Source organism: Microbacterium sp. Clip185 (assembly GCF_028743715.1).
Taxonomy (GTDB): Bacteria; Actinomycetota; Actinomycetes; order Actinomycetales; family Microbacteriaceae; genus Microbacterium.
Genome location: NZ_CP117996.1, coordinates 1 through 110,230 on the forward strand (window position 1 = coordinate 1; position 110,230 = coordinate 110,230).

116 protein-coding genes are annotated in these 110,230 nt (G+C 68.9%); 73 read left to right on the forward strand and 43 right to left on the reverse strand.

The window, feature by feature from the left end:
- Nucleotides 1-1,413 (reverse strand): chromosomal replication initiator protein DnaA, encoded by a 1,413-nt coding sequence (gene dnaA / locus PQV94_RS00005; protein WP_274286777.1) that lies wholly within the window; start codon nt 1,411-1,413, stop codon nt 1-3.
- 291 nt (nt 1,414-1,704) lie between these two features.
- On the opposite strand from dnaA, the gene rpmH reads away from it, so the two are divergent.
- From rpmH to PQV94_RS00050, 9 genes are all read left to right on the forward strand, one after another.
- Entirely contained in the window at nt 1,705-1,842 is a 138-nt protein-coding gene (gene rpmH / locus PQV94_RS00010) for a 50S ribosomal protein L34 (protein WP_022879826.1), read from the forward strand.
- Nucleotides 1,843-1,913: 71 nt separating this feature from the next.
- A complete protein-coding gene (gene rnpA, locus PQV94_RS00015; protein WP_243227267.1) occupies nt 1,914-2,186 on the forward strand; it encodes a ribonuclease P protein component in 273 nt (90 codons plus the stop codon).
- 17 nt (nt 2,187-2,203) lie between these two features.
- Nucleotides 2,204-2,539: a membrane protein insertion efficiency factor YidD gene (yidD, locus tag PQV94_RS00020; protein WP_274288301.1), complete on the forward strand. Its 336-nt coding sequence runs from the start codon at nt 2,204-2,206 to the stop codon at nt 2,537-2,539.
- A 5-nt stretch (nt 2,540-2,544) separates the two neighbouring features.
- Nucleotides 2,545-3,642, forward strand: a complete 1,098-nt coding sequence (gene yidC / locus PQV94_RS00025; RefSeq protein ID WP_274286778.1) for a membrane protein insertase YidC — start codon at nt 2,545-2,547, stop codon at nt 3,640-3,642.
- Nucleotides 3,643-3,652: 10 nt separating this feature from the next.
- On the forward strand, nt 3,653-4,147 hold the full coding sequence (locus tag PQV94_RS00030) for a Jag family protein (RefSeq protein ID WP_274286779.1): 495 nt from the start codon (nt 3,653-3,655) through the stop codon (nt 4,145-4,147).
- 20 nt (nt 4,148-4,167) lie between these two features.
- Nucleotides 4,168-4,800, forward strand: a complete 633-nt coding sequence (rsmG, locus tag PQV94_RS00035; RefSeq protein ID WP_274286780.1) for a 16S rRNA (guanine(527)-N(7))-methyltransferase RsmG — start codon at nt 4,168-4,170, stop codon at nt 4,798-4,800.
- Nucleotides 4,801-4,867: 67 nt separating this feature from the next.
- Nucleotides 4,868-5,830 (forward strand): ParA family protein, encoded by a 963-nt coding sequence (locus tag PQV94_RS00040; protein ID WP_274286781.1) that lies wholly within the window; start codon nt 4,868-4,870, stop codon nt 5,828-5,830.
- Complete coding sequence (locus tag PQV94_RS00045) at nt 5,830-6,792, forward strand: ParB/RepB/Spo0J family partition protein (RefSeq protein WP_274286782.1); 963 nt, start codon at nt 5,830-5,832, stop codon at nt 6,790-6,792. Before PQV94_RS00040 ends, PQV94_RS00045 begins: the two co-directional genes overlap by 1 nt.
- 283 nt (nt 6,793-7,075) lie before the next feature.
- A complete protein-coding gene (locus PQV94_RS00050; protein WP_274286783.1) occupies nt 7,076-7,417 on the forward strand; it encodes a tryptophan synthase subunit alpha in 342 nt (113 codons plus the stop codon).
- Between the two features lie 65 nt (nt 7,418-7,482).
- Here the strand turns inward: PQV94_RS00050 and trxA are convergent, their stop codons facing one another.
- The 4 genes from trxA to PQV94_RS00070 all read right to left on the reverse strand — a co-directional run bounded on the left by trxA (nt 7,483) and on the right by PQV94_RS00070 (nt 12,588).
- The gene (gene trxA / locus PQV94_RS00055) at nt 7,483-7,806 is read right to left on the reverse strand and encodes a thioredoxin (RefSeq protein WP_137418515.1); all 324 of its coding nucleotides are present in this window, start codon (nt 7,804-7,806) and stop codon (nt 7,483-7,485) included.
- Nucleotides 7,807-7,866: 60 nt separating this feature from the next.
- Nucleotides 7,867-8,844, reverse strand: coding sequence for a thioredoxin-disulfide reductase (trxB, locus tag PQV94_RS00060; RefSeq protein ID WP_274286784.1), 978 nt, complete (start codon nt 8,842-8,844; stop codon nt 7,867-7,869).
- Nucleotides 8,845-8,914: 70 nt separating this feature from the next.
- Complete coding sequence (gene murJ / locus PQV94_RS00065; protein ID WP_274286785.1) at nt 8,915-10,516, reverse strand: murein biosynthesis integral membrane protein MurJ; 1,602 nt, start codon at nt 10,514-10,516, stop codon at nt 8,915-8,917.
- Complete coding sequence (locus PQV94_RS00070) at nt 10,513-12,588, reverse strand: DUF6049 family protein (RefSeq protein ID WP_274286786.1); 2,076 nt, start codon at nt 12,586-12,588, stop codon at nt 10,513-10,515. The genes murJ and PQV94_RS00070 overlap by 4 nt, the downstream gene beginning before the upstream one ends.
- Before the next feature lie 104 nt (nt 12,589-12,692).
- Here PQV94_RS00070 and PQV94_RS00075 point away from each other — a divergent pair, with 104 nt between their 5' ends.
- Nucleotides 12,693-14,186, forward strand: coding sequence for a DUF7059 domain-containing protein (locus tag PQV94_RS00075; RefSeq protein WP_274286787.1), 1,494 nt, complete (start codon nt 12,693-12,695; stop codon nt 14,184-14,186).
- 9 nt (nt 14,187-14,195) lie between these two features.
- Nucleotides 14,196-15,623 (forward strand): CCA tRNA nucleotidyltransferase, encoded by a 1,428-nt coding sequence (locus PQV94_RS00080; RefSeq protein ID WP_274286788.1) that lies wholly within the window; start codon nt 14,196-14,198, stop codon nt 15,621-15,623.
- Nucleotides 15,624-15,677: 54 nt separating this feature from the next.
- On the opposite strand, the gene PQV94_RS00085 is transcribed toward PQV94_RS00080, so the two are convergent.
- Nucleotides 15,678-16,331: an FMN-dependent NADH-azoreductase gene (locus tag PQV94_RS00085; RefSeq protein WP_274286789.1), complete on the reverse strand. Its 654-nt coding sequence runs from the start codon at nt 16,329-16,331 to the stop codon at nt 15,678-15,680.
- A 74-nt stretch (nt 16,332-16,405) separates the two neighbouring features.
- On the opposite strand from PQV94_RS00085, the gene PQV94_RS00090 reads away from it, so the two are divergent.
- On the forward strand, nt 16,406-16,741 hold the full coding sequence (locus PQV94_RS00090; RefSeq protein ID WP_274286790.1) for a winged helix-turn-helix transcriptional regulator: 336 nt from the start codon (nt 16,406-16,408) through the stop codon (nt 16,739-16,741).
- 192 nt (nt 16,742-16,933) lie between these two features.
- Here the strand turns inward: PQV94_RS00090 and PQV94_RS00095 are convergent, their stop codons facing one another.
- The 3 genes from PQV94_RS00095 to PQV94_RS00105 are packed head-to-tail and all read right to left on the reverse strand — an operon-like array spanning nt 16,934 to nt 18,560.
- On the reverse strand, nt 16,934-17,086 hold the full coding sequence (locus tag PQV94_RS00095; protein WP_274286791.1) for a hypothetical protein: 153 nt from the start codon (nt 17,084-17,086) through the stop codon (nt 16,934-16,936).
- On the reverse strand, nt 17,083-18,204 hold the full coding sequence (locus PQV94_RS00100; RefSeq protein WP_274286792.1) for a hypothetical protein: 1,122 nt from the start codon (nt 18,202-18,204) through the stop codon (nt 17,083-17,085). Before PQV94_RS00100 ends, PQV94_RS00095 begins: the two co-directional genes overlap by 4 nt.
- Nucleotides 18,201-18,560 carry a PadR family transcriptional regulator gene (locus PQV94_RS00105; protein ID WP_274286793.1) on the reverse strand — a complete coding sequence of 120 codons (360 nt, stop codon included), beginning with the start codon at nt 18,558-18,560 and terminating at the stop codon, nt 18,201-18,203. Before PQV94_RS00105 ends, PQV94_RS00100 begins: the two co-directional genes overlap by 4 nt.
- A 151-nt stretch (nt 18,561-18,711) precedes the next feature.
- Here PQV94_RS00105 and PQV94_RS00110 point away from each other — a divergent pair, with 151 nt between their 5' ends.
- From PQV94_RS00110 to PQV94_RS00120, 3 genes are all read left to right on the forward strand, one after another.
- Nucleotides 18,712-20,037 carry a transcriptional regulator gene (locus tag PQV94_RS00110; RefSeq protein WP_274286794.1) on the forward strand — a complete coding sequence of 442 codons (1,326 nt, stop codon included), beginning with the start codon at nt 18,712-18,714 and terminating at the stop codon, nt 20,035-20,037.
- Between the two features lie 102 nt (nt 20,038-20,139).
- On the forward strand, nt 20,140-21,687 hold the full coding sequence (gene exaC, locus PQV94_RS00115) for an acetaldehyde dehydrogenase ExaC (RefSeq protein ID WP_274286795.1): 1,548 nt from the start codon (nt 20,140-20,142) through the stop codon (nt 21,685-21,687).
- A 151-nt stretch (nt 21,688-21,838) separates the two neighbouring features.
- On the forward strand, nt 21,839-22,243 hold the full coding sequence (locus PQV94_RS00120) for a DUF779 domain-containing protein (RefSeq protein ID WP_274286796.1): 405 nt from the start codon (nt 21,839-21,841) through the stop codon (nt 22,241-22,243).
- Here PQV94_RS00120 and PQV94_RS00125 read toward each other — a convergent pair whose 3' ends face one another.
- Nucleotides 22,244-22,867 carry a hypothetical protein gene (locus PQV94_RS00125; protein WP_274286797.1) on the reverse strand — a complete coding sequence of 208 codons (624 nt, stop codon included), beginning with the start codon at nt 22,865-22,867 and terminating at the stop codon, nt 22,244-22,246.
- 205 nt (nt 22,868-23,072) lie between these two features.
- Nucleotides 23,073-23,540: a hypothetical protein gene (locus PQV94_RS00130; protein WP_274286798.1), complete on the reverse strand. Its 468-nt coding sequence runs from the start codon at nt 23,538-23,540 to the stop codon at nt 23,073-23,075.
- A 150-nt stretch (nt 23,541-23,690) separates the two neighbouring features.
- On the opposite strand from PQV94_RS00130, the gene PQV94_RS00135 reads away from it, so the two are divergent.
- From PQV94_RS00135 to PQV94_RS00160, 6 genes are all read left to right on the forward strand, one after another.
- Nucleotides 23,691-25,115, forward strand: coding sequence for an adenosylhomocysteinase (locus PQV94_RS00135; RefSeq protein ID WP_274286799.1), 1,425 nt, complete (start codon nt 23,691-23,693; stop codon nt 25,113-25,115).
- Entirely contained in the window at nt 25,112-26,413 is a 1,302-nt protein-coding gene (locus tag PQV94_RS00140; RefSeq protein WP_274286800.1) for an amidohydrolase family protein, read from the forward strand. The genes PQV94_RS00135 and PQV94_RS00140 overlap by 4 nt, the downstream gene beginning before the upstream one ends.
- Nucleotides 26,410-26,847 carry a cupin domain-containing protein gene (locus tag PQV94_RS00145; protein ID WP_274286801.1) on the forward strand — a complete coding sequence of 146 codons (438 nt, stop codon included), beginning with the start codon at nt 26,410-26,412 and terminating at the stop codon, nt 26,845-26,847. The genes PQV94_RS00140 and PQV94_RS00145 overlap by 4 nt, the downstream gene beginning before the upstream one ends.
- A gap of 68 nt (nt 26,848-26,915) precedes the next feature.
- Nucleotides 26,916-27,770, forward strand: coding sequence for an ABC transporter substrate-binding protein (locus tag PQV94_RS00150; protein ID WP_274286802.1), 855 nt, complete (start codon nt 26,916-26,918; stop codon nt 27,768-27,770).
- Nucleotides 27,771-27,772: 2 nt separating this feature from the next.
- Complete coding sequence (locus PQV94_RS00155) at nt 27,773-28,633, forward strand: amino acid ABC transporter permease (RefSeq protein ID WP_274286803.1); 861 nt, start codon at nt 27,773-27,775, stop codon at nt 28,631-28,633.
- Entirely contained in the window at nt 28,630-29,376 is a 747-nt protein-coding gene (locus PQV94_RS00160; RefSeq protein ID WP_274286804.1) for an amino acid ABC transporter ATP-binding protein, read from the forward strand. The genes PQV94_RS00155 and PQV94_RS00160 overlap by 4 nt, the downstream gene beginning before the upstream one ends.
- A gap of 238 nt (nt 29,377-29,614) precedes the next feature.
- Here PQV94_RS00160 and PQV94_RS00165 read toward each other — a convergent pair whose 3' ends face one another.
- From PQV94_RS00165 to PQV94_RS00175, 3 genes are read right to left on the reverse strand one after another with little or no spacing between them, the layout of a single operon-like run.
- On the reverse strand, nt 29,615-30,682 hold the full coding sequence (locus PQV94_RS00165) for a hypothetical protein (RefSeq protein WP_274286805.1): 1,068 nt from the start codon (nt 30,680-30,682) through the stop codon (nt 29,615-29,617).
- Between the two features lie 12 nt (nt 30,683-30,694).
- Nucleotides 30,695-31,759 carry a hypothetical protein gene (locus PQV94_RS00170; protein WP_274286806.1) on the reverse strand — a complete coding sequence of 355 codons (1,065 nt, stop codon included), beginning with the start codon at nt 31,757-31,759 and terminating at the stop codon, nt 30,695-30,697.
- A complete protein-coding gene (locus PQV94_RS00175) occupies nt 31,756-32,742 on the reverse strand; it encodes a hypothetical protein (RefSeq protein ID WP_274286807.1) in 987 nt (328 codons plus the stop codon). Before PQV94_RS00175 ends, PQV94_RS00170 begins: the two co-directional genes overlap by 4 nt.
- Before the next feature lie 189 nt (nt 32,743-32,931).
- Between PQV94_RS00175 and rpsF the strand changes: the two genes are divergently transcribed.
- From rpsF to rplI, 4 genes are read left to right on the forward strand one after another with little or no spacing between them, the layout of a single operon-like run.
- Entirely contained in the window at nt 32,932-33,288 is a 357-nt protein-coding gene (gene rpsF, locus PQV94_RS00180; protein WP_137419238.1) for a 30S ribosomal protein S6, read from the forward strand.
- Nucleotides 33,289-33,293: 5 nt separating this feature from the next.
- Nucleotides 33,294-33,812 carry a single-stranded DNA-binding protein gene (locus PQV94_RS00185; protein WP_234074055.1) on the forward strand — a complete coding sequence of 173 codons (519 nt, stop codon included), beginning with the start codon at nt 33,294-33,296 and terminating at the stop codon, nt 33,810-33,812.
- Nucleotides 33,813-33,839: 27 nt separating this feature from the next.
- Entirely contained in the window at nt 33,840-34,094 is a 255-nt protein-coding gene (rpsR, locus tag PQV94_RS00190; protein WP_137418536.1) for a 30S ribosomal protein S18, read from the forward strand.
- 11 nt (nt 34,095-34,105) lie between these two features.
- A complete protein-coding gene (gene rplI / locus PQV94_RS00195) occupies nt 34,106-34,558 on the forward strand; it encodes a 50S ribosomal protein L9 (protein WP_137418537.1) in 453 nt (150 codons plus the stop codon).
- 65 nt (nt 34,559-34,623) lie between these two features.
- On the opposite strand, the gene PQV94_RS00200 is transcribed toward rplI, so the two are convergent.
- Nucleotides 34,624-36,168 (reverse strand): chaplin family protein, encoded by a 1,545-nt coding sequence (locus tag PQV94_RS00200; protein WP_274286808.1) that lies wholly within the window; start codon nt 36,166-36,168, stop codon nt 34,624-34,626.
- A 98-nt stretch (nt 36,169-36,266) separates the two neighbouring features.
- Entirely contained in the window at nt 36,267-37,274 is a 1,008-nt protein-coding gene (locus tag PQV94_RS00205) for a hypothetical protein (protein WP_274286809.1), read from the reverse strand.
- 551 nt (nt 37,275-37,825) lie between these two features.
- On the opposite strand from PQV94_RS00205, the gene dnaB reads away from it, so the two are divergent.
- The 3 genes from dnaB (at nt 37,826) to PQV94_RS00220 (ending at nt 40,630) form a co-directional block, all read left to right on the forward strand.
- Nucleotides 37,826-39,190 carry a replicative DNA helicase gene (gene dnaB, locus PQV94_RS00210; RefSeq protein ID WP_274286810.1) on the forward strand — a complete coding sequence of 455 codons (1,365 nt, stop codon included), beginning with the start codon at nt 37,826-37,828 and terminating at the stop codon, nt 39,188-39,190.
- Between the two features lie 284 nt (nt 39,191-39,474).
- The gene (locus tag PQV94_RS00215) at nt 39,475-40,473 is read left to right on the forward strand and encodes a GAF domain-containing protein (RefSeq protein ID WP_274286811.1); all 999 of its coding nucleotides are present in this window, start codon (nt 39,475-39,477) and stop codon (nt 40,471-40,473) included.
- Entirely contained in the window at nt 40,466-40,630 is a 165-nt protein-coding gene (locus tag PQV94_RS00220; protein WP_274286812.1) for a hypothetical protein, read from the forward strand. The genes PQV94_RS00215 and PQV94_RS00220 overlap by 8 nt, the downstream gene beginning before the upstream one ends.
- A 552-nt stretch (nt 40,631-41,182) precedes the next feature.
- Here the strand turns inward: PQV94_RS00220 and PQV94_RS00225 are convergent.
- Together PQV94_RS00225 and PQV94_RS00230 are read right to left on the reverse strand one after the other, a co-directional pair.
- A complete protein-coding gene (locus PQV94_RS00225; RefSeq protein WP_274286813.1) occupies nt 41,183-45,136 on the reverse strand; it encodes a helix-turn-helix domain-containing protein in 3,954 nt (1,317 codons plus the stop codon).
- Nucleotides 45,082-45,492 (reverse strand): helix-turn-helix domain-containing protein, encoded by a 411-nt coding sequence (locus PQV94_RS00230; protein ID WP_274286814.1) that lies wholly within the window; start codon nt 45,490-45,492, stop codon nt 45,082-45,084. The genes PQV94_RS00225 and PQV94_RS00230 overlap by 55 nt, the downstream gene beginning before the upstream one ends.
- 1,395 nt (nt 45,493-46,887) lie before the next feature.
- Here PQV94_RS00230 and PQV94_RS00235 point away from each other — a divergent pair.
- The 3 genes from PQV94_RS00235 (at nt 46,888) to PQV94_RS00245 (ending at nt 49,558) form a co-directional block, all read left to right on the forward strand.
- Nucleotides 46,888-47,415 carry a hypothetical protein gene (locus PQV94_RS00235; protein WP_274286815.1) on the forward strand — a complete coding sequence of 176 codons (528 nt, stop codon included), beginning with the start codon at nt 46,888-46,890 and terminating at the stop codon, nt 47,413-47,415.
- On the forward strand, nt 47,412-47,843 hold the full coding sequence (locus tag PQV94_RS00240; protein WP_274286816.1) for a hypothetical protein: 432 nt from the start codon (nt 47,412-47,414) through the stop codon (nt 47,841-47,843). The genes PQV94_RS00235 and PQV94_RS00240 overlap by 4 nt, the downstream gene beginning before the upstream one ends.
- A 1,130-nt stretch (nt 47,844-48,973) precedes the next feature.
- Nucleotides 48,974-49,558 carry a hypothetical protein gene (locus tag PQV94_RS00245; protein ID WP_274286817.1) on the forward strand — a complete coding sequence of 195 codons (585 nt, stop codon included), beginning with the start codon at nt 48,974-48,976 and terminating at the stop codon, nt 49,556-49,558.
- A gap of 3 nt (nt 49,559-49,561) precedes the next feature.
- Here PQV94_RS00245 and PQV94_RS00250 read toward each other — a convergent pair whose 3' ends face one another.
- Complete coding sequence (locus PQV94_RS00250) at nt 49,562-50,140, reverse strand: hypothetical protein (protein WP_274286818.1); 579 nt, start codon at nt 50,138-50,140, stop codon at nt 49,562-49,564.
- Between the two features lie 57 nt (nt 50,141-50,197).
- Entirely contained in the window at nt 50,198-50,764 is a 567-nt protein-coding gene (locus PQV94_RS00255; RefSeq protein WP_274286819.1) for a GNAT family N-acetyltransferase, read from the reverse strand.
- 46 nt (nt 50,765-50,810) lie between these two features.
- Between PQV94_RS00255 and PQV94_RS00260 the strand changes: the two genes are divergently transcribed.
- The gene (locus tag PQV94_RS00260; protein ID WP_274286820.1) at nt 50,811-51,404 is read left to right on the forward strand and encodes a TetR/AcrR family transcriptional regulator; all 594 of its coding nucleotides are present in this window, start codon (nt 50,811-50,813) and stop codon (nt 51,402-51,404) included.
- Nucleotides 51,405-51,904: 500 nt separating this feature from the next.
- On the opposite strand, the gene PQV94_RS00265 is transcribed toward PQV94_RS00260, so the two are convergent.
- Nucleotides 51,905-52,315 carry a hypothetical protein gene (locus PQV94_RS00265; RefSeq protein WP_274286821.1) on the reverse strand — a complete coding sequence of 137 codons (411 nt, stop codon included), beginning with the start codon at nt 52,313-52,315 and terminating at the stop codon, nt 51,905-51,907.
- Between the two features lie 321 nt (nt 52,316-52,636).
- Here PQV94_RS00265 and PQV94_RS00270 point away from each other — a divergent pair, with 321 nt between their 5' ends.
- Entirely contained in the window at nt 52,637-52,864 is a 228-nt protein-coding gene (locus tag PQV94_RS00270) for a DoxX family protein (RefSeq protein WP_274286822.1), read from the forward strand.
- Nucleotides 52,865-52,910: 46 nt separating this feature from the next.
- Here the strand turns inward: PQV94_RS00270 and PQV94_RS00275 are convergent, their stop codons facing one another.
- From PQV94_RS00275 to PQV94_RS00290, 4 genes are all read right to left on the reverse strand, one after another.
- Nucleotides 52,911-53,150 carry a hypothetical protein gene (locus tag PQV94_RS00275; RefSeq protein ID WP_274286823.1) on the reverse strand — a complete coding sequence of 80 codons (240 nt, stop codon included), beginning with the start codon at nt 53,148-53,150 and terminating at the stop codon, nt 52,911-52,913.
- Between the two features lie 167 nt (nt 53,151-53,317).
- Complete coding sequence (locus PQV94_RS00280; RefSeq protein WP_274286824.1) at nt 53,318-54,421, reverse strand: WXG100 family type VII secretion target; 1,104 nt, start codon at nt 54,419-54,421, stop codon at nt 53,318-53,320.
- Nucleotides 54,418-54,672 carry a hypothetical protein gene (locus PQV94_RS00285; protein ID WP_274286825.1) on the reverse strand — a complete coding sequence of 85 codons (255 nt, stop codon included), beginning with the start codon at nt 54,670-54,672 and terminating at the stop codon, nt 54,418-54,420. The genes PQV94_RS00280 and PQV94_RS00285 overlap by 4 nt, the downstream gene beginning before the upstream one ends.
- A gap of 372 nt (nt 54,673-55,044) precedes the next feature.
- Nucleotides 55,045-55,446 (reverse strand): DoxX family protein, encoded by a 402-nt coding sequence (locus PQV94_RS00290; protein ID WP_274286826.1) that lies wholly within the window; start codon nt 55,444-55,446, stop codon nt 55,045-55,047.
- Between the two features lie 95 nt (nt 55,447-55,541).
- Here PQV94_RS00290 and PQV94_RS00295 point away from each other — a divergent pair, with 95 nt between their 5' ends.
- Nucleotides 55,542-55,826 carry a putative quinol monooxygenase gene (locus PQV94_RS00295; RefSeq protein ID WP_274286827.1) on the forward strand — a complete coding sequence of 95 codons (285 nt, stop codon included), beginning with the start codon at nt 55,542-55,544 and terminating at the stop codon, nt 55,824-55,826.
- Nucleotides 55,827-56,000: 174 nt separating this feature from the next.
- Here PQV94_RS00295 and PQV94_RS00300 read toward each other — a convergent pair whose 3' ends face one another.
- Nucleotides 56,001-58,508: a phosphatase PAP2 family protein gene (locus tag PQV94_RS00300; protein ID WP_274286828.1), complete on the reverse strand. Its 2,508-nt coding sequence runs from the start codon at nt 58,506-58,508 to the stop codon at nt 56,001-56,003.
- 215 nt (nt 58,509-58,723) lie between these two features.
- Between PQV94_RS00300 and PQV94_RS00305 the strand changes: the two genes are divergently transcribed.
- Complete coding sequence (locus PQV94_RS00305; protein WP_274286829.1) at nt 58,724-59,362, forward strand: GyrI-like domain-containing protein; 639 nt, start codon at nt 58,724-58,726, stop codon at nt 59,360-59,362.
- 29 nt (nt 59,363-59,391) lie between these two features.
- Here PQV94_RS00305 and PQV94_RS00310 read toward each other — a convergent pair whose 3' ends face one another.
- Complete coding sequence (locus tag PQV94_RS00310; protein ID WP_274286830.1) at nt 59,392-60,336, reverse strand: helix-turn-helix transcriptional regulator; 945 nt, start codon at nt 60,334-60,336, stop codon at nt 59,392-59,394.
- 99 nt (nt 60,337-60,435) lie between these two features.
- Here PQV94_RS00310 and PQV94_RS00315 point away from each other — a divergent pair, with 99 nt between their 5' ends.
- The 3 genes from PQV94_RS00315 to PQV94_RS00325 all read left to right on the forward strand — a co-directional run bounded on the left by PQV94_RS00315 (nt 60,436) and on the right by PQV94_RS00325 (nt 62,372).
- Complete coding sequence (locus PQV94_RS00315; protein ID WP_274286831.1) at nt 60,436-60,897, forward strand: VOC family protein; 462 nt, start codon at nt 60,436-60,438, stop codon at nt 60,895-60,897.
- A 191-nt stretch (nt 60,898-61,088) separates the two neighbouring features.
- Complete coding sequence (locus PQV94_RS00320; protein WP_274286832.1) at nt 61,089-62,000, forward strand: alpha/beta hydrolase; 912 nt, start codon at nt 61,089-61,091, stop codon at nt 61,998-62,000.
- A 9-nt stretch (nt 62,001-62,009) separates the two neighbouring features.
- Nucleotides 62,010-62,372 carry a nuclear transport factor 2 family protein gene (locus PQV94_RS00325; protein WP_274286833.1) on the forward strand — a complete coding sequence of 121 codons (363 nt, stop codon included), beginning with the start codon at nt 62,010-62,012 and terminating at the stop codon, nt 62,370-62,372.
- 7 nt (nt 62,373-62,379) lie between these two features.
- Here PQV94_RS00325 and PQV94_RS00330 read toward each other — a convergent pair whose 3' ends face one another.
- Nucleotides 62,380-62,583: a hypothetical protein gene (locus PQV94_RS00330; RefSeq protein ID WP_274286834.1), complete on the reverse strand. Its 204-nt coding sequence runs from the start codon at nt 62,581-62,583 to the stop codon at nt 62,380-62,382.
- A 117-nt stretch (nt 62,584-62,700) separates the two neighbouring features.
- On the opposite strand from PQV94_RS00330, the gene PQV94_RS00335 reads away from it, so the two are divergent.
- From PQV94_RS00335 to PQV94_RS00355, 5 genes are all read left to right on the forward strand, one after another.
- Nucleotides 62,701-63,759: a tRNA-dihydrouridine synthase gene (locus PQV94_RS00335; protein WP_274286835.1), complete on the forward strand. Its 1,059-nt coding sequence runs from the start codon at nt 62,701-62,703 to the stop codon at nt 63,757-63,759.
- Nucleotides 63,760-63,922: 163 nt separating this feature from the next.
- Nucleotides 63,923-64,573, forward strand: a complete 651-nt coding sequence (locus tag PQV94_RS00340; RefSeq protein ID WP_274286836.1) for a DedA family protein — start codon at nt 63,923-63,925, stop codon at nt 64,571-64,573.
- Entirely contained in the window at nt 64,570-65,769 is a 1,200-nt protein-coding gene (locus tag PQV94_RS00345; RefSeq protein ID WP_274286837.1) for a sensor histidine kinase, read from the forward strand. The genes PQV94_RS00340 and PQV94_RS00345 overlap by 4 nt, the downstream gene beginning before the upstream one ends.
- Complete coding sequence (locus tag PQV94_RS00350) at nt 65,766-66,437, forward strand: response regulator (protein ID WP_274286838.1); 672 nt, start codon at nt 65,766-65,768, stop codon at nt 66,435-66,437. Before PQV94_RS00345 ends, PQV94_RS00350 begins: the two co-directional genes overlap by 4 nt.
- Before the next feature lie 97 nt (nt 66,438-66,534).
- Entirely contained in the window at nt 66,535-67,824 is a 1,290-nt protein-coding gene (locus PQV94_RS00355) for an acyltransferase family protein (protein ID WP_274286839.1), read from the forward strand.
- 108 nt (nt 67,825-67,932) lie between these two features.
- Here PQV94_RS00355 and PQV94_RS00360 read toward each other — a convergent pair whose 3' ends face one another.
- Genes PQV94_RS00360 through PQV94_RS00385 form a run of 6 tightly spaced genes read right to left on the reverse strand, consistent with a single transcriptional unit; the run spans nt 67,933 to nt 71,283 of the window.
- Nucleotides 67,933-68,250 carry a hypothetical protein gene (locus PQV94_RS00360; protein WP_274286840.1) on the reverse strand — a complete coding sequence of 106 codons (318 nt, stop codon included), beginning with the start codon at nt 68,248-68,250 and terminating at the stop codon, nt 67,933-67,935.
- A gap of 55 nt (nt 68,251-68,305) precedes the next feature.
- Nucleotides 68,306-69,031 (reverse strand): VIT1/CCC1 transporter family protein, encoded by a 726-nt coding sequence (locus PQV94_RS00365; protein ID WP_274286841.1) that lies wholly within the window; start codon nt 69,029-69,031, stop codon nt 68,306-68,308.
- A gap of 59 nt (nt 69,032-69,090) precedes the next feature.
- Nucleotides 69,091-69,519, reverse strand: coding sequence for a hypothetical protein (locus PQV94_RS00370; protein WP_274286842.1), 429 nt, complete (start codon nt 69,517-69,519; stop codon nt 69,091-69,093).
- Entirely contained in the window at nt 69,516-69,938 is a 423-nt protein-coding gene (locus PQV94_RS00375) for a VOC family protein (RefSeq protein WP_274286843.1), read from the reverse strand. The genes PQV94_RS00370 and PQV94_RS00375 overlap by 4 nt, the downstream gene beginning before the upstream one ends.
- 29 nt (nt 69,939-69,967) lie before the next feature.
- The gene (locus tag PQV94_RS00380) at nt 69,968-70,390 is read right to left on the reverse strand and encodes a helix-turn-helix transcriptional regulator (RefSeq protein WP_274286844.1); all 423 of its coding nucleotides are present in this window, start codon (nt 70,388-70,390) and stop codon (nt 69,968-69,970) included.
- A 20-nt stretch (nt 70,391-70,410) separates the two neighbouring features.
- Complete coding sequence (locus tag PQV94_RS00385; RefSeq protein WP_274286845.1) at nt 70,411-71,283, reverse strand: DMT family transporter; 873 nt, start codon at nt 71,281-71,283, stop codon at nt 70,411-70,413.
- 100 nt (nt 71,284-71,383) lie between these two features.
- Between PQV94_RS00385 and PQV94_RS00390 the strand changes: the two genes are divergently transcribed.
- The gene (locus PQV94_RS00390) at nt 71,384-71,743 is read left to right on the forward strand and encodes an iron chaperone (RefSeq protein ID WP_274286846.1); all 360 of its coding nucleotides are present in this window, start codon (nt 71,384-71,386) and stop codon (nt 71,741-71,743) included.
- Nucleotides 71,744-71,747: 4 nt separating this feature from the next.
- On the opposite strand, the gene PQV94_RS00395 is transcribed toward PQV94_RS00390, so the two are convergent.
- A complete protein-coding gene (locus PQV94_RS00395; RefSeq protein WP_274286847.1) occupies nt 71,748-72,560 on the reverse strand; it encodes a shikimate 5-dehydrogenase in 813 nt (270 codons plus the stop codon).
- A 115-nt stretch (nt 72,561-72,675) separates the two neighbouring features.
- Here PQV94_RS00395 and PQV94_RS00400 point away from each other — a divergent pair, with 115 nt between their 5' ends.
- Nucleotides 72,676-73,311 (forward strand): acyl-CoA synthetase, encoded by a 636-nt coding sequence (locus PQV94_RS00400; RefSeq protein WP_274286848.1) that lies wholly within the window; start codon nt 72,676-72,678, stop codon nt 73,309-73,311.
- A complete protein-coding gene (locus PQV94_RS00405; RefSeq protein WP_274286849.1) occupies nt 73,308-73,658 on the forward strand; it encodes an amino acid transporter in 351 nt (116 codons plus the stop codon). Before PQV94_RS00400 ends, PQV94_RS00405 begins: the two co-directional genes overlap by 4 nt.
- A 355-nt stretch (nt 73,659-74,013) precedes the next feature.
- Here PQV94_RS00405 and purB read toward each other — a convergent pair whose 3' ends face one another.
- Nucleotides 74,014-75,429 (reverse strand): adenylosuccinate lyase, encoded by a 1,416-nt coding sequence (purB, locus tag PQV94_RS00410; RefSeq protein WP_443192696.1) that lies wholly within the window; start codon nt 75,427-75,429, stop codon nt 74,014-74,016.
- A complete protein-coding gene (locus PQV94_RS00415) occupies nt 75,426-75,929 on the reverse strand; it encodes a low molecular weight protein-tyrosine-phosphatase (protein WP_274286851.1) in 504 nt (167 codons plus the stop codon). The genes purB and PQV94_RS00415 overlap by 4 nt, the downstream gene beginning before the upstream one ends.
- A gap of 114 nt (nt 75,930-76,043) precedes the next feature.
- On the opposite strand from PQV94_RS00415, the gene PQV94_RS00420 reads away from it, so the two are divergent.
- Entirely contained in the window at nt 76,044-76,334 is a 291-nt protein-coding gene (locus PQV94_RS00420) for a hypothetical protein (protein WP_274286852.1), read from the forward strand.
- Nucleotides 76,331-77,647, forward strand: a complete 1,317-nt coding sequence (locus tag PQV94_RS00425) for a hypothetical protein (RefSeq protein ID WP_274286853.1) — start codon at nt 76,331-76,333, stop codon at nt 77,645-77,647. Before PQV94_RS00420 ends, PQV94_RS00425 begins: the two co-directional genes overlap by 4 nt.
- On the opposite strand, the gene PQV94_RS00430 is transcribed toward PQV94_RS00425, so the two are convergent.
- Nucleotides 77,619-78,011, reverse strand: coding sequence for a phage holin family protein (locus tag PQV94_RS00430; protein ID WP_274286854.1), 393 nt, complete (start codon nt 78,009-78,011; stop codon nt 77,619-77,621). The two genes, PQV94_RS00425 and PQV94_RS00430, sit on opposite strands and share 29 nt — an antisense overlap.
- Nucleotides 78,012-78,059: 48 nt before the next feature.
- Between PQV94_RS00430 and PQV94_RS00435 the strand changes: the two genes are divergently transcribed.
- From PQV94_RS00435 to PQV94_RS00490, 12 genes are all read left to right on the forward strand, one after another.
- Nucleotides 78,060-79,157, forward strand: coding sequence for a histidinol-phosphate transaminase (locus PQV94_RS00435; protein ID WP_274286855.1), 1,098 nt, complete (start codon nt 78,060-78,062; stop codon nt 79,155-79,157).
- A gap of 58 nt (nt 79,158-79,215) precedes the next feature.
- A complete protein-coding gene (locus PQV94_RS00440; RefSeq protein WP_274288302.1) occupies nt 79,216-80,322 on the forward strand; it encodes a thiamine pyrophosphate-dependent enzyme in 1,107 nt (368 codons plus the stop codon).
- Nucleotides 80,319-81,302 carry an alpha-ketoacid dehydrogenase subunit beta gene (locus PQV94_RS00445; protein WP_234074023.1) on the forward strand — a complete coding sequence of 328 codons (984 nt, stop codon included), beginning with the start codon at nt 80,319-80,321 and terminating at the stop codon, nt 81,300-81,302. Before PQV94_RS00440 ends, PQV94_RS00445 begins: the two co-directional genes overlap by 4 nt.
- A gap of 141 nt (nt 81,303-81,443) precedes the next feature.
- Nucleotides 81,444-82,763: a dihydrolipoamide acetyltransferase family protein gene (locus tag PQV94_RS00450; RefSeq protein WP_274286856.1), complete on the forward strand. Its 1,320-nt coding sequence runs from the start codon at nt 81,444-81,446 to the stop codon at nt 82,761-82,763.
- Between the two features lie 562 nt (nt 82,764-83,325).
- Nucleotides 83,326-84,267: a metal ABC transporter solute-binding protein, Zn/Mn family gene (locus PQV94_RS00455; protein WP_337994362.1), complete on the forward strand. Its 942-nt coding sequence runs from the start codon at nt 83,326-83,328 to the stop codon at nt 84,265-84,267.
- Nucleotides 84,267-85,082: a metal ABC transporter ATP-binding protein gene (locus PQV94_RS00460; RefSeq protein WP_274286857.1), complete on the forward strand. Its 816-nt coding sequence runs from the start codon at nt 84,267-84,269 to the stop codon at nt 85,080-85,082. The genes PQV94_RS00455 and PQV94_RS00460 overlap by 1 nt, the downstream gene beginning before the upstream one ends.
- Nucleotides 85,079-85,939, forward strand: coding sequence for a metal ABC transporter permease (locus PQV94_RS00465; RefSeq protein WP_274286858.1), 861 nt, complete (start codon nt 85,079-85,081; stop codon nt 85,937-85,939). Before PQV94_RS00460 ends, PQV94_RS00465 begins: the two co-directional genes overlap by 4 nt.
- A gap of 46 nt (nt 85,940-85,985) precedes the next feature.
- Complete coding sequence (locus PQV94_RS00470) at nt 85,986-86,396, forward strand: Fur family transcriptional regulator (protein ID WP_274286859.1); 411 nt, start codon at nt 85,986-85,988, stop codon at nt 86,394-86,396.
- Complete coding sequence (locus PQV94_RS00475; RefSeq protein ID WP_274286860.1) at nt 86,380-87,420, forward strand: permease; 1,041 nt, start codon at nt 86,380-86,382, stop codon at nt 87,418-87,420. The genes PQV94_RS00470 and PQV94_RS00475 overlap by 17 nt, the downstream gene beginning before the upstream one ends.
- A complete protein-coding gene (locus PQV94_RS00480; protein ID WP_274286861.1) occupies nt 87,413-88,177 on the forward strand; it encodes a TIGR03943 family putative permease subunit in 765 nt (254 codons plus the stop codon). The genes PQV94_RS00475 and PQV94_RS00480 overlap by 8 nt, the downstream gene beginning before the upstream one ends.
- Nucleotides 88,167-89,585, forward strand: a complete 1,419-nt coding sequence (locus PQV94_RS00485) for a hypothetical protein (protein ID WP_274286862.1) — start codon at nt 88,167-88,169, stop codon at nt 89,583-89,585. Before PQV94_RS00480 ends, PQV94_RS00485 begins: the two co-directional genes overlap by 11 nt.
- Nucleotides 89,582-90,265: a DNA-3-methyladenine glycosylase gene (locus PQV94_RS00490; protein WP_274286863.1), complete on the forward strand. Its 684-nt coding sequence runs from the start codon at nt 89,582-89,584 to the stop codon at nt 90,263-90,265. The genes PQV94_RS00485 and PQV94_RS00490 overlap by 4 nt, the downstream gene beginning before the upstream one ends.
- On the opposite strand, the gene PQV94_RS00495 is transcribed toward PQV94_RS00490, so the two are convergent.
- Nucleotides 90,249-94,991: an SCO7613 C-terminal domain-containing membrane protein gene (locus tag PQV94_RS00495; protein ID WP_274286864.1), complete on the reverse strand. Its 4,743-nt coding sequence runs from the start codon at nt 94,989-94,991 to the stop codon at nt 90,249-90,251. The two genes, PQV94_RS00490 and PQV94_RS00495, sit on opposite strands and share 17 nt — an antisense overlap.
- A 299-nt stretch (nt 94,992-95,290) precedes the next feature.
- Between PQV94_RS00495 and rpmB the strand changes: the two genes are divergently transcribed.
- The 5 genes from rpmB (at nt 95,291) to PQV94_RS00520 (ending at nt 98,679) form a co-directional block, all read left to right on the forward strand.
- Entirely contained in the window at nt 95,291-95,527 is a 237-nt protein-coding gene (rpmB, locus tag PQV94_RS00500; RefSeq protein ID WP_137418587.1) for a 50S ribosomal protein L28, read from the forward strand.
- Nucleotides 95,527-95,697, forward strand: a complete 171-nt coding sequence (rpmG, locus tag PQV94_RS00505) for a 50S ribosomal protein L33 (RefSeq protein ID WP_005051772.1) — start codon at nt 95,527-95,529, stop codon at nt 95,695-95,697. The genes rpmB and rpmG overlap by 1 nt, the downstream gene beginning before the upstream one ends.
- 3 nt (nt 95,698-95,700) lie before the next feature.
- The gene (rpsN, locus tag PQV94_RS00510) at nt 95,701-96,006 is read left to right on the forward strand and encodes a 30S ribosomal protein S14 (protein ID WP_137418588.1); all 306 of its coding nucleotides are present in this window, start codon (nt 95,701-95,703) and stop codon (nt 96,004-96,006) included.
- A gap of 258 nt (nt 96,007-96,264) precedes the next feature.
- A complete protein-coding gene (locus tag PQV94_RS00515; protein WP_137418589.1) occupies nt 96,265-96,552 on the forward strand; it encodes an HU family DNA-binding protein in 288 nt (95 codons plus the stop codon).
- 93 nt (nt 96,553-96,645) lie between these two features.
- The gene (locus PQV94_RS00520) at nt 96,646-98,679 is read left to right on the forward strand and encodes a cytochrome c oxidase assembly protein (RefSeq protein WP_274286865.1); all 2,034 of its coding nucleotides are present in this window, start codon (nt 96,646-96,648) and stop codon (nt 98,677-98,679) included.
- Nucleotide 98,680: 1 nt separating this feature from the next.
- Here PQV94_RS00520 and PQV94_RS00525 read toward each other — a convergent pair whose 3' ends face one another.
- Nucleotides 98,681-99,745, reverse strand: coding sequence for a hypothetical protein (locus PQV94_RS00525; protein ID WP_274286866.1), 1,065 nt, complete (start codon nt 99,743-99,745; stop codon nt 98,681-98,683).
- A gap of 86 nt (nt 99,746-99,831) precedes the next feature.
- On the opposite strand from PQV94_RS00525, the gene PQV94_RS00530 reads away from it, so the two are divergent.
- On the forward strand, nt 99,832-101,178 hold the full coding sequence (locus PQV94_RS00530; RefSeq protein ID WP_274286867.1) for an ATP-dependent DNA helicase: 1,347 nt from the start codon (nt 99,832-99,834) through the stop codon (nt 101,176-101,178).
- A 371-nt stretch (nt 101,179-101,549) separates the two neighbouring features.
- Here PQV94_RS00530 and PQV94_RS00535 read toward each other — a convergent pair whose 3' ends face one another.
- Both PQV94_RS00535 and PQV94_RS00540 read right to left on the reverse strand, forming a co-directional pair.
- On the reverse strand, nt 101,550-102,203 hold the full coding sequence (locus tag PQV94_RS00535; protein ID WP_274286868.1) for a biliverdin-producing heme oxygenase: 654 nt from the start codon (nt 102,201-102,203) through the stop codon (nt 101,550-101,552).
- A 66-nt stretch (nt 102,204-102,269) separates the two neighbouring features.
- Complete coding sequence (locus PQV94_RS00540; protein WP_274286869.1) at nt 102,270-102,578, reverse strand: DUF2470 domain-containing protein; 309 nt, start codon at nt 102,576-102,578, stop codon at nt 102,270-102,272.
- 76 nt (nt 102,579-102,654) lie between these two features.
- On the opposite strand from PQV94_RS00540, the gene PQV94_RS00545 reads away from it, so the two are divergent.
- The gene (locus PQV94_RS00545; RefSeq protein ID WP_274286870.1) at nt 102,655-103,905 is read left to right on the forward strand and encodes a serine hydrolase domain-containing protein; all 1,251 of its coding nucleotides are present in this window, start codon (nt 102,655-102,657) and stop codon (nt 103,903-103,905) included.
- The gene (locus PQV94_RS00550) at nt 103,902-104,774 is read left to right on the forward strand and encodes an EamA family transporter (protein WP_274286871.1); all 873 of its coding nucleotides are present in this window, start codon (nt 103,902-103,904) and stop codon (nt 104,772-104,774) included. Before PQV94_RS00545 ends, PQV94_RS00550 begins: the two co-directional genes overlap by 4 nt.
- A 4-nt stretch (nt 104,775-104,778) precedes the next feature.
- Here PQV94_RS00550 and PQV94_RS00555 read toward each other — a convergent pair whose 3' ends face one another.
- Nucleotides 104,779-105,732, reverse strand: coding sequence for a nucleoside hydrolase (locus tag PQV94_RS00555; RefSeq protein WP_274286872.1), 954 nt, complete (start codon nt 105,730-105,732; stop codon nt 104,779-104,781).
- A 110-nt stretch (nt 105,733-105,842) separates the two neighbouring features.
- On the opposite strand from PQV94_RS00555, the gene PQV94_RS00560 reads away from it, so the two are divergent.
- The 5 genes from PQV94_RS00560 to PQV94_RS00580 all read left to right on the forward strand — a co-directional run bounded on the left by PQV94_RS00560 (nt 105,843) and on the right by PQV94_RS00580 (nt 110,127).
- Nucleotides 105,843-106,667 carry a ribokinase gene (locus PQV94_RS00560; RefSeq protein WP_274286873.1) on the forward strand — a complete coding sequence of 275 codons (825 nt, stop codon included), beginning with the start codon at nt 105,843-105,845 and terminating at the stop codon, nt 106,665-106,667.
- A gap of 167 nt (nt 106,668-106,834) precedes the next feature.
- Complete coding sequence (locus tag PQV94_RS00565; RefSeq protein ID WP_274286874.1) at nt 106,835-107,671, forward strand: alpha/beta fold hydrolase; 837 nt, start codon at nt 106,835-106,837, stop codon at nt 107,669-107,671.
- Nucleotides 107,672-107,837: 166 nt separating this feature from the next.
- A complete protein-coding gene (locus tag PQV94_RS00570) occupies nt 107,838-108,878 on the forward strand; it encodes an aldo/keto reductase (protein ID WP_274286875.1) in 1,041 nt (346 codons plus the stop codon).
- Nucleotides 108,879-108,949: 71 nt separating this feature from the next.
- Entirely contained in the window at nt 108,950-109,237 is a 288-nt protein-coding gene (locus PQV94_RS00575; RefSeq protein ID WP_274286876.1) for a hypothetical protein, read from the forward strand.
- Nucleotides 109,234-110,127, forward strand: a complete 894-nt coding sequence (locus PQV94_RS00580; protein ID WP_274286877.1) for an ROK family protein — start codon at nt 109,234-109,236, stop codon at nt 110,125-110,127. Before PQV94_RS00575 ends, PQV94_RS00580 begins: the two co-directional genes overlap by 4 nt.
- Nucleotides 110,128-110,230: the final 103 nt, after the last annotated feature.

The window sequence follows — 110,230 nt, forward strand, 5'->3', positions numbered from 1 at the left end:
TCAGCGTCCTGCTCTGCCGAGCTGGGCGGTGATCTCCGAGACCTGGTTGTAGATCGAGCGGCGCTCCTTCATGAGGTCGCTGATCTTCTTGTATGCGTACATGACGGTCGTGTGATCTCGATTGCCGAAGAGCTGACCGATCTTCGGCAAGGAGAGATTCGTGCGCTCCCGGCACAGATACATCGCGATCTGTCGAGCAGTCGCGATCGCCTGCGACCGGCTGGAGCCGTACAGGTCGTCGACCGAGAGCTTGAAGTACTGCGCCGTAGCCGTGATGATGTCCGTCGGCGAGATGACGTTGGTGTCGTCCTGGTCGACGATGTCGCGCAGCACCTGCTGCGCCAGAGACATGTCGAGCGTCGACCGATTCAGGCTGGCGAAGGCCGAGACCCGGATGAGGGCGCCCTCGAGCTCGCGGATGTTGCTGGAGACGACGGTCGCGATGTACTCCATGACCTCCGGCGGGATCTGGAGTCGCTCGTTCTGCGCCTTCTTGCGGAGGATCGCGATGCGGGTCTCGAGGTCCGGCGCCTGGACGTCTGTGATCAGACCCCACTCGAAGCGGCTGCGCATCCGATCCTCGAAGCCGGTGAGGTGCTTCGGCGGGACGTCGCTGGTGATCACGACCTGCTTGTCGTGGTCATGAAGCGTGTTGAAGGTGTGGAAGAAGGCTTCCTGCGTCTCGGCGCGGCCCTGCAGGAACTGGATGTCGTCGATCAGGAGGATGTCGACGTCGCGATAGCGCGCCTGGAACGCGGAGCCGCGGTTGTTGGCGATCGAGTTGATGAAGTCGTTCGTGAACTCTTCGCTGGAGACGTAGCGCACGCGGATGCCGGGGTACAGGCTCAGGGCGTAGTCGCCGATCGCGTGCAGGAGGTGGGTCTTGCCGAGCCCCGAGTCGCCGTAGATGAAGAGCGGGTTGTAGGCCTTGGCGGGTGCTTCGGCGACGGCGACCGCCGCCGCATGGGCGAATCGGTTGGACTGGCCGATGACGAACCGATCGAAGGTGTACTTGGGGTTCAGACGCGTATCGGCCCTCGCGGATGCGGGGTCCGGCGCTTCTGCGGCCGGCGCGGGTGCGGCGACCGGTTGCTCGATGACCATGGTCTGTACCGGCACCTCTGCGGTCAGGTGCGCATCGATCAACTCGGGATTGACGACGACTCTGAAGCCGGTGACCTCGTTCGCGGACGCCTGGGCGAGGGCTTCGAGGATCATCGGGCGAAGGCGCTTGTTGAGCTGCGCGGCGGTGAGGTCGTTGGGGACGTCGAGGTAGAGGAACCCCGACATCACACCCTGCGCGACCGCCAGGTTGAGGAACCCGTGCATCTGCGGCGAGACCCTGGCGTCACTGCCGAGGATCTCGAGAGCCGCCGACCACACCGGGACGTCGGGAGTGTCTTGCGCGGTCATGGTCCCCTTCTTGGCCCGGCGAGAACGCGCCGGTGCGCGACACCTGTGGATAACTGCGCGAGCCACGCTAGTCAGCGAGGCTCCGGAGAGCAAACTCCGGCGTCGTTCCGGGGGTGTGTCGATTCATGGTGTCGGGGACAGCGCTGTGGATAATGGCGGGTTGACCTGCGCGGTTTGAGTTCTGGGGGTTCGCGCCTTAGTCTTAGTCGGTTGACTTATGCCCTCGAGGCAGTCCCCGACCACGTCTGAAGGCTTCGCCTTCGGGTGGCAACCGTTTCCCGGAGAGATCCCATGAGCAAGCGTACGTTCCAGCCCAACAACCGCCGTCGCGCCAAGAAGCACGGCTTCCGCGCTCGTATGCGCACCCGCGCCGGCCGCGCCATCCTTTCGGCACGCCGCGCCAAGGGCCGCACCGAGCTCTCGGCCTGACCCTTCCGTTGCTCTCGCGGCCGAACCGACTGACCGACGGCGCCGAGTACAAGGCTGTCGTCCGTCGCGGCGTGCGATGTTCCGGACCCCACACCGTCACGTACGTGGTGGCATCCGGTGACGATCGTGCCGCACGGTTCGGATTCATCGTGAGCAAGAAGGTCGGCACGGCGGTCGTCCGCAATCGCATCCGCCGGCGACTCAAAGCAATCTGCGCGTCCGCGCTCCCGACAGTGGTCAGGGGCGCGGACGTTGTCGTGCGTGTCCTGCCCGGCGGAGCAGACGCGTCGTTCGCCGAGCTCGACGCCGAAGTGAAGCGATGCCTCGCTCGGAGGGCCTCGTGAGCACGTCGACGCTGCCGATGGCGTCCATCGGCGACGCGACCATGCCGGAACACGCATGGATCCGCGCGATCCCGCTGCTGCCGCGCAACATCATGCTCGGTCTTCTCCATGGTTACCGTGCGACGATCTCGCATACGTACGGCGATGTCTGCAAGTACTACCCGTCCTGCTCCGCCTACGCGGTGGGGGCGGTTCAGCAGCACGGTGCGGTGAAGGGCGCGGCGCTGACCGCCGCTCGGATCGCTCGGTGCCACCCCTGGGCCGAGGGCGGGATCGATGATCCGCCCGCCCACAAGCACTTCTCCCACGCACTGACCCGGCACGGATTCGTCGTGCCACTGAGAAAGGACTGATCCCCGTGGATCTGGTACTTGCCACCGCGACGCAATCTTCGGGCGGGTTCGACCTGATCGGAACGATCCTGTGGCCGCTCAAGTGGGTCGTCGAGATGGTCCTCGTCGCCTGGCACGCGATCTGGACGTTCCTCGGTCTGCCAGGCGACTCGGGTCTCGCCTGGGTGCTCTCGATCGTCGGCCTCGTGATCGTGGTGCGTGCCGCTCTCATCCCGCTCTTCGTCAAGCAGATCAAGAGCCAGCGCAAGATGATGGAGATCGCTCCGGAACTGCGCAAGGTGCAGGAGAAGTACCGCGGCAAGCGGGACCAGCTCTCTCGCGAGGCGATGAGCCGCGAGACCATGGCGCTGTACAAGAAGCACGGAACGACGCCGATCTCGGGCTGTCTCCCGCTGCTCGTGCAGATGCCGATCTTCTTCTCGCTGTATAGCGTTCTGAACGATGTGGCGAAGCACGCGGCGGCCGGTATCGGTGGTGTTGGCTTCCTCGACGCGAACCTCACGTCCGAGTTCTACAACGCGAACCTGTTCGGCGCTTCGCTTCACGACACTCTCGTCGGTGCGTGGGGTCGGCCCGACGGCACGGTGACTGTCATCATCCTGCTGGTCCTCGTCGTCCTGATGATCGCGTCGCAGTTCTTCACGCAGTTGCAGATCATCTCGAAGAACCTGTCGCCCGAGGCCAAGACCGGCCAGGCGTACCAGATGCAGCGCATCATGCTCTACATCCTGCCGCTGGCCTTCGTCTTCTCCGGCATCTTCTTCCCGCTCGGTGTCGTCGTCTACTGGTTCATCAGCAACATCTGGACGATGGTGCAGCAGTTCCTCGTCATCCGGAACATGCCTACGCCCGGGTCCGAGGCCGCCAAGGCGCGCGAGGAGCGTCTGGCTCGCCGGGGCAAGGCGATCGACAGCAGCGGCAAGATCGTTCCCATTGAGAAGTACCAGGCCGAGCAGCAGCGGCTGCTCGAGGAAGCCGAGCGCAAGCGCGCTGCAGCGCCGAAGCGCCAGCAGCCCGTCGGGAAGCAGCGCGCGAAGAAGCAGGCCGGTAAGCAGCCGCCCGCCGCCAAGAGCGGTGCCTCCGACTCCGAACCCTCCAGCTGAGGAGACCTCCATGACCTCTGATCTCTCCCCCACCGCGACCGACACCGTCGAGCAGCTCGAGCAGGAAGGCGACGTTGCCGCCGACTTCCTGGAGGGTCTCCTCGACATTGCCGACATCGGCGGCGACCTGGCGCTGGACGTCCGAAACGACCGCGCGTACGTGTCCATCGAATCGGATGGTGATGACTCCCTGCGCGTTCTGGCCGACCCGGACACGGTGAGCGCACTTCAGGATCTGACCCGCCTCGCGGTGCAGAACCGCACCGGTCGGTTCTCCCGGCTCATCCTCGACGTCAGCGGATCGCGCGACGCGCGCCGTCGTGAGCTCGAGGCGCTCGTGGACCGTGCCGCCTCCCGCCTGGAGGACGGCGCATCTCAGGCGTCGCTCCCCGCGATGTCGAGCTACGAGCGCAAGGTCGTCCATGACATCGCAGCGGAGCGCGGGCTCGTCTCGGAGTCCTACGGTGAGGGTGCGCAGCGTCACACGGTGCTCCGTCGCGCGTGAGTGTTTCACGTGAAACATTGATGGACGGTCTCGAGCAGGAACCGGATGCGGCGGCCACGATCTTCGGCGACGGCATCGATCGCGCCCGCGCGTTTACACGCAACCTCGCCAGAGAGGGTGAGCTGCGCGGGCTCATCGGGCCGCTGGAGCTACCCCGGCTCTGGAGTCGGCACATTCTGAACAGCGCAGTCATGGCCCCGCTCATTCCGATGGGCCGTATCGGCGATGTCGGCTCCGGCGCAGGTCTTCCCGGAATCGTGGGGGCCATCGCGCGCCCCGACGTCGAGTGGGTTCTGATCGAGCCGATGGAGCGACGGACACAGTGGTTGCAGGAGCAGGTGAACGAGCTCGGTCTCACGAACGTCGAAGTGTTCCGCGGCCGGTCGCAGGACTGGACCCGGGGCGCGGTACTCGATGCCGTGACGGCGCGCGCAGTGAGCGCCCTGCGGACACTTCTGCCCATCACCGCCCCGCTGGTACGTGATGGGGGAGAGCTTCTCCTTCTGAAGGGGGCGGCCGCGGACGCTGAGATCGAGAAGGCTGCGAAGCAGGCGCGGTCCCAGCGTGTGGTCGATCTGCGTGTCGAGGTCGTGGGTGAAGACGTTCTCGAGACACCGACCCGAGTTGTTCGTGGTCGGGTGCAGCGCTCCTGACCTCATGTTTCACGTGAAACATCACGGCGTGGCTGTCGATGGCGACGATTAGAGTGGACAGGGTTCGATGCTGGCGAAAGGCGAAGTGTTTCACGTGAAACAATCCGACGACACCGCGACGGACTTCGGTGACGACACCCCTCTTGCCCGCGAACTCGCAGACCTCCGCGCCAGACGACGGGCGCTTGAGGATTCCACCGTGACGTTGCCGACAGGAACCCGCATTCTGACGGTCTCGAACCAGAAGGGTGGCGTCGGGAAGACGACGACGACCGTCAATCTGGCGGCGGCGCTCGCGAGTGTCGGAGCGCGCGTGCTGGTGATCGACCTCGATCCGCAGGGGAACGCATCCACCGCTCTGGGCGTGCCGCACACCGCTGACATCCCCAGCGTGTACGACGTGCTGATCGACGAGTTCCCTCTCGCCGACATCGTCCAGACGAGCCCCGAGTCTCCTCTGCTGACGTGTGCGCCGAGCACCATCCACCTTGCCGGCGCGGAGATCGAACTCGTGTCACAGGTCGCGCGTGAACACCGCCTGCGTCGTGCGCTCGAGGAGTATCTGGCTTCGGCCCAGGAGCCGCCGCACGTCGTTCTCATCGACTGCCCGCCCTCGCTGGGGCTGCTCACCATCAACGCGTTCACCGCAGCGGACGAGGTTCTCATTCCCATCCAGTGCGAGTACTACGCACTCGAGGGTCTGAGCCAGTTGCTCGGCAGTGTGCAGATGATTCAGAAGCACTTGAATCCCCCTCTTCACGTGTCATCGATCCTGCTGACCATGTACGACGGGCGCACGCGTCTCGCGCAGCAGGTCGCCGAAGAGGTGCGTCAGCACTTTCCGAAGGAAGTGTTGAACACGGTGATTCCGCGTTCCGTACGCGTCTCCGAGGCGCCGAGCTTCGGCCAGACCGTCATCGCCTACGACGGCCAGTCGGCGGGCGCGGTCGCCTACCGCGAAGCGGCCGTCGAACTACTGTCGCGCGAAGCCGACGAGGCTGGCTCGACCACGAACGAAGGAGAACACTGATGGCCAAGCGAACGGGACTCGGTCGAGGAATCGGCGCTCTCATTCCGACGTCGGAAGCCTCGGAGGCGCGTCCGGTCGATGTGTTCTTCCCCGGCGCCCCCGCACCGACGTCGGATGCGGCGAAGGACGAAGCTCCGCAGGAGGAGTTGCTGACGGTTCCGGGTGCTCGCCTCATTCAGGTCGACCCGCACGCGATCGTGCCCAACCCGCGCCAGCCGCGGACGAACTTCGACCCCGATGACCTTGCGGAGCTGGTGCACTCAGTGCGCGAGTTCGGTGTGCTGCAGCCGGTCGTCGTGCGCGATACGGGTGACGGCACCTACGAACTGATCATGGGGGAGCGGCGTACCAGGGCCGCACGCGAGGCGGGACTCGAGACCATCCCGGCCATCCTCCGCGAGACGGCGGATGAGGATCTGCTTCGAGACGCGCTTCTCGAGAACCTGCACCGGTCGCAGCTGAACCCGCTCGAAGAGGCATCCGCGTACCAGCAGCTGCTCGAGGACTTCGGGATCACCCAGGAACAGCTCGCAACGCGCATCGGCCGCTCGCGCCCCCAGATCTCCAACACCATCCGGCTGCTGCGCCTGCCGGTGTCGGTGCAGCAGCGCGTCGCCGCCGGCGTGCTGTCGGCGGGACACGCCCGCGCGATCCTCTCCGTCGAGGACGGCGAGAGCATGCAGCGCCTCGCGGACAAGATCGTGAACGAAGACCTTTCGGTGCGCGCAGCGGAAGCCGCGGCCAAGGGTGCCGCGACCGTGAAGCGCCCCGCGCCGAAGGCGGGCGCACGTCGCGCTCACCTCGATGAGATCGCCGAGCGTCTCGGCGATCGCCTCAACACCCGCGTCAAGATCTCCATCTCGGCACGAAAAGGCCAGATCGCGATCGATTTCGCAACCATCCAGGATCTGAATCGCATCCTCACCGAACTCGGCGAGGAAGAGCTCGGCGCATCGCGCTGATTCGAGCGGAGAATCGCTCCTGACGAACCGAAATCGGTCGGTTCGCTGCGTTTCGACTCTGCGTTTCGACTCGCTTCGCTCGCTCAACGACCGGTTAGGGGGCCATCGGTCGTTGAGCGAGGAGCGCAGCGACGAGACGAAACGCTGGCGACCCTGGTCGTTGAGCGAGGAGCGTAGCGACGAGACGAAACGGCGGGGGTCGCTGGTCGTCGAATGGGGAGGGCGGCGATGAGACGGAACGGTGACGGGCCCTGAGCCGTCTCACGAAACGTAGGCTGGAACCATGACCTCCGAATCCCCACGCCGTCGAGCGAGTCTCGAACTGCTGCGGGCGGAAGCCGCGGACGAACTGGCCGCCCTCATCCACGAGCGCCTCCGTGAGGGGGAGGACCCGTGGGACTTCATGGAAGACCTGCCCACGGTTGATGAGCTCGTCGTCTTCCTGCTGCGTGCGGAGAACATCGCCGAAGCAGGTGGCAACAAGCCGAGTGAGGCGCGCCACTATCGGGTGCTACGTCAGATCGCGCTGGACTATCCGCCGCTCACTCGCGCCGTCTGGCGTCTTCTGGGTGACACGAACACCTCACGCCGGTGGGACGCCACGGTCCGTCCCGAAGCCTCCTGAATCTGCGCATGACGAAGGCCCCCGGAGAAATCCTCCGAGGGCCTTCGTCATGCGTGGGAAGCGGATCAGCCGATGAACGCGGCCAGATCCTGCTCGAGCGCGAACTTCGGCTTGGCACCGATGATCGTGGTCTTCACTTCGCCGCCCTGGAACACCTTCATCGCCGGGATGGAGGTGATCTGGTACTTCATCGCGAGATCGGGGTTCTCATCCACGTTGAGCTTGAGCACCGTGATCTTCTCGGGGTTCTCCGCCTGGATCTCGTCGAGGACCGGGGCCACCATGCGACACGGGCCGCACCACTCCGCCCAGAAGTCCACCAGGACCGGACCGTCTGCTTCGAGGACGTCCTGGTTCCAGGTGCTCGAGCTGGTCGCCTTCGCGCTCATTGTCATTTCCCTTCGTAAGTCTTACTCGTACCGAACGCCCGACGGGGTCCGGATGTTCCCTCAGACGACCGGCAGACCCTCGATCTGGTCGGCGTCGGACTGCGGTGCGCCCGCCTCGTCGAGCGCGGCCAGGAAGTGCTCCGCGTCCAGCGCGGCGATCGTTCCCGATGCGGCGGCGGTGACCGCCTGGCGGTAGGTCGGGTCGATCACGTCGCCGGCGGCGAAGACGCCCGGCACCGAGGTGCGCGAGGACCGGCCGTCGACCCAGATGGTTCCTTCGGGGGTCAGATCGAGCTGCCCGTGCACCAGCTTCGTGCGCGGGTCGTTGCCGATCGCCACGAAGACACCCTGCAGGTCGAGCTCGCGCGTGGAACCGTCCACCGTGTCCTTGAGAACGACACCGGTGACCGCCTCGTCGCCGAGAATGTCGACGACCTCGCTGTTCCACACGAACTCGATCTTCTCGTTCGCCATCGCGCGCTCCTGCATGATCTTGGAGGCGCGCAGCTCGTCGCGACGGTGGATGACGTAGACCTTCGTCGCGAAGCGCGTGAGGAAGGTCGCCTCCTCCATAGCGGAGTCGCCGCCGCCGACGACGGCGATGGTGCGCTCGCGGAAGAAGAAGCCGTCACAGGTCGCACACCACGACACGCCGCGCCCAGAGAGGTGCTCCTCCTTCGGCAGACCGATCTTTCGGTACGCGGAACCGGTCGCGAAGATCACGGCGGCGGCCTCCTCGACCGCACCGGAACCCAGCTGCACCCGCTTGACGGGGCCTGCGAGGTCGAGCTCGGTGACGTCCTGGTAGAGGATCTCGGCGCCGAACTTGCGAGCCTGCTCCTCCATCTTGGTCATGAGCTCGGGGCCCTGGATCCCCTCGGGGAAGCCGGGGAAGTTCTCCACCTCAGTGGTGTTCATGAGCTCACCGCCGACCTCCACAGAGCTGGCGATGACCAGCGGCTTGAGGTTGGCCCGGGCCGCGTAGATGGCGGCGGTGTAGCCCGCGGGGCCGGAGCCGATGATGATGAGCTGACGCACGTGCGTTCTCCCTCGTGGTTTCAAAGTGCTCAACATATGGTATCCGCGGGACATTCCCGCGGTCCGTTTGTCAGCGTCTGGAAAGGATGCGGCGAAGCGGTCGCAGCGCCGGGGCCAGTTCGGGGGTGCGCAGGGCTGCGAGCACGCCCAGATAGACGACGAGCGTGGCCGCCCCGATGATGGCGGTTCCGACGGCTCCGTAGATCTTGTCCGATGTCGTCCATCCGGTGTCACCGCCCAGAAGAAGGTAGACCCCCCATCCGGCTGCCGCCGCCGGAAGCGCGGCCAGGGTATAGCGCGCGATCGCGACGAACCACGAGCGGATGCCGAGCGAACCGATCCGCCGCCGCAGCAACACGGCGGCGAGCACGGCCTGCACGGTGATCGCGATCGACTGGCCGAGGGCGACGGCGGCCGCGAGCAGCGGCGTCGGAGCGAGCCAGGCGGCGATGAGGGCGGTGACGATCACCAGAACCGCCTGCACGGTCGTGAAGACGAACGGAGTGCGGGTGTCGTCGTAGGCGTAGAAGGTGCGCTGCAGCACAAAAAGCACCGACAGGGGCAGCAGGCTCACGAGGTAGGCGATGAGCACGGGGGCGAGGCCGGCCGCATCCGCCGCGTTGTTCACGATGATGCGCGACGCCGGGACGGACGCCACCACGAGAGCGGCCGTCGCCACGACGATCAGCAGACTGATGATCCGGATGCTGCGAGACACGTCCGCGCGCACCTCGTCGTCTCGGCCGGCCGATGCGTGCTCGCTGATCTGCGTGAAGTAGGGAGTTCCGATCGAGAGCACGATGACGGAGTAGGGCAGCATGAAGATGAGCCACGCGGTCTGCGTGGCGAGTGTGGAGGCGCCGTCGCCTGTCGCCTCGGAGATGACCCGGCTCTGGATGAGGCCCGCGACCTGGCCGACGATGACCATCGCCGCCGTCCACCCCGCGAGGCGACCCATATTGCGGAAGCCGAGTCCGCGCCAGTGGAAGTCGGGGCGCAGTCGGAGCCCCGTGCGCCGCCAGGACACGAGCAGGATCAGCGCCTGCACCGCGATGCCGAAGGTGGCCGTGCCGCCCAGGGCGGCGATGGACGCGCCGCTCCAGTCGGACACCGCGGAACGGTCACCGCCGATGACGAGCATCAGGAGCAGGAAGCCGGCGATCGAGATGACGTTGTTGAGGACGGGAGCCCAGGTGAACGGCCCGAAGATGCGCCGCGCGTTGAGCGTCTCGCCGAGAAGCGAGTACAGGCCGTAGAAGAAGATCTGCGGCAGACACCAGTAGGCGAACGCGGTCGCCAGCGCGTGCTGTTCGGGGCTGTACGCCGGCGCGTAGAGGGTGATCAGCACGGGTGCCAGCAGCATCGCCACCGCGGTGACGGCCAGCAGCACGACGATCCCCGCCGTGAACAGCGCGGAGATGAAGCGCTGGCCGCGATCCTCGCGCGCGCTGGCTCGCACGATCTGCGGCACGATCACTGCCGTGAGAACGCCGGCGGAGATGATCGCGTAGACGTTGTTCGGCAGCTGGTTGGCCTGCGCGAACGCATCGCCGGCTCTCGAGGACATCGTGCCGAGCACAGCCACCAGCACGATGGTGCGGATGAGGCCCGTGAGCCGGGAGACGAGCGTTCCCGCTCCCAGCAGTACGCTTGCCCGGCCCAGTCCGCTCACGCGTTCTCCTCGTCGTCTCTCTCGTCCGTGCGGGCCGCATCGGCCTTGTCGCGCTTGCGGCGACGGATGGTACGGACGACACCGATCGTGAGGAAGCCCGCAGCCAGCGCAACCAGCGCGGCCAGCCCTATCCCCTCCCAGTCGGCTCGCACGTTGACGTCGACCGTCTGCGTCTGACCGATCGGGACGTACGCAGGGCTTCTCAGACTGAGGTCGATCTTGACGTCGCCGTTGCCGATGCGCGCGTTCACGGGCACCTCGACGAGCGTGTTCGCGGATGCGGCGGCGACCACGGCGTTCTCCCGCTCGACGTCGACGCGCAGATCATCGGGCGCGGCGACGAGAACGACATTCACCGGATAGGGCAGGTCGTTGCGCACCCAGAAGCGCAGGTTGGTTCCCGCCGTCAGCAGATTGAGCGCTGTCGAGGGCACGATCGACACGGAGTCGAGGGTGGTCGCAGTGGCTTCCGCGTGCGCGTCGACGGCGGTCTGCCATGCGGACGGATCGCCGAGCCACGCACCGCCCAGCACCTGAAGGATGGCGGCGCGCTCGCGTCCGGTGAGCAGTGAGGGGTCGTCGAGGATCGTGGCGAAGCTGTCGATCTGCGCGGCGCCGGCGAGCATGCTGGTCAGCGCCGCCGGACGCGACGGGTCGACCGAGCCCGCCGAGACCTGGGTCTCGGTCGGGGAAGCTCCGAGCACACTCGACAGCCCCACGGCGGTCATGCCCGTCGTCGCCGCGGAGATCGCCCCGCGAAGGCCCTGCGGATCCCGGGTCGCCGACCTTCCGAGGGTGACCAGAACGGGGGAGCCCTGCGCCGACGCGGATGCGAACGTCAGATGTGCGGCCGCGGCTGCCGCATCCGCCGCACGCGTCGTGGGCTGAGTGGCGGTGGATGCGGCCTGCAGTGCCGCGGATGCGCCGGCCGACGCGACGAGCAGTTCGCCGCCGCCGGTGCGCGCGTGCGAGGTGGATGCGGCCGACACCTGCGTGCTGTCGACGATCGTGATCGCGCCGGGGGTCGCGGCCGTGAGCCATCCGACGAGCTCCGGTGAAGCGGTGCCCGATGGCGGCCAATAGATCGTCGGCGTTGCGCCGGCACCCACATCGAGGAGCGCGTCGAGGGTCGGCGGTGTGGGTTCGGACTGCTGCTGGTCCGTCGGCGCCGGCGTGGGCTGGGCGGGCTGGGCCTTCAGATCCACGTACGCGTTCAGTGACGTCGGCGTGAGCGGTGCGTCCAGCCCCGCCGCGAACTGCGTGCTGACGTCGGCGTCGCCGTACTGGAGGGCGAACCGGGGGTTGGGCAGGTCCATGAGCCGTTGCAGCCATACCCGTGCGGATTCCGGAGCAGATGTTCCGCGCGCCCGGATGGCGGCCACGATCGCGGGATCGACCGCGAGGATCGCCGAGGTGCCGGCGACGGCATCGAGTTGTGCCGTCAGTGCGCCGTCGGATGCGGTGAGGGAGGAAAGCTCGTCAGTGGACAGCATCCCCGCCGTCAGCGCGGGAGCCGTGATGGGAACGATGACCGCGACGGTGCCCGAGGGACCGGTGCCGATCGTGACCACAGAGCGCGCCGTCTTGCCCGCGAGGCTCACCCACAGCGGATAGACGCCCGCCCCGCGGCCCGCGATCGCGGGATCGTCGGCGGCGACGACCACGCTCGCCGAGCTCGACTGCCCGGGTGCGGTCTCCTCGACCGCGCTGGATCCGACCACGCGCCCCGCCGGGACGTCGGTGGATCCGGACAGCCAATCGCCGAGAGCCGCGGATCCGTTCAGCGGTGCATCGCCCAGCAGCAGCTCCGCGGTCGATCCGGGGGCGCGTGACGCCGTGTCGTTCTCGAGGGACACAAGAGCAGTCAGCGCCTCGCCCGCCGCCAGCACCCCGCCGGACAGAGGCGCCACCGACACCTCGACGCTTCCCGCCGGGGAGGGCGAGGGCGTCGGCGTCGCGGCGGACACGGGAGCGGCCACACCCAGCACGATCGCGACGGCGATGAGCGGCGCGAGCAGAAGTCGTCGCCGCCGGAATGCGGGGGTGCCCGTGCGGGCCGAAGTCGGAATCATTCGTAGCTGAGCAGGCTCCTGTGCGGAGAGTCCGCAGGGTCGGGAGCGAGTCTACGGGCCCCGGCCTGGGATTCACCGAGCGCACGCCCGGGTTGAATGGACTCATGCACACCGCCATCGCCCATCGCCTCGCCGAGGATCTGCGCTCCGCCGGCTTCACGACCCAGGCTCTTCGCTCGATCGTCGGCGACGCCGCGGAGTCGGCGCTCATGCGGGCGATCGCGGTGCCGGCCCGACGGATCCTCGCTCGGCATCCGCACGACGCCGTCGCCGTGCTTGCACGGCTGTTCGTGCTGGGCGATGTCGTCGACGCCGCATCCGTCGCCGCAGCACTGCCCGCCACGGGCCTCGAGGATGCGGAGCGGCTCGGTGTGATCGAGCGTCGCGGTCAGGATGTGGCGCCCGCCGTGGCGGTGCGCCCGCACGTCTTCGCCGACGGCGGCGAGGGATGGATAGCGAGCGATCTGGACGAGCTGGCCGGTGTGTTCCCGCTGCGGCCGGACCACGTGCTCGGCGTCGGAGGCGCGGGAAGGACGCTCGTCTCACTGCTGCCGGCGGTCGGGAGCGGCCCGGCACTCGATCTCGGATGCGGCTGCGGTCTGGTGGCGTTCGAGCTGCGCCGGAGGGGTTTCGATGTCGTCGCGACCGACATCTCACCGCGCGCGCTCTGGTTCACGCGGCTGGGCGCCGCGCTCAACGGCCTGGAGGGCATCGACATCCGCGAAGGAAGTCTCTACGAGCCCGTCCGCGGGGAGCGCTTCGAGCTGATCGCATCGAACCCGCCGTTCGTGATCACCCCGCGCGCCGCCGGCGTGCCCGCCTACGAGTACCGCGACGGCGGCCTGGCCGGCGACGAGCTCATGCGCGAGGTCGTGACCGGTGCCGCATCCCATCTCGTCGACGGCGGTCGGGCGATCATGCTGGGCAATTGGGAGGACCGTGAGGGGGTGCCCGGACTGGAGCGGGTGCGGGCGTGGACAGCGGACGTCGGTGCGTGGGTGGTCGAGCGTGAGCAGCTCGATCCGACACGGTACGCCGAGCTCTGGGTGCGAGACGGCGGCACCCGCCCCGGCAGCGCCGAGCACGGGGCGCTGATCGCCGCCTGGCTCGACGATTTCGAGGGCCGCCGTGTCACGGGAGTGGGGCTGGGGTGGGTGCAGCTTATGCGCGGCTCGCGCCTGCGCCGCTTCGAGCGGGTCGCGCAGGGGGTCGACACCGCCGTGCTCGCCGCGCACACCGACAGCGTGTGGCGGGCGGCGGCGTGGCTGGATCGCACCGACGACATGCTGCTCGCGGCATCCGTGCTGCGCGTCGCGGCCGACGTCACCGAGGCGCGGCATCACCTTCCCGGTGCCGAAGCGCCCAGCGTGCTCGAGCTCCGCCAGGGCGGCGGCCTTGCCCGGACGGTCTCCGCAGACCCTGCGCTCGCCGCGCTCGTGGGTGCGAGCGACGGCGAGTTGCCCGTGGGCGTGCTCATCGACGCGATCGCCGACCTGCTCGAGGTCGACGCCGCATCCCTCCGATCAGACCTGCTTCCTCGGGTTCGCGAGCTGGTGTTGACCGGGATGCTGGAGGTGCCGCACGACGCGGCCGATTAGGCTCGTTGCATGCTCAACATGGCCGAGGGTCTCGCGCGGCTGGGCACTCTCGCCTCCTCACCCGTCGTGGTCGTGCTTGCCGACGCCTTCGCCGCCGCCGGGCGCGAACTCGCCGTCGTGGGCGGCCCGGTGCGCGACGCGCTGCTGGGTCGCACGACACACGACCTGGACTTCACGACGGATGCGGACCCCGACGAGATCCTGCGCATCGTCACGCCGATTTCGACGGCCCAGTGGGACATCGGCCGCGCGTTCGGCACGATCGGCGCCCGCATCCGCGGCGAGCAGGTCGAGATCACCACGTACCGCGCTGATGCCTACGACGGCGAGACCCGCAAGCCCGTCGTCGCGTTCGGCGACTCGCTCGAATCCGATCTCGTCCGCCGTGACTTCACCGTCAACGCGATGGCGCTCCGGGTGCCCGGACCGCAGCTGGTCGATCCGCACGGCGGCATCGAGGATCTCGTCGCGGGCGTGCTGCGCACCCCCACCGATGCGCGGATCAGCTTCGGCGACGACCCCCTGCGCATGCTTCGGGCGGCACGTTTCTCGTCGCAACTCGGCTTCAGTGTCGACCCCGACGCGGTCGCGGCGATCACCGAGCTGCGCGAGACGCTGCGGATCGTGAGCCCGGAGCGCATCCAGGGCGAGCTCGTTCGTCTGCTGCAGACGGACGAACCTGTGCGCGGCCTGCGGCTGCTGGTCGAGACGGGCCTCATCGACCAGTTCCTTCCCGAGGTGCCGGCGCTGCGTCTCGAGGTCGACGAGCACCACCACCACAAGGATGTCTACGAGCACTCGCTCACCGTGCTGCGGCAGGCGATCGAGCTCGAACGCACCCGGCATCCGGACGCCGCACCCGACGTGCCGCTGCGCCTCGCGGCGCTCCTGCACGACATCGGCAAGCCCGCCACGCGCCGGCTCGAGCCGGGGGGTGCCGTCACGTTCCACCACCACGACGTGAAGGGGTCGCGGATGGCGCGCAAGCGCCTGCGCGAGCTGCGATTCGATTCCGCGACGATCGATTCGGTCGCCCTGCTGATCGAGCTCCACCTGCGCTTCTTCGGCTACGCCGAAGGCGCATGGACGGATTCGGCGGTGCGCCGCTACGTGCGCGATGCCGGCGACGAGCTGGAGCGCCTGCACATCCTGACCCGCGCCGATGTGACCACGCGCAACAAGCGCAAGGCGACCAGGCTGCGCCTGGCGTACGACGACATCGAGCGGCGCATCGACCAACTGCGGGCGCAGGAGGAGCTGGACGCCATCCGTCCGGAGCTCGACGGCAACGAGATCCAGCGCATCCTCGGCATCTCTCCGGGCCGAGAGGTGGGCGAGGCCTACCGGTTCCTGCTCGAGCTGCGGCTGGATGAGGGCGTGCTCGGGCCCGAGGAGAGCGAGCGTCGGCTGCGCGACTGGTGGGCCGCCCGGGGCTGACACCGCCACCCGGTGCGTGGCCGCATCCGTTTCGGAGCGGATGCGGCCGGAGCCTCAGACCGTGGCGGACGCGGCCTCTGCGATGGAGCGACCGCCCTCGCGCGCGGCATCCTCGGCGGCGGACTTGATGTCGGCGGCGACATCGGAGAACTGATCGAGTGCGGGGTTCACGCCCACGAGGGTGAAGGAGCGCTGCACGACGCGCAGGTCGAGGCCCCAGACGTCCTCGAGCACGCGACGGAGCCACGCGGTGGAGTGGTCCCAGCCCTCCTTGGGCGTTCCGGCGTCGTAGTTGCCGCCGAGAACCGTGACCAGCACGGCGGGCTTGCCGCGCAGCGCGGTGCCCTGCGGATCGATGCGCGGGTCGGTGTAGGCCAGGTCGAACCACGTCTTCGCGTGCTGCGAGACACCGTAGTTGTAGAGCGGGATCGTCAGCAGGAGGGCGTCGGCATCGATGAGCTCATCGGCGAGGCGCGTCGCCAGGGCGAGGGCGTCGCGCTGCTCGGCGGTGCGGTCGGCTTCGGGGAGGTTTCTGCCGGTGACGGCGGCAGCCCACGCCGTGGCGGGGACGGGGTCGGCAGCCAGGTCGCGACGTACGACGGTCTGGTCGGTGTGGGTGGCGAGCCATTCGCTCTCGACGATGTCGCCGAGGGCGCGGCTGGCGGAGGTGGGGGGAAGGATGCTCGCATCCAGACGGAAGAGGGACATGGTGCTCCAATCGACCTAGCGGCTATGAAAAAGAGAGTGGCTACGTGAACGCTAGCACGACTAGACTGAGGTGCGTGGCCGCAGAGCAGCATGACGAGCGTCAGTGCGACGCCGCCGTCTCGCGCGCCTTCTCGGTTCTCGGCAAGCGCTGGAACGGCATGATCCTCGACGTTCTGGGCGAGGGCGCGCTGTCGTTCGTCGGGCTGCGCCGGGCCGTCACGGGCATCAGCGACGCCGTGCTCTCGGATCGCCTGGTCGAGCTCGCCGACGCGGGCCTGGTCGTCCGCGAGGTGGATGCGGGCCCGCCGGTCGCGGTCTCCTACACGCTGACGGATGCAGGCGTCCGCCTCGTGCCGATCCTCGCCCAGCTGGGCGCCTGGGCCGACGGCAACCTCTCCGCATCCCGCTGACCGCCGCCTCGCGCTCCCGCTGCGCGCCGGCTCCCGCTCCCGCTGCGCCCGCCTGTCTCCCGCCGACCTGGGCATGTCCCACTTCGCGCAAGGCATGTCCCACTTCGCGCAAGAATCGGGGCCCAAAAGTGCGGAAAGTGGGACATGCCTGTCAATGCAGGGGGGAGCGGGTCCGGGGCGAGAGCGGGGCCCTCAGTCGCGCGAGTCGGAGTCGAGAGCCTCGCGCACCAGGTGACTGATGTCGATGCTCACGATCCGCGCGGGCCCTGCGGGCGCCGAGGGCGGAGCCGTGGGCGCATCGCCGTTGGCGGACGCATCCGGACGACCTTGGCCGATCATGCTCACGGCGTCGCCTCCGTCACAGGAGTGGGTTCGGGAGCGGGGGTGGCATCCGGCGACGGGCCCGTCGCCGCATCCGCGCCGGGCGTCGGGCTCGGCGCCGGGCTCGTCTCGGGGTTCGGATCGGGCTGTGCCGGCACCGCGGGAACGTGGGCGAACGGTTCCTTCGGCTCGATCGGGACCGCCGAGTTCACATCCCACGAGCTGACCCCGATCGACTCGCGCAGCGGGAACACGTTCCACAGCGGGGAGCGTCCGGTGCCCTGGTAGGCGGACGTGACCGGACCGCCGCCGCCGAGGAAGTACTCGTCCCACCACCATCCGTTCGCGAGTCCCTCGCTCCCCACGGTCGTCAGCTGTGTGCCCTGATCCGTGTACAGCTGGACATCCTTGATCGGGTTGCCCGCGGCGTCGTACGCGAAGATGTTGCGCACACGCTGGCCGTCGAGCACCAGGCCGGGCTGCGAGTTATCCGGGTAGGCGACGGCGTAGTTCGCGTATGCCTGCGAGGAGAAGTACTGCGGCAGCACGGTCGGCGCCGCGATGAGCGCGATCGCCGCGACGATCGTCGCCACCACGTTGAGCACACCGCGCACCCCGCGCCCCCAGCGGTGCGGCAGCCACATTCCGCGACCCCACTGGATGCTGAGCAGGACCAGTGCGGCGAGGATCGCCCACGCCACGACGTTCGTGGGCACGTAGTCCACGCCGCCGGTGAACGGCACGGTCAGGAACACCAGCAGGAGGTAGAACGCCGCCCCGCGCGCGATCCACCAGACCGGTCGCAGCGACACGAGCAGATCCAGCGTCTGGGACCCGAAGCGGGAGGAGCGGATGCGGGTGGCCGCGGCACGCCGGGTGCGTTCCAGCCGATCGCGCACCGGCACCTTCGCGGCCCGTCCGTTGCGCTCGGGAAGACCCGCGGCGGCACGGAGCTCCGCGGCGTAGGTCGCCGCATCCGGCAGCACGAACGTCTCGCCGCTGTCCTCAGCCTGTTCGGCGAGGTCGGCTTCGAGTCCGTCGAGCAGGTCGTCGACCTCGTCGGCGGGCAGGTCGTTCAGTTCCGCCCGCACCGCGGCGGCGAAGGCCGGGATGTCGGCCCGGGGCTCGGTCGTGGCGTTCATCGTCCTTCTCCGATCGTGCGCAGCGCGGCGGGTTTGCGGGAAGCGTCGAGCAGCGTGCTCAGCGCGAGCGAGAACGCGGTCCAGTCCTCGCGCTGTGCATCGAGCGCCGCACGTCCCTGCGGGTTGATGGCGTAGTACTTGCGGTGCGGGCCCCCGTCGGAGGGGACCACGTAGCTCGAGAGCGACCCGGCGCTGTAGAGCCGGCGAAGCGTTCCGTACACGGATGCGTCTCCCACCTCTCCGAGGCCGGCGTCACGCAGTCGACGCACGATGTCGTACCCGTAGGCATCCTCGTGCTGGACCACCGCGAGAACGGCGGCATCCAGCACCCCCTTCAACAGCTGCGTGGTGTCCATCCGCGCCTCCCTCTCGTCTGCGAAGCAAGCTACCACGCACTGCGCAGTAGTGCGAGCAGTGCGGTACTGCGTGTCGCACAATCACTCTGTCGCCGCGCGAACCGGGTGCCTACACTGAAGGCGCCCCTGATCACCGTCGATCGGAGTCGTTGTGCCCTCGCCCTGGTCTTTGCGTCGCGAGGCGTCGGCCGAGAGCTCGCGCCTTCTGATCGAGCGCGCGCACGAGGAGTTCGTCGGCGGCAACGCGCAGGATCCACGGGTCACGGCCGTGCGCGGTCTCGTCCGCGAGAGCTGGCAGCGCTCGGCCCGAAGCCTCGTCGGCGTGGAGGCTGTGCCGCCCCTCGACCTCATCTCGGACGAGCTCGAGGAGTACCGCCGCACGCATCCTCTCGCGAGCGTCATGCACGTGATCCGCCAGCTGCTGCTGCCGGGTGACGAGGACGAGTCGGGGGTCGTCGTGGCGGTGGGGGATGCGGCGGGCCGCCTGCTGTGGGTCGAGGGGGATCGCCGCATCCGCGACCTCACCGGCGACATGGGCTTCGTCGCGGGCGCGAACTGGTCGGAGGAGGCCGTGGGCACCTCGGCGCCGGGCACGGCCCTCGCGCTCGAGCGATCCGTGCAGATCCGCGGAGCCGAACACTTCAACCGGCTCGTCCAGCCGTGGTCGTGCACGGCGGCGCCGGTGCGCGATCCCGAGAGTCGGCGCGTGCTCGGTGTCATCGATGTGACCGGGGGCGTCGAGGCCACGACCCCGCAGGCGCAGTTGCTCGTCGATGCGACGGCGCGGGCCATCGAGGGGGAGCTGCTGGTGGCCCGGCTGCGGGCGCGGGCCGAACCGGTCGCGAAGGGCCGCTCGCCACGGCGCTCGCGCGGGGCGTCCGAACACGCGACCCTGCGTGTGCTCGGGCGCGATCTCGCCGTGCTCGACGTCGTCGACGACCGAGGCGCCACCGTCACCGAGCTGAGCGCGCGGCATGCCGAGATCCTCCTGATGCTGGCGGTGCACCAGCAGGGGCTTTCGGCGGAACGGTTGGCGGCCCTCGTGTACGGCGAGGCGGCGCCGGTGGAGACCCTGCGCCCCGAGATGGTGCGCCTGCGCCGGGTTCTCGACGCCGTCGCCCCGGCGCTGATTCCGGCATCGCGCCCCTACCGGCTGACGAGCCCCCTGCAGACCGACGCCGATCACGTCGTCTCACTGCTCGATCGCGGCGCGCACCGCGTGGCCCTCACCGCGTATCGCGGCCCGGTGCTGCCGGACTCCCGCGCCCCGGGGGTGGAGGAGCTGCGCCAGAGCGTGCAGGCGGCGCTGCGCGAATCCCTGCTCGCCGGAGCGGGACTGGACGTGCTGCTGACGTACGTGGACACGGACGACGGACGCGAGGATGCGGACGCGCTGCGCCTGTGTCTCGAGATGCTCGCCCCGCGCTCGCCGCGTCGCGGGCCCATCGTCGCCCGCCTCGAGCAGCTCGGCGCCTAGTCATCCCGCCGCGCAACCCGATGCAACCCTGGCGCGCTTACGGTGTCGGGCAACGAGCGCGGCGCGGATGCCGCCTCCGTCCTGATCGTCGAAGGAGATGACATGACCATCGTTGAAGACGGCGTCTCGAGCGTCTACGCCGCCCCCGGATCCCGCGGATCGGTCGCCGAGTACCGCAGCCGTTACGGCCACTACATCGGCGGTGAGTTCGTTGAGCCGATCAAGGGCCAGTACTTCGAGAACATCACCCCCGTCACCGGCAAGCCGTTCTGCGAGGTCGGCCGCGGCACGAGCGAGGACATCGACCGTGCGGTGGATGTGGCCTGGAAGGCGTTCGAGAGCTGGAAGCGGACGACACCCGCCGAGCGCGCCGTCATCCTGAACAAGATCGCCGACCGCATCGAGGCCAACCTCGAGAAGATCGCCGTCGCCGAGACGTGGGAGAACGGCAAGCCGGTGCGGGAGACCCTCGCCGCCGACATCCCGCTCGCGGTCGATCACTTCCGCTACTTCGCGGGAGTCCTGCGGGCGCAGGAGGGCTCGCTCAGCCAGATCGACGAGGACACGGTCGCGTATCACTTCCACGAGCCGCTGGGAGTCGTGGGCCAGATCATCCCGTGGAACTTCCCCATTCTCATGGCCACGTGGAAGCTCGCACCGGCGCTCGCCGCCGGCAACTGCGTCGTGCTGAAGCCCGCAGAGCAGACTCCCGCATCCATCCTGTTCCTCTTCGATCTCATCGGCGATCTGCTGCCGGCGGGCGTCGTGAACATCGTCAACGGGTTCGGCATCGAGGCGGGGGCGCCGCTGGCCCAGCACAAGCGCATCCGCAAGGTCGCCTTCACGGGCGAGACCACGACGGGGCGGCTCATCATGCAGTACGCCTCGCAGAACCTCATCCCGGTGACGCTGGAGCTCGGCGGCAAGAGCGCGAACATCTTCTTCGAGGATGTGGCTCGCGACCGCGACGCCTACTACGACAAGGCGCTGGAGGGCTTCACGTTCTTCGCGCTGAACCAGGGCGAGGTGTGCACCTGCCCGAGCCGCGCCCTCATCCAGCGCTCGATCTACGAGGAGTTCCTCGGCGACGGGCTGGACCGCGTCGGCAAGATCGTGCAGGGCAATCCGCTGGATCCGGCGACCATGATCGGCGCGCAGGCCTCGAACGACCAGCTCGAGAAGATCCTGTCGTACATCGAGATCGGCAAGGCGGAGGGCGCGAAGCTGCTCGCTGGAGGGGAGCGCGTCGACCTCGGCGGCGACCTGTCGGAGGGCTACTACGTGGCGCCCACGGTGTTCGAGGGGCAGAACAGCATGCGCATCTTCCAGGAGGAGATCTTCGGACCCGTGGTCTCGGTGACGAGCTTCGAGGACTTCGACGACGCGATCCACACCGCCAACGACACCCTCTACGGCCTGGGCGCCGGGGTCTGGAGCCGTTCGGCCGACACGATGTACCGCGCCGGACGCGGTATCGAGGCGGGGCGGGTGTGGACGAACACGTACCACCAGTACCCGGCACACGCGGCCTTCGGCGGCTACAAGCAGTCGGGCATCGGACGCGAGAACCACCTGAAGATGCTCGACCACTACCAGCAGACGAAGAACCTGCTCGTCTCCTACGCCGACGGCCCGATGGGCTTCTTCTGAGTCGGGCCCACCCGCGCGGATGCATGTCCCACTTCGCGCAGGCTGGCCGCATCCGTGTCCCACTTTCTGCAGAGATCAGGGGTGAAACCTGCGGGAAGTGGGACATGGGGTGCGGGAAGTGGGACATGGGGAAGCAGGGAAGGGAAGAGGGATGGATGACACACCGATCGAGCAGACGGCGCAGCGCGTCGCGGTGACGGATGCGGCCGCATCCCTCCTCGTGGAGCTGACCGCGCAGCACGGACCGCTCATGTTCCACCAGTCCGGCGGATGCTGCGACGGCTCCGCACCCATGTGCTATCCCGTCGGCATGTTCCTCACCGGACCGAGCGACGTGCGACTCGGCGCGTTGCGCGTCGCCGACCTCGCCCCCATCGAGGTCTTCATGTCCGAGTCGCAGTTCGAGTACTGGAAGTACACGCACCTGACGATCGACGCGGTGCCCGGACGCGGCGCCGGATTCAGCGTGGAGGCGCCCACGGGCATGCGGTTCCTCATCCGCTCCCGGATGCTGGAGCCCTCCGAGCTAAAGGCTTTCGGGCTCGCGGCGAGGTGATCAGACGCCGACGCGCTCGCGCACGGGTGCGGGGGCGACGACGATCTCGGGGTCAGGATCGCGTCGGAAGATGATCTTGAAGATCGGGAAGAACACGGCGCACGAGATGAGCGCGTTGATCAGCATCGTGACGACGTCGGCCAGTGTCTCGCCGGTCGAGCCCATCGCCCAGACCGTGATGAAGAGGTCGTACACGGGCGCCTTGTAGAAGCCCTGCAGCGCTGCCGCGCCGAACGTGATCACGACGTAGGCGAGCGTGTACCAAAGCGCCGCCCACCACGGGTTGCTGTTGGACTTGAAGGTGATGTTGCGCTGCGCGAAGAAGTTCACGACCTGCGCGATCGCGAGCGTGAGCTGCACCGCGAGGAAGTAGGCGAGCCCGCCCCCGCCCGCGGGCAGAGCGCCGGCCGCGTAGTCGAAGATGAAGTAGTCGGAGCCGATGGGCAGTGCCTGAAAGCCCGTGTCCACGAGCGGCGTGAGGGCGAAGACGGCCTTGAACACCGGCATCAGCACGAGCTGGAGCACCGTCATGCCGACGTTGAGCAGCGAGAACACGATCAGCTGCGCCCACGTCGGGCGGGCGTCGGCGAAACGGGTCCATCCCCGTCGGATTCCTGCGAACATCCGTGGCTCCTTCCGAGGGCTCCGCGGCGCACCTGCATCCCGGTCCCGCGCGACGAAGCCGCAGCGAGTCCATCAGGCGGGGGAGCTTCCGACATCGACGGCCGCAGAATCTGTCGGTTCCGCCGCACGAACGGTCGCCACCGGCAACGACGAAGGGATGCGACCCCTGCGGGCCGCATCCCTTCGTTCGTGTGAGTCGCGAGACTCAGGCGCAGAGCTTGGTGAGCTCGTCGGACGCCGTCTTGAGGCGCTCGCTCGAGGCCTGCACGTCGTCGTTGATCTTGGTGAGCTCGTCGATCTTGGACGGGTCGGAGCCCGCAGCGGCGAGAGCCGACATCGACTCGCCGATCGTCTTGTACTCGTCCGAAACTGCCTGCAGCGGCTTCTTCACGTCGGGGTTCGTGATCTCGGCGAGGGCATCGTCGAGACCCTTCTGCACCGTCTCGAACAGGTCGGTCGTGGCCTCGGTGTCGCCGGAGGCGGCAGCCGACATCGAGTCGGTCAGCTTGCTCTGAGCGTCGCTCAGCTTGTCCTGGGCGATGGAGCACGCCTCCTGGACGGACTGCGACGAGGCGGCCGCGTCTCCGCCGCCGCCGTTGCCTGCGCCGCCTGCGCAACCGGCGAGGGCGAACAGGGCGATGGCCGAAAGGGCGAGGGGTGCGAGTTTGCGCATGAGAATCCTCCGTGTGCTGCGTGTGCGGACATGGGTCCGCCCCCCTCACGGAAGACGCCCCCACCGTCAACGCTAGAGCGCTGTCCTCTCACGGAGGCCCCCCGTGAGAGGGATCTCATTCTGTGCTAAGGATCGACGTAGGCTATGGCGGTGGATACGACGCGCATCGCGGAGGCGATCGTGCGCCGCTTCGCCCGCCGCACGAATCTCATGATCGCCTCGCGCACCGTGCGGGTGGACGCGTCACCGGCGCACCTCGCCGTCGCCGAGCGACTCACGGCTTTGCTGCACGACCTGGGTGCGGTCATCACGACAGGAGCAGCCTCGGATGCGGGGATGCTGCGATTCGACTTCACAGCGCTCGCCGCCGAGGCGGACCCCACATCGGTACCCGTTCTGCTGGGCGGCGAACCACTGCCCGAGCGGCACGATGCCGCGGCACGCATCGCCTTCGCGGCCGCTCACATGCCCGTCTCGGCCGCCGTCGCCCGGGACATCGACCTGCGGGGTCTCCGCATCGGCGTGTGCATGGTTCTGGAGCCCAAGACCGCCCAGCTCGCGCTTCTGCTGCGCTCCCGCGGTGCCGACGTGGCGGTCTACGGCCACCCCGACGAGACGGATGCGGCGGTCGCCGCGGCGCTCGCGGCGACCGGCATCCCCGTCGACGGCGGCGTCGAGCTGTCGGGCCTCGCGGAGCGGGCGGCGGCCGAGAGCTTCCTGCGCCGGGGCTTCGACATTCTCATCGACGACGGCTCGCACCTGATCCGCCTCGCCCACGAGATCGATCCCGAGATCGCCGCATCCTGGATCGGCGCGAACGAGGAGACGACCTCGGGGCTCACGCCGCTGCGGCGGATGGATGCGGCGGGGCTGCTGCGAACGCCCGTCATGGCCGTCAACGACGCCGCCGCCAAGACCCGGTTCGACAACCGCTACGGCACTGGCTTCTCCTGCGTCCTGGCGATCGCTGACCTCCTCGAACAGCACGGACGGACGCTGCGCGATCAGCCGGCCCTCGTCATCGGCTACGGCCCCGTCGGCGAAGGCGTCGCGGCATACCTGCGCGGCCTGGGTGCGGCCGTCTCCGTGGCCGAGGTCGACCCGGTGCGGGCTCTCACCGCGCGCCACGACGGCTACACGGTCGGCCCGGCCTCCGAGCTGGCCGACGGCGCGCTCGTCGTCTCGGCCACGGGTGTCGCCGGCACGATCGATGCGGCGATCGCCGAGCGCGCGGCGGTGATCGCCGTCGCGGGCGGCGTACCGGGGGAGGTGACGGCGGCGGCCGCCGCATCCGCTGGTCTCGTGCTCGGCGGTGGCGGAGCGGTGAACATCACCGCCGCCGAGGGCAACCCGATCGAGATCATGGACCTGTCGTTCGCGGTGCAGCTCGCCGCCCTCGACCACCTGCTGCGCACGCGTCCGGGAATCGGCGTGCACGCCCTCCCGCCTGAGATCGACGAGCGTGTGGGCCTGGCGGCGCTCGCCGCCCGCGGCGTGCGGATCGACGAGCGCACCACGCGCGCCGGCAGGGACAAGGACTGGCGCTCGGCCCGGTACGAGGGGACCCGCGCATGAGCGTCGTGCTGTACTCGGCCGACCTGGTGCTGCCCATCACCGCGCCGCCGATCCCGCAGGGGGCGATCGCCGTCAGCGGCGGCCGCATCCGCCACGTCGGAGACCGTGACTGGGTGCGCCGCGAGCTCACCGCCCGCGGAGCCTCGTTCACCGAGGTGCATTGGCCGGGTGTGCTCCTGCCGGGGCTCGTCAATGCCCACTCGCATCTGCAGTACACGGGCATGGCCGAGGTCGGCCGTGGCAGCTACCGCGGCTTCGAGGACTGGGCGGCAGCCTTCGATCCGGTCTACGAGCGCGGGCACGACTGGAAGGCGGATGCGGACGCCGGAGCGCGCGCGGTGATCGAGGCGGGCACGACCGCGGTCGCCGACATCGTGACCGACGCACCCGCCGCAGGCGTGCTGCACGACGCCGGCCTTCACGGCATCACCTACTGGGAGGTGATGAGCTGGACGAACGCCGACTGGGCGGCGACCGGCAGAGCGCAGGTCGAGGCGGCGTTGGACGCGCTCCCCTCGCCGCCCGGCACCGGGCTCTCGCCGCACGCGCCCTACTCGCTCGACGTCGAGCCGTTGCTCGAGATCCCCGACATCGTGCGCGAGCGCGGCGGCCGCATCCACTTGCATCTCGGCGAGGCCGCGTTCGAGCGCGAGTCGGGCGCCCCGCATCCGACGCCGTGGCAGGAGCGTCGCGCCGGCAGTTTCCGCGAGCTGCGTGGCGACGGCTTCGGCACGGGCGCGACGGAGTTCGTCGACCAGCTGGGCGTGCTCGGGCCCGACTGCCACATCGCGCACGGCGTCTACATGACCGCGCGCGATCGCGCGCTGCTGCGCGCCCGCGGCACCTCGGTGGCGCTGTGCCCTCGCTCGAACGCGGTCATCGGCCTCGACGAGCCTCCCGTGGCCGCCTACCTCGCCGAGGGCAACGGCATCGCCGTCGGCACCGACTCGCTGTCTTCGAGTCCCTCGCTCGACCTGCTCGCGGATGTGGCGGCGCTGCACCGCATCGCCAGGGCACAGGGCTACTCCGACCGCGGACTCGCGGCGCAGCTGCTGCGGGCGGCGACCCTCGGCGGTGCGCACGCGATGGGCATCGACACCGGCCCCGATCGCACCGGCTATCTCGCGGTCGGAGCCCTCGCCGATCTCGCCTTCATCGACATCCCCGTGACGACGATCGACGACACGATCGAGCATCTCGCCATCGACGGCGCAGGTCACGCCGCGGCCACCGTGATCAGCGGCGGGTTCCGGCACACGACACCGTCCTTCACCGAGCACACCGGAGTCAGCGCATGAGCACCCGTCCCGCCACCGCCGTCACCCTCGATCTCGCCCCGCATCCCGAGGGAGGCTGGTTCCGTCGGATGTGGACCGCAACCGCAGAGGTGCAGACGCCGGCGGGACCTCGGCCCGCGGCGACCTGCATCCACTACCTGCTCACCCGCGGCGAGCACAGCGCGTGGCACGTCGTGACGAGCGACGAGATCTGGCTCTGGCACGGGCCCGGAACCCTCGAGCTGAGCTTCGGGGGCGACGGTGAGGAGCCGGTCGCCGAGCGCACCGTGACCTTGGGTCCGGAGCTTTCGGCGGGACACCTCGCGCAGGTGACGGTGCCGGCCGGCGTATGGCAGTCGGCCCGTCTCGGCGGCGAAGTCGAGGTGCTCGTGAGCTGTATCGTTTCGCCAGGTTTCAGCTTCGAGGACTGGCGCCTGGCGCGTGATTTAGGCTGAGCGCGGCGTCGGACACAGCAACCCGCCGACGCCCGACCCGACACCCCCTCTTCTTGCTTGGAGTCCCCGTGATCACGACCGCCCGCCTCCGGCGCCTGACCGTCGGTGCCGCTCTCGGCGCTGTCGCGGCGCTCGCACTGACCGCCTGTGCCTTCGCCGGTGAGTCCGCTCCGGCCGCATCCGAGGACGGATCCCTTCCGACCCTCACCGCCGGCAAGCTCACCATCGCCACCGGTGAGCCGGCGTACGACCCCTGGATCGTCGACAACGACCCCTCCAACCAGAAGGGCTTCGAGTCGGCCGTCTCCTACGCGCTGGCGGAGAAGCTCGGCTTTTCGGCCGACGACGTCGTGTGGGTGCGTTCCACGTTCGACAGCGCGATCGCACCCGGACCCAAGGACTGGGACCTCAACATCCAGCAGTTCTCGGTGACCGATGAGCGCAAGCAGGCCGTCGACTTCTCGTCGCCGTACTACACGACCTCGCAGGCCGTCGTGACCTCGGAGAGCTCCGCCGCGGCGAACGCGACCACGATCGACGAGCTCAAGGGCTACACGGTCGGCGTCATGAGCGGCACGACCAGCTACACCGTCGCCGCCGAGGAGCTCGGCACCGACAAGCTCAGCGTCTTCAACAACAACGACGACGTCGTGCTCGCCTTCCAGTCCGGCCAGATCGACGCGTTCGTGATCGACCTGCCCACCGCGTTCTACCTCGCGAACGCCGAGCTCGATGGCGGCAAGATCCTCGGCCAGTTCGCCGACACGACAGGCGGCGACCAGCTCGCGTACGTGCTGCCCAAGGGTTCCGAGCTGACCGAGCCGGTGTCGAAGGCGCTCGATGAGCTCCGCGCGGACGGCACGCTCGACGAGCTGCAGAAGACCTGGCTGAGCGAGGCCGTCGACGTTCCGGTCCTCGGCTGAACATGACCACGACCGACGCCGCGTGGCAGCCGAGCGAGCTCGAGCTCGCCCGGCGCGCCACGCGGCGCCGGCAGTCCACGAAATCGGTGCTGATCGCGCTCGCGAGCACCGTCGTCTTCGTGGCCGTCGTCGGCTACGCGATCGTCTCCAGCCCCGGCTGGGAAGACGTGCGCCGGAGCTTCTTCGACGTCGACATCGCGCTCGCCGCCTTCCCCTCGGTGCTCGCCGGGCTGTGGGTCAACATCCAGGTGCTGCTGGTGGCCGCCCTCGCCGTCGCGGTGATCGGCACGCTGCTGGCAGTGATGCGCTCGCTGCGCGGCCCGGTGTTCTTCCCGCTCCGCGCCCTCGCGACGGTCTACACCGACCTCTTCCGCGGGATGCCGCTGCTGATCGTGCTGTACCTCGTCGGGTTCGGCATCCCCGCCCTCGGCATCTTCGGCCGCGTCCCGGTCGTGCTCTGGGGCACCATCGCGATCGTCCTCACCTACTCGGCGTATGTGGCGGAGGTGCTCCGCGCGGGCATGGAGGCGGTGCATCCCTCGCAGCGCATCGCCGCCCGCTCGCTCGGACTCAGCCACGCGCAGACCCTGCGCATCGTCGTCATCCCGCAGGGTGTGCGCAAGGTCGTGCCCGCCCTCATGAACGACTTCGTGTCGATGCAGAAGGATGTGGGACTCATCTCCGTCCTCGGTGCCGTCGACGCCGTGCGCGCCGCCCAGATCCAGGTCGCCGCCACCTACAACTTCACCCCGTACATCGTGGCGGGGCTCCTCTTCGTCGCCATGAGCCTGCCGATGATCCGGCTCACCGACTGGGTCTCGGCACGCCTCGCCCGCCGCGAACAGACCGGCGGTGTCGTATGAGCGTGCTCGACGTCATCGGCGTGCGCAAGGACTTCGGCGACCACCAGGTGCTACGCGGCATCGACCTGACTCTCGCCCAGCACGAGGTCGTGGTGCTCATCGGCGCCTCCGGTTCGGGCAAGTCGACACTGCTGCGCACGATCAACCTCATCGAGCGGGTCGACGACGGCCGCATCCTGCTCAGCGGTGACGACATCACCGATCCCACGGTCGACCAGGATGCGGTGCGCGCCCGCATCGGCGTCGTGTTCCAGCACTTCAATCTCTTCCCGCATCTGCGCGTGATCGACAACGTCACGCTTGCTGCGCGCCGCGTGCACGGCGTGCCGCGCGAGCAGGCGCGTGCGCGCGGAATGGAGCTGCTCGAGACGCTGGGCCTCGGGGTGAAGGCACGTGAGTTCCCCGACCGCCTGTCGGGCGGCCAGCAGCAGCGCGTCGCGATCGTCCGCGCGATCATGACCGATCCGGAGCTCCTGCTGCTCGACGAGATCACGAGCGCGCTCGACCCGCAGCTCGTCGGCGAGGTGCTCGATCTGGTGCGCGAGCTCAAGACCCGTGGCTCCACCATCCTGATGGCGACGCACGAGATGTCGTTCGCACGTGAGGTGGCCGACCGCATCATGTTCATGCAGGGCGGCACGATCATCGAGCAGGGAACGCCCGCGCAGGTGTTCGATGCCCCGCAGCATCCCGAGACGATCCGGTTCCTCGAGCGCGAACGCCGCGGCGGCGCCCTCGCCTGAGCCCGCGCCGCGCTCGAGTGCTCTCGCGGACGCGCGCGTGCTCGAGGGACGCACCTTCGTGTTCGAGGGACGCGTCTTGCGGCTCATGAGCCCCAAAACCCGCGTTTCGGGTCCCTCGAACAGGGGGTGAGTCCGTTCGAGGGACGCGTGTTGCGGCCTCGAGCCCCGAATTTGCGCGTTTCGAGTCCCTTGAACAAGCGGTGGGTGGCTTCAGGGGACGCGTACTGCGGATGCGGGATCAGCGGGCGAGGGAGAACACGAAGACGAGCTCGAGCACGAAGACGGCCACGAGGACGAACAGCCCGAGCACGACCTTCAGCAGTTGCCGCTTTCGGCGCAGGCGCTGGCCGCCGGCCGCGACGGCCGGGGGTGGGGTGACCATCGGCGACGGGGATTCGGCGGATGCGGTCTCGGGCAGCTTGTCGTCGCGCCAGCGCGCCCACTGGTCGAGCTTCTGCGTGACGGCGTCGACCGTGGCAAGCAGCCAGGTCCAGGTCTCCGGGTCCGTCGTCACCAAGGGACGCTTCGCGTAGAGGAACAGCCAGTCGTCAACGATCTCGACGTCGAGCTGAGCCGCGTTGTCGATGAATCGGGCCATGATGTCGGGCGTGAACAGATAGAGGGCGTCCCGTTCGTAGCCCGCCGGGCAGTACAGCGCGAAGTGCCGGTCGAAGTCGCCTTCGAGGCTCAGGCGCTGCTCCCGATCAATGGTCACCGGCAGATTGGATTGCCCCATCACGCCGTTGTTCTCTCGAGCGTCGAGCACGATGTTCGGCAGCTGCACGTCGAGCTTGATGGCCACGTAGCCCCACCGATACGCGTCGTAAGAGTTGTCGCCCGTCGTGTAGCGGTAGTTCGAGAACTCGACGAAACGGCCACCGCCGCGACGCAGCACGGGAAAGGATGCGCGGAAGCGACCCAGATGGAAGATGACACCGGGAAGGTCGCGGTCGAGCTCCTTCCCTTCGTTGACCAACCCGTTCGCGCGAGCGAACATCGCGATCCGGTAGATGTACTCCTCTTGCGCGCTCAGGGCTCGGACGGACACGGCGTATCCGCCCACGGCCACCAGTGCAAGCGCCGCGACAGCCAGGAGGTCCAGTAGGGACGGTGTCGCCAACGAGCCGAGGAGGAAGGAGATGGCTGATGCCACGACGGAGATGACGAAACAGAACGCAGCCCCCATCGCCACGAGGCTGCCGAAGAACGCGGCGCGCGGCGTGTCGGTCGTGCGATTCTTGCGGCTGAACTCCTTCAGCTCGGCGGGGTCGATCGGAGCGGTGAGTGGCGTTGTGTCGATGGTCATCGGTTCACCGGTTCAGCGGGCGAGGGAAAACACGAAGACGATCTCCAGCACGAAGACGGCCACGAGGGCGAAGAGGGCAAGCAGACCCTTCAGGAGCTCTCGCTTCTGACGCAGACGCCGACCGCCGGCGGCGATAGCGGGCGGCGGGGTGACCAGAGGAGGCAGCGGCTCGGCGGATGAGGTCTCCGGCAGCTTGTCGTCGCGCCAGCGCTCCCACTGGTCGAGCTTCTGCGTGACGGCGTCGACGGTCGTCATGAGCCACATCCAGGTGGCGGGGTCCGTCGTGACCAGGGGACGCTTCGCGTACAGGAACAGCCAGTCGTCGACGATCTCGACATCCACCTGTCCGGCGTTGTCGATGAAGCGCGCCATGATGTCGGGGGTGAAGAGATAGAGGGCATCGCGTTCGTACCCCGCCGGGCAGTACAGGGTGAAGTGCTCGTCGAACTCCGCCCCCAGGCTCTGGCGCTGCTCTGGGCGAAGGACGACGGGTAGGTTCGACTGCCCCCAGAGCCCGTTGTTCCCTCGCGCGTCGAGCACGATGTTCGGAAGCAGGGCGTTGAGCTTGATCGCCACGTACCCCCAGCGGTACCGGTCGCTGCGGGCCCTCGCGTAGTGGTAATTCGAGAACTCGACGAACCGTCCGTCTTCTCGCCGGAGAACCGGTGAGGCGACGCGCGACCGTCCGACCGTGAAGAGGATTCCGGGAAGCTTGCGATCGAGCTCCCTCCCTTCGTTCACGAACCCGTTGGCCTGAACGAACCTGGCGAATCGGTACCTCGCCATCTTGTACTGCTGATTAGCCCGCTCGGACGCCCTCCACCCGACGGCCGTGAGCAGCAGCGCGACGATGAGGGGAAGAACCCCCAGGACAAGCGTGTCCAAGAAGGCCTCTGCCACGAGGCCGATGAAGATCATGACGAGCGCGAAGCCCGCGCCGCAGAGACCCAGGAGCACCATCCACGCCTCGAGACTGCCGCCCTCGAGCGGAGGCCCGACGGTGCGGTTCTTGCGGAGGAATTCCTTCAGCTCGGCGGGGTCGACCGGGGCGGTGAGCGGCGTCGTGTCGAGGGTCATCGGTTCACCGCATCCGCATCCCACTGCAGCGACGAGCCCGCGGGTAGCGGGAGGGCTTCGAGCGCGGGGTCGGCGCACAGGGCTTCGATCAACCCCGCGTCGCCGCCGATGATCGTGGAGTCGAAGTCGACCTCGGTGGCCAGCACCCACGACCGGTCCGACGGCCACATGAGCGACGGGGATGCGGCGAACTGCGCGAATCCGGCGCGCTCCATCTCCGCATCGCGCCACGGGACCTCGTGCGGCCAGGTGGGTTCGGCGAAGACATCCAGCGGGCCCCAGAAGAGCACGTAGTCGCGGCCGGGCAGCGACAACCGCGGTCCACGCGACGCAGCGTCGTCGAGGATGCCGGGCTGCCAGCTCTCCTTCGCATACGGACGATTGAAGGGGTCCCGCATCGCGTGGGCCAGCATCTCCTGGTGCCGCTCGAGGTCGGGCTCGTCCGAGGCGGTGAACACCGCCCGCGACGGGGTGATCCCGTAGTGGCCGACCAGACCGCCCCACCCCTCCCACACGGCGGCGTACCCGACGGCGGTGCCGCGCGCGGCGAGGTGCCGACCGATGGCGGCGAGGGTCGCGGCATCCAGCTCGCCCTCGCGCGGGGCTTCGTATTCCCAGCCATCGTCGGAGCGGGAGCGTGCGCCGTAGATGGGGCCGTCGATCGGGGCGCGACCGACCAGGGCGCCCCACTGCGCCGTCGGGTGAAGCCGGGTACCGAAGGATGCGGCGGCGTCGCCCCATCGCGCGACCTCGGAGTCGATCTCGGGCTGTGCGTCGGCGAAGGCGTCCCATGCACGCCGATGCTCGTCCTGCGGAAGGGGCGGCCACGCCATCCCGACCGGCCGCGACCGCGTCGTTGGGTGGAAGATGCGGGCGTACGCGGCGAAGCCGCGGGGAACGACGTCGTGCATCGTCCCTTCCCAGGGATCGTCCGTCCGCTCACGCAGCCAGTCACCGACCGAGACGTCCGGGGTCCACTCCATGCGGCCACGCTACCGGCCGCGATCTGGCTCGGATGCGGCGGCGGGCCGCATCCGCTAGACTTCTGAGGTTGTCTGGATACATCTGTGTCCCGACACGTGCATTACACCCTCCTGCTGCCGGGAAGTGCCCGGTAGCCGTTCTAGTCCGAAGGAGGTGGGTTAGTGACGCACTCGCACCAGTACGAGCTCATGGTCATCTTCGACCCCGAGATCGACGAGCGTCAGGTTGCCCCCAACCTCGACAAGTTCCTGAAGGTCATCACCAACGATGGCGGTTCGGTGGACAAGGTCGATGTCTGGGGCCGTCGTCGTCTCGCGTACGAGATCCAGAAGAAGTCCGAGGGCATCTACGCCGTCGTCAACTTCGTCGCCACCAGCGAGGCCACGCAGGAGCTCGACCGTCAGCTGAAGCTGAACGAGTCGATCCTTCGCACCAAGGTCCTCCGTGCCGAAGAGGCGATCGCTCAGGTCGCCGCCGAAGCCAAGCGCTCCGAGGAGAAGGCAGCCCGCAAGGCGGCCGCTCCCGCGAAGGCAGCGAAGGCCTAAGGCTCATGGCCGGCGAAACCGTCATCACCGTCGTGGGTAACCTCACGGCCGATCCCGAACTGCGTTACACGCAGAACGGGCTCCCCGTCGCGAACTTCACGATCGCCTCCACGCCGCGCAATTTCGATCGCGCGTCGGGTGAATGGAAGGACGGCGAAGCGCTGTTCCTTCGTGCATCGGTGTGGCGTGAGTTCGCCGAGCACGTTGCGGGCTCGCTGACGAAGGGAAGCCGCGTCATCGCGACCGGCCGCCTGAAGCAGCGCTCCTACCAGGACCGTGAGGGCAACAACCGCACCTCCATCGAGCTCGAGGTCGACGAGATCGGCCCGAGCCTGCGCTACGCCACCGCTCAGGTGACGCGCGCGGCCGGTGGCAACAGCGGTGGTGGCGGCGGACAGTCGCGTGCCCAGGTCGCCGACGAGCCGTGGGCGACCCCCGGCTCGCCTGCCGGCGGCAACAACACGGCGAACGGTGCCGACGCATGGGGCGCCCCCGGCGCCTACGGCGACGACACCCCGTTCTGACAACACACTTCTTCTTAAGGAAACAACATGGCTGGAAAGTCGAGCGGCGACCGCCGCAAGCCGCGGAAGGGCGCGAAGAACGCTGCTCCCGCGAAGGCGATCCGCGTCGGCGTCATTGACTACAAGGACGTCGCCACGCTTCGCAAGTTCATCTCCGAGCGTGGAAAGATCCGCGCCCGTCGTATCACCGGTGTCTCGGTGCAGGAGCAGCGTCTGATCGCCCGCGCGATCAAGAACGCCCGTGAAATGGCGCTCCTGCCCTACGCTGGCGCAGGCCGGTAAGGGGTACCGACATGGCAAAGCTGATTCTCACGAACGAGGTCACCGGGCTCGGTAGCGCCGGTGACGTGGTCGAGGTCAAGAACGGGTACGCCCGCAACTACCTCATCCCCCAGGGCTTCGCTGTCGCGTGGACCCGTGGTGGCGAGAAGCAGGTCGCGTCGATCCGCGCCGCCCGCGAGGCTCGCGCGATCCACGACCACGAGGACGCCGTCGCACTGAAGAACGCTCTCGAGGCCGACAAGGTCAAGCTCACCGTCAAGGCGGGCGCTGAGGGTCGTCTGTTCGGCTCGGTCAAGACCGAGGACGTCGCCAACGCCGTCAAGACCGCCGGCATCGGCGAGATCGACAAGCGCAAGGTGCAGTTCACGTCGCCGATCAAGTCGGTGGGTGTGCACGAGGCCACGGTTCGTCTTCGCGACGACGTGACCGCCGTGATCTCCCTCCAGGTGGTCGCCGCGAAGTAACGCCTACAGGGCATGCCGGATGGCGGGGAGTCGATGAGACTCCCCGCCATCCGCCGTTTTCACCCTCAGATCCGAGCGTGACGGCGGCGGGCGATGAGCGCGATGAGCGCGCCGAACCCTGCCAGGAGGAAGGCGCCGAGCGCGAGGCCCGCCACATCCGCTCCGCCCGTCATCGCGAGCGACCCGTCAGCTGTCCGGGCACCGGCACTGACGACGCCGGTCACCGCAGCGGGGCTTCCATTCGCGCCGGGCGTTCCCGGGGTACCGGGCGTTCCGGGCGTTCCGGGCGTTCCGGGCGTTCCGGGCGTTCCGGGCGTGCCGGGCGTTCCGGGCGTGCCGGGCGTGCCGGGGGTACCGGGCGTTCCGGGCGTGCCGGGCTCACCAGGCGTGCCGGGCTCACCGGGGGTTCCCGGGGTGGTTCCCGGGTTCTCCGTCGTCGAGTCGCCCGTCACCGAGATGGCGTTGCCGCCGAGGGTGATCGGCGCCGTGATGGGAAGGGCCACCTGCGTGCCGCCGAGGATGCCGTCCTCACCCGACGTGAGCACCGGAACCGTGCCGTTGCCGGTCGGAGCGACCGTCTCGGCGTCGGTGGAGGTGCTGTCGCCCGTGAGCGAGATGGCGTTGCCGCCCGCGGTGACCGGGGCCGTGATCGGCGCGAGCACCTGGCTGCCGCCGAGGATGCCGTCCGTCCCGTCCGTCATCGCCCCGTCGGTGCTGCCGGAGCCGGTGGTGCCGGTCGCCGTGGCGGCGTCGGTCGTGGTGCTGTCTCCGGTGAGGGAGATGGCGTTGCCGCCGACCGTGACCGGTGCGGCGATCGGGGCGACCGCCTGCGTGCCGCCGAGGACGCCGTCCGTGCCGTTCGTCATCGCGCCGTCGGTGCTGCCGGAGCCAGTGGAGGCGGGTGCCGTGGCGGCGTCCGTGGTGGTGCTGTCGCCGAGCAGAGAGATCGCGTTGCCGCCGACCGTGACCGGGGCGGTGACGGGTGCGACGACCTGGGTGCCGCTGACGGCGCCGTCGGAGCCGCCGGTCATCGCGCCGTCCGCGCTGCCGGACCCGGCAGTTCCCGCGGCCGTGGTGGCGTCCGTGGTCTCGCTGTCGCCGAGAAGCGAGATGGCGTTGCCGCTGACGGTGACCGGTGCGGTGACAGGTGCGACGACCTGCGTGCCGCTGACGGCGCCGTCGGAGCCGTCCGTGGTTGCAGCCGTGCCCGCATCCGACGTCGGCGCGGCGGGCGCCGTCTCGGCGCCGGACGACGTGCTGTCGCCGGTGAGCGAGATGCTCGTGCCGCTGACGGTGACGGGGATCGTCACATCGACCAGCGCCTGGGTGCCGCTGGCGATCCCTTCGGTGCCGGACGTCTCGTCCGATCCTGTGCTGGGCGTGGGCGCGGCCACCTCGGTCGCCGCATCCTGCGACGCGGAGTCTCCCAGCAGGGAGATGGCGTTGCCGCTGACCGTCACGGGGACCGCGACGTTGATCAGCCCTTGGGTGCCCGAGAGCAGGCCGTCCTGCCCGTCTGTCTCGGCCGCGTTCGCGACCGTTGCTCCGGCGAGGGCGATGCCGCCGCCGATGAGCGCTCCGAGGAGCACTCGCTTTGCGAATGTACGCATGATTCTGTCTCCTGATTGATCGATTCGGACCGCGCATAAGCGCGGATGCACGCGAGCGTGCAGGGGATGTGTCGCGCGTGAGACGCGACCCGAATCGGTCAGTCGGGAGAGATGTCGGTGTCGAAGACCGGGGAAGAGGGAAGGTCGTCGTCGCCGTCACGGGGAGCGACGGCCGAGCCCGCAGAACCAGGCCACGCGGAGCCGTTCACCCATCCGAGGGCGAAGCTCAGCGGGCCGGAGGAGGAGCCCGAGGAAGACGAGCCGGAGGGCGCAGAGCCCTCCCACGGAGCGGAGTGTCCGGGCAACGGCGGTGCGCCGAAGAGATCCAGGCTGCGGGCGGGTGCGGCCGCACTCGGCGTGGCGAACGCGGCTCCGCCGGCTCCCGCGACGCTCGCATGGCGCGCGTCCACCGTTGCTGCCAGCGCGGCCACGAGGGCTGCGGTGGCTGCTTCCTGCGTCGGGTGAGGACCCGCGCCGGGCTCGGATACCTGGTCCGTGCCCGGAATGGGAACGGACGGGACGACTCCCCCGCTCGTCGGGTGACCGGGCGTGCCGATGACGGTGCCGACCGTGTCGTCCACCGAGCCGACCACACCGGGAACAGCGCCGACCACGCCGGAAACGACGCCCACCGCGCTCGGAAGGTCGATCGCGCGGACGACGTCGGAGATGACGGGAACCGGCTCCACGATCCCACCCACCCCGTCGACGACCGGCTGCACGACGTCGGTGACGACGGGCTGCACGATCTCGGTGACAACGGGCTCGACAACGGGCTGAAGCTCCGGGACGACCTCGGGCACGTAGGCGACAGTGTCCGACACGGTGGTCGTCACGGTCGAGACCGTCTGCGAAGCCGCATCCGCCACGGGGGCGACGGGCGGAAGAATGTCGCTGACGGCGTCCGTGGTCGCTCCGACGAGGTCTGACGCCGCGCCTGTGACGCCGCCTACGAGTCCGATGAGGCCTCCGCGATCGTCGTCTTCGGCGTGCGCGGTAGAGGGGGAAGTCAGCACGGAAATGCCGGCCCACAGCAGGCCGACGCCGGCGGCGAGCAGGAGGAACCGGCCCGCGCGTCGCGATGATCCGTTCACTGACTCGTCCACGTCACCCCCTGTGCGTCATCGGCAGGGTCAGTTGTGCCCGGCACCTTACTCAGGTCCCGGCGTGTCGCAGGGGGCTTGCGCAACGGGCGGAAACGTGGCAGAGGCACGCGCCTCGAGTCGGTGATCCGGCGGGTGGGCCTGTGCACAACTCGGGTCGATTCGCAACCTTAAAGCACCACTTCAACCACATGACATTCCGCAGGTGTGGGTAACAGGAAAGTCCAGACCAGGACACATAAAACTGACCCGTCAAGGAGCGGGTTATCCACTTATCCACAGTGCTCGTCCACAGGGTGCGCGGCGTTTCGCGCAATTTCCCCACAGGGTTATCCACAGGGCCGTTTGCGTGGGAAATGGGTCGACTTTAGCGTGGGGGAGGCTTCAGAGCCGGCCCGAGAAAAGGCCCCGCGCGCGTCAGGGGAGACGCAGTGTCGGAGGCGGGTGATGTGCTTGCGCATCGTCCCGTTTCCGTGCGCGCGGGTGCGCGTAACGCGGGTCGATCACGTTCGAACAGCGACGCCTTCCGGCGCCAGAGGGGAGTGTGGACACTCGTGTCCATCGCCGACATCCCAGCGGACCGCCTCGAGCCCCGACGCGAGTACGAACGAACGCCTCCGCACGACGTGCTCGCCGAGCAGAGCACCTTGGGCGGCATGCTCCTGTCGAAGGATGCGGTGGCCGACGTCATCGAGAGCCTGCGCGGTGCGGACTTCTATGTCCCCAAGCACGAGCTGATCTTCGAGGCCATCCTCACGCTCTACTCGCACGGCGAGCCGACCGATGTCATCGCCGTCACCGACGAGCTCATCAAGACCGGTGATCTGCAGCGCGCGGGTGGTGCCGACTACCTGCACACGCTGACCTCGATCGTTCCGACCGCGGCGAACGCCGGCTACTACGCGTCGATCGTCTCGGAGCGCGCGTTGCTGCGTCGTCTCGTCGAGGCGGGGACGCGCATCGTGCAGATGGGCTACGCCGGTCAGGGTGAGGCGACCGAGATCGTGAACGCGGCGCAGGCCGAGATCTACTCGGTGACCGGAACCGAGACCACCGAGGACTACGTGCCGCTGACGACGGCGGTGGATGCGGCCGTCGAGGAGATCGAGGCCGCTCGCGGTCGCGACGGCTCGATGACGGGTGTGCCAACGGGCTTCGCTCAGCTCGACGAGTTGACGAACGGTCTGCACGGCGGTCAGATGATCGTCGTCGCCGCTCGCCCTGCCATGGGTAAGTCGACGCTCGCGCTCGACTTCGCCCGGGCGGCGGCCATCAAGCACAACATGCCCGCGATCTTCTTCTCGCTCGAAATGGGCCGCAGCGAGATCGCGATGCGTCTGATGAGCGCCGAGGGGGCCATCCCGCTGCAGAACATGCGCAAGGGAACCCTCGACCAGCGCGACTGGACGACCGTCGCCGCCACTCGCGGCCGCATCAACGACGCGCCCCTGTACATCGACGACAGCCCCAACATGACGCTCGTCGAGATCCGCGCGAAGTGCCGCCGCCTGAAGCAGCGCGTGGGACTCAAGATGGTGATCATCGACTACCTGCAGCTGATGACCAGCGGCAAGAAGGTCGAGTCGCGTCAGCAGGAGGTCAGCGAGTTCTCACGTGCGCTCAAGCTGCTCGCGAAGGAGCTGCAGGTTCCCGTCATCGCGCTGTCTCAGCTGAACCGTGGCTCCGAGCAGCGCCAGGACAAGCGCCCCCAGGTGAGCGACCTGCGTGAGTCCGGCTCGATCGAGCAGGACGCCGACATGGTCATGCTGCTGCACCGCGACTCGGTGTACGACAAGGACGTGCGCCCCGGCGAGGCCGACCTCATCATCGCGAAGCACCGTAACGGCCCGACCGCGACGATCGAGATCGCCTTCCAGGGTCACTTCTCGCGCTTCACCGACATGGCCGCGGGGATGTAGCTGTAGTTGTTTTTGAAATGTCCATATCGCGGGTGAAATGTCCACACGATGTCCATATGGACATTTCGGCGATTGAGGCCTGTGTGGGTGTAGCCTCCACGCCGAGACGGCGTCGACCACAGGTAGGGGACGAGCGCTTCGCCTTCGGGTCAGTTGATGAAGATGGGCCTCGTTCCTAGGAAACTCATCAAGGAGGGCGCTCGCGCGCGCGTCCAGGGCACGATGAACGGGCGTCGAGACGAAAAGGCTTAACGCGCACCGCTCGTCGACGCCGCATCTCCTGCATGTCAATCAGCTCCTTCTGCACGCCGGCGACCGGATATCCCGCGGCAGGATCAGCCTCGGACGCCGTAAGCCGCAGCGACCTCGACGAGGTCGATAGATTTAATGGCTATCCGCCGCGACATCGCTGGCCGGTTTCCCGACCTAGGAGTCGCGTGTCGCGTAGCAAGGTGAAGAAGAAGCGTCCGAAGCGTTGGCTACGCAATTGGTTCAGGGCGCGTTGGGTGTCGCTTTACGAGTCGCCGTTCGCGGAACTCGTCACAGCCGCCGGAACGGTCATTGGTAGCGCGATCATCTCCCTGTCCGGCGGTCTGGAGGATCGATGGTCGCTGATGGTCGCGGGGGCAATCATCATCGTGATCGGGCTGCTTCCAACTTGGGCACGGTCGATGTCGATCAATCGCGGGATGCGTCGGGATGCGCTCCTCGATGCGCGCGCCGATGTCGCTGACGCGTACGTCAGACGAGTCCTGAGCGACGCAGCGGAACTGGTCGGTGTGGCGAGGGCGCAGCGCGTCGCGCAGGCCGCTCAGGAGATCGCTACGGTCGTTGACGAGATCTGGAAACGCTTCTACAGCGGCAGCGACACCGTGCGCGTCATCTACTACGCGATCAGTGACGATGAGACGAAGCTCGAGCCCTCCGTCGTGGAGGGGCGAGAGGGTGACGCGCGATCATTCGACGCGACCGCGGACCTGCGCGGTCAGCTTGGGCTCGATCGCCTCGACATCGACGAGTTGTTCGAGTACCACGAAGACGTGGAAGAGCTCCCCGACGAGTGGGGATCAAGGGATCGAGGCTATGTCTCCTTCATCAGCATTCCTGTGCGTGTCGGTGGCCAGGGATACGGTCTCATCAGCGTCGATTCATCCGTTGAGGGAGAACTCGATGCGCGAGACGGTGAATCGCTCGCCGTATACGCGTCTGCGCTGGGCTTTTACTTCGCCGCAGCCGCTCGTGGTAGACATGGACGTAACACAGGAGGTGAAGCAGATGGCTGAGATCAAGAGTGTCAAACTCAACGCAACGAAGGTGGCCGAGCGAGCGAAGCGCGAATCGAAAGCCGCCACCTTCACCGCGGAGCAGCGTGCGAAGACGATCCTCCGGAACCGCGCCGCTCAGCGCGCGAACCAGACGCAGCGCGCTCGTTTTTCCTAACGTCGCCGGGCCGCGATCTCATCGTGGCGCAGACGGACGGCATGCATCACCTGAGTCACGTATCTCGCTGCACCCTTCACATTTCGGCCGGTGAGTGTCGTGGCGTTCGACCCTTTGCTCTCGGAGCCGTATCCGGGATTCGTCCGCGACGCTCGCGTGCCCGACCTCATCGAACCCTTGATCCTCGACATCGTAAGCCCCCTGCTTATCCGCGTCACCGGGACGGAAGCCGGCCGTGCTCGCCGCATCGTTTCCCGCTGGAACGGATTACGAACTAGATGAGCTGATTTGCGCGGTCAGCGACCGCGCTGCGGGCCGCGATATCGATCAGGTGGCCCCTCAATGAGGACGCTTCGTCTATTCGACTGCGATCTCGAGTCGATAGCCAATCTGATGCGGGCTACAGAACGTACTGTTCTCTCCAATCGCATCCCATCGGACGCGCACTCGGGCCGGCGGCATGCGGACGCAACACCTTAGTCGCGACCGTTGCGTGCATGCGGCGCGGACCGATTCTGACAGTCGATGCAGAATCGCCCTTCTTCCTACTACTCAGGCCCCGTCCGCGTCCCATTTCGCTTCAGCGTCCGCACGCTGAGCCTGTCGCTCGTATCCACGTGCGACCGCCTTGAGGGCGCGGTGCACTCGGCGCCAGTCCTCACGCTCGTCCGCGCGGGCCCTAAATCGGTGGGCAAGTTCCCGCTCCTGATCCCCACCCTCGTAGATGCCCTTGGTCCAGGAGCCTCGAGCGTCCATCACTCCGCCGACGAAACCGTTCTCCATCTCGTGAGTGCCGACGATCTCTAGCACCTCGCACACCGCGCCCGCAGGCCATCCCTCGGCAGCTTCGCCTGCACCGTATGCGAGCACAGCCCCCAGCATCTCGTCACCCACCTTTGCTCGATCGCGCTCTGCCAGCAGAGAACGACACTCGATGACCCACCGCGTCAATTCCTTGGCGTCAGGGATCCAAGTTGTACCGTCCGTACCCGGTAGCTGCTTCCAATCGCGAAGCACACGCCAAGCGAGAGCAGATGCTGCCGGATCTCTCGAGTCATCCTTCGGCTTGCTCGCCGGTCGCGTCGCAAGACAAACCAGCTCCACGAACTCTGCTGGGTTCGAACGGAGTACCCGATACAGCGCGGCGGGGTAGTGCGTCGTTCGGTCAAGCAGTGGAAAGAAGAGATACTCGTACCGCGCCATCACGCCGTCCGAGGCCCCCTTGTTGGCGAGGTAGTCGAGCGCGGTTCCAATCCTGTGCGATGCCCCCCTCAGTTCCTCGGCCGAGTTGCCACTCAAGATCTCATCGAGTGCCGCGGTTGCATCGTCGGGCCCCATCACGACCGGGCCGCCCTTCTCCTCATGAGTGAGGGCAAAGTCGAACAGCTGGAGTGCACTGACCGGGCGGTGACGGTCGAGCAGCTCTCTAAAGGCCCGAGACCGTTCCCCTTCACCGATCACCCATGGACTCACGTTGGACCAGTAGGCATCGACCAAGCTCGTTTCGATGCGCTCCAGCAGATCCCATGTCGCTGGCTTCGCTTCCATGGTTAGCGCCAATGCCAGGCGATCCGTCGGTGCTTCATGCAACTCGCGCAGTCTGGCCTCGATCCACGCTAATCCACCTTCAGTGAGCGATCGACGCGCGAAGTAGGACTGAGCGGCCTGTCGCCGGGCCTGCCTTTCACCGAGCAGCCAGTCGAGCGCCCAGCCATCAATCTCAGCGGTAGACAGCTCCACGAGCAGAACGCCAATGATGTGGGGGTTGTCAACCTTGTCGATCAACATCTCCAATTCATCGCGCCCTACCTGCACGATCTCAGCCACCGCGGTCCTTTGCCTCGCGGGCACGTCGACCGTCGCTGCCGAGTCGTCATCGTCGAGGCCCAACCGACCCCGGTCCCATCCGAACAAGGCAGCATGTTCCGATGCCTTGCCGGGATCAGGCAGCGCCGCCAGTACATGCCGCAGCTTGTCCAGCTTCTCATTCGAGAGTGCCCAGTGAGCGTCGGCGAATTCCTCATGACGCAGGACCTCAGCGTGGAGCGCATCCCACAGCCTCCGCGCCGACAACGTCGACATATCCGTAGCTGCTGCCGCGGCGAGCATCGCGTCCGTCGCGATGTCGTAATCACGAGGATGGAGATCGTCCAGCAAGGGAACGACATCAACCCAACGGTCTACGTCAGTCCCCGCCAAATCGACAACCATCTGAGTCACCTCGCCGACAAAGGTTCCCCACTCTGCGACGGAGACCTCTTGCGTTTCCGGGCCCCAATCTCGATAAGTCGGGTTGCTTGGGCTCATCGAGAACGAGTTCGAGTTCGGCAGCAACTGGAGCAGGAGACGCCAGCCAAGGTCGGGCCGCCGATCGACTAGTCGTCGAAGCACCGACATCTTTGACGACATTCCGGCAGCCGTGTACTGGATCCACGGCAGGAGAAGGTTCTCGAGGCTTCGGAATGCGGTGTTGCCGGAGTTTTCTCGCCCGTGGTCGTAATCGGTCAACCGAGCCAGGACGTTCATCGCGCTCGGAAAGTGCTCTCGTGAACGCGCGAGCACTTCAAGCGCCCACAGAAGGTAAACATGCGGCGAAGTCTGAGACAGCACATCCGTCTGCTCATCGGCGGGCGGAAAGAGGCTCTTGAGGCTTGGAGCCTCGTCTCCCAGGTCGTCCAACAGCGTATCCAAGAACAACTCGGGCGCGGCTTCGGCGAGAGTGGGTAGCACGTGTGCGATGCGCTTCCAGCCTTCGGTCCCGAGCCCCGAAGCTCGCGACAAGATCCGACCGACTACACGCTCAGCCCAATCCTTCCCCGCGCGGCCCGCGACCTCGCCTCCAATCAGTGCCATTAGCGCGACCCCTCCCGCGAGGCCCTCTTCGATCTCGCGCGAGTGCGGCCGCTTCTCCCCTCGCAACTGCGCGGCAAAACGCGCAGCCGCGTCCGGAATATCCAGCGGGTTGTGCTCGAACAATGCTCCTTCGACCACCTCCGACCACCGCTCGAGGTCGGAGCTCGTCAGGGCAGGGAATAGAGAGAGCGACGCTTCGACCGGTGCTGTCACTCGCCAGGCATCTCCCGCGCGCACGAATACGGGATCATCACCGCTGGAGAGCGACACAATTACCGACTCAAGTTCGTCCCAGTCGGCACGAACCAAGCGTTCGAGCAGAGCACGGTCGCCGTCGTCCGCCGTCCATTGCACCGCAAGTGCTAGGCGCGAAGCAGCCGCTAGATCATCTCGGCGCGAATCGGGAACCGCGGACTGAGCCCGGGAGTCCAACGCCAGGGACCGGAAGAACGCCTTCGGACTTCTGCGGTAGAGCGCGGCCATCCTCTCCGCTTCGCGTGATGCAATACCCGATTCCTGGAGGACCCGTGACGTCTCGCTGCGCCCAGGGACTGCGACTTCGACGAGGTCGGCGCCGGGCTTGACGGCCATCCCTTTGTGGGCGAGAAGGATGACCGGGTGCCCCCCATTGGCAGCCAACGCGAGGGACGGCTCCGGGAACGTCGGGATCAGAAGATGCGGCACATTGCTTTCTGAAAGCCGCGCCCAAGCCGCGGCGCTCTCCACGAGGATGGCCGACGGACGATCCTCAAGGGCATGCAGCGCCACGTACGTGACCGCGAGAGCTTCCTCGATCGAACGACCCTGAACAGTGAGCATTCGTCGTGAGTCGGTCGAGCCAAGGAGCGCCGCTATACCCTCGCGCACGAACTCCTGACTTGCGGCGAATAGCTGCTCGGGCAACTCCACCCGCATCGAGAGCCGGAACTCATGCCACCATCGTTCGATCGTCTGCACATCTCGCGGGTAGCGACCAAGAAGCTCCGAGAGCCAGATGTGAGCTGACGGGGTCTTCTGAAGCCATCCCTCAAGGTCATCGGCGTCCAGCGCCGACACACTCGAGAACTCGCCTTCCGCGGACTTGCCCTCAGCCCACGCAGTCTTACCAGACCAACGCCTCGTCGTCACGAACACAAAATTCGTTATGATGCGCTCCTCCTTGGGCAGGGCGAGGCGATTCGTATAGTCGCTTTCTGCTTTACCCGCGGCATTCTGGTCAGTACCGAGTTCGAAGCGCAGCCGACCCGCAGGAAGGTAGCTGGCGTATGTGCCGTCAGACATCGCGAGTCCATCCCAGCCACGAAGCGCGACGCCGTCGCCAGCTCGCACGGAGAGCTGGGTGATGCCTGGCGTCGCATCGAGAAGGCGACGCAGCATTTCGGGCGCCTTCTCCTGAGCGACTCTGCCGCCCCACGCATTCAGGTCGTTCGCTGTCACCCGCTCAGGCTCGACGTCGCGGACTCGAACGTTGGGCGTGACTTCTTCGCCCCGGGCCGCAGCAAAGGCATCGATGTCCTCGGCCCGAAACTTGGTCCGGTTTGAGCCGGGGATGCTGGCTACCGGCAGTCGACCATCCCTCGCCATGTTCCGCACCGTATTCACGTGAAGGCCCAGTCGCTTCGCCGCTTCGCCGACTCCAATGAACTCGTCCACACGTACATTCTACACAAGGCGAGGTGCTGAATGTAGGTTTTGTAGAAATGAGTTGACACGGTCAATCGCTCGGGTGGATTGCGGCTCGCGGGCGATGCGCTGCGAGGGATTTCTCTTGCTGTGCGCCTCGGCTCGATGGCGCTCGTGAGAGCCGTCTGCACCGACGACCGTCGGCCATCACCCGGCTTCGACTCGCCCTTCTCGTACTTTTGGTACGTGTAGCGCGTCAGGCCGGAGTGGTACGCGACGTACTCCTGGCTGAGCCCGCGCTCCTGGCGGAGTCGTTGAAGGTTCGTGGCGAGCTGGCCGGCATAGTCACTCCAGGCCGCATCCTCGCGTCTGGTCCGCTTTGCCACCGATCCAGCGTTCCCGTGAGCCGGCGTCGGTATGGCCTAATTGGCATGGCATTCGTGAAGATCGCGACAGCCTCGTTCTGCTAACTCCAGGCGCGCAGTGCGTCTGTCACAGTCGGGGCATCGCGAACCAGTGATGTCCGCCAAGCGAGTGTTCCCTCGTGTTGCATGCGATATATGACCATGAACTGATGGACTCCCAAGCTGTTCGCGACAGCATCAACCCAGGCTTCGCTGACTCTTGCTGGCACGACGGGAAGTCCATCGCCGAATGACCAATGCGCGGCGAGAGAGTCGGCTGCGTCCTCAACGTTCGTCTCGGACCCCACTTCGGCATCCATCTCATCGACGATCGGCACCGATCCCGCATGCCCGAGCGGGACGTGCGCGGCCTCGTGCAAGAGCGTGAAGAGGACCTTATCGAGACGCTTACCGCGCCCCGTGAGTCCGATGACGGGATTCCCAATGTCCACAATCGCGCACCCGTCCAGAACCTGCTCAATCCGCGAACGACGGCCTGGTGTCCGACACTGGCTGGTGTTGATCCACGTTGGGTAGCGATCTGCAGGAAAGCTATCGACCAGGATCGGACGAGGCTCAAACGCTCGGTAAAGAGTACGTTGGCGGTCGTTGCCGCGCGGGTACGCCGAGATTTTCCGACCGATAGTGGCCCATCCCGGCCCAGTCAACGGCTTATCGCGCGATCAAAAAGCCAACGCCTGGAAGCGGCACCTTCACCGCATGAAAGCGAAGCGTTCGATCGCGAACAGGCCTGCCGCGCCCTACCCGGGCTTCGCGCAACCATGCACGCTGAGTACGTGCTGCTCGACTCAACTCCGCTCAACGCATTCGGTTTCGCGCCCATCGCGGGCCGTTGGATGCGCGTAGACCTCACGGTGGCGATGGATCTCTACGACCGCTCGATTTCCCTGAGCGTTCAATCGTGCTCATCCACGCCCGAGCGGACAACCAGCCTTCAGGCTCCAAGGCGTAACGAAAGTTCTGGAGCGGTACACATACTCGCTGAACTTCCATAGTCGCAGCGTCAACGCATTCGGACGGACCTGCATCGAGCATGGTGCAGTCACCTGTCGGCGCGCGAGCACACACTAGTCTCGACGTATGGATCGGCGAAGGCGAATAAGATCGTTGGCTACTGAGATTTATGGAGCTGGGTGGGCGGTCGCATATCCCGATCACCCGCTCCTCGCTCGGGGCCCCGATATCTTGGGGCAAGACGATCGCGGCCTCGTAGCAGAGTTTGTTTATGAAAACCCATCAGAGGATCTCGACGATAAACGAGAAGCGGTTCGGATATTGCTCGCTCGGCTAGCGTTGCCAAGGGGCACCCGATTCTCCTTGCGCTGGTTGGGAGACGGGGATCCTCGCGTTAGCAATTTGGAGCTGTTCGATGAGCTAGTTCTTTCGGTTCGCCGCGGCCAGCCGCAGCGCGAATCGTTGGGCGACGAAGTGTCTGCCATCACCGAGATGATTCGCCCATTTCATTTCGAGCGGTTCGCAGATGCATGGTCACACCCAAAGCGGGCCTCTGAAAGAGGCCGCTTCACGGGAGAATCGACGTTCTCCCGAGCGGGAAATGAGTCCACGCCCAGCGTTCCCTGGATGAAAGTCGACGAAGGCCATGTCGCGGCTCGTCTTGATCAAAAGCGTAGCCGACGCTCCGTACTGCCGAAAGTTCAGATCCTGGCGGTCGCAACCACGTTCAACGATTACTGGTTGGGGGAGGGTCTCTCGGGTCTCCGTGAGACCGCCCAACTGCTCGAGAGCCGTCGGTCTTACTTGGCGTTGCATGCACTGCACCTCGACGAGGGTGCAGGATATTCGCGTCGAACCGGAGATCCGTTCAAGGCCTACCGCGCTGCGGCGTTTGCCGGCGCCAGGGTGAAGTTTCCGGCGTCCTCATGAGCACCAAGAATCGCGTGGATACCGTCCGCCTGCTTATCAGCACCCATCCGACGCTCAAGACATCGGCCAAGCTCGCGGACATTGTTGGCGAGCTGAACCGTGTGACGAATAGCGCCAAGACCCCGAAGCACAAAGGCTGGCTTTTGAAGCTCCTCCACACAACACGTGCGCTCGACACGACCCTGCGCGAAGTTCTGACGCATAAAGGATGGGCCAATTCGCAGATGTATAGCCTTGGCAGCTATCTGAGATCTTTTCGTGACAACAACGTCATCAGTCACGCTGAAGTGCTGGCTTGGACCAACTCGATCGTGAATCCGCGCAATAAGTTCATGCATAGCGCCGGGGCAATGCCCAATCAACTCGAGTCGGATTCTGTACTCAGCGAGATGGAGTCGTGTTTGACGGTTATCCTGGCGAACACCTAGCGACGCGTTAGGCGATTCTCGAATGGGCGCGGTCATTAATGATTTCGATTGTTTACGCGAAGACTATGCAACCCGATCCGGCAACGAACACATAGATGCTGCACGATGCAATACCTGAGTCTTGTGGGGTGGAGTACTGCGATGACGGGGAGAGCGTGAGCACTCGAAGAACGGGCAGGGCGTACTTTGCGGATCAGCCGTGGACAAGTAGGGCCAGGCTCCGTGATCGCTCGCGCGGACATTTGCATCGCGCGAGTCCGCTCACGCTTAGAGTTCAACGGACACCTCTGAGGGATCCCTATAGCTGCGTCTAGAACCTTCAGATCATGTCCAACTCCGAGATCAAATGTCCCGATTTTCCTTCTGGGCGTTCACTGTCACGGGATGGCCGGGGCTCGTGAGAGCAGGTCGGCGCTGCGGGGCCAATTCTCGACGGCGGCGATTGTGCCGCCGTCGCAGACGTCTTCTCCGCGAACGGCAAGACCGTCGCGGAGCCGGCCCTGGGGTTCACTTGGCGGTAGAACGACTCGCTGTTGCCGAGGCCACTGACGGCACAGGCGACGAACGAGTGGACGTCTTTGGCGGCGAGGTCTGCACCCTCGGCGCAGGTCGTCATGGTCAGGGGGCTGAACGTTCCAGGCGATCGGCGACACGTCTCTGCGGAATCTCACATGCCGATCACGGGCATTTTGGGCCCGCTCATACCGCGCAGCCGGGCATCTGTCCCGGAATCTAGACAAGGCTTCTAGCGCTGCCTCCTCTCCTATCCTCTTCTCGAGGGCCTCAGTCTGGCGTTGTACGAGGTGCTCGAGGCCCAGGACCGCCCACACCTGCTTGTCGTGGAAGACGCCGCTGTTCAGCCGTATCCCAGAGGCGGGGGCCGGCTCCCTCGCTGCCGAGGGCGTCCGCGGGGTTTTGCGGGGCACAGGTCCGCAGGCTCAGGCATCCGCAGCCCACATCGACGAGGCCCGTATCCTTCCACCCACAGAGGAGCGGCGGTAATCGCTTCGTCACGGCCGACGGGCGACAGCTCATCGCGGTGATGGATGCCGCGCTCGAGGCGTGCGTCCGGACGCGGAAGGTGGCGCGGATCGCCTGAGCCGAGCTGGGCGCCTCGGTAGCGTGACGCCATGGATGCGTCGGCAGAGGTGCCCGTGGGTCAGGTTGTGGTGTTCGTGGACCGCTGGTCAGATGCTGCGCCGACCGAGCTTCCCGTTCGCCCTGTCGTCACGGCCCGGTCCCACCGGGTGCGGTTGATTCTGATGGCGCTGGTTTCCGTCCTCATTCTTCTCGGTGCCGTCAATCTTTGGTCCGAGCCGACACCCGGCTGGTGGTTCTCCCTGCTCTTCACAGGGCTGGCCGCCGCGGCGCTCGCCGCGCTGTGGATGGGATTCGCCGGTTCTGTGCGCCGGAGCAGTGCCCGCGCGCAGGCGCGGGCGCGGTGGGCCGACCCGTCGGGGGAGTTCGAACAGCTGGAGGGCACCGTCGCCTCCCGCCGGGTCTCCACGATCGAAGACGGAACCGTCGACAGCTTCGAGCTGGGGGTCGAGACGAACGCCGGTGGTGTGTTCGGTCGGTGGGAGCGCACGAGCGCGGGAGCACCGATGCTCCCGGCGTCTCAGCAGCCGCAGACGGGCGCGCCAGCGAGAGTCTGGCGGATCAGGGGAACCGAGGAAGACGCACCGCTCGTCGTCGAGGTGCGGAACGCCGCCTGAAGCTCAGGCCACCCAGAAGCCCAACGTGCAGAGCAGCCGCGTCTCCTCATCGGCGTCCGCGGGCGGTTCGATGGCCGGCGGGAACACGCCCCACTGTCGCCACTCATCTGCGTGCGGGGTGACGTGCTCGTTCAACCCGGCGATCAGCTCGGAGGAGAGGTGGAACGGGATGCCGAAGTGCTTTGCGATCGAGTACGCCTGGAAGGCGCGGTAGGTCGCGAGGTGCGCGAAGCCTTCGTCGGCCGGGTAGTCGCCATAGGTGAAGCGGAAGGTCTCGGCGATGTCGCCGGATCGCACGGCTGCCGTCGCCGTGTCGTTGAGTGCGTCGTAGGAGGCGATGGGGTCGTCACCCAAGAGGTCGGCATCGGCGTACGGGTCGCCGTCCGCGGCTGCGCGGCCGGCGAGGACGTCGGGAATCCAGGCTTCGTCATAGGCGTGCCGTCCGAGGATGCCGAGCAGAGTGGGCGACTCGAGCTGGCTCCACTCTCTCGGTACGGGCGCGGAGAAGTCGGCGGGATCGAGCTGGTCGATGACCTCGCGCAGCGCGGCATCGGCGTACAGGAAGAGTTCGGCAGGCGTCATGGCGATGACGGTACTTCGGGGGTCCCTCATCGACCAGACCTGGGCAGCATCGTTTCCCTACCCGGCGGCGACCGCATCCCGCCGTGCGAGGTGTTCGGAGCGCAGGATCGCCCAGACCTGCTTGTCGTGGAAGACCCCGCCGTTCAGCCAGGCGCCGCGAAGGGTGGCTTCGTGCCGCATCCCGACGCGTTCTGCGACCGCCGCGCTGCGGACGTTGTCGGCGCGACACCGCCACTCGGCGCGGTTGAGCCCGCGATCGAGCAGGGCCCAGTCGAGGAGCGTGCCGATGGCTCGCGTGACGAGTCCTCGGCCCTCGGCGGCCGGTTCGAGCCAGCATCCGATCTCGCAGACTCCCGCGGCGGCGCTGAAACTCACGAACATGACGCCGCCACGCAGCACGCCGTCGACCCAGATCCCGTACAGGCGACCGCCGTCGGCGGCGGCCGAGTTCGCATAGCGGCCGAGGGTGGCGGCGGCGCCCTCGACGGAATCCGTGACGAACGACGGCCCGACCCACGGGCGGATGAACTCTCGCGCCCGGTCGAGGTGGTCGGCGAACTCCTCCGCCTGCCAGATCTCGAGGGGACTCAGGCAGGCGCTCGCGTCGAGCTCGTGTCGGAACATGGGACCAGCGTTGCATAACGACTGTTATGTCGTCCAGACTGAGCGGATGACGGGATCGGATGCGTATCGGCAGCGGCGCGAGGACGTGGCCGCGGCGGTGTGGCGCGTTCTCGACCAGGCCGGCTTCGCAGGCCTGTCGATGCGCGCGGTCGCCCGCGAACTGGATGCGACGACCGGCATCGTGACCCACTACTTCCCGTCGAAGCGGGAGCTGACGAGCTTCGCGCTCGGGCTGCTCGCCGAGCGCTCCGGCGCGCGGGAGCGCCCTGCCACCGCCCGGGGCCCCGCGGATCTCCCGTCCGCGCTCCTCGACATGCTCCCGCTCGACGACGTCTCGCAGACGTCGAACCGCATCTGGATCTCCTCGTGGGACGCCGCCCTCGCCGACGAGCGCCACGCCGCCGAGCACGCCGAGCGCTACCGGGCCAGCAGGGCCAAGGTCGCCGGCCTCGTGGCCGAGTTCCTCCCCGAAAGCGTGCGCGACGACGAACGGGTCGACCGCGTCACCGAGTCGCTGCACTCGTTCGTGCTCGGACTGACGGTTCAGGCGGTGCTCGACCCCGCCGCCTATCCGCCGGAGCGTCAGATCGCGCTGCTCGACGGCATCCTGCGCGACCTCGGGATGCCGCCTCGCGGATGAGCGGCAGTTTCGAGCCGTCGGCGACGCGGATGCGGCGGCCTGCGATCCCGACGGGGACGCCTGCGCGATCTCGCCCGCCACGCACTCGTGACCGCGTCGCCCACACACATCGTCGAACGAAGGAACACTATGCCCTGACCGGCATGGCGCCCTGTGTCGCTGTCTTGAAGTTCAGCTTCCCATCGGGATTGTTCGGGGTCGTCAACCATGTTCCGGTGGCGTCGAAGTCGTCGTTCGCCTCCCGACACTTGAGCGGGTTATAGGACGAGTCGATCATGCTGAGGTTCCGTCGGCTCGTATGGACAGTGTTCCGTGGTCTCCGTCAGCAGCGACCCATCCGCCGACCGGAGAGCTGATCTGTGGGCCTCCGCACCCTGTAAGAACGATTGCCGCTGCTAGGGCGAAACCCAGTCTGGCGCGCTTCCCTCGGGCAAGTCGACGCCTCACGGGTACACCGTTCCCGCCCACACGATGGTCTACCTCGCTTCACTCACCAACGATCAAGTGTTGGCCGGCGTCAGGCGAAGCTCGATATCCGCAGTGCCTTCAGGATCCTCGAATCTGAGAGTGCCGGATCGAAACGGCACGAAGTACACGCGGGGTTCGATGTCATCCGCTCCCTGCGACGCGCTCTCGAAGTCCAGAGCCACTTCACTGTCATTGTGGGCGAGCTGCCATGTTCCTGTGGCGTTCAAGTCGTTCTCTGCGGGCCGATACTCGAGCGGGTTGTAGGACGCGTCGGTCATCACGAACGTGCCATCGGGGTTGATCGAGAGCGTTCCGTGGTCATCACCGATGGCAACCCACTCGCCGATGGGGGAGCTGATCTGCGGGCTGCTGCATCCCGTAAGGGAGAGAGCGGCGGCGATGGCGATGGCGGCATATCTGCCCACGGAGATCGGCCCGTTCATGGATGAACCGTCTCCGTCCACACGATGGTCTGGTGATGGGTGCCCCAGTCTCCGCTGCTCGCGTTCGCGGTCGACATTGCTTCGTACAAGCCTGGGACGTGCGCACCGCCGGTGCCGGGAATGCGGGTGGCTGAGTCGATAGACGTATCGTTGTTGATCACGTACGTCACTTTGATTCCACCGTCCGATTCATATTCTCCCACTCTCACTTCCAGCGCGTAGGAGCCAAGAAATGACTCCGGAAGATTCTGGTATCCGAGAACAGCTTCACGGAGGGGCGTGAGGAACGAACTGGTGACAGTTTCGGTTTAGGCCGCGAGTGTGAGCGGAGTCGTCGAGGTGCTCGGTGCCGTCGGCCTCATCCTGCCGCCCCTGACGGGAATCGCGCCGATCCTGGCCCCCATCGCCGCGATCGGACTCGTGCTCGTTCAGCTCGGTGCCGTCGTCTTCCACCTGCGCCGCGGTGAGGCGAAGGTGGTGCCGATGAACCTCGTGCTCCTGATGCTGGCCGTCGCCGCGGCGGTGCTCGGTTTCATCGTCTGGGCGTGAGTCCGGCGGCTGCCTCATCGCTTGCTGAAATCAAGGGAGGGAACGGCTAGTCGGATGTGAGGCGGAACTCGATATCCAGGACGTCATCCGGGTCGTGGAGACGAATGACACCAGAGTTGAACGAGACATCGAACCCGCCGGGACTCACCGACATGGCGCCCTGTGTGGCCATCTTGAAGTTCAGCTTCACGTCGGGGTTGTTCGGGGTCATCAACCACGTGCCGGTGGCGTCGAAGTCGTTGTCCGCCTCCCGATACTGCAGCGGGTTATAGGAGGAATCCGTCATGCTGAAGGTTCCGTCGGCTCGGATAGATAACGTGCCGTGGTCTCCGTCAACGGCGACCCATTCGCCGACGGGTGAGCTGAGCTGCGGGCTGCTGCATCCCGTGAGCACAAGCACCGCCGCCAGGACGACCCCGACTCTGGCGCGCCTGACACGCGGAGACTCACACATCATGGATACACGGTCTCGGTCCACACGATGGTCTGATGGTGCGTTGCCCATGTCCCGTTCTCTGCGTTCGCTACAGACATAGCCTCGAACATCCCTGGGAGGTGCGCGCCGCCGGTACCTGGGATGCGCGTGGCAGAGTCTATGGAAGTGTCGTTGTTGATGACGTATGTCATTTCCACTCCACCGTCGGACCTCGGCTCACCGACTCGCACTTCTAGCGAGTAAGAACCGAGGAACGATTCCGGCAGATTCTCCGATCCTAAGACCGCTGCCGGGAGGGTCCCAGTCATGGTGCTCGAGAGAACGTTCACAGCGTCGTTGACCAGTACCCAAGGTTGATCGCTGATAGAGCGGTCGTAGAAACCAGGATCCTGCGCGGTGAGTCTGCCATTCCTGTAATCGTCGAGCGCGCGTTCCCGAACTGCCTCAATGTGGTCACTGCGCATCAGCGTTTGTACGAAGACGTCGTCATCAGTGAGGACCGCGCCCCGTTCATCTCCTGTCCGGAAGTGCTCGAACAGATCCATCACGCGACGGTTCGCTGCGTCCCGCTGTGTCCCCACCGTCGGGGCAACTGTGCAGTCCAAATCACCCCATGAAATTGATGAAGCGCTCGCGAGCGCCACAGCGACAGTTTGGTCGGCAGCCGCGCGTTCCGCTGCAAGCTTTGCGAGTGAGGATGCTGCTGCACTGGCGTCGTTCAGTGCTTGCTGCTCTGCATTGAAGCGGCTCCCGGGCGCGGCGTTGAATCCCACGTTAAGCAGCCCATGCAGTGTCGCCCTTGCTACCGCGAGGTCCTCCTTCAGTGGCTCGGCGCGCCGAGCAATCTCAGACACGGCGTCCCCGTACACCGCGATGGCTTTCGCGCCGGTGCGAATCGCCTCCACCGAATCGATGAGGCGAGCGTTGAAGTCACTAAGTCGCTCTTTGAACGCCGCTGCGCTTTGGCCGGTCCACAAATCGTCGAGGTTGGAGCGGATAGCTGACACAGTATCTAGAGCGTTGGTGAGGTCTATCAACTGGGTCTCAAACCACCCGTTCGCGGCCGCGAACGCTGACGGGTCGCACGCGCCCGGATCCAGTTCGCTCCAGTGAGCGGTCACTGATCGAGTTCCCCAATCGATTCCGCGAGGGAGTCGAGATGCGCTCGCTCAGCGGCGAGGAAGTCGGCCAACGAGCCATCAACGTTGCTTGCGAGCGCGTTGCTCGTCAGCGTCAGGAACGTCCGAGCGTCTGACCAGCCGTTGGCGAACGCCTGCGCGGCTGAGGCGACGAGGTCGCTCCCGGAGCTGGAAAGGTCTAGACGGGAGGTTTGCGTCGGTGTTGAGGAGAGCGCGCGCAGTGACTCCACCACCGCCCCGACTCCTGCAAAATCGACGTGAATTGGCATAACCATGTGGCCCCCTGCAACGTGGATGTACGGCGATCGTAGGTGACCAGGGCGCCGCCGAGAACGCTCTCCACAGGTCCCGGGCGCGCGATGCAGGGCAGCGCGTGGTTAGTCCGTGCCACGTGAATGGGCGAATCTAGGCCTCCCGCGGCAACCGAGCTCGCGACGAGTCGACGGCACGTTGCAGTCGCAGCGGCGTGCTCAAGCATGGTGAAGGTGTCAGCCGGGAGTGAGTCCCGCGAGAAGTGCATGCGACTGTTGCGGACCTCGGCTATGTCGTATACCAACGAGGTCATCGCATCTCTCTGACGCGTCGTCTGAGGGTGGGGGCGGAGCTCAGCGCGACCGCCTGAGCGCCCGCTCGATCAGGGTGACCTGCAGCGGCAGCCGCACCAGCGACACGGCGAACGCGGCCCACGCCTTCAGGGTGCGTCGGCGACGAGCGCGGCGTCCGAGATCGAGGCTCATCTGGGCATTGGCGGGCCAGACGGCGGCGAGCACCACCGCGCTCGCGCGACCCGCGGCCACACGAGTCGCCGGGAAGGCGAGGCCGACCGCGCACGCGAGCTCGGCAATGCCAGAAACCAGCACCAGCGCCATGTCCCACCGTCGAAGCGCACGGGGGATGATGGGCGTGAAGACGCTCGGTCGCACGAGGTGGATGACGCCCGAGACCGCGAACGGGATCAGCACGATCCACGGGATGGTGGTTGCGGGCTTCTTCGCGCGACGGGTCATCAGGCCATTGTGCGGCTGCTCGGTGGGGATCGGGACCGGAACGCGGCAATACACGTCGACTCGTCGCCATCCCTGCCTGCAGACAGAATGGACGGATGTCCCGCATCCAGCTGACCGGAACCCTGATCTGCGCAAACGAAGCGCAGGCGGCGGTCGTCGCGACGCACCTGCCGCGCCACGTCGCGCTCACGCGAGCGGAGGCGGGATGCATCCGATTCGACGTGACTCCGACGGACGACCCGTTGGTGTGGGATGTGGCGGAGCTGTTCGCCACGGAGGAGGCGTTCCGCGCGCACCAGGAGCGCGTCGCGGCGAGCGAGTGGGGCGCCGCCACCGCGGGGATCGAGCGGACGTACACGATCGTGGAGCTCGCCGACTGAGGCGCGGAACCGCGGCGTTTCGTCTCGCTGCGCTCGCTCAACGACCGGGTGGTTTTGCGGGGTGGTGGCGCTTCGGCTCGCGGTGCTCGCTCAACGACCGGGGTCGCTGTGAGACCACGCACGGGTGGGGTCACGCCGCCGGTGACGCGACCCCACCCGCGGGTCGGGGCGAGATCAGGCGCGTCGCATCCGGCGCCGCACGATGAGCGCGAGCGCGCCGATCGCCAGGAGCCCGGCGGCGAGCAGGGGCACCACGAGGGGGAGTGGAGCGGCCCCGGTGATGGCCAGCGTGGCAGCGCCGGATGCCGCGGTGACGGTGATCGGCGTCGACGCCGTCACCCCGCTCGCGTCACCCGTGACGACGAACGTGTGCGCGCCGGCAGGGGTGCCGGCCGGCACGGTGACCGTGGCGCTGATCGTGCCGTTCGCCGAGGCGACCGCGGTGCCGATCTGCACCGGCGTCGAGTGGAGTTCGATCGTGACGGTCTCTCCGGGCTGGAAGCCTGCACCCGTGATCGTGACGTTGCCGCCGGCGGTGACCGTTGTGTCGCCGAGAGAGACGACGGCGGTCGTCACACCGGATGCCGTCGCCGCGCGCGTCTGCGGCGCGTAACCGTCCTTCGTGCCGGTGACTTCGACGCTGAGCGTCTGTCCCACATCCGCGAAGGTCGCGGTGTAGGCGGTCGCCGTCGCGCCCGCGATCGGGGTGGACCCGCGGAACCACTGGTAGCTGAGCGCGACCGGAGCCGGCGCCCAGTCGCCGGGCGTCACAGTCAGCGTCTGCCCCGCGGTCGGCGTTCCGCTGATCGCCGGTGTGCCGGCCGTCAGCGTGGCGCCCACCGGTGTCGTGTTCACGAGGTGCAGCGCGCCGTTCTCGACCCGCAGCGCCGGGGTGTACCCGGCGGGCAGTCCGTCGACCTGCACGCTGCTGAACGTCGTACCCGCGCCGACGCCGTGGAAGGTGGCGACGACGGTGTCATCGCTGGGAACGACGCCGTTCGCGAACGAGATCTTCACCGCACCGGCGACCGACGCGGTGCCGTCCACGACGAGCGCCGGCGCCGGGCTGTCGACCGTCAGGTCGAGCGTGCTCGCGGACGAAAGGGTCAGGTCGCCGCCGATCTGCACCGGGGCGGACGACGTGTCGGCCAGGGTGCCGCCCGCGACCGAGACCGAACCCGTGCCGAGAGCGTCGCCCGATGCCGCCGCCAGGGTGCCGCCGTTGATCGTCGTACCCCCGCTGAACGAGTTGTCGCCGGTGAGAGTGAGTGAACCCGTGCCGGACTTGGTCAGCGAACCGGAACCGGTGATGTCGTTGCGCCACGAGTCCGCCGCGCTGAATCCGCCCTGCGCCGCATCCATGTCGACCGACACATCCGTGGCGAACGCGCCGTAGCCGTCGGCGGCGGCGAAGAGGTTGAGGCGCCCCCATCCTTCTGCGTCATCGAGCAGGGCGTAGCCGGAACCGAGCCCCGTGGTCTGCAGCACCCAGCGGCGCTGGTCGGCGCTGAGATACGGCAAGCGGGAAGCCAGCAGCGCCTCCGCCCCCTTCGGCACGGTGACAGGGCGCGTCGTGTCTCCTGTGCGGGGCAGACCGTAGGTGAGGCGCTCGGTGTAGAGCTTCGCGTTCGCGTTGTGATCCGCGTAGGCATCCGCACCCGTTCCCGGTGTGGCGAGCAGGGCCTCGGCGTCGGCGCGCGCCGCGGTCAGCTGCGCGGCGTTCTTCGGATCGTTCAGCGCGGCTGCGGCGACGGCGGTCGACAGGATGCGGCCCCCGATGACGTCACCCGGAGAATGCATGCCCGCCACGATGCGACTGTTGCCGATCTCGGAGGCGCTGGTCAGCATGGCCTGGAAGCGCTCCGGCGCGGCATAGGCGAGCGCGAGCGACGCGAGGTAGGCCGCGTTGGTGTGACCGCTGGGGTAGCCGCCATCGCTGAGCGCGTTGGCGTCGGGCTGCTTGGCGGGGACGAGCGTCGGCAGCACCTGCACGTCGGAGCTCCAGCGGAACGGCCGCGCATAGTTGTAGTACGCCTTCGATGGGTTCGTCGACGCCGAGGAGCTGCGGAACAGGTCGACGAGGGAGACCATCGCTCCGTAGGTCGAGTTCTCGTCTGCCCACGACCCCGACGCGTTGCCCTTGTCGTCGTACTTCACGCTCGTCGCGTCTGCCGGGATCTGGTCGGGGATGGTGGTGCCGGCGTTCGTGTCGGCGCGGAACGCATCGGCCCACGGACCGAGGCCCTGTACCGCCGAGTAGTTCTGATTGCGCCGGTCGTAGAGGTAGGCGGCCTGCGCCTGCGCGGCGGTGCGCGTCTGGGTGATCTGGGCGGCCGTGGCGATGTTCGCGTCGAGCACGGTGTGGTTCAGGATCGTTCCCACGCTCTCGGGCAGGAACTTCCCGTTCGCGTCGAACGCGGCCGTCGGCGGGACGGCGGGCGTCCAGTAGGCGAGCATCGGCGAGAGCAGCCCGATCGCCGCGTTCGTCTCCGGCGTCTTGTTGTCGCTCGTGTTGGTCGTGTACGCGTCGACGTAGTACCGACCCCACGCGTCGGGGTGCGGGGCGATCGGATCGATCGGGTCGGCGTGCGCCGGAGCCGCGATGCCGACGGCGAGCAGAGCGGCGAGAGTGGATGCGGTGAGGGCGGTTGCGCGGCGAGGGCGCGAGGGGATGCGGGGCATGAGGGGTCTTCTCCAAGGGGTTCGCGCGCACGACGCACGCCCTGCGATCACACCCCGGCGCGGTGACCGACATGCGGACTTCCGGTGAACGGAAGCGGTCGGATGCGGATGCGGTCCTGTGTGGCGGAACCCTGGGTTCCGCGACCCACGCCGCGCACTCGATGTCAGGGTGCTTCTGTACGTTGAATGAAGGGCGCGAGACGAAGCGCCACCGCGTGACCGAGGCGAGGGAGCAGGGGATGCGGTACGACCTCAAGCGGGATCTCGGGGCGCTGTACAGGCCTCCGACGGGCCGTTTCGCCCAGGTCGATGTGCCGGAGATGCAGTACCTCGCGGTCGACGGGCACGGCGATCCGAACACGGAGCCTGCCTATCGGGCAGCGGTCGAGGCGCTCTACGTGTCGGGCTACCAGGTGCGCGGCGCGGTCAAGAAGCGCACCGGTTCGGACTTCGTCGTGGGGCCCCTGGAAGGACTGTGGTCGAGCGTCGACCCCACCACTTTCGTGCAGGGCACCAAGAGCGAGTGGGACTGGACCATGCTGATCCCGTTGCCTGCCCCGGTGACCGCGGAGGATGTTGCGAACGGGCTCGCCGCCGCATCCGCGAAGAAGCCCGCCGCGCCGATCGCGCAGGTGTCGCATCTCAGGATGACCGAAGGGCTCTGCCTGCAGACCCTCCACATCGGCTCGTACGACGACGAGGCGCCCGTGCTGGCGCATCTCCACGATGAGCTCATGCCGCAGCTCGGTTTCACGTGGAACGGTCGGCACCACGAGATCTACCTCGGGGACCCGCGTCGTGCGGCGCCGGAGAAGCTGCGGACGATTCTGCGCCAGCCGGTCACACCGGCCTGACGTGCGGACGTTTCGAGCGTGACTCTCGCTCAACGACCGGCGGGCACCGCATCCGCCATGCGCGCGGAGAGAGAGCGCGCCGCGGACGCGAACTCCGGCGGGCCCAGCACGGTGAACGACGCATCGAAACGCAGCACCCACGACAGCACTCCGGCCCACGACCACGACCCGACCCGGATGCGGCACACGGCGTCCGAGACGGCGACAGCCTCCGCGTCTGCGAGCCACGGCGCGGCATCGCGAAGCGGCAGCTCCAACAGGATCTCGCCGTAGACGGGCCATGAGTCCGGCGCGTTGGATCCTCTCGCTCGCGCGGACAGGAACGCCGACGCATCCCCGTGAGGGATCGGGCGTCGGACGAACGACGCCCCGAGCGGGATCCGAGGCACCATCCGATCGAGGCGGAAGATGCGCCAGTCCTCGGCGTCGAGATCCCACGCGATGAGGTACCACCGGCCGCCGCGGGCGACGACGGCGTGCGGCTCCACCCGGCGCGAGAGGTCATCTCGGTAGTCGAGGCGCAGGATGCGGCGTGTCTCGGTCGCCGTGCTCACCGCCTCCAGCACGGTGGGGTCCACGGCGCCCGATTCCGCCGCGTCGGTGAAACGGATGCCGTCGACCCGGTGCCGCAGCCGAGCCGGCATGACCTGCCGCACGGTGGCGAGGGCGCGCGCGGCAGCCTCGGCCACATCCACACCCGTCGCGGGGGCGCTCTGCAGTGCGATCGCGATCGCGACCGCCTGCTCGTCGTCGAAGAGCAGCGGCGGCAGCTCGGATCCCGCGGCGAGCCGGTAGCCGCCGTCCGGGCCCTTCGTGGCGTCGATCACGTATCCGAGCGCACGCAGACGCTCGATGTCGCGCCGCACCGTGCGCGGAGTCACGTCCAGCCGCTCGGCGAGCACGCCGCCCGGCCAGTCGCGCCGCGCCTGCAAGAGAGACAGCAGCGCGAGCATGCGGGACGACGTCGCGGACATGTCTCCATTCTCGGTCGGGTAGCGGACAGAAAGCGTCCTCTATGTCGTCGATCGTGGAGATCGCGGCGCTCGCCGCATCCCATCGACCGAGGACACACCATGACGATCACGACCACCACCCACCTCAACTTCCGCGGTGCCGCACGCGAGGCCCTCGAGTTCTACCAGTCCGTCTTCGGCGGCCGGCTCATGGTCGCCACCTACGCCGAGATGGGCATGCCCGCGGACATTCCCGGGGCCGACCGCATCGTCTTCGGCCAGCTGGAGAGCGCCGATGGATTCCGCGTGATGGCCTACGACATCCCGGGTCAGGACGCGGGCGCCGCGGATGCCGGAACGACCAGCCGCGCGAACGGCGTGACGGTGACCGACCGCACGTTCTTCCAGTCCGTGCGCGGTGAGTCGCTGGAGGACATGACCGCGATCTGGGAACGTCTCGTCGAGGGTGCGGACATCATCGAGCCGCTCGCCGCCTCGGCGTGGAGCCCCGGTTTCGGCATGCTCACCGACCGCTTCGGCGTGACGTGGGTCGTCGACGTGCAGGCGCCCTACGCCGGCTGACACGCGGCGCGTTTCGACTCGCGGAGCTCGCTCAACGACCAGGGCCGGGCCCTCCCTCGCGTCGCTCGCTCGCCGACCAGAGCCGGGGGTCGGTTGAGCGGGCGACGCGAGAAGCGGCTGCGGCCGACAGAGTCCTGCAGGACGGCCCGATGCGCCCGGAGTGAACCCGATCCGGCTCGTAGGGTGAGCAGGTGACGCTGCTGATGACCCTCACCTCCGGGCTGCTCTGGCTGACGGCGGGCAAAACGCGGCGCGACCTGTCGGGCAGCGCCTACTTGAAGAGCCTCGATCCGGATCGGGCGCCGCAGGCCGTCCCGCGGGACGCGTCACGCTGGGGAGAGATGACCGCGCACGAGGTCGCGGGTCGCCTCGTCCGACGATGGCAGCCCGAGGATCATGTCGCAGGTCGCGAGCTGATCTACTTCCCCGGCGGGGGATTCGTGAACCCCCTCGCGACGGCGCACTGGTGGATCATCCGCCGCCTCATGACGCACACGCGCGCGGCCGTCACGATCGCCGACTACCCGCTCACCCCCGAGCACACGTACGACCAGGCGCGTGCCTTCGTCGACGCGGTGTACGCCCACCTCGCCGGCGACCCGCGCACCACGCAGCTGTTCGTCGCCGGGGACTCCGCCGGCGGCAACGTCGCCCTCTCTCTGGCGCTGCGCGTGCGCGACGAGAAGCGTCGACCGATCGACGGCCTGATCCTCCTCGCCCCGTGGGTCGACCCGACGATGCGCAATCCGGAGGCGGTCCGGCTGGAGCGCTGCGATCCGTCGCTGCGCTGCGCGGGCCTGCGGGCAGCCGGTGTCGCGTGGGCGGGGAGTCTGTCGACCGATGACCCTCAGATCAGCCCCCTGTACGACTCTCTCGCCGACCTGCCGCCGACCCTGCTGTTCCAGGGCGGTCGCGACATCTTCTTCGCCGACGCGCAGCTCTTCGCCGAGAAGGCGCACCGGGCCGGCAGTCCCGTGCGGCTGGTCGTCGCCCCCGACGGCTTCCACGTCTACCCCGGGGCGTACTGGACGAAGGAAGGGCGAGAGGCCTACGAACTCGCCGCCCGCTTCGCCGACGACCCGGCCGGCGTGAGCGGGCGCTAGATTCTCGCCATGGCGGATTCGGACGGGCGCTTCGCGGCGATCCAGGCCGCGGAGACCGCCCTGCTCTCGAGCGAGATCCGCGGTGATCGGTATGCGGCGGCGAGACTGCTGCATCCTGACTTCACCGAGATCGGGCGCTCCGGACGCCACTGGACGCGAACGGAGATCCTGGAGGCGCTCGCGGCGGAAGGTCTGCGGGACACCCCGTCGCCGGACGACTGGCGGTTCGTCGAGGTCGCCCCGGACACGGTGCTCGTGACGTACCGACTGAGCTCAGCGACGACCGTCAGCAGGCACTCGTCGCTGTGGACGCTGAGCGCACAGGGCCCGCGGATGCTCTTTCACCAGGGCACGCTGGTGCCGGAGGACTGAACGGGCGTCACTCCTTCTCGGCGTCGCCGGTCTCGTCGGTCTTGTCGCTCTTGGACGTCGTGCCGATGACGACGAATGTGATCGCCAGGACGAAGAACGGCAGTGCGACGGCGATGTTGTCCATCGTGAGCCAGAAGACGACGGCCAGGGTGAAGAAGGTGAAGCCGACCGTCGCGTAGGTCGAGTTCCAGGACTGCTTCTGGTCGCTCATGCCGCGAGCCTACGAGCGCACCGCTGCGCAGCGGATCCCCCGTGCGACGGAGAACGCGCGCTTCTCACGGCCCGGGCCCGATCGCAGAGCCGATGCCGGTGCCTACGCTCGTCGGCGGTGCACCCCTTCTACGATCCGACCCTGACCTACGAGCAGAACTACGCGCGCGGGCCGTTCGGGGCATTCGCCGATCCGGTGGCGGATGCGGCGCCTCCATTCCTCGGAAGCAGTTTCGTCGGCCGGTCGGTCGGCATCCCGTTCGGCATCCCGGCGGGGCCGTTGCTGAACGCACGCTTCGTGGCGGCCGCCTTCGCGCACGGCTACGACCTCGCGGTCTACAAGACCGTGCGCACGCGCGCGCACCCGAGCAACCCGTACCCGAACGTGCTCGCCGTGCACGTCGACGGCGACCTCGCGCCGGATGCCGGTGCCGTCCACGCAGACGGCGAGTTCACCGAACCCCTGTCGATCAGCAACTCGTTCGGGGTGCCCTCGCGTGATCCCGACATCTGGCAGCCCGACATGGCCGCGGCCGTCGCGGCCGCGGGGGCGGGGCAGCTGCTCATCGGCAGCTTCCAGGGCACCCGGGGCTCCGGCGGCGAGTTGGCGCTCGTGGCCGACCATCTGCGTGCGGCCCGGCTCGTCGTGGAGACGGGGGCGCCCGTGCTCGAGCTCAACCTGTCGTGCCCGAACGAGGGTGCCGCATCCCTGCTCTGCTTCGACATCCCGCGCGTGCGCCGCATCCTCGCCGTCGTGAAGGACGAGATCGGCGAGATCCCGCTGCTCGTCAAGCTCGCGTACTTCGACACGGATGCGGCCCTCGAACGCCTCGTCGAGGCAACCGCGGAGTTCGTGGCGGGCTATGCCGCGGTCAACACGATCCCCGCTCGGCTCGTGACCGCATCCGGAGCGCCCGCGCTCGGCGCCGGACGCGAGAGCGCCGGTGTGTGCGGCGCCGCCATCCGGTGGGCGGGGCTCGAGATGACCGCCCGGCTCGCCCGTATCCGCGCGCTCCGCGACGCCGACTTCGCGATCGTGGGCGCCGGGGGCGTGGCGAGCGCGGCGGACTACCTCGCGTACCGCGCGGCGGGAGCGGATGCGGTCATGAGTGCCACGGGGGCGATGTGGCACCCGGGCCTCGCCCGCGAGGTCGCTCGGGTCGCCGCGGCGGGCTGACCTGCGTTTCGTCTCGCTGCGCTCGCTCAACGACCGGGTCCGGGAGGCCCTAGAGTCAACGACCGGGCGCACGACCGGCCGGGGCACGAACCCCTCTGAGGTATCACGCGGGCGATACTTGCGAGGGATGCGGAGGCGGCGACCCGCTTCGTAGCGTCCAAGAGTGGACGTCGTCACCGATCTCATCCTCCAGGCAGTCGCCTCGCCGTGGCTGCTGCCGGTCATGTTCGCCGCGGCCGTGATCGACGGGTTCTTTCCGCCGATACCCAGCGAGACCCTGCTCGTCGCGGCGGCCGCCGTGGCCGCAGCCACCGGCGACGTCCCCACGCTCGTCGCGCTGTGCCTCGTGGCGGCTCTCGGCGCCGCGATCGGCGACAACATCGCCTACGCGATCGGTCGCCGCGTCGGCACGCAACGCTACGGCTGGATGCGGCGGCGCCGCGTCGCGGCAGCCTTCGAGCGGGCCCGTGCGGCCCTCACCACGCGCGGTGCCTCGCTCATCCTCGGCGCCCGCTACATCCCGGTCGGTCGGGTCGCCGTGAACATGTCGGCCGGAGCGCTGGGATACCCGTGGCGCCGGTTCGCTCCGCTGAGCGTCGTCGGCGGGATGAGCTGGGCGCTGTACAGCGTCGCCATCGGCACCCTCGCGGGGCAATGGCTCGGACATCAGCCCGTGCTGAGCGCCGTGATCGGCGTCGTGCTCGCCCTCGGAGTGGGGATCATCATCGACCGCATCGCTGCGCTTCGTCGCCGCGCGCGCGAGATCCCCGAGACGATCGAGCCGGAGCCGGTGTCGGCCACACTGAGAGCATGACCGAGATCCCGCGCTCCGGCCCACGCTCGCGCTCGCAGATCCTCGGGCTCATCGCGCTCGCCGTCACCGGCGTCGCGCTCTTCAGCACGCTCGTGCCGCTGCACGCCGTCTTCTACGGCACTCCGTTGCCGCTCGTGATGCTCCTGGGAGCGGGCGTGTGCGCGGCGCCGTGGATCTCCCTCACGCGCCCCCGCACAGCCATCGTGGTCTTCGGCGTGACGGCTTTCGTGCTCCCGCTGGTGGTGAGGGTTCCGCACGACGGCGCCTGGCCCTGGCCGTGGTCGGTGCCCGCGATGATCGCCTTCCTCGTGTTCGTCCTGGTGATCACGACCCTGCACGGCTGGCGACTCGGCCGCTGGCCGTGGGCCATCGGCAACCTCGGTTCGCTCGTCGCGCCACTGGTGATCACGGATGCGGCACCCGCCGCCACCGCGAACCTCATCGTGACGGCGTCGATCTCCACCGCGGTGATGCTCATCGGGGTGCTCCTGGCGGGCCGCATCCGGTTGAACGAGCAGCTGACCCGCGAGCGCGAGCTGACCGCATCCGAGCAGTCCCGGCGCATGCTCGTCGAGGAGCGCACGCGCATCGCCCGTGAGCTGCACGACGTGCTCGCCCACAGCATGTCGGTGATCCAGGTGCAGGCCTCGACCGCCCGATACCGCCTCGCCGACCTCTCCGACGACACGGTGCAGGAGTTCGACGACATCGCCGCCTCTGCCCGCGCATCGCTGGGGGAGATGCGCCGGCTGCTGGGGGTGCTCCGCACCGAGGAGCAGACGCCCGAGCTCGCGCCACAGCAGGGGATGGCGGACATCCCCGGCCTCGTCGACAGCGTCCGCCGCGCGGGTGTGCAGGTGGGCCTGTCGCTCGCCGTGATGACGACCCCGCCGCCCGCGGGCGTGCAGATCGCGGTGTACCGCATCGTGCAGGAGGCCTTGAGCAATGCCGTGCGCCACGCGCCCGGTGCGACCATCGAGGTCAGGGTCGAGGCGCGCGACGGGCAGGTCAAGATCCGCGTGCACAACAGCACGTCTCCCGAGCAACCGGTCGACGCCTCCGGAGCGGGGCACGGACTCCGCGGCATCCGCGAGCGCGTCGCACTGCTGGGCGGGACGGTCACCGTCGGCGCCGATCCCGCGGGAGGATGGACGGTGGCGGCGGTCCTGCCGACCGCCGGCGAGGAGACCCCATGAGCATCACCGTCCTGATCGCCGACGACCAGGCGATGGTGCGCGCGGGGTTCGCCGCGCTCCTGGACGCCCAGGACGGGATCCGCGTCGTCGGTCAGGCGGCCGACGGGCAGGAGGCGGTCGCGCTCGCCGCGCGCCTCGATCCCGACGTGATCCTCATGGATGTGCGGATGCCGCAGCTCGACGGGATCGCGGCGACCCGCCGCATCCTCGGGCCCGCGTACCCCGCGGCCCACGTGCCGCGCATCCTGATGCTGACCACGTTCGACATCGACGACTACGTCTACGACGCGCTCCAGGCGGGAGCGAGCGGGTTCCTGCTCAAGGACGCGCTGCCCGAAGAGCTCGTGCAGGCCGTTCGGGTCGTCGCCGCCGGAGACGCGCTGCTCTCGCCGCGCGTCACCCGACGGCTGATCTCACAGTTCGCCACCCAGAAACCGCGATCGCCGCGCGGCGCGGCGGAGCTGGCGGAGCTCACCGACCGGGAGCGCGAAGTGCTCGTGCTGCTCGCGAAGGGCATGTCGAACACCGAGATCGCCGGCGAGCTGTTCATCGCGGAGCAGACCGTGAAGACGCACGTCGGCAAACTGCTCGGCAAGATCGGCGCACGCGATCGTGTGCAGGCCGTGATCTTCGCCTACGACGCGGGTCTCGCCGAGCCCGCATCCTGAATCTCACCCCGAGGTAGGGGGTAGGACGACCCCTGGGTGTGATGCCGCAGCACGGGCCGCGTCCATAGCCTTCTCGAGACCCACTCGAGGAGGACGCATGGTCATCACGCTCACCGCACCGCGGACCACGATCGCACCCGCCGCGGGCCGCGACACCGGGATCGATCTGGCGCGCGCGATCTGCGTCGTCATCGTCGTTCTCCTTCACGCCGTCATGGTCGGCGTCACCGTCACGGACGCGGGACCCGTCTTCGCGAACGCCGCCGAGGGAACCGCCTGGTTCGCCCCGCTGACGTGGGTCGCGCAGATCATGCCCCTGTTCTTCGTCATCGGCGGCTACGCGGGCGCGCTCGCCTACCGCCGGATGCGTCGCACCGGCGGAACCGCGGGCGCTTTCGTCGCCGCACGCGTGCATCGCCTGCTCGTGCCGGCGCTTCTCACCTTCGCGGTCGTCGCCGTCGCGCTCGCAGCGCTCCTGGCCGCGGGCGTCGGCGGCGAGCTCGTGCGGATCGCCGGCTTCCGATACGCGCAGCCGCTGTGGTTCCTCGCCGTGTTCCTGCTGTGCCAGGCGCTTCTTCCCGCGCTGCTCGCCGCCCACGAACGCGCGCCGCTTCGGACGATCGTGCTGCTGGTCGCGGCCGCCGGAGCCGTCGACGCGATGCGCGCGGTCACCGGCATCGATGCCATCGGCATGCTCAACCTCGCGTTCGTGTGGCTGGCGCTGCAGCAGCTCGGCTTCGTGATGGCCGACGGCACGATCGATGCGCTGCGCAGGCGCACTCGCATCGTCATCGGCGTCGCGGCGGTCGCCGTGCTGGCGGCGAGCATGGTCGGCGGCGTCTTCTCGGCCGATCTCTATGAGAACCTCAACCCGCCCACCGTCGCCCTGCTGCTGGTGGGGATCGCGCAGACGGCCCTGCTCTCGCTCCTTCGTGCCCCGCTCGCCGCGGTGAGTCGGCGCCGCGCGGTGGCGGCCTTCACCGGCTTCGTGACCGCCCGCACCATGACCATCTACCTCTGGCACATGCCCGTTCTGCTGGCGATGGCGGGGGCGTCGGCGCTCGTCGCCCTCACCACCGGGTTCGAGCTGCCCGAGCCCTCCAGCGCCGCCTGGTGGCTGACCCGTCTGCCGTGGTTCGTCGTCGCGCTGTCGTTGACCGCAGCGGTGGCGTGGGCCCTGGCGGGTCTGGAACGACGCCGGATGCCGCGGGCCACCGCATCCGTCGCCCGCATCTCGCACGCCGTGCTGCTCGGACTCGCGGCCATCGTCCTGCTGCTGGCGGCGGGAACGAGTGTGCTCACCGCGATCGCGGCGATCGCCCTCGGCCTCTGCGCTCTCGCCCGCATCCGCGGCGCCGGTCCGCGACCGGCTCAGGCCGTCCGCTGAGCAGACGGGCGCGCGTCGAGCGTCGGAGGAACGCGCTCCGGTCGGAGGATTCCGCGCGGATCCTCCGACGTTCGGGCGAATCTCCGACCGCTGGTGCGTTCAGCGGGGTCAGGCGCCGCTGAACCAGAGCCAGGCGATGGGGGCGATCATGACGACGCCGAGCACGATCGAGGCGATCGACAGTCCGTAAGCGGTGCCGCGCCGGGCGCCGACGACACCCAGGAGCAGCACGAGGGCGCCGATGACGGCGAGCATCGGGATGAGCAGGATCCCCAGCCACCAGATCGGGTTCATGTCGGGGATGAAGCCGATGAGGAAGATGCCGAGGGTTGGCAGGATGGCGATCGCCGCCATCGCGACGCCGGTCGTGCCCCACGCATCCAGCTTCGGTCTGCGGTGGCGCATCGGCTGCTCGGATGCGGTCACTTCTCCCCCTCGGTCGACTGCCCCGACAGTACCGGAGCGGCGGGGCTCGGGGGTGTCAGCCGATCGTGGTGCCGAAGAGGCTGCCGACCGCGTAGGTCGCCGCGAGGGCGAGTGCGCCGCCGATCACGGTCCGCGCGATCGCCCGGGGGCGGTTGGCCCCACCGATCCACGCCGCGACATATCCGGTGACGGCGAGGGCGATGAGCACCGCGACGAAGGTCAGGGCGATGCGCAGCGGATGCGGCGCGAGCAGGATCGTGGCCATCGGCAGCAGCGCACCGACGAAGAACGCGATGGCGGATGCGAGGGCCGCATGCCACGGGCTCACCACGTCGTCGGCGTCGATGTTGAGCTCGGCCGACAGGTGCGCCTTCAACGCATCCTTCTCCGTGAGCTCGGTGGCGACCCGCGTCGCGGTCTCCTCGCTGAGCCCCTGCGCGCGATACAACCCGACGAGCTCGTCGAACTCCTCGTCCGGCTGCTCGCGCAGCTCGCGCGTCTCCTTCGCGATGAGTGCGCGCTCGGAGTCGCGCTGGCTCGACACCGACACGTACTCGCCCAACGCCATCGAGATCGCGCCCCCGACGAGGGCCGCGGCCCCGGCGAGGAACACGGGGGCCACTTCAGAGGTGGCACCGGCGACACCGACCACGACAGCAGCGGTCGAGACGATCCCGTCGTTGGCTCCCAGCACGCCCGCCCGCAACCAGTTCAGGCGCTGTGACAGACCCTGACGGTGCGGTTCGTCGGGGTGGACCCCGTACTCGGCGGATGCGCTCACGCCGTCAGGCTATGCCTCGCGCGCAGGTGGCACCACGAAGGTTAGGCGGCGCTTGTACCTCAGCCCGCCGCGCGACGCACGAGCTCGCGGAACGTCTTCTCCGCTGCCGGCGTCATCTCCAGCACCGCGAAGGAGGTCGGCCACATCTCGCCGTCGTCGAGCGCCGCCGTCTCGTTGAATCCGATCGAGCCGTAGCGGGTCTCGAACTTCGAGGCGGGCTGATAGAACACCACGACCTTGTCGTCCTTGGCGTAGGACGGGAATCCGTACCAGGTCTTGGGCGCGAGCTCCGGTGCCTCCTCCGTCACGATCACATGCAGCCGCTCGGCGATCTGGCGGTCGCTGCCCGTCAGCGCATCGATCGCCTCGAGGCAGGCGTCGTACTCCTTGGCCCGCTTGGCGGCGCCCTTGACGCCCTTCATCTCTTTGAGCTCGGCGGCCCGCTGCTTCATGGCCTCGCGCTCCTGCGCGGAGAATCCTGTGCTCATGCCTGCTGCTCCTTGTTCTGCTGGATGCGGATGAGGTTGCCCGCGGGATCGCGGAACGCCGCATCCCGCAGTCCGTAGTCCTGCTCGATGGGTTCCTGCACGATATCGGCCCCCGATGCCTCGACGCGCGCGAAGACGGCGTCGAGATCGTCGGTGGCGAGGTTCACGCCGAAGTAGCTGCCTTTGGCGATCAGCGCGAGCAGGAAGTCCTGCTCCTCGTCCGTCAGATCGCGCCCCACGCTCGCCGGGTGCAGCACGATGGCGGTCGAGGGCTGACCGGCGGGTCCGACGGTGATCCAGCGCATCTGCTCGAAGCCGACGTCCAGTCGCACCTCGAACTCGAGTACGTCGCGGTAGAAGGCCAGCGACGCATCCGCATCGGTGTGCGGCAGGAAGCTGGAGTGAATCGTGATGTCCATGCCGCTCACGCTAGGGCGCCCGGCATCCGTCACGCTTCTCGATTCCTGACCGGACGCGTGAGGTGCTTGGCGATGCAGGGCAGCATCCCCTCGCGAAACGGCGGATCCTGCGTGCGGTACACGCTCGGGGGGACGCCGACGAGCTCGGTGAAACGCGTGCTGAAGGTGCCGAGCGACGAGAAGCCGACCGCGAAGCAGATCTCGGTCACGCTCAGATCGCCGCGACGCAGCAGCGTCATCGACCTCTCGATGCGCCGGGTCATCAGGTACTGGTAGGGCGACTCGCCGAACAGGCGCCGGAACTGTCTGCTGAAGTGACCGGCGGACATCGGGATGCTGCGGGCCAGAGCCTCGACGTCGAGTGGCTTCGCATAGTCGCGGTCCATCCGGTCCCGCGCTCGCCGCAGCTGCGCGATCGTCGCCAGATCCGGACCCTCGACGCGTGCCGCCACGAGGCGATCATGCCAGCCGGTCAGCGCGTGCGGCTACGCACGGCGCCGGCGGCGCACAGGATGACCGCCGCTCCTCCGAGCACGGTCGCCCACGTGAGCGGCTCGCCCAGGATGAGCGCCGCCCACACGATCGAGAGCACCGGCTGCACCAGTTGCAGCTGGCTGACGCGCGTGATGGGCCCGATCGAGAGCCCGCGATACCAGGCGAAGAACCCGAGGAACATGCTCACCACCGCGAGATAACCGAACGCCGCCCACTGGCCCGGTGTCGCCGCCGGCGGATCCGCGACGGCGGCGGCAGCCGTCAACGCCACCATCACCGGGGCCGCCACCACGAGGGCCCAGGAGATCGTCTGCCACGAGCCGAGCTCGCGCGCCAGCAGCGCTCCTTCCGCGTAGCCGATCGCGGCGGCGACGACCGCTCCGAGCAGCAGCAGGTCCGACCAGTGGAAGCCGCCCCATCCGCCGCCGATCACCGCGAACACCGTCGCGGCCACGGCGCCGGCGGCGGTGAGAAGCCAGAACGTCCGTCCCGGGCGCTCGCCCGCGCGGAGAACCGCGGCCACCGCGGTCGCGGCAGGCAGGAGCGCGATCACGACGGCGCCGTGGCTGGCCGGTGCCACCGTGAGTGCGTAGGACGTGAGCAGCGGGAAGCCCGCGACCACGCCGCCGGCCACGACGACGAGCCGCATCCACTGGCCGCCGCGTGGCAGACGCGACCGGGTCGCGGCCAGGGCGAGCGTTGCGAGGGCGGCGGCAACGACAGCGCGCCCCGATCCCACGAACAACGGCGACAGCGAGGCGACGGCGATGCGGGTGAAGATCACCGTGAACGAGAACGCCAACACGCCGAGCGCTCCCCAGAGCAGTCCGGATGCGGCCGAGCGGATCATTCCCCGAGTCTGCACGGGCGGCGCGTCTCGACACGGGGTCCAATCCGCAGCGCGTGGCCGCCTGCTTCCCCCTGCGCGCCGCGGCTGCCAGCATGGCGGCATGGACGCGGACGCCCCCGACATCGACGCCTATATCGACGGCTTCCCCGCGGAGATCGCCCAGCGGATGCGGCTGATCCGCGCCGCGCTCCTGGATGCGGTGGGACCGGACGCCGAGGAACGGATGCGGTACGGCATCGCCGCGGTCATGCTCGGGGGACGGTACGCCCTGCACTACGCCGGATGGAAGAAGCACATCGGCCTGTATCCCGTGCCGCCGCTCGCGGAGCCGCTCGAGAGCGAGGTGGCGCCACTGCGCTCCGGCAAGGACTCCCTGGTCCTGCCGCACGGTCAGGAGCTGCCGATCGAGCTCATCTCGCGCGTCGCCGCAGCGATCGTCTCGATGCGGCGCGAGGCGTAGGCGCTCAGGCGCGGGAGAACTCCGACGCCCGCGCGACCTGCTCCGGCGTGGGTATGACGCCCGTGTAGCGCTCGAACTGCCGAGCCGCCTGGAGCGCGATGACCTCGGCGCCGGTGATGACCGCGACGCCGCGTTCGCGCGCGGCGCGGATCAGCGGGGTCTCGGACGGGAAGGCGACGACATCGAACACGCGCTGCGCCGCCTCGATGTGCGCCGCGCTGAAGGCGAGCGCGTCCGCATCGGCCCCGTTCATGCCGAGAGGGGTCACATTCACGATGACCGCGTGCCCGGGCGCCGGATCCTCGGTGACCGCGCGGAAGCCGTAACGCTCCGCGAGAGCCTGCCCCGCCTCGGCATTGCGGGCGACGACGGTGAGGTCGCGGAAGCCCGCACCGTGGAACGCTGCCACGACGGCCTTCGCCATCCCGCCCGACCCGCGCACGAGCACGGATGTGGAGGGGTCTACGGCGTGCTCGGCGAGCAGCTGCGCGACGGCCTCGTAGTCGGTGTTCGACCCGGACAGCCGGCCGCCGTCGTTCACGATCGTGTTCACGGAGTCGATCGCCGCGGCGGAGGGCTCGATCTCGTCCAGCAGGGGGATGACGGCTTCCTTGAACGGCATCGACACGGAGCACCCGCGGATCCCCAGGGCGCGCACTCCCGTGATCGCCCCCGCGATGTCGTCGGTGGTGAACGCCTTGTAGACGAAGTTGAGGCCCAGCTCGTCGTAGAGGTAGTTGTGGAAGCGCGTCCCGATGTTCGACGGCCGCCCGGCCAGCGAGATGCACAGGGTCATGTCCTTGTTGAGAATCGGCACACCTCATTGTGGCGCGCAGCCCGCATCCGCACTCGTTCACGGCAGGCTCCTCATCAGCACGACCTAGACTGGGGGTATCCGTTCCGCCGCCGTACCCACCCCCACGAGTCGAGCCATGACCAGCAGTTCTTCCGCGCGCGCCTTCGAGCCGCGCCACGTTCAGTTGGTGCGAGCCCTCTTCGCGGCCGTGGCGGCCGTGATGATCACGTTCTCGCCCGACCACTCGGCCGCCGTGGGGCTGTCGGTGTTCAGCGGCTTCGCGATGGCATCGGCGATCGTGTGGCTGCTCTCGGCGTGGCTCGTGTACGGACCCGGTCAGCGCCGGCTGCCCATCCTGCTGGGTGTTCTCACCCTGATCGCGGGGGGCGTCTCCGGCATCCCGACCCTGCGCACGACGCTGTCCTTCTTCGTGATCGTCATCTCCTGGGCGCTGATCACGGGACTCATCGAGGGCATTGCGGGCCTGCGGGCCCTCCGCGCCGCAGAACGCGGCAGCGCCGCTCGCTCCGAGGCGCGTGACGCGCTCACGGTCGGAATCGTGGGCGTGCTGCTCGCGCTCGGAACCCTCGCCGTGCAGCCCGCCTACGCGCTGCAGTACAGCATCGAAGAGGCCGGCTCCTTCACGCTCACCGGCATCACGATCGCCGTCGGACTCTTCGGCGGCTATGCGGCGATCGTCGCGGTCTACCTGGGGATCGCGGGATTCTCCCCGCGCCGCGAGCCCGCCCCCGCGCCCGAGGAGGCGGCATGACAGACAAGCCCACCCGTCGCGACCTCATGAAGCCCGCTCAGCTGATCGGGCTCGCTCTCGCCGCCGCCGTCTTCGCCGGGGTCGTCACGCTCATCTCGATGGGCTTCTTCCAGAACCGCGTCGCCGGGCAGTCGGGTCACGCCCTCATGGTCGGCGGCATCGTCGCGGGGATCACCTTCATCGCGACGCTCGTGATCATCGCGCTGCTCATGCTCGCCGTCGACCCCGCACAGGTGAACCGCACGGTCGACCGCGCCGTGCTGCTGCCCAAGGAAGAGTCCGAGGACGCATCCGGCGACAGCCCCGCATCCGACTCCGCCGACGGCGACGGCCCACCCCGCGCCTAGCACGCGGCCCGCTCGCTCACTTTCCCCGCGAGACTGCATTTCCGTCACGAGATCACGGGTAAACACAGTGATCTCGTGCTCGAAGTGCATTCTCGGGGAAGCGGGACGGGAAAAGAGGGGTAGGGGAGACCCAGGATCCGACGCGCCCTGCATCCGATCACGTCTGCGCCCCGGGCGCGCCAGCGGACCGCGAAACTGCATCTCGAGCACGAGATCACGGGTAATGACAGTGATCTCGTGCTCGAAATGCAGTCTCGCGGGGGGATGGGCATGCCGTGCCGCCGGATGCGGTGTGCCGGCGGATGCGGTGCGCCCCCGGATGTGGTGCGCACCCGGATGCGGGAGCCCGCGGCGGTCAGGACCCGGTGACGAGGGAGGCGGCGAGGCCCGTGTAGGTGGCGGGCGTCAGCGCGAGCAGGCGCTCCTTCGCGGCGTCGCCGATGTCGAGTCCGCGCACAAACTCGGCGAGATCGGCGCCGCCGACGCGGTGCCCGCGGGTGAGCTCCTTCAGCAGCGCGTACGGGTCGGTGATCTGCGAGCGGCCCGCAACGACCTCGGCGCGGATGACGGTCTGGATGGCCTCGGCGAGCACCTCCCAGTTGGTGTCGAGGTCGGCCAGCAGCACCTCGCGCGAGAGCGAGATCTCGCCGAGCCCGCGCAGCAGGTTGTCGAGCGCGAGAAGGGAGTGACCGAACGCGACGCCGATGTTGCGCTGCGTGGTGGAGTCGGTGAGGTCGCGCTGCAGCCGGCTCGTGACCAGCGTCGAGGCGAGGGTCTGAAACAGCCCTCCCGCGATCTCGAGGTTCGCCTCCGCGTTCTCGAAGCGGATGGGGTTGATCTTGTGCGGCATGGTCGACGAACCGGTCGCGCCGGCCACGGGGATCTGCGCGAAGTAGCCGAGGGAGATGTAGGTCCACACATCCGTCGCGAGGTTGTGCAGGATGCCGCCCGCGTGCCGCGCGCGGTCGTAGAGCTCGACCTGCCAGTCGTGCGACTCGATCTGGGTCGTGAGCTCGTTGAACCCGAGCCCCAGTCCCACGACGAAGCTGCGGGAGATCTCGACCCAGTCCGCATCCGGATCGGCAGCGAGGTGCGCCGACCAGGTTCCGGTCGCGCCGGAGAACTTCGCCAGGTACTCGGAGGACTCCAGCTGCGCGAGCACCCGCTCCAGGCGCCACGCGAAGACGGCGATCTCCTTGCCCATCGTGGTGGGGGTGGCGGGCTGGCCGTGGGTGCGGGCGAGCATCGCCGCATCCGCCAGTTCGACCGACACGGCCCGCAGGCGCTCGATCACCTGCCGCAGCTTCGGCAGCCACACCTGCGTCACAGCGCGCTGCACGGTGAGGGCGTACGACGTCGAATTGACGTCCTCGCTGGTCAGGGCGAAGTGCGTGAGCTCGGCGATGCGGTCCAGGCCCAGCGCGGAGAGGCGGTCGCGCACGAGGTACTCGACGGCCTTCACGTCGTGGCGCGTGACGGCCTCGCGCTCGGCGAGCCAGTCGATCTCGGCCTGCCCGAAGTCGCGGTAGAGCGCCCGGAGGGAGTCCTTCTCGGCATCCGTCAGCGGCGACTGTCCGAACAGGCCGCGGTCGGTGAGCGTGATGAGCCACTCGACCTCGACCTCGACGCGGGCGCGGTTGAGCCCGGCTTCCGACAGGAAGTCGCCGAGGGCGGAGACGGCGGCCTGGTAGCGACCGTCGAGGGGACTGAGCGGCTGAGCGGGGAAGTTCGACACGGTACTCCGTCGAGGGCGGTGGGCCGCGCGGGTCATCCCGCGGAGCGGATGGCGGGTTCGAGTTGCCGGAAGAGCGCCCGGCACGCGCTCTCGATCATAGCGAGCACCTCGTCGAACGCCTCGGGGCCCGCGTAGTACGGGTCGGGCACGTCGAGGCTGTCGTCGGGCTGCGGGTCGAACGCGCGCAGCAGCACGACCTTGTCCGAATCGTTCTCCGATCGCGCCCACGCGCGCAGGTTGCGTTCGTGCGATCGGTCGAGCGCGATGACCAGGTCGTTGCGCTCATAGTCCGCGAACTCGAACTGGCGGGCGCGGTGGCGCCGACCGTCGTATCCGTGGCGTTCGAGGGCTTCGACCGTGCGGGGATCGGCGGGCTCTCCGACGTGCCAGTCGCCGGTGCCGGCGCTCGTGGACACCACGCGGTCGCCGAGGCCCACCGACTCGGCGAACCAGCGGAAGACGATCTCGGCCATCGGGGATCGACAGATGTTCCCCGTGCACACGAAGACCACGCGGAACGGCGAGGACGCGGGCATGGGTCCATTGTGGTCCCGACGACCTCTCCTGCACAGCCACGATCTTGCGGCGAGCGATCCGCGGATCGGATGCGGGCGCTCCGCATCCGACGGATGCGCAGCGAGCATCGTGGGATGACAGACACCCTTGACGATGTCGTCTTCGCCTTCGACGCGGCACGGCGCGACGTGCTCGCAGCCGTCGAGCACATCGAGACGGTCATCCGCGATGCCGCCGGCCTCGCGACGGCGACGGCCTGGGCATCGCCCGCGATGCGCGCCTTCCAGCTCGCACACGATGCATGGACTACGGCGCTCGCCGACGAGCGACAACGCCTGCTGGCCCTCGATGACGTGATCGCCGAGATCCGCAGTCAAGCCTTGGTCACCGGCGGAGGGAACCTCTTCGGATGGTGGTCGTCATGACGGACGACGTCGGCATCTCCTCCGGCGGCGCGGTCGCCGTCGACACGGTGCGATTGCGGGATGCGGCCGCGGTGCTGGTGGGCGCCGCTGCGCGGCTGGACGAGGCCGTCGCCGACATCGCCCGCGCTGATGCGCGGATCAATGTGCACACGCTGCCGGTGCTGGGGCTCACCCAGGACGAGCGCCTGCGCGAAGTGGGCGCGCTGGCGGATCGTGCGAGAGAGCAGCAGGGCCGTCTGTTGATGTGTGCGGCGGTGTACGAGCTCGCCGAGGTCCGCGCCGAAGCCGCTCTCGCATCCGCCGCGGGAGACGCGGAGGCCGCAGCGCGCGCTCGAGACCGCATCGCTGCGATCGAGCACGCCTACCCGGGCGCGACCGAACTGCTCCGGGCCGACTCCGGCCTGGGCGACGGCTGGACGTGGTTCACCCTGCTGATGCCGTTCCTCGCGGGAGCGAGCCTGGCTTCGGGGGCGGCCGTCGCGCGGCTCGCCGCGATGCGCGGCCGCGTCCCGTACGGCACTCGTCCGGTGCCCACGGAGCGCCCGGTGCCGGAGATCCTCCCGCTCCCGCCCGCGCAACGTCCGGCCGCCGCGCCCACGGCGCTCGCGCCGGCGCTCGCCCGCATCCCGCAGGGCGGCGAGGCGCGGGTGCGCATCGAGAAGTACGCGACCGCATCCGGAACCGCGTATGCCGTCTACGTCGCCGGCACGAGCGGGCTCGGCGGCGACGAGGTGTGGGACATGCTCTCGAACGTGCAGGGGTACGGCGGCGAGCAGTCCGACGCCTACCTGGCCCTGACGGCGATGCTCGCCGAGGCGGGCGTGCAGCCCGGCGACACGCTCTATCTCTACGGCCACTCGCAGGGCGGGATGCTGGTGGGCCAGGTCGCAGCGACCGGCGACTACGACGTGCGGGTGGTGGGCACGGCGGGCTCGCCCACTGCGGCAGACCCCGGTCCGGGAGCGATGAGCGTCGACCTCCGCCACGGCGACGACCCCGTGGCGATGCTCGCCGGTGGGGGATTCCCCTCCCGCGTGGGGGCTGAGGGCAGCTTCGTGGCCTCACGCGTCATCGACCCCGCGCCGGGCCCCCAGGACCTGGGCCTGCCCGCACACCACCTGAGCGCGTACACCGAGACGGCCGAACTCGTCGACGCGTCCGCAGATCCTCGCGTCGCCGAGGTGCACGAGCGCATGGCCGAGCTCGAGGGAGCTCGCCTCATCTCGACGCAGGAGTTCGGCGCTCGTCAGGTCGACGCCGTGCCCCGGCGGCGTCCCGGTGCGGTCAGTCCCGCCGCTTCGGGCGCAGGATGACGCCGAAGATGCCGTTGATGACGGCGATCACGAGGGCGGCCACGACGCCCCACCAGAAGCTGTCGACCCGCAGACCCCAGTTCCAGAACCCGGTGATCCAGCTGGTCAGCCAGAGCAGGAACCCGTTCACGATGAGCGAGAACAGGCCGAGCGTGAGCACGTAGAGGGGGAAGGCGATCACCCTCACGACCGAACCCACGATCGTGTTCACCAGCGCGAAGACGAGCGCCACGATCAGCAGCGACAGCACGATCTCGAGCGTTCCGCCCGGCGGGAACGCGATGACGCTGACGCCGAGGACCGGGATGAGGGTCACGACCCAGATCGAGAACGCATTCACCACGACGCGGATGAGAAAGCCCATGCCGGAAGTGTGGCACGCGCCCCGCATCCGCGCTCCTAGACTCTCGGTGTGACTGAGCCGATTCCCGTTCGTGTGCGCCCAGAGATCGCGGCCCTGCCGGTCTACCGACAGGGAAAGCCGGCCGGTGCCGACGCGTTCAAGCTCTCGAGCAACGAGAATCCGTTCTCGCCGCTGCCTCGCGTATTGGCAGCCCTCCGGGCTGCCGAGACGGTGAACCGCTATCCGGACGCGACCGCGGCGAGACTCCGCGTGCGTCTGGCGGAGCGGTACGGCGTCGACGCCGACGAGGTGCACATCGGCGCCGGCAGCGCATCGCTGCTCTCGCAGCTGGTCCTCGCGGTCGCGGGCCCCGGCGACGAGGTCGTCTACGCGTGGCGGTCCTTCGAGGCCTACCCGAGCTTCGTCACGGTCGCCGGCGCCGATCGCGTCGAGGTGCCGCTGACGGCCGAGGGCCGTCACGACCTGGTCGCGATGGCGGCGGCGATCACCCCGCGCACCCGCGCCGTGATCGTCTGCAGCCCGAACAACCCCACCGGCCCCGTCGTGACGCAGGACGAGTTCGACACCTTCGTGGCGGCCGTGCCCGCCGACGTGCTGATCATCCTCGACGAGGCATACGCCGAGTTCGTCACCGCGACGGATGCGGTTGACGGCCTCCGCCGCACCGGAGTCACCCGCCCGAACGTCGTCGCCCTGCGCACGTTCTCGAAGGCGTACGGGCTCGCGGGGCTGCGCATCGGCTATGCGATCGGTCACCGTCGCGTGCTGGATGCGGCGCGATCGGTCGCGATCCCGCTCGCCGTCACCGCGACCGCCGAAGAGGCGGCCCTTGCGAGCCTCGACGCCGACGCCGAACTGCTCGAGCGTGTGCGCGTGATCGCTGAGCGCCGCGACCGGGTGGCCGCGGGCCTGCGCGACGCGGGATGGTGGGTTCCCGAGGCGCAGGGCAACTTCGTCTGGCTGGCCACGGGGGAGGCCACGACCGATGCTGCGGCGGCCTTCGACGAGGGCGGGCTGGTGGTGCGCGCGTTCGCCGGAGACGGTGTGCGGATCTCGATCGGCGAGGAGGAGTCTGTGGAGCAGATCCTACGGATTGCCGCATCCATTGTGCGCGACCTCCCAGAAGGCCATCCCGCCAGCAGATAGCGTAGAGCCCGTGACCTCGCCCGACACGTTCTCTCCGACCGCCGACGACGACGCGCGGATGGTGCGGGTGCTGGCGGCGGACGGCTCGTTCGCGCCGACCCCCGCCGCCGAGCCCTATCTCGCCGCGATCGCCGCGATCGACGACGCCCAGCTCGAGACCTTCTACCGCGACATGGTGGTCGTGCGCGCCTTCGACCGGCAGGCGACGAACCTGCAGCGTCAGGGCCAGCTCGCGCTCTGGCCGCCGAGCTGGGGCCAGGAGGCCGCGCAGGTCGGCTCGGCACACGCCGCGAGGGCCCAGGACCACCTCTTCCCGTCGTACCGCGAGCACGTCGTGTGCACGATCCGCGGCGTCGACCCGATCGACATCGTGCGGCTCATGCGCGGTGTCACCCACGGCGGGTGGAACCCGTACGACCCGAAGAACGGCAACACGCACATCTACACGCTCGTGCTCGGCTCACAGACGCTTCACGCCGCCGGATTCGGCATGAGCCTCGTCTTCGACGGCAAGACCGGCACCGGCGACCTCGACCGCGACGAGGCCGTCATCGTCTACTACGGCGACGGCGCGTCCAGCCAGGGCGACGTGCACGAGGCGATGGTGTTCGCGGCGAGCTACCGCGCACCGCAGGTCTTCTTCCTCCAGAACAACCAGTGGGCGATCTCGGTCCCCGTGGCGACCCAGGCCTCGGCGCCGCTCTACCGTCGCGGCGAGGGATACGGCATGCCCAGCGTCCAGGTCGACGGCAACGACGTGCTCGCCAGTTTCGCCGTCACCCGTCATGCGCTCGATGAGGCGCGCGCCGGCGGCGGGCCGCGCGCGATCGAGGCGATGACCTACCGGATGGGCGCGCACACGACCAGCGACGACCCGACCAAGTACCGCACCTCGGCCGAGGAGCAGTCCTGGGCCGAGCGCGACCCGATCGCCCGGATGGCGGCGTACCTGCGCTCGCGCGGCGCCTCCGATGCGTTCTTCGCCGACGTGGATGCGGCCGCCGCCGACTACGCCGAGGATGTGCGCGCGCGCACGGTCGCTCTCGGGTCCATCGGCACGGACATGATGTTCGACCACGTCTACAGCGAGCCGCATCCGCTCGTCGCCGAGCAGAAGCGCTGGCTCGCCGAGTACGAAGCATCCCTCGAGGGAGGTCAGGCATGAGCGAAATGACCACCCTGCCGATGAGCAAGGCCCTGAACGCGGGCATGGCCCAAGCCATGCGCGACAGCGACCGCGTGCTGCTGATGGGCGAGGACATCGGTCCGCTCGGCGGCGTCTTCCGCGTCACCGAGGGGCTCCAGGCCGAGTTCGGCAAGAACCGCGTGATCGACACACCCCTCGCCGAATCGGGCATCATCGGCACCGCGATCGGCCTCGCGATGGGCGGGTTCCGGCCCGTCTGCGAGATCCAGTTCGACGGCTTCGTCTTCCCCGGCTTCGACCAGATCACCACGCAGCTGGCCAAGCTGACCAACCGGCACGAGGGCGCCCTGCGCATGCCCGTGGTCATCCGCATCCCGTACGGCGGGCACATCGGCGCGGTCGAGCACCACCAGGAGAGCCCCGAGGCGTACTTCACCCACACCCCGGGTCTGCGCGTGGTGAGCCCGTCCACGCCCAACGACGCGTACTGGATGATCCAGGATGCGATCGCCTCCGACGACCCGGTGGTCTTCCTCGAGCCGAAGAGCCGCTACTGGCCCAAGGGTGAGGTGGACCTCTCGGCGCGCGCGCTGCCGCTGCACGCCTCCCGCATCGTGCGCCGCGGCACCGACGTGACTCTCGTCGGGCACGGCGCGATGGTCTCGACCCTGCTGCAGGCGGCCGCGCTCGCCGAGAGCGAGGGGACCAGCTGCGAGGTCATCGATCTGCGCTCGCTCTCGCCGGTCGACTACGGCCCGATCCTCGACTCCGTCGCCCGCACCGGCCGTATGGTCTACGCGCAGGAGGCGCCGCAGTTCACCTCGCTCGGCTCCGAGATCGCCGCTACCGTCACCGAGCGCGCGTTCTACTCGCTCGAGGCGCCGGTGCTGCGCGTGTCCGGGTTCGATGTGCCCTTCCCGCCCGCCAAGCTCGAGGGGCAGTACCTGCCCGACGCCGATCGCATCCTCGAGGCCGTCGACCGCGCCCTCGCCTACTGACCCCGTCCCCTCATCCCCATCCCCGCCCCCGCCCACTCATGACCGCGAGAATGCATTTCGAGCACGAGATCACGGTGTTTACCCGTTATCTCGTCACAAACTTGCAGTCTCGAGGGTGAGGAACCGGCGAAAGGAACCGCAATGAGCACGCAGACCTTCCACCTCCCGGATGTCGGCGAGGGCCTCACCGACGCCGAGATCGTCACCTGGCACGTCAAGAGCGGCGACACCGTCGCCGTCAACGACGTGATCGTCGAGATCGAGACGGCCAAGTCACTGGTCGAGCTGCCGTCGCCCTTCGCGGGCGTGGTCGGCGAGGTCCTGGTCGAGGAGGGGCAGACGGTCGACGTGGGAGCTCCCATCATCACGATCGCGGATGCGGCGGCTCCCGCATCCGATGTCCCCGCCCCCGGCGACCCGGGGCTCCCTGCCCCGGCTACCGATCCCGAGGCGGGCGGTTCGGTCCTCGTCGGCTATGGCTCCGCCGGTGCCGTCACCTCGCGTCGCCGCAAGCCCGCCGCGGCACCCGCCGCATCCGCCGCCGGCGTCGTGGCGAAGCCGCCGATCCGCAAGCTCGCACGCGACCTCGGTGTCGACCTGTCGGCGGTGACGCCCAGCGGCGCCGGCGGCGAGGTGACGCGCGACGACGTCGTGAAGCACGCGTCGCAGGCGAGCGTCTTCCGCAACATCGAGACGCCCGAGTGGCCCGAGGTGCGCGAGGAGACGATCCCGGTCGCCGCATCCGTCGCCGAGGCAGACCCGCGCGAAGAGTCCATCCCCGTGCGCGGGGTGCGCAAGGCGACCGCCGGCTCCATGGTGCGCAGCGCCTACTCCGCGCCGCACGTGACGGTGTGGACCGACGTCGACGCGACGCGCACGATGGAGCTCGTGAAGCGCCTGAAGGCGTCGCCCGACTACGCCGACACGAAGGTCTCGCCGCTGCTGATCATGGCGCGCGCGGTCATCTGGGCCGTGCGCCGCACCCCCATGGTCAACGCCGCGTGGGTCGACGGCGACGACGGCGCGCAGATCAACCTGCGCCACTACGTGAACCTCGGCATCGCGGCGGCGACGCCCCGCGGCCTCATCGTCCCGAACATCAAGGACGCACAGAACCTCAGCATGCGCGAGCTCGCGAAGTCGCTCGAGCGCCTGACGCTCACGGCGCGCGAGGGCAAGACCCCGCCCGCCGACCAGCAGCAGGGCACGATCACGATCACCAACATCGGCGTCTTCGGGATGGATGCGGGCACCCCCATCATCAACCCCGGCGAGGCCGGCATCATCGCGATGGGGACGATCCGCCAGAAGCCGTGGGTCGTCGACGGCGAGGTGCGCCCGCGCTTCGTGACCACCGTGTCCGGCTCGTTCGACCACCGCGTCATCGACGGCGACGGCATGAGCCGCTTCATCGCCGACGTCGCCGCCGTTCTCGAGGAGCCCGCTCTCCTCGTGGAGTGACCCCCGTCGGGGGTGCTGCCCCGCCGGCGTGAGCCCGGCCTCCCGCGGGCCGGGCTCCCCGGGGTGCCGCTCGCGGTGGTGTGCCGTTCGCGGTTGTGCCGTCGGCCTATGCCCGAGTTGCGTCGCATGTGCGCGGATGCGACACGTTTCCGCATCCACCACGGTGATTCTCAGTCGCATCTGCGCAGAAGTGTGGCGGATGCGGCGGCGCCCGGCCGTGCGATGCGCCCGCACCGCCCCCGCAGCGTTGGATGCGGCTCACCGAGCCGGAGGCAGAACGCCGCCGCAACCTGGTGCACCGTCCGGAGCGTCCGCGTGGAAGGGCCACGCTTTTGCGCAACCGCGCCTGTCAATGACTGATGCGTTTGCGCAGAAGTGGCGCAGATGCGCACATGCGACGCAACTCGGGCAGAGAGGGGGCGAGAGCGAAAGCGGGCGAGATCGGCGGAAAGACGCGGCGGATGCGGATGCGGCACGCGCCGGATGCGGGCACTGTCGCGGCCGCAGTGCGGGCGCCGCAGCGATTTTGATAACGATTATCAGTAGGCGTAAAGTGACCGCCATGCCCCTGAAGACCCGACTCCTCCTCGTTCCCGCGGCCTTCGCCGCTGCCGCTCTCGCCCTCGCGGGCTGCTCCGCGAGTTCGCCCGCCGATGCCTCGACTGCCGGAGAAGGCGGCGCGAAGATCGACGTGGTCGCCTCCACCGACGTGTACGGCGACATCGCCCAGACCGTCGGCGGAGACCACGTCTCCGTGACCTCGCTCATCGCCTCCTTCAGCCAGGACCCGCACGACTTCGAGCCCTCCGCGGCCGACCAGCTGACGATGAAGAACGCGAAGCTCGTGATCGCGAACGGCGGCGGATACGACCCGTTCGTCGGGTCGCTGGTCAGCGCGTCCGGCACGACGGCGCCGGTGATCAACGCGGTGAGCCTCTCGCCGGAGTGGACCGGATCCGACGCCTCCGAGGCGGTCGAGGGCTTCAACGAGCACGTCTTCTACGAGCCCGACACGATGGTCGCCGTCGCGAAGGAGATCGCCGCGCAGCTCGGCGAGATCGACCCGGGCGACGCCGACGCGTTCGAGGCGAACGCCGCCGCCTTCGAAGCCGACGTCAGCGGCAAGATCCAGCCGATCCTCGACGACATCTCGAAGGCGCACAAGGGCGAGAAGATCTTCGTCACCGAGCCCGTTCCGCTCTACCTGGCGCAGGCCGCGGGGCTGGTCAACGACACCCCGTCGGAGTTCAGCGAGGCCGTTGAAGAGGGCGACGATGTGCCGCCCGCTACGCTGCTGGAAGCACTCGGACTCATCGGTAGCGGCGACGTCAAGATCGTGTTCGTCAACGCCCAGGCCGCTGGTGCTGAGACCACGCAGGTGGAGAACAAGGCGGCGGAGGTGGGCGTTCCGGTGATCAAGGCGTCCGAGCTGCTGCCCGACGGCGACACCTACGTCTCGTGGATGGTCGACATGGCAACGCAGATCAAGGACGCGCTCAAGTAGTGGCAGAAACCCCCCTTCCGCTCAGCATCGCGTCCGCCGCGCTCCAGCGCGGCGGACGCGTGCTGTGGAGCGGACTGAACCTCAGCCTCCAACCGGGCGAGCTCGTCGCCGTCCTCGGACCCAGCGGCGCCGGCAAGACGACGCTGCTGCGCGCGATCCTCGGCCTCGACCGGCTGGCCGAAGGTTCGATCACGGCGCTCGGCGAGCCGGTCACCCGCGCGGGAAACCGCCGCATCGGCTACGTCCCGCAGCAACGCCCGCTTGCGCGCGACACCGCGATGCTCGCCCGGGATCTCGTGCGGCTCGGCGTCGACGGGCACCGGTTCGGCTTCCCGTTTCCTCGGCGCGCCGATCGGGCGCGCGTGGACGCACTCATCGATGCGGTCGGCGCATCCGCGTTCGCGGAACGACCTGTAGGTCTGCTCTCGGGCGGGGAACAGCAGCGGCTGCGGGTCGGGCAGGCGCTCGCCGACGATCCGCGCCTCCTGCTGTGCGACGAGCCGCTCACGAGCCTCGACCTTGCCAATCAGCGCGCGGTGGTCGGGCTCATCGACCGGCATCGCCGCGAGAGCGGTGCGGGCGTGCTGCTGGTCACCCACGACATCAATCCCGTCCTGGACTCCGTCGACCGCATCCTCTACATCGCGAACGGCGCCTTCACTCTCGGCACCCCCGAGACGGTGCTGCGCTCGGACGTGCTGAGCGAGCTGTACGGCGCACCGGTGCACGTGCTGCGCGCGGGGGATCGCCTCGTTGTCGTCGGCGCTCCGGATGCGGACGAGTCCCACCATCACCACCACGAGGACGCCCTGTGAACTGGAGCGACATCGGCGATGCCCTGTTCGGGGGCGTCGCGCAGTACGGACAGATCCTCGAGCTGGTGCAGAACTCCGTCTGGGCCGGTGCGGTGCTCGGCATCGTGGGCGGTCTCATCGGCGTGTTCGTCATGCAGCGCGACATGGCCTTCGCGGTGCACGGCATCAGCGAGTTGTCCTTCGCCGGCGCTGCGGCCGCGCTCCTGCTCGGCTTCGACGTCGTCACCGGCTCGATCGTGGGCTCGCTCGTGGCGGCGGGGATCATCGGATGGCTGGGCGCGCGCGCCCGGGATCGCAACTCGATCATCGGCGTGCTCATGCCGTTCGGTCTGGGCGTCGGCATCCTGTGCCTCTCGCTGTACAACGGACGCAGCGCTAACCGCTTCAGCCTGCTCACCGGCCAGATCGTGTCCGTGCAGAGCGGCCAGCTCAGCGTGCTCATCGTCATCTCGGCGATCGTGCTCGTCGGGCTCCTGGCGATCTGGCGCCCGCTGCGCTTCGATTCGCTCGACCCGCAGTCCGCGGCCGCCCGCGGGGTCCCCACGGGTGTCGTCTCGCTGCTGTTCATGCTCCTGCTAGGCATGATCGTCGCCGTCTCGGTGCACATCATCGGTGCCTTGCTCGTGCTTGCGCTGCTGGTGACGCCGGCGGCCGCTGCGATGCGCATCTCCAACGGACCGGTGGCGGTCCCGTTGCTGTCGGCCCTGTTCGGTTTCGTCTCCGCCGTCGGCGGCATCCTGCTTGCGGTCGCGGGCACCCTGCCGGTGAGCCCGTACATCACGACCATCTCGTTCGTCATCTACATCGTCTGCCGCGCGATCGGAGCACGCCGCGACCGCGTCACGCGTGCCGCCTGAGAAGACTGCCCGGCCCGCTGCCAGGGTGCGCGGGTAGGATTCGGGCATGGCTCAGCGCAACACCTGGCAGCGCGAGCGCGTCCGCGAAGCCCTCTCCGACGCGCAGGGTTTCGTCAGCGCCCAGACGCTGCACGCGCGGCTGCGCGACGACAACACCGGCATCGGCCTGGCCACGGTCTACCGTGCGCTCGCGGGGCTCGCCGCCGGCGGTGACGCCGACTCGCTGCAGAGCCCGGAGGGTGAGAACCTCTACCGCGCCTGCGTGACGAGCGGCCACCACCACCACCTCATCTGCCGCCAGTGCGGTCTCACGGTCGAGATCGAGGCCTCGGAGGTCGAGGAGTGGGCCCAGCGCACGGCCGCGAGCCACGGCTTCACCTCGGCCGAGCACGTCGTCGACATCTTCGGGCTCTGCGGTTCGTGCACCGCCGCCCGGACGAATGAGCGTGACGACTAGTCGCACCGAGCGCGCGAGGTCAGCGCCCGCACGGCGCTCGTCCGGCTCGCGGACGTCGGTGGCGCTGAGTCTCGGACTGGCGCTCATCGTCGTCATGGCGGCGATCTACATCTTCGCGCCGCAGCTGCTGCCTGCCGACGTTCCCACCCGCCTCCAGGACGGCGTGACCCTTGCGCTCAGCGTGCTCATCGAGTCGCTGCCGTTCGTGGCGCTGGGCGTCGTGCTCTCGATCCTCGTCCAGGTGTGGCTGCCGGCCGGTGTCCTCGAGCGGTGGATGCCGCGTCGCGCCTGGGCGCGGCGGGCGGTGCTGTCTCTGCTGGGCATGATCGTGCCGGTGTGCGAATGCGGAAACGTCCCGTTCGCGCGCGGCCTGCTCATGCGCGGATTCAGCGTCTCCGAGACCATGACCTTCCTCATCGCGGCGCCGATCGTGAACCCCATCGTGATCATCACGACGCATCAGGCCTTCGGCTTCAGCGACGGCATCCTCATCGCGCGTCTCGTGGGCGGCTACGCGGTGGCGAACCTCATCGGCTGGCTCTACAGCCGCCACCCCTCACCCGACGCGCTGCTGACGGATCGTTTCCGCGCGACGTGCGAGGTCGTCGTGCACGAGCGCGGCGGCCGCGGGCGTCGCTCCCTGGCGCAGTTCCTCGTCGAGCTCAGGGCGGTCATGCCCGCCCTCGTCATCGGCTCCGCGCTCGCCGGCGCCGTGCAGGTGCTCGTGCCGCGCAATGCGCTGCTGGCGATCGGCTCGAATCCCGTGCTGTCGATCGTCGCGATGATGGCGCTGGCGATCGTCGTCTCGATCTGCTCGAACATCGACGCCTTCTTCGCGCTCTCCTTCGCCTCGACGTTCACCCCCGGCTCGCTCGTCGCCTTCCTGGTGACCGGCCCGCTGGTGGATGTGAAGATGATCGCCCTGCTGCGCACGACCTTCTCGACCAGGGCGCTCGTCGGGATCGTCACCACCGTCCTGCTGTTCGCCTTCGCGCTCGGAGCGGTGGTGAATCTCCTTGCGTAGCGTTCTCACCCGCTGGCTGGGCGCGGGGCTCGCCGCGGCCCTCGCCGTGATCACCCTCGTGCTCGCCGTCACAGGGCGCATCGGCCTCTACATCAACCCCGACGGCGCCTGGTTCGCCATCGGCATGGCCGTCGTCGTGCTCGTCGGCACGGCGCTGAGCTTCGTGCTGCCGTTGGGCGCGGAAGACGACCACGGCCACGACCACGGCGAGGTCCACCACGACGACCACGCGCATCACGCTCACGAGCGCCGCGTGTCGCCGGGCGCGCTTGCGGCGGTAGCCGGCGGCGTCCTCGCCTCGGGACTCGTGGTCACGATGCTGGCGCTTCCGCCGGCATCCCTCTCGGCGGAGCTCGCCGCATCCCGCGACGTCGGCGCACCTCCGCTGTTCGCCGGATCGGATGTGGTCTCGCTCGCCTCGACCGGCGACACCTCGAAGTTCGGGGTGGGGGACTGGGCGGCGGTGTTCGCCACGGCGACCAACCCCGATGCGTTCGAGGGGGACGCCGTGACCCTGACGGGCTTCGTCAGCGGCGACACCGACGGCGGGTTCGATCTGAGTCGTCTGGTCATCACGCACTGCGTGATCGACGCGCAGCCGGCGCGCCTGGCCATCTCGGCGGATGCGGCCCCGCCGTCCACCGGGCAGTGGGTCACCGTCTCGGGCACGGTGCGCGCGACCGGATCCGGACAGCTGGCGATCGTCGCCGAACAGGTCACGCCGATCGACGAGCCGAGCGATCCCTATGAGTACTGACGCCGCGCGCCCCTCGCGGCGCGAGCAGTCCCGGCGTCGGCGCATCCGCGCGTACCTCGGCGCGTTCGCGATCGTGCTCGCCGTGCTGGCGGTCGCGGGAGCCGCCGCCGGCGCGGTCGGCACGCTTCAGGGCCCGAGGGTGACGAACATGCAGTTCGACCCGCAGGCGGCGGTGTCCACATCCGGCTCGCGCCTGATCCTCACCACGTCGCAGACGCTCACCTCGATCGACCCCTCGCAGGTGACGGTGAGTCCCGTCGCGGACTTCGCGGTGGAGACGTCCGGTCGCAGCATAGGCGTGCGCTTCACGCTGCCCCTGCGCGACGACACCGACTACACGGTCACCATCGCGGGTGTCACCGGGCAGGGATCGGATGCGGCCGTCACGCTCACCGAGAGCTTCCGCACGCCGCCGTTGTCGGTGTACCTGCTTCAACGCGGCGAGGACGGCGAGCACGACACCGTCTTTCGCACGTCGCTGTCGGGGGAGGACGCTGTTCCCGTCTTCACGCACCGCCATATCGAGGACTTCCGGGCGACGAGCGCGCACCTCGTGATGTCGGTCGTCGACGACGACGGCTCGAACGAGCTCATCGTGACCGACCCCGACGGGCAGGGGCAGCGATCTCTCCCCTTGCCCGGCTCGGGGCCGATCCAGGACCTGCAGACCGCCGATCGTGGCGAGACCATCGGCTACACCTACACGGACCCCGACATGTCTGCGGCGGGAGCCCGGGCGAGCGTGCTCTACACCGCCTCGCTCAAACCCGCCGATGCGGATACCCCGCCGACCCGCATCGATGTATCGGGTCAGCCGGCGAGCGTGGCGCAGTGGAGCTTCGTCCCCGACACTGACAGCATCCTCATGCTCTCGTTCCAGGGCCGGTTGCTGCTCGCGCCGCCGTCGGGGGCCGATCCCGTCGACCTGGGGGCGGCCGCGCAGATCGAGGGCATCGCGCGCGGATCGACCACGGCCATCGTGCTGCGGGCAGACGGGCTCGTCACGATCTCGCTCGTCGACGGTTCGGAGAAGCCGCTCGTCTCGACGCAGGACGCGACGGGATACCTCGGCGGCGTCGTTCCGCTCACGGGCGAGCGGACGCTGCGCCAGTACACCGACCCGAACGGGGCGGGATCCTCGCTCCTGCTGGTGGACGGTGAGGGTCATGCGAAACCGGTTTTCACGGTGGCGGCGAGCTCGGCGCTGCTGCAGACGTGCGTCTCGCCGTCCGGGCGGTACGCGGCCGTGCTCGTGCAACCGGATGCGGCCAAGAACCCGTACGTGACCACCTACGCTCTGCCGGTTCCCGAAACGGTGGAGACCCACATCCTGGATCTCGACAGCGAGACCGAGGTCTCGAGTCTCGGCGCCTTCGACATCTCGTGGTGCCAGGTTCCGTTGCGATGACGACCCACGTTCCGGCCACGCGCGAGGCACTGAGTGCCCTGCCGCTGGAGGTCGCGCCGCGCCTGCTCGACGCGCTGCTGGAGACCGAGCTCGGCGGCGAGAGGGTCGTGCTGCGCCTGAGCGAGGTCGAGGCGTATCACGGCCGCGGGACGGGCGACGTTCCCGATCCCGGGTCGCATGCGCGCATGGGGCCGACGCCGCGCAACGCCACGATGTGGGGCGAGCCCGGTCATCTGTACGTGTACCTCAGCCACGGCATCCACTCCTGCGTGAACGTGGTCTGCGGCCCGGCGGGGACCGCCGGCGGTGTGCTGCTGCGCGGCGCGGAGGTCGTCGAGGGTGCGGATACGGCCCGACGCCGCCGCAGCGAGCGCGGTGTCGTGCGCCACGACCGGGACCTCGCGCGCGGACCGGGCCGCCTCGGCGATGCATCGGGTCTTCGTCATCCCGTGCACGACGGCGTCGACGCCGTGACCGGTGAGATCCGGGCGGGGGCCCGCGCCCGGCTGCTCCTTCCGGTGAGTCCGCGCCGGGACATCGCCACCGGACCGCGCGTCGGGGTGGCGGGTGTCGCCGGCGGCGACCAGTTCCCGTGGCGTTTCTGGATCCCGGACGATCCCACCGTGTCGGCGTTTCGCTGGGGCCGCGGGGCGGGACCCGGGCTCAGCGCAGCGCGGTGACGGCGGCGAAGGCCGCCTTGATGGCCCGCATCCGCTTCTCGTAGCGGGCCGCCAGGAAGATGAGCGCCACACCGCCGAGACCCAGCCACAGCCACCAGAAGGCCACGTAGGCGGCGGCGATCCACGGCCACAGTTGCGCGATCGCGTGAACGAGCAGCACCGCCGCACCCACCACGAGCGGCGCCTGCAGACTCCGGATCGCTCCGATCACGACGAGGGCGATCGCCACGACGCCCAGCGCGATCACGCGCCACAGCTCCGCATCCGCATCGAGGTCGTAGGCGAGCGAGGGCAGCGTCAGCAGGGCGAGCCATCCGCCCAACGCGGGCCACGAGCGCCGGGAGGGTTCGGCCCGCATCCGGGCGATGCCCACCGCGAGTCCCGCGAGAGCGGGCGGCAGCGTGATGACCTCGATGGTCGCGATCACCGCCGGCGCCGTCGACGCCGCGGTGACGAGGGCGAAGGCGCCGGCGGTGCCGAGCAGCACGAGGCCGTTGCGACCACGCAGCGCCCACCCCGCGGTTCCCGCCGTGCTGAGCACCGCCGTGATCAAGAGCACGCGAACTGTGAACTGTGCGCCGTCGAACGCGGCGAGCTCGGCGATCGTGAACGCACCGACCCCGGCGGAGATCACGATCATCGCGGCGAGATCGACGCGACCGCCGGAACGCGTGCGCAGCGCGGCGACCGCGATGGCTGCGACGAGTCCGAGCGCCGCGAGGCTCCACAGCTCCGGCTCGCCCGTGAAGAGCGCGCCCGGCAGCTGGGTCAGCAACAGGATGCGGATTCCCGCCGTCGTGGCCAGCGTCACCGCGCTCGCGACCGCTGCGACGGCGGCGACCCCGCGCCAGCGCTCGCGCCCCAGGGCGAGGGCGGCCGCCACACCCACCAGCGCCGCCGCGCTCATCGTGACGGCGGTCGTCGGCGCCGCTCCGTCGAGCCGCAGGGCGACGGTTGTGACCACGAACGCGGAGCCCACCGCGGCGACGGATGCGGGGACTCCGGCTCCCGCGCCGATCCGGACGAGGCCCGCCGCCACCGCGACCGTGCCCACGCCCACGACGAGGGCGGCGATCGTGGGTGCTCCCGCCACCGTTCCCGCGCTGCGGACCGCCATCGCCCACGCGGCGACGAGGAGCACAAGGGCGGAGGGTGTCTTGAGGCGACCGATGTCGGGCAGGGGAGCCCACACGAGGATGAGGGCGGACGCGAGCACCAGCGAGATCACCAGCCAGGTGCGCAGCGGCTCGATCGGCGCGAAGACGCTCGGCAGGGCGGTGATCGCGAGGCCGGCGAGCCAGGCGGTCCGCTCGAGGGCACTGGTGCGGTCGGCGCGGAGGGCGGCGATGACGGCCCCCGCGGCGAGCGCGACCCCGGCTGGGGCGAACGCCGGCTCGACCTCGGTGAACACGCCGCCGGCGAGCATCAGGGCGCCGGCGACCAGAGCCGCGCCCCATGCGGTCCAGCGCAGTGCCGGTGTCAACGGGATGCGGTGCGTACCGGCGGAGGCCAGGTGCAGGGCGAGCAGGATGAGAACGAACGCCAGGCCCACGGGGAACGAGCCGTGCGTCGCCACCGCATTGACGACGGCGGCCGCAGCGACGAGGACCGCGGCGGGGCCGGCCAGGGTGGCGATGCTCGTCGCCGCGGCGGAGGTGTCGCGCGCGAGGCCGACGCTGACGATCAGCGTCACGGCGACGGCGGCCGCCCCCCATACGCTCGCGACCTCGGGACCGGTGACGACGAGGCCGCTTGTCGCGAGCAGCAGTGCGCCGAGGGCGGTGGTGGCCCCGGCGAGCCCGGGGGCGGACGAACGCAGGCGCGCCAGGAACGCCGCCGCGGCCGCGATGGCCGTGGCGATCGCAGCCGCGACGATTCCGCGCGTGGTGTCCGCTCCCAGCGCGGTGGCCGCGGGCGGCAGAAGACCGACGCCCACGCCGAGTGCGGCCGCGACCGTCGCCTCGGGGATGCGGCCCAGCCGCGTCAGCACGAGCGCGAAGGCGATCAGGCCCACGGCCGGCGGGACGACGTACGCCTCGAGGGCGGCGTCGGGCCATGCCGACCCGAGCCACAGCCACAGCGCGCCGGTCACTGCCGCGACCGTCGGCCAGGCCAGCAGGCGTCGGAGAGCCGCGGTGACGGGCACGCCCCCCGCCCGGGCTGCGCGCCAGCCGCGGGTGATGGATGCGGCACCGATCGCCACAGCCACGATCGCCACGAACGTCCCGCCCCACTCGGCCGGGACGGGAAACAGCACTCGACCGCGCGGGAGCGGTGTCGGCCAGGCGGCGACCGCGATCACGATCGCCGCGCCCACGTCGGACGCCAGCCGCACGTGCGGGATGCGGGCGCGGAGCGCGACCGCCGCACCGGCCATGACGACGAGCGCAGCGACCGCGGCGGTCACGAGCGCGGCGGTGAACGGCGGCGCGACGAGGAGGGTGAGCAGCGCGACCGCGCCGGATGCCGCGGCGGGTGCGACGAACACGGCGCTCGCCCACGCGAAGGGACTCTCGCGGTGCCGTGCGGTCAGCGCGATCAGCGCCGCGACCAGCAGTGCCGCTCGCGCGATGCCGAGGCCCGGCTCGAGCAGAGCGCGCTCGGCGAGCGGCGAGGTGCCCAGCGCTGCCGCGGCGGCGAGCGAGACGGCCAGCAGCAGGCTCGTCGACAGCGCGAGCGCCTGGCGCGATGCACCATCGCGCCACCCGAGCAGCGAGGCGAGGGCGGACACCAGCGCGACCCACTGGAGCAGCACGAACGCGCAGCCCGCGGCGGCCGCATCCGATGCTCCGCCGAGCTGGACGGCCAGCGCGTTCGGCGCGATCGTCGCCGACACCGCGAGCACGCCGATCGGGAGCAGGGCGAGAGCCACGGCGAGCCCGCCCGTGGCCCGCGCGGCCAGCCGATGGGCCACGGGCAGCAACGCGGCGACCGCGACCGCGACGACCCACAACGCGATCGCTGACAGGCCTGTCAGGTACGCGACGCCGGCGCCGATGAAGCCGGCGATCACCCATCCGGTGATGTCGGCGCGCCTGCGCATCGCGACGACGGATGCGGCCGCCACGATGACACCGCCAGCGACCGCCGCCGCGGGGATCAGCGTGAGGGCCGCGGCCGAGGTCAGCAGAAGGGCGCACACCACCGGGCGCATGTGCCGCAGGGAGCCGCGGCGCGCCGTCGGAGCGGTGAACAAGAGCGCGCTGAGCACCGCGGCGGCGAGGAGCGCGAGCAGCGGGATCTCGAGCGACGCCCCGGGCGTATCGAACGCTTCGGTGCGCCACAGCCTCCAGTTCTCGGAGATCGCCAGCGCCGCCCGCACCGACCACATCACGATGTGCACGGCGAGCGAGCAGACGGCGACGATCCCGGCAGCGATGGCGGCGGCGAGGAGCCAGGGCAGCCGCCCGCGAAGACGGTCCAGCGCGACCGCCGCGGCGACGGCCAGGACGGGGGCGACCAGCACCCCGAAGACGGGCAGGTCGCTTCGGGCTGCGAGCTGCCATCCGGCGGTCGCGAGAGCGAGGGTGGCGAGCACGGAGGCGGCAGCGCCCAGCCACACACCGGCGACGCGCTCGCGTGCCGCCGGGCGCAGCACGAACGCGTACGCGGACCCGATCACGACGACGCCGGCGTTGGCCCAGATCGCTCCGCCGACCCCTTCGACGAACAGCGGCGTCAGCAGTGCGCCCACCGCCAGAGCCGAGAGTCCGACGATCGCGAGCACGAGTCGCTCGACGGCGCCCTCAGTGCCCGGCCGCGCCGAGGATGCGGGAGCGGGAAGCGCGTGCGCGAGCCCACCGACCGCGGCACCGAGCAGGCCCGCGACGAGCGCTTCGGACGGCGGCAGTGCGGCGGCGCCGCCGAGGAGGAGTCCGATCCCCGTGGGCAGCGCGAGGGAAGCGGCGAGGTCGGGGGTGCGCAGACGTGAGAAGCGCGCCCACGCGCGGCCGATGACCGCCACCGCGAGGGCGCCGCTGCCGGTCCAGGCGGCCGGTCGGAGGCTCGCCGCGCCGAACAGATCATTGGCGTACACAGCCCAGGTGTCCAGTGCCAGCAGCACGACGCCGAGCGCTGCGATGCCCTCCGCCGTTGCCGTGAGGCCGCGACGCCGCAGCAGCGACGCGCCGGCGATCGTGAGGAGCGTGATCCCGCCCACGATCACCGCGCGCAGGGCGATGCCGGCGACGAACCAGGCGAGCAGCAGGAAGAACACCGCCGCGACGCCGACGAGGGAGACACCGACGATGAGTAGCAGCACCGGCACGGTGAGGCGGCGCCGGCGGGGTAGCGGCTCGGGGGCGGGCGACGGCGCCCCGGCCTGCGGGGATACGGGAGCCGCCGGAGCCGGTGCGGAATGCGCGGGAGCGGCGGAGGCCGCAACGGGTGCGGCCGGAGCGGGAACCGCGGGAGCCGGCGGGGCGGTCTGCTGCCGTGCCGCAAGGGCTGCCTGCTCCGCAACGGCTGCCCGCTCAGCGAGGGCCGCTTGCCGCGCGGCTTCGGCGCTCTCGCGGACGGCGGTCATGATGCTCTGACGCGCGGCCTCCGCATCCGCCATCGTCTGGCCGATCGCGAGAACCTGACCCATGCGAGGGTCGTCCAGGGGCTGACCGCAGACGGCGCAGGGCGAGCCGGTGATGACGGCGAAGCACGAAGGACACTTGTGCGCATCGCCGAGCTCGCGCGCGGATGCGGGCCAGCGGCCGCCCTGCGGTGTTTCCGTCATCGTCTCCCCCGAATCGACGGCGATCGCTGCCGTCACGTCATCGTGGCAGGGCGGCATCGCTCGAGAGCGTCAGCGCGCGGTGCGCTGTGGACAACGGCGGCGCGAAGTCCGTCGGGGGAGGGTGCGCGTCAAGGCGACACGCCGCGCGTGCTAGACTGACTCCTTGTCTGTGCGCACTCCTGCGCGCAGTTCGTGTCCACATCCTCTTCCGGGTCGGAAACGGCCGGGTCGATCGTGGGCGCAGACAAGGGATCTTGGGTGGCGCCGTCCGGCGTCACGGTACAGAAGGAGACATCACCATGGCAGCAGTGTGCCAGGTGACTGGAGCGGTTCCCGGCTTCGGTCACAACATCTCGCACTCGCACCGCCGGACGAAGCGCCGCTTCGACCCGAACGTGCAGAAGAAGACGTACTACGTGCCGTCGCTCGGTCGTAACGTCAAGCTCAACGTCTCGGCGAAGGGCATCAAGGTCATCGACGCGCGCGGCATCGAGTCCGTCGTCAAGGACCTCATCGCGAAGGGTGTGAAGCTCTAATGGCGAAGAAGGCACAGGACGTCCGTCCGATCATCAAGCTGCGTTCGACCGCCGGCACGGGCTACACCTACGTGACGCGCAAGAACCGTCGCAACAACCCCGACCGCATCGTGCTCAAGAAGTACGACCCGGTCATCCGCAAGCACGTCGAATTCCGAGAGGAGCGCTGATCCATGGCTAAGAAGAGCAAGATCGCGCGCAACAAGCAGCGCCAGGAGGTCGTCGACCGCTACGCCGCCAAGCGCGCCGAGCTGAAGAAGGCGCTCGTCTCGCCCGAGTCCACCGACGAGCAGCGCGAGGCCGCCCGTGTCGGCCTGCAGAAGCTGCCGCGCAACGCGTCGCCCGTGCGCCTGCGTTCGCGTGACGTCATCGACGGCCGCCCCCGCGGTGTGCTGTCGAAGTTCGGCATCTCGCGTGTGCGCTTCCGCGACATGGCTCACCGTGGCGAGCTGCCCGGTGTGACCAAGTCCAGCTGGTAAGCACCCGCATCCGTACGAAGGCCCGGAACCGTTGAGGTTCCGGGCCTTCGTCGTTCTCCCACGCTCCGTCGGGCCGATTTCACCCCTTCCGGGTGATTTCGGGCGGGACACGCCGTCAGATGTGGGCGGTTCACGCCCGAAATCCGCGGAATCACGGGGTTCGTGGGTATATTCGTGCTCGGTCGATCCGACCAACCGGGGCCGAGTCCCGGACCGAAGTCAAGAAAGCGGCGCATCGCCGCCTGGAGGACAACCCACATGGCCGACAAGTCCATCACCAAGACCGAGCTCGTCGCGAGCATCGCCAGCGCCACGGGACAGAGCCAGTCCACCGTGTCGAGCGTGCTCGACTCCCTCTTCTCCACGGTCTCCGAGGCCGTCGCCAAGGGCACCAAGGTCTCCATCCCCGGATGGATCGCGTTCGAGCAGGTCGAGACCTCCGCTCGCACCGGCCGCAACCCGCAGACCGGCGCCGAGATCGCCATCCCCGCCGGCAAGCGCGTGAAGGTCACCGCCGGTTCGAAGCTCAAGGCTGCCGTCAAGTAATCGACGAACGTCTGTGAGGGGGGAGCCGTGAGGCTCCCCCCTTTTCGTCGTCTGGGCGAGCCGACAGCACGGCGCGCCTAGGCTAGAACGGTGATGACGACCGCCCACGCCCGCGCCGCCGGCTCCCGCACGGGCGGCCCGGGAGCGACCTCGGCGACGACGCTCCGCGTCGCGGGCCCGGTCATCCTCGCGGTCACCGCCCTCGTCGCTCTCATCGTCGCCCTCGCCTACGGCGGGGGTGCCGCACCGCTCGTCATCGCCGACGCCGGGCCGGTCGTCCGGTGGGGCCTTCCGATCGCCACGCTCGTGCTGAATCTGGCCGCCGCGACCATGGTCGGAGCCCTCGTGCTCGCACTGTTCGGTCTGCGCCCGGAGGATCGCGCGTTCGAGGTCGCGCTGGACACCGCATCCATCGGGGCCGCGGTGTTCACCGTCGCCGCCGCCGTCACGGGCTTCTTCACGTTCGTCAACGTCTTCAACGCGGCCCCCAGTGCGGATGCGGTCTTCGGACAGCAGCTGGGGCGCTTTCTCGTCGAGGTCGAGCTCGGCCGCACGTGGCTCATCACCACGGTCGCCGGCGCCGTGCTCACGGTGCTCACCTTCGCGGTGCGTGCGTGGACGCCGACTCTGCTCGTCGCGATCCTGGCGCTCGCCTCCCTCGTGCCCATGGGGACGCAGGGCCACTCCGGAGAGCTCGAGAACCACAGCGTCGCCGTCACCTCGCTCGTGCTGCACATCCTGGCCGCTGCGGTCTGGCTGGGAGGCCTCGTGCTGCTGGTCGTGATCCGACCGGTCGTGGCGCGCTCGGGTCAGATCGCCCTGCTGCGGCGCTACTCCAGCATCGCTCTCGTCGCGTTCATCGTCGTCGCGGTGTCGGGGTCCGTCCGTGCGTGGGTCAGCGTGGAGGCGCTGCCCGCCCTGTTGAGCCCCTACGGCGGGATTCTCGCCGTCAAGGTCGTCGCCCTCATCGGACTCGGCCTGCTCGGCGCCTGGTACCGCCTGCGGCTCATCTCGCGGATGAACGAGAACGCGAGCGCGCGACGGTTCTGGACGCTCATCGGCGTGGAACTCGCCCTCATGGGCATAGCGAGCGGCGCCGCCGCCGCTCTCGCCCGCACGCCCCCGCCCACCGACCAGCAGCCGCCGGTCGCCCGCACCCCTGCCGAGTTCCTCACCGACGCTCCCTTGCCTCCGGAGCTCACGCCGCTGCGGTGGATCACGGCCTGGAACATCGACCTGCTCTGGCTGTTCGTCGTCGCCTTCGGGATCTTCCTGTACCTCGCCGGCGTGTGGCGCCTGCGTCGCCGTGGCGACCACTGGCCGCTGTACCGCACGATCATGTGGGTCGCCGGCATGCTGCTGCTGCTGTGGGTGACCTCGGGTGCGGTGAACGCGTACCAGGAGTACCTCTTCAGCGTGCACATGGTCGGCCACATGCTGCTCACGATGGCGATCCCGCTGCTGCTCGTGCCCGGTTCCCCGGTCACCCTGGCGCTGCGCGCGATCCGCAAACGCGACGACGGCACCCGCGGCGGGCGCGAGTGGATCCTGTGGGCGGTGCACACGCCGTTCGCGAAGGTCGTCACGCATCCGATCTTCACGGCCCTCAACTTCGTCGCGTCACTGTGGATCTTCTACTACACCGACCTGTTCCGCTGGTCGCTCTACGATCACCTCGGGCACATCTGGATGGTGACGCACTTCCTGATCACGGGCTACCTCTTCGTGCTGTCGCTCATCGGGATCGATCCGGTACCGTTGCGCTTCCCCTACCCGTTCCGGCTGCTGACTCTCGTGGTCGTCATCGCGATGCACGCGTTCTTCGGCGTGGCGATCATGATGCAGACGGGTCTGTTCGCCGCCGAGTGGTTCGGCTCGATGGGCCGAACCTGGGGCGCGACGCCGCTCGAGGACCAGTACGTCGGCGGCGGTGTCGCCTGGGGCATCGGAGAGATCCCATCCCTCATCCTCGGCATCACCGTGGCGATCCAGTGGAGCCGCAGCGACGAACGGCTGCAGCGATCCAACGACCGTCAGGCCGATCGCACCGGCGACGCGGAGCTCGAGGAGTACAACGCGCGCCTGGCGGCCATCGCGGCCCGCGACGCGCGCCGCGGCGAGGGCTGACTCAGAGCCCCGGGTCGTAGCCTCCGACGCGGATCGACGCCGTGCCGTCGGGGAGGATGTCGATCGTCCCGTTCACCACGAACGGTACGTCCTCGGACACCTCGCGCAGCGAACCGTCGGCCAGTGAACGCACCTCGAGATCGATGTGCGCGACCGCATCCGCGTCGGGGATGACCCAGCCCGCACCGTTGGGGAGGACCTCGACGGTGGGCTGCTGCGTGATCGACCACGTCGGAAGCTTCTCGACGCGGTTGCGAACGACGAACCCGAACGGGCATCCGGTGGGCTGGAGCACCTGCTGTGTGGTGCACGCGGTGAGGAACTCCTCGACCCGCTGCTGCACGACCTTGACGAACTCGTCCGTCGGCTTGGTCTGCACCGTGACGGGGACGTTGACCATGGGCGCGTCCGCGAGAACCGCGAGCCCCTCGGAGGTCGAGAGCGCACTGTCGACCGTGACCGAGTAGAGGTTGGGCGAGAACACGAGCAGCGACACGGGAGCCACGGGGTCGGCGTCGACGCCGTCGGGCGAGACCTGGCGCCGGTCGACGCGGAATCCGTTGACGTCGAACGTGGATGAGCCGAGCACCATGAGGTTCATGACCGCGAGAGGACTCTGGCTGAACCGCCACGTGGGGATGATGCCGAGCGTCCCGTTGCTGCGCACCCGGAACGACGTGGTTCCGTCGTGTCCGCCGGCCACGTAGCTGGCCGTCACGACCGTGTCGGCGCCGTCGGCCTGTTCGGACACCACGCGAGCGTCGGTGAGGGAGCTGAGTGCGGCGCTGCGCAGGAGCGCGTCGGATGCGGATGCGGGCAGCCCCGCATCCGTCAGCTCGGAGGAATCGAGCGAGACGCCGGGCAGCGCCAGAGCGTCTGCGGCGCGCCCGGATTCGAGCATGTTCAGATAGCGCTGCACGAAGGCGGCGGGGCTGTAGAACTCCTGATACAGCGCCGCGGTTCCCGCGCCGAGGGCCGCGATCAGGAGCGCACCGACGAGGCCGAGAGCCGTGAGATCGAACGCCAGGCGCACGCCGGGGCGCCGGGGTCGTGTCGAACGGCTCACGGGGCAAGTCTAGGAAAGGGTCCCCGCGAAAGCCCGGGGAGTCGCCGTCGGGCGTCATCTGACCGTTCGGCGCCTAGCATGGATCGGTGAGCACCCCCGCCCTCTCCGCCGAGCAGCAGGCGCTGTTCCGGCTCATCGAGGACACTCGGGAGCACGTGTTCGTGACCGGCCGTGCCGGCACCGGCAAGTCGACGCTGCTTCAGCACCTGGCCTGGAACACGTCGAAGCAGATCGCCGTGTGCGCCCCGACCGGCGTCGCCGCACTCAATGTCGAGGGACAGACCATCCACTCGTTGTTCCGGCTTCCGATCGGCCTCATCGCGAACAGCGAGCTCGACCAGTCGGATGCGACCCGCAAGCTCCTCAACGCGATCGACACGCTCGTGATCGACGAGATCTCCATGGTCAACGCGGATCTCATGGACGCCATCGACCGGGCGCTGCGCCAGGCCCGCGGCCGCCGCGCCGAGCCCTTCGGCGGCGTGCAGATGGTCATGTTCGGCGATCCGTACCAGCTGGCGCCCGTGCCGCCGCGGGGCGACGAGCTGCGCTACGTGCGCGATCACTACCACTCGTTCTGGTTCTTCGACGCGCACGTGTGGGCGGGGGAGTCGAGCGGTGACGGCCTCATGGACATGGGGCGGTACGGCGCCGACCTCCACGTCGCCGAGCTGCGCGAGATCCATCGGCAATCGGACCCGGGGTTCAAGGCGCTGCTGAACGCCGTGCGCTACGGGCAGGTCACCGCGGACATGGCGAAGATACTCAACGACACCGGCGCACGTACACCTCCGGAGTTCTCCGCGGATGAGCCCATCATCACGCTCGCGACCCGCAACGACCGGGTCAATGCGATCAACCGGCGCCACCTGGACGCCCTCGCGGGTCGCGTGCAGACCGCGCGGGCCGAGGTCAGTGGCGACTTCGGGCGCGGAGAGGCCGCCTTTCCCGCCGAGCAGGAGCTGCAGCTGAAGGTCGGCGCGCAGGTCATGTTCCTGCGCAACGACACGCAGTCCTACGGCGACGGGCCGCGCTGGGTGAACGGCACGATCGGCACGGTGGTCAAGATCGCCGGCAGCATCGTTCGGGTCGAGATCGACGGCCGCGACTACGACGTCGAGCCGGCGGTCTGGGAACGTTTCCGTTACGCGTACGACGCCGCATCCCGCTCGCTCAGCAGGGAGGTCGTGGCCGAGTTCACGCAGTTCCCGCTGCGGCTGGCATGGGCGGTCACCATCCACAAGTCGCAGGGCAAGACGTACGATCGCGCCATCGTGGATCTCGGGGCGGGGGCCTTCGCTCCCGGGCAGACCTACGTCGCGCTGTCCCGGCTGACCTCGCTCGACGGGCTGTACCTGTCGCGGCCGCTCCGCCCCTCCGACATCCGCGTCGATCCCGACGTGCAGCGGTTCATGTCCCGAGCCCGCGCCTGACGCATCCCCTCCGGTCCACGTTCGGGTTCTCCGCCTTCGGGGCCGGTTCTCCGTGCCCGAGTTGCGTCGCATATGCGCAGATGAGCCACTTCTGCGCAGCGGCGGCAGTTATTGACTGTGGCAGTTGCGCAAAAGTGTGGCCCTCGACAGGGGGCGGATGCGGCGATCGGGACGCCGGGCTCGGGCCATAGGCGGGGCTGGGCCGGGTCGAGGTGAGGCCGGGTCCAGGTGGGGGCGGGCTGGTAAAGGGCGACAGTTCTGCGCAGATGCGCCAGTCAATGACTGTGGCGGATGCGGAAGGGTGTGGCAATTGCGCATATGCGACGCAACTCGGGCATAGGAAGGGTGCCCGACGGGCGCGCCGCGCGGGGTCAGGCCGCGGCTTCGGCCTTCGCCCGGGCGAGGTCCTCGAACAGCTCGGTGTTGAACCGGTAGGCCAGCAGCACCTCGTCGATCACACGCTCCTTCTCGGCCTCGTCCCAGGGGGCGGCGTCGAGCTGAACACGGTAGTGCTCCTTGAACTCCTTCGGGTCGGCGATGTCCGCGAAGATGTAGAACCCGATGCCATTGGTGTCGAAGCCGAACCGGCGCTGCATGAGCTTGCCGATGAACAGCCCGCCCGACAGATCGCCGAGGTACCGGGTGTAGTGGTGGGCGACGAACCCGCCCGGCCACGTCGCCCCGACCTGGTTGATGCGGTCGACGTAGCGCCGCGTCGTCGGCAACGGCTCGATCCGCTCGCGCCAGTCGGGACCGACGAGGAACTCGAGATCGGCGGCGAGGGCGGGAAGGCGGGTGAGGCGCTCGCTGATGAACACCGCAGCCACCGGGTCGCGCCGCATCCGCTCCGCCGCGGACTCCAGTGCCTCGTAGATGAACCAGTGCTGCGCGACCAGCGCGATGTAGTCGTCGCGTGTGCCCTCGCCCTTGATGAGGTCGGACATGAATCCGGCGCCTTCGCTGCCCGAGTGGGCACCGCTGGAACGCTCGCGGAGGGCTGCGGAGAACGGGATCGGCTCGCTCATGCCGCCCACTATACCTTCAGGTAAGCAGAACCTAAATCGTCAATTCGCCCAGGATGTCGGATGCGGTCAATGTGGGCGCGGCTCGATGCCCAGCTCGGCGCACGCGGCGTCATACAGCGCAACGATCTCCCGTCGCACCTCGCGCCGTTCGGTGATGGGGCCGCCCGGCCATGTCAGCCGCATGTCGATGCTGGCACCGCCGGCCGCCGTGATGATCCAGTCGCCGCCGTCGCCGTCGAAGCCGACCATGCGGGCGCCCACGGGTGCCGGATGCGGGCCGAAAGCACGCGCGAAGAGCAGGTTGTCGTCGGAGTGATCGGAGTTCATGTGCCCGAGAACACCGGCCAGCGTCTCATCGTCGAAAACGTGCGTCATGCAGCACAGCCTAAGAGCCGTGATGGTCTTGTGATGTGGGTGTGTTTGAATGCTGGAGCACGACCGCGGGGGTGAAATGCCGATCAGTTCCGGCTTCAAACGCGCTGCCGCCGCGATCGCCGGCGCAGCCGCCATTGTTTTCGCGCTCGCGGGATGCACGCAGGCGAAGAGCGTCGAGATCGACGTGCCGACTCAGGTGGAGGGCGCCTTCCCCGCCGACACGCAGACGCAGCTCGAATCCGCGGTCAACTTCGCCATGGCCGCGACCGGTTCGACCGGCGCGATCGTCGGTGTCTGGGCGCCGTGGAGCGGATCGTGGGTGGCCGGTGTCGGCGACGCCTCGACCGACGACGTGTTCCGGGTGGGCGAGCTGACCCGCCCGATGATCTGCGACGTGCTGTACGAGATGGTCGACGCGGGAACCGTCTCGCTCGACGACGAGGTGCGCACGTACGTCCCCAGTGTCGCGGGCCTCAGCGGCGTGACCCTCGGCATGCTGTGCGACGGAACGAGCGGTCTGGGCTCCTACGGTGCCGTGCTGCAGGATGACGCGATCGGACTGCCTGCGCGCGAATGGAACGCTGCGGAGCTCGCCGCCTACGGCATCACCGGCTTCGACCCGGCCACGGCCGGCGTCGCATGGCGCGACTCCGACACCGCCTACGTTCTGCTCGGACTCGCGCTGGAGAACGCCGGTTCCGAGAGCGCGGCGACCTTGCTCTCCGAGCACGTCTTCGCGCCCCTGGGCCTGTCCCACACCAGCCTTCCCGGACGCACCGCAGCCAAGCCCGGACAGCCTGCTCTGACGGGTCTGCTGTCGCAGCCCGGTGCCGACGGCGCCATGAACTGCGCCGAGCCGCGCGACATGACCACGATGTCCTCCAGCTTCGGATTCACGAACGCGGGTGTCGTCTCCACGATCGCCGATGTCGGCCGGTACACGCAGGCGCTTGCCGCCGGAACGTTCGGCGGCAAGGAGCGCTTCGCCTCCCCGATGCTCGTCGCGCCCGACCAGCCGTCGTGGCTCACCGCTACGGGCGGTGCGTTCCAGGCCGGCTCGCTCATCGGACAGTTCGGCTCGGTGCCCGGGTACATCACCGCATCCTTCGCCGACCCGACCACGGGCATGACCGTCTCGGTCGTGCTCAACAACTCCGCGGCCAACGACATGGTGGGCGCCTACCTCGCCTGGGAGCTCGCCTCGATCGCGTCCAAGGCGCCCGCGGCCAGTGGCCAGAGCACCCCGGATGCGGGTCTGCCCTGGACCGCGCAGCAGTACCACGACGCGATCGCCGCCGCGGCCGTGTGCCCGCTGCCCGCTTCGTGACCGCTCGCTCCGGATCCACCTCCGCCGTCGCCCTCGTCCTGGTCGGCCTCGCCTGCCAGGAGGTCGGCGCCTCGCTCGCCGTTCTGTTGTTCGACGAGGTCGGGCCTCTCGGCATGGTCATGCTGCGGCTCGTCTTCGCGGCGATCGTGCTGCTGCTGATCGCGCGGCCGAGCCTGCGGGGGCATTCGCGCGCGGCGTGGTGGGCGGTCGCGCGATTCGGTCTCGTGCTGGCCCTGATGAACGGGTTGTTCTACCTCGCGCTCGAACGTCTGCCGCTCGGCGTCACCGTGACGATCGAGGTTCTGGGGCCGCTGACGCTGTCGATCATCGCGGCGCGCCGGGCGTCCGCGTGGCTCTGGGCCGGACTCGCGTTCCTGGGTGTCGCCGCACTCGGGGGCGGGGGATGGGACCGCCTCGACCCGCTCGGCGTCGTCTTCGCCCTGGGAGCCGCCGCGAGCTGGGCGCTGTACATCCTTGCCTCGGCGCGGGTCGGACGCGAGTTCGTGCGTCTCGACGGACTCGCGCTGGCCATGGCCGTGGGTGCCGTGCTCTCACTGCCCTTCGGCATCGTGGATGCGGGCGGCGCACTACTGCGCCCCGATCTGCTGGCGCTCGGGGCCGGCGTCGCCGTGCTCTCGTCGACGATCCCCTACGCGCTCGAGCTGTCCGCACTGCGGCGACTGGCCGCATCCACGTTCGCGATCCTCATGAGTCTCGGACCGGCGACAGCATCGATCGCCGGTTTCCTCCTGCTCGGGCAGCATCTGAGCGTGCTCGAGATCGCGGGCATCGCGCTGGTGATCGCCGCCAGCATCGGTGCGGTGCTCATGGCGCCGCGTGCCCGACGCGCCGACGAACCGGTGGCCTGACCCCTCAGCCGGCGAGGATCGTCTCGATCAGGTGGTCGGCGACGCCCGCGTCGACATCGAGCACGATGCGTGTGCGCACCCCGTCGTGGTCGCGCGCCGCGATCCGCTGCCCGCGCAGGTCGGCGATCGTCTGACCGCGCCCGGGGCCGTCGGTCGCGTCGACCGTCACCGGTACACGGGGCGCGCGCGACGGGGTGATGCCGCCCACGATCGCGGCGGCGAGCGGGTCGTGCAGCGCGCACGTGCGGTGTCCGTAGGTGTCGCGATAGAAGTCGAAGTAGTGATCGAGGATGTGTCCGATCGCCGAGACGAACGGGCGTTCGTCGGCGACGAGCCGCTCGCGCTGCTGTTCGCTCATAGTGTGCTCCATGGTGGCGTCCAAGGGCACGAGCGTGACGTCCCAGTCAGCGGCGAGCAGGGCCGCCGCCCCCTGCGGATCGTTGTAGACGTTCGCCTCGGCGGCTGCCGTGATGTTGCCGGGGGCGAGGGCGGCGCCGCCCATCGCCGTCACGGCGGCGACGCGCTCGGGCAGGGTGGGGTCGGCTTCGAGGGCGTGCGCGAGGTTCGTCATCGGTCCGATGGTCAGCACGTGCAGACGCCCGGCGTAGGTGTGCGACAGGTCGATGAGCAGCTCCACGGCCGAGCGGGCGTCCGCCTCCCGCGGGCTCCGCGGGAGTTCGACCCCGCCGATGCCGTTGGCGCCGTGCACCCACTGCGCGCCGCCCCCGTACGGGTGGTCGAGATGATCGTGCGCGCCCTGAGCCACGGGGATGTCGTCGCGACCGGCGAGGGCGAGCAGGTCGAGCGTGTTGCGCGTGGCCTCTGCGGCGGAGATGTTGCCGCTGACGGTGCCGACGCCCACGAGGTCGATCGTCGGGGAAGCGAGCAGGTAGGCCAGTGCGACGGCGTCGTCGACGCCCGTGTCGCAGTCCAGGTAGACGGGGGTGGGCTCGGTCATCGTTCTCCTCGGTGGGTCGGGGCGCGACCCCCTCGTCCGCCTGTTCGGTTATATCTCCTCCTGCGCCCAGGCGCCGCATCCGGGGCTGCGGTGCGTGGTGGAATGGGGGGATGCTCGGTCCTCTCTGCGTCGTGGGAAGTATCAACGTCGATCTGACGGCCACGGCCGGGCGCCTACCCGGCGCCGGCGAGACGGTCCTCGGCGGGCGGTTGCGCCGCGATGCCGGCGGAAAGGGGGCCAACCAGGCGGTGGCCGCGGCACGTCTCGGCGCTCGCGTGCGCATGGTGGGCGCCGTCGGCGACGACACCGACGGCCACGCGATGCTGCAGAACCTGCGGGATGCGGGCGTCGACACGAGCGATGTCTGGCTCGGCGACGATCCCACCGGCACCGCACTGATCATCGTCGACCAGGCCGGCGAGAACCAGATCGTCGTGTGCCCGGGTGCGAACGACACCGTCCGGCTCGACGGCGTCGGTTTCCAGGCGGACGAGGCGGTCCTGGCCCAGCAGGAGATCCCGGTGTCGGCGATCGCGGCGCTCGCCGAGGTTCCCGGGTTCCTGGCGTTGAACGCGGCGCCCGCGCGCGAGGTGCCGCAGGCGGTGCTCGAGCGGGCCGACCTCGTGATCGTCAACGAGACCGAATATGAGCTGCTGCCCGCGCTCGCCGCCGCCCGCCGAGTGGCGGTCACCTACGGCTCGGCCGGTGCGGCATTGCGAGAAGGCGGCCGCGAGGTCGCCCGGGTGGGTGCCCCCCGCGTCGCCGCGGTCAACTCCGTCGGCGCGGGCGACGCGTTCTGCGCCGCCCTTACGCTGGCGCTGCACGCCGGATGGGATGACGTCACGGCCCTCACCGCCGCCTGCGCCGTCGGCGCGGACGCGGTGACGCACGAGGGTGCGCAGCCGCCGCTGCGGCGACTCGACACCTACCGCTGAGCCGCTCCGGCGACGCGGCGAGCGCGTCGGAGCCGTGGGAATTGTCTGGACAGATGTCGAAGCACTGCGCGTGAGGCGCGGAGCTATCGTGAACGCACCCTCGGCCCTTCCGGCTCGAGAGCGCTCCCCCTCAACGACTCTCAAACAAGACACCCTGGAGGTTTCCCATGGCCTACGTGACCACCGAAGACGGCGCAGAGATCTACTTCAAGGACTGGGGCAGCACCGACGCGCAGCCCATCGTGTTCCACCACGGCTGGCCGCTCTCGTCGGACGACTGGGACGCGCAGATGCTGTTCTTCCTCAGCAAGGGCTTCCGCGTCATCGCGACCGACCGCCGCGGACACGGCCGTTCCTCGCAGATCGGCACCGGCCACGACATGGACCACTACGCGAGCGACGTGAACGCGGTCGTCGAGCACCTCGACCTGCACGACGCGATCCACATCGGACACTCGACCGGCGGTGGCCAGGTGGCCCGCTACGTCGCGAAGTACGGCGAGCCCCAGGGCCGCGTCGCCAAGGCGGTCCTCGTGTCGTCCGTGCCGCCGCTCATGGTGCAGACCGACGCCAATCCCGAGGGCACGCCGATCTCGGTGTTCGACGGTTTCCGTGAGGCGCTCGCCGCCAACCGTGCCGAGTTCTTCGAGGCCGTCGCATCCGGTCCGTTCTACGGCTTCAACCGTGAGGGTGTCACCCCCTCGCAGCCCGTCATCGACAACTGGTGGCGCCAGGGCATGACCGGCAGCGCGCTCGCCCACTACCTGGGCATCAAGGCGTTCTCCGAGACCGACCAGACCGAGGACCTGAAGGCCATCACGGTTCCCGTGTTCGTCATCCAGGGCGACGACGACCAGGTCGTTCCGTACAAGGATGCGGCTCTCAAGCAGCACGAGCTGCTGCAGAACTCGACGCTGAAGATCTACGAGGGCTACCCGCACGGCATGCTGACCACGCACGCCGACGTGATCAACCCCGACATCCTGGCCTTCATCCAGGAGTGATCCGCTGACGGCGTTCGTCTCGCTTCGCTCGCTCAACGGCCGGACCGGTCTCCGGTCGTTGAGCGAGCGGCGCACTCGCGAGACGAAACGTGCCGGCGGCGGGCCGCGTGTCCAGCGGGTGTGGCAGGCTTGCGAACTGCACCCCTTTCCCTCCCGAAGGATCGTCATGCCCATCGCCGCCGATGACCCCCGCTTGCTGTCCCCGTACATCGCGAAGGCGACCCGCTACGACGACGTGCCGTTCGCTCGCGCCGGCGCCAGCGGGGTGCGTCTTCCCCGTGTCTCGCTGGGGTTGTGGCAGAACTTCGGTCGCGGCCGCTCGATCGAGACGCAGCGCGAGATCCTCCTCCACGCGGTCGATCGCGGCATCGTGCACATCGACCTCGCCAACAACTACGGCCCGCCCTACGGCGCCGCCGAGACGACGTTCGGCACCGTGCTGGAGAGCGATCTGCGGCGCTATCGCGACGAGCTGTTCCTCACGACGAAGGCCGGCTACGACATGTGGCCCGGACCCTACGGCGACGGCGGGTCGCGCAAGTACCTGATGCGTTCGCTCGAGCAGAGCCTCACGCGGATGCGCACCGACTACGTCGACGTGTTCTACTCCCACCGCGTCGACCCCGAGACTCCTCTCGAAGAGACCATGCAGGCGCTCGTCGACATCGTGCGCAGCGGCAAGGCGCTGTATGTCGGCATCTCCAACTACCCGGCCGAGCTCACGCGTCGCGCCCACGCCCTGCTGGCCGCCGAGGGTGTGCGCCTGCTCGTGCACCAGCCCCGGTACTCGCTGTTCGACCGCACCCCCGAGGCCGAGCTCTTTCCCGCGCTGCGCGAGCTGCAGGTGGGCAGTGCGGTCTTCTCGCCGCTGGCGCAGGGGCTGCTGACCGCCAAGTACCTCGACGGCAGTGTCCCGGCCGACTCGCGTGCCGCCGACAGTCACTTCCTCAACAGCAGCGCGCTCACCGACGACTACCTGCGCCGTATCCGGGGCATCGACGGCGTCGCGAAGGATGCGGGACTGTCGATTCCGCAGCTCGCGGTCGCCTGGGTGCTGCGCGACGAGGTCGTCACCACGGCGATCATCGGCGCCTCGCGCCCGGGTCAGATCGATGACGCCATCGCCGCGAGCAAGGCGGAGCTCTCGCCCGAGGTCGTCGCTGCGCTCGACGAGTTCGCCGCGCCCGTCGGCGGCGCGGTCAACTGACGCGGGTAGCGTTCGACGCGGGTTCACCCGCGGGCACGTCGCCCGCGGCAGGATGGGACGCGGAGGCAGGAATGTCGCGAAACGACCAGAAGAAGCTTGCTCAGCACCGGCGGATCGCCGAGTTGCTCGAGACCGAGCCGATCTACGTGATCACCCGAGCGCTGCAGAACGTGCCGCGCAAGCGCGAGATGGCCGAGGGTGGCGCGCGCGCGGCCGTCGAGCGGTGGAATGCGCTCCTTCGCACGCACGACGTCGACGGTCTGCGGCAGGCGCTCCTCGGTGACGACGACGAGAGCCGCACGATGCGCAACAACTCCGTGTTCGGCGGGGTCGTGTCCCGCGAGGAGGACGCGGCGTGAGCCGGCTGCTCGTCGGCATCGAGACGGGTGGCACGAAGATCGTCTGCGCGGCGGCGCCGGAGGGCGATCCTCGCCGCATCCTGACCCGCACCTCGGTCGCGACCGGTGAGCCGGACACGACGCTCGCGGCGGTCGGGGACTTCATCCGGTCGCTCGACGACGAGATCGCCGGTGTCGGGATCGCGGCCTTCGGTCCGCTGGATCTCGACCAGGCTTCGCCGACCTACGGATCGATCACCTCGACCCCGAAGGCGGGGTGGGACGGCGTCGACGTGCTGGGCCGCATCCGTGCCGCTGCCGCCGGCGCTCCCGCCCGCATCACGACCGACGTCACCGGCGCCGCCCTCGGGGAGCTGCAGTGGGGTGCCGCGCAAGGCGCGAGCGATGTCGCCTACGTCACCGTCGGCACCGGCGTGGGGGCCGGGCTCATCGCCGCAGGTCGTGTGCTGGTGGGCACCGGCTGGCCCGAGATCGCTCACCTCCCCGTCGCACGGCACCCCGACGACACCTTCGCCGGCATCTGCCGCTTCCACGGCGACTGCCTCGAAGGCGTTGCGTCGGGGCCTGCCGTCCGTGCGCGCAACGGCGTCGACACCCAGCAGCTGGATGCGGCCGCCCGCGCGAAGAGCAATGAGATCACCGCGTTCTACCTCGCCCAGCTCGCCGCCACGCTGTACTTCACACTGGGCATCGAACTGATCGTCTTCGGTGGCGGCGTGCTCAAGACGCCCGGGTTGATCGAGGCTCTGCAGGAGGCCGCCGCGGTGCGCGTGGGTCCCGCCGGGGCGCGCGGCTCGTCGCGGAATCTGGCCATCGCCCGCACCGAGCTCGACGGCGAGGCGGGGCTCTACGGCTCTCTCCTGCTCGCCGAGCAGGCCGCCGCGGGCTGAGCCCCCGCATCCGTCGCGCACGATGAACGCCCCGCCCGATTCGGGCGGGGCGTTCTCGACGTACGCGGAAGCCCTGCTTTCTCACGGTCGGACGTCGTTCGTT

What these genes read in the sequence shown, in the direction of transcription:
- dnaA (WP_274286777.1), bottom strand. Translation starts at nt 1,413, where the DNA reads ATGACCGCGCAAGACACTCCCGACGTCCCGGTGTGGTCGGCGGCTCTC.
- rpmH (WP_022879826.1), top strand. Translation starts at nt 1,705, where the DNA reads ATGAGCAAGCGTACGTTCCAGCCCAACAACCGCCGTCGCGCCAAGAAG.
- yidD (WP_274288301.1), top strand. Translation starts at nt 2,204, where the DNA reads ATGGCGTCCATCGGCGACGCGACCATGCCGGAACACGCATGGATCCGC.
- PQV94_RS00030 (WP_274286779.1), top strand. Translation starts at nt 3,653, where the DNA reads ATGACCTCTGATCTCTCCCCCACCGCGACCGACACCGTCGAGCAGCTC.
- rsmG (WP_274286780.1), top strand. Translation starts at nt 4,168, where the DNA reads ATGGACGGTCTCGAGCAGGAACCGGATGCGGCGGCCACGATCTTCGGC.
- PQV94_RS00040 (WP_274286781.1), top strand. Translation starts at nt 4,868, where the DNA reads ATGCTGGCGAAAGGCGAAGTGTTTCACGTGAAACAATCCGACGACACC.
- PQV94_RS00045 (WP_274286782.1), top strand. Translation starts at nt 5,830, where the DNA reads ATGGCCAAGCGAACGGGACTCGGTCGAGGAATCGGCGCTCTCATTCCG.
- PQV94_RS00050 (WP_274286783.1), top strand. Translation starts at nt 7,076, where the DNA reads ATGACCTCCGAATCCCCACGCCGTCGAGCGAGTCTCGAACTGCTGCGG.
- trxA (WP_137418515.1), bottom strand. Translation starts at nt 7,806, where the DNA reads ATGAGCGCGAAGGCGACCAGCTCGAGCACCTGGAACCAGGACGTCCTC.
- PQV94_RS00070 (WP_274286786.1), bottom strand. Translation starts at nt 12,588, where the DNA reads ATGATTCCGACTTCGGCCCGCACGGGCACCCCCGCATTCCGGCGGCGA.
- PQV94_RS00075 (WP_274286787.1), top strand. Translation starts at nt 12,693, where the DNA reads ATGCACACCGCCATCGCCCATCGCCTCGCCGAGGATCTGCGCTCCGCC.
- PQV94_RS00080 (WP_274286788.1), top strand. Translation starts at nt 14,196, where the DNA reads ATGCTCAACATGGCCGAGGGTCTCGCGCGGCTGGGCACTCTCGCCTCC.
- PQV94_RS00085 (WP_274286789.1), bottom strand. Translation starts at nt 16,331, where the DNA reads ATGTCCCTCTTCCGTCTGGATGCGAGCATCCTTCCCCCCACCTCCGCC.
- PQV94_RS00100 (WP_274286792.1), bottom strand. Translation starts at nt 18,204, where the DNA reads ATGAACGCCACGACCGAGCCCCGGGCCGACATCCCGGCCTTCGCCGCC.
- PQV94_RS00105 (WP_274286793.1), bottom strand. Translation starts at nt 18,560, where the DNA reads ATGGACACCACGCAGCTGTTGAAGGGGGTGCTGGATGCCGCCGTTCTC.
- exaC (WP_274286795.1), top strand. Translation starts at nt 20,140, where the DNA reads ATGACCATCGTTGAAGACGGCGTCTCGAGCGTCTACGCCGCCCCCGGA.
- PQV94_RS00120 (WP_274286796.1), top strand. Translation starts at nt 21,839, where the DNA reads ATGGATGACACACCGATCGAGCAGACGGCGCAGCGCGTCGCGGTGACG.
- PQV94_RS00125 (WP_274286797.1), bottom strand. Translation starts at nt 22,867, where the DNA reads ATGTTCGCAGGAATCCGACGGGGATGGACCCGTTTCGCCGACGCCCGC.
- PQV94_RS00130 (WP_274286798.1), bottom strand. Translation starts at nt 23,540, where the DNA reads ATGCGCAAACTCGCACCCCTCGCCCTTTCGGCCATCGCCCTGTTCGCC.
- PQV94_RS00140 (WP_274286800.1), top strand. Translation starts at nt 25,112, where the DNA reads ATGAGCGTCGTGCTGTACTCGGCCGACCTGGTGCTGCCCATCACCGCG.
- PQV94_RS00145 (WP_274286801.1), top strand. Translation starts at nt 26,410, where the DNA reads ATGAGCACCCGTCCCGCCACCGCCGTCACCCTCGATCTCGCCCCGCAT.
- PQV94_RS00155 (WP_274286803.1), top strand. Translation starts at nt 27,773, where the DNA reads ATGACCACGACCGACGCCGCGTGGCAGCCGAGCGAGCTCGAGCTCGCC.
- PQV94_RS00160 (WP_274286804.1), top strand. Translation starts at nt 28,630, where the DNA reads ATGAGCGTGCTCGACGTCATCGGCGTGCGCAAGGACTTCGGCGACCAC.
- PQV94_RS00165 (WP_274286805.1), bottom strand. Translation starts at nt 30,682, where the DNA reads ATGACCATCGACACAACGCCACTCACCGCTCCGATCGACCCCGCCGAG.
- PQV94_RS00170 (WP_274286806.1), bottom strand. Translation starts at nt 31,759, where the DNA reads ATGACCCTCGACACGACGCCGCTCACCGCCCCGGTCGACCCCGCCGAG.
- PQV94_RS00175 (WP_274286807.1), bottom strand. Translation starts at nt 32,742, where the DNA reads ATGGAGTGGACCCCGGACGTCTCGGTCGGTGACTGGCTGCGTGAGCGG.
- rpsF (WP_137419238.1), top strand. Translation starts at nt 32,932, where the DNA reads ATGGTCATCTTCGACCCCGAGATCGACGAGCGTCAGGTTGCCCCCAAC.
- PQV94_RS00185 (WP_234074055.1), top strand. Translation starts at nt 33,294, where the DNA reads ATGGCCGGCGAAACCGTCATCACCGTCGTGGGTAACCTCACGGCCGAT.
- rpsR (WP_137418536.1), top strand. Translation starts at nt 33,840, where the DNA reads ATGGCTGGAAAGTCGAGCGGCGACCGCCGCAAGCCGCGGAAGGGCGCG.
- rplI (WP_137418537.1), top strand. Translation starts at nt 34,106, where the DNA reads ATGGCAAAGCTGATTCTCACGAACGAGGTCACCGGGCTCGGTAGCGCC.
- PQV94_RS00200 (WP_274286808.1), bottom strand. Translation starts at nt 36,168, where the DNA reads ATGCGTACATTCGCAAAGCGAGTGCTCCTCGGAGCGCTCATCGGCGGC.
- PQV94_RS00215 (WP_274286811.1), top strand. Translation starts at nt 39,475, where the DNA reads ATGTCAATCAGCTCCTTCTGCACGCCGGCGACCGGATATCCCGCGGCA.
- PQV94_RS00220 (WP_274286812.1), top strand. Translation starts at nt 40,466, where the DNA reads ATGGCTGAGATCAAGAGTGTCAAACTCAACGCAACGAAGGTGGCCGAG.
- PQV94_RS00240 (WP_274286816.1), top strand. Translation starts at nt 47,412, where the DNA reads ATGAGCACCAAGAATCGCGTGGATACCGTCCGCCTGCTTATCAGCACC.
- PQV94_RS00245 (WP_274286817.1), top strand. Translation starts at nt 48,974, where the DNA reads ATGGATGCGTCGGCAGAGGTGCCCGTGGGTCAGGTTGTGGTGTTCGTG.
- PQV94_RS00250 (WP_274286818.1), bottom strand. Translation starts at nt 50,140, where the DNA reads ATGACGCCTGCCGAACTCTTCCTGTACGCCGATGCCGCGCTGCGCGAG.
- PQV94_RS00255 (WP_274286819.1), bottom strand. Translation starts at nt 50,764, where the DNA reads ATGTTCCGACACGAGCTCGACGCGAGCGCCTGCCTGAGTCCCCTCGAG.
- PQV94_RS00260 (WP_274286820.1), top strand. Translation starts at nt 50,811, where the DNA reads ATGACGGGATCGGATGCGTATCGGCAGCGGCGCGAGGACGTGGCCGCG.
- PQV94_RS00265 (WP_274286821.1), bottom strand. Translation starts at nt 52,315, where the DNA reads ATGAACGGGCCGATCTCCGTGGGCAGATATGCCGCCATCGCCATCGCC.
- PQV94_RS00275 (WP_274286823.1), bottom strand. Translation starts at nt 53,150, where the DNA reads ATGACGGATTCCTCCTATAACCCGCTGCAGTATCGGGAGGCGGACAAC.
- PQV94_RS00290 (WP_274286826.1), bottom strand. Translation starts at nt 55,446, where the DNA reads ATGACCCGTCGCGCGAAGAAGCCCGCAACCACCATCCCGTGGATCGTG.
- PQV94_RS00295 (WP_274286827.1), top strand. Translation starts at nt 55,542, where the DNA reads ATGTCCCGCATCCAGCTGACCGGAACCCTGATCTGCGCAAACGAAGCG.
- PQV94_RS00300 (WP_274286828.1), bottom strand. Translation starts at nt 58,508, where the DNA reads ATGCCCCGCATCCCCTCGCGCCCTCGCCGCGCAACCGCCCTCACCGCA.
- PQV94_RS00310 (WP_274286830.1), bottom strand. Translation starts at nt 60,336, where the DNA reads ATGTCCGCGACGTCGTCCCGCATGCTCGCGCTGCTGTCTCTCTTGCAG.
- PQV94_RS00315 (WP_274286831.1), top strand. Translation starts at nt 60,436, where the DNA reads ATGACGATCACGACCACCACCCACCTCAACTTCCGCGGTGCCGCACGC.
- PQV94_RS00325 (WP_274286833.1), top strand. Translation starts at nt 62,010, where the DNA reads ATGGCGGATTCGGACGGGCGCTTCGCGGCGATCCAGGCCGCGGAGACC.
- PQV94_RS00330 (WP_274286834.1), bottom strand. Translation starts at nt 62,583, where the DNA reads ATGAGCGACCAGAAGCAGTCCTGGAACTCGACCTACGCGACGGTCGGC.
- PQV94_RS00345 (WP_274286837.1), top strand. Translation starts at nt 64,570, where the DNA reads ATGACCGAGATCCCGCGCTCCGGCCCACGCTCGCGCTCGCAGATCCTC.
- PQV94_RS00350 (WP_274286838.1), top strand. Translation starts at nt 65,766, where the DNA reads ATGAGCATCACCGTCCTGATCGCCGACGACCAGGCGATGGTGCGCGCG.
- PQV94_RS00355 (WP_274286839.1), top strand. Translation starts at nt 66,535, where the DNA reads ATGGTCATCACGCTCACCGCACCGCGGACCACGATCGCACCCGCCGCG.
- PQV94_RS00370 (WP_274286842.1), bottom strand. Translation starts at nt 69,519, where the DNA reads ATGAGCACAGGATTCTCCGCGCAGGAGCGCGAGGCCATGAAGCAGCGG.
- PQV94_RS00375 (WP_274286843.1), bottom strand. Translation starts at nt 69,938, where the DNA reads ATGGACATCACGATTCACTCCAGCTTCCTGCCGCACACCGATGCGGAT.
- PQV94_RS00385 (WP_274286845.1), bottom strand. Translation starts at nt 71,283, where the DNA reads ATGATCCGCTCGGCCGCATCCGGACTGCTCTGGGGAGCGCTCGGCGTG.
- PQV94_RS00390 (WP_274286846.1), top strand. Translation starts at nt 71,384, where the DNA reads ATGGACGCGGACGCCCCCGACATCGACGCCTATATCGACGGCTTCCCC.
- PQV94_RS00400 (WP_274286848.1), top strand. Translation starts at nt 72,676, where the DNA reads ATGACCAGCAGTTCTTCCGCGCGCGCCTTCGAGCCGCGCCACGTTCAG.
- PQV94_RS00405 (WP_274286849.1), top strand. Translation starts at nt 73,308, where the DNA reads ATGACAGACAAGCCCACCCGTCGCGACCTCATGAAGCCCGCTCAGCTG.
- purB (WP_443192696.1), bottom strand. Translation starts at nt 75,429, where the DNA reads ATGACCCGCGCGGCCCACCGCCCTCGACGGAGTACCGTGTCGAACTTC.
- PQV94_RS00415 (WP_274286851.1), bottom strand. Translation starts at nt 75,929, where the DNA reads ATGCCCGCGTCCTCGCCGTTCCGCGTGGTCTTCGTGTGCACGGGGAAC.
- PQV94_RS00420 (WP_274286852.1), top strand. Translation starts at nt 76,044, where the DNA reads ATGACAGACACCCTTGACGATGTCGTCTTCGCCTTCGACGCGGCACGG.
- PQV94_RS00425 (WP_274286853.1), top strand. Translation starts at nt 76,331, where the DNA reads ATGACGGACGACGTCGGCATCTCCTCCGGCGGCGCGGTCGCCGTCGAC.
- PQV94_RS00430 (WP_274286854.1), bottom strand. Translation starts at nt 78,011, where the DNA reads ATGGGCTTTCTCATCCGCGTCGTGGTGAATGCGTTCTCGATCTGGGTC.
- PQV94_RS00440 (WP_274288302.1), top strand. Translation starts at nt 79,216, where the DNA reads ATGGTGCGGGTGCTGGCGGCGGACGGCTCGTTCGCGCCGACCCCCGCC.
- PQV94_RS00445 (WP_234074023.1), top strand. Translation starts at nt 80,319, where the DNA reads ATGAGCGAAATGACCACCCTGCCGATGAGCAAGGCCCTGAACGCGGGC.
- PQV94_RS00450 (WP_274286856.1), top strand. Translation starts at nt 81,444, where the DNA reads ATGAGCACGCAGACCTTCCACCTCCCGGATGTCGGCGAGGGCCTCACC.
- PQV94_RS00455 (WP_337994362.1), top strand. Translation starts at nt 83,326, where the DNA reads ATGCCCCTGAAGACCCGACTCCTCCTCGTTCCCGCGGCCTTCGCCGCT.
- PQV94_RS00470 (WP_274286859.1), top strand. Translation starts at nt 85,986, where the DNA reads ATGGCTCAGCGCAACACCTGGCAGCGCGAGCGCGTCCGCGAAGCCCTC.
- PQV94_RS00475 (WP_274286860.1), top strand. Translation starts at nt 86,380, where the DNA reads ATGAGCGTGACGACTAGTCGCACCGAGCGCGCGAGGTCAGCGCCCGCA.
- PQV94_RS00485 (WP_274286862.1), top strand. Translation starts at nt 88,167, where the DNA reads ATGAGTACTGACGCCGCGCGCCCCTCGCGGCGCGAGCAGTCCCGGCGT.
- PQV94_RS00490 (WP_274286863.1), top strand. Translation starts at nt 89,582, where the DNA reads ATGACGACCCACGTTCCGGCCACGCGCGAGGCACTGAGTGCCCTGCCG.
- PQV94_RS00495 (WP_274286864.1), bottom strand. Translation starts at nt 94,991, where the DNA reads ATGACGGAAACACCGCAGGGCGGCCGCTGGCCCGCATCCGCGCGCGAG.
- rpmB (WP_137418587.1), top strand. Translation starts at nt 95,291, where the DNA reads ATGGCAGCAGTGTGCCAGGTGACTGGAGCGGTTCCCGGCTTCGGTCAC.
- rpmG (WP_005051772.1), top strand. Translation starts at nt 95,527, where the DNA reads ATGGCGAAGAAGGCACAGGACGTCCGTCCGATCATCAAGCTGCGTTCG.
- rpsN (WP_137418588.1), top strand. Translation starts at nt 95,701, where the DNA reads ATGGCTAAGAAGAGCAAGATCGCGCGCAACAAGCAGCGCCAGGAGGTC.
- PQV94_RS00515 (WP_137418589.1), top strand. Translation starts at nt 96,265, where the DNA reads ATGGCCGACAAGTCCATCACCAAGACCGAGCTCGTCGCGAGCATCGCC.
- PQV94_RS00520 (WP_274286865.1), top strand. Translation starts at nt 96,646, where the DNA reads ATGACGACCGCCCACGCCCGCGCCGCCGGCTCCCGCACGGGCGGCCCG.
- PQV94_RS00535 (WP_274286868.1), bottom strand. Translation starts at nt 102,203, where the DNA reads ATGAGCGAGCCGATCCCGTTCTCCGCAGCCCTCCGCGAGCGTTCCAGC.
- PQV94_RS00540 (WP_274286869.1), bottom strand. Translation starts at nt 102,578, where the DNA reads ATGACGCACGTTTTCGACGATGAGACGCTGGCCGGTGTTCTCGGGCAC.
- PQV94_RS00545 (WP_274286870.1), top strand. Translation starts at nt 102,655, where the DNA reads ATGCCGATCAGTTCCGGCTTCAAACGCGCTGCCGCCGCGATCGCCGGC.
- PQV94_RS00555 (WP_274286872.1), bottom strand. Translation starts at nt 105,732, where the DNA reads ATGACCGAGCCCACCCCCGTCTACCTGGACTGCGACACGGGCGTCGAC.
- PQV94_RS00560 (WP_274286873.1), top strand. Translation starts at nt 105,843, where the DNA reads ATGCTCGGTCCTCTCTGCGTCGTGGGAAGTATCAACGTCGATCTGACG.
- PQV94_RS00565 (WP_274286874.1), top strand. Translation starts at nt 106,835, where the DNA reads ATGGCCTACGTGACCACCGAAGACGGCGCAGAGATCTACTTCAAGGAC.
- PQV94_RS00570 (WP_274286875.1), top strand. Translation starts at nt 107,838, where the DNA reads ATGCCCATCGCCGCCGATGACCCCCGCTTGCTGTCCCCGTACATCGCG.
- PQV94_RS00575 (WP_274286876.1), top strand. Translation starts at nt 108,950, where the DNA reads ATGTCGCGAAACGACCAGAAGAAGCTTGCTCAGCACCGGCGGATCGCC.